Source organism: endosymbiont of Galathealinum brachiosum, assembly GCA_003349885.1.
Classification (GTDB): domain Bacteria; phylum Pseudomonadota; class Gammaproteobacteria; order SZUA-229; family SZUA-229; genus SZUA-229.
The window spans coordinates 11,475-126,817 of record QFXC01000007.1 but is presented as its reverse complement, the minus strand read 5'-3'; the positions used below and the strand labels follow the sequence as shown (position 1 = coordinate 126,817).

The 115,343-nt window shown below is 39.6% G+C and carries 101 protein-coding genes and 5 tRNA genes (1 of these 106 only partly in view); 61 read left to right on the top strand and 45 right to left on the bottom strand.

Features of this window, described 5'->3' with window-relative positions:
• The 4 genes from DIZ80_03215 to DIZ80_03200 form a co-directional block, all read left to right on the top strand.
• A protein-coding gene (locus DIZ80_03215) for a hypothetical protein (protein ID RDH84503.1) crosses the window boundary here: on the top strand, window positions 1-2,230 show its end. Its footprint begins 6,494 nt before the window's first position; only the last 2,230 of its 8,724 coding nucleotides appear in the window; the start codon falls outside the window, past its left edge; it ends in the stop codon at window positions 2,228-2,230.
• 529 nt (window positions 2,231-2,759) lie between these two features.
• Entirely contained in the window at window positions 2,760-3,323 is a 564-nt protein-coding gene (locus DIZ80_03210; protein ID RDH84502.1) for a hypothetical protein, read from the top strand.
• A 72-nt stretch (window positions 3,324-3,395) separates the two neighbouring features.
• Complete coding sequence (locus DIZ80_03205) at window positions 3,396-3,950, top strand: hypothetical protein (GenBank protein ID RDH84501.1); 555 nt, start codon at window positions 3,396-3,398, stop codon at window positions 3,948-3,950.
• Window positions 3,951-4,355: 405 nt separating this feature from the next.
• Entirely contained in the window at window positions 4,356-4,913 is a 558-nt protein-coding gene (locus DIZ80_03200; protein RDH84500.1) for a hypothetical protein, read from the top strand.
• A gap of 73 nt (window positions 4,914-4,986) precedes the next feature.
• Here the strand turns inward: DIZ80_03200 and DIZ80_03195 are convergent, their stop codons facing one another.
• Entirely contained in the window at window positions 4,987-5,379 is a 393-nt protein-coding gene (locus tag DIZ80_03195) for a hypothetical protein (protein RDH84499.1), read from the bottom strand.
• Window positions 5,380-5,630: 251 nt separating this feature from the next.
• Between DIZ80_03195 and DIZ80_03190 the strand changes: the two genes are divergently transcribed.
• Complete coding sequence (locus DIZ80_03190; protein RDH84498.1) at window positions 5,631-6,539, top strand: cation transporter; 909 nt, start codon at window positions 5,631-5,633, stop codon at window positions 6,537-6,539.
• A gap of 107 nt (window positions 6,540-6,646) precedes the next feature.
• Here the strand turns inward: DIZ80_03190 and DIZ80_03185 are convergent, their stop codons facing one another.
• Together DIZ80_03185 and DIZ80_03180 are read right to left on the bottom strand one after the other, a co-directional pair.
• Window positions 6,647-7,180 (bottom strand): hypothetical protein, encoded by a 534-nt coding sequence (locus DIZ80_03185; protein ID RDH84497.1) that lies wholly within the window; start codon window positions 7,178-7,180, stop codon window positions 6,647-6,649.
• A gap of 11 nt (window positions 7,181-7,191) precedes the next feature.
• Window positions 7,192-8,619: a Poxvirus G6 gene (locus tag DIZ80_03180; GenBank protein ID RDH84496.1), complete on the bottom strand. Its 1,428-nt coding sequence runs from the start codon at window positions 8,617-8,619 to the stop codon at window positions 7,192-7,194.
• 161 nt (window positions 8,620-8,780) lie between these two features.
• Here DIZ80_03180 and DIZ80_03175 point away from each other — a divergent pair, with 161 nt between their 5' ends.
• The 9 genes from DIZ80_03175 (at window position 8,781) to DIZ80_03135 (ending at window position 17,558) form a co-directional block, all read left to right on the top strand.
• A complete protein-coding gene (locus DIZ80_03175) occupies window positions 8,781-9,923 on the top strand; it encodes a dehydrogenase (protein ID RDH84495.1) in 1,143 nt (380 codons plus the stop codon).
• A 25-nt stretch (window positions 9,924-9,948) separates the two neighbouring features.
• Complete coding sequence (locus tag DIZ80_03170; protein RDH84494.1) at window positions 9,949-10,716, top strand: hypothetical protein; 768 nt, start codon at window positions 9,949-9,951, stop codon at window positions 10,714-10,716.
• Window positions 10,717-11,050: 334 nt separating this feature from the next.
• Entirely contained in the window at window positions 11,051-11,446 is a 396-nt protein-coding gene (locus tag DIZ80_03165) for a hypothetical protein (GenBank protein ID RDH84493.1), read from the top strand.
• Window positions 11,447-11,513: 67 nt separating this feature from the next.
• A complete protein-coding gene (locus tag DIZ80_03160) occupies window positions 11,514-12,221 on the top strand; it encodes a hypothetical protein (GenBank protein ID RDH84492.1) in 708 nt (235 codons plus the stop codon).
• 10 nt (window positions 12,222-12,231) lie between these two features.
• Window positions 12,232-12,870 (top strand): hypothetical protein, encoded by a 639-nt coding sequence (locus DIZ80_03155; protein ID RDH84491.1) that lies wholly within the window; start codon window positions 12,232-12,234, stop codon window positions 12,868-12,870.
• Between the two features lie 34 nt (window positions 12,871-12,904).
• Window positions 12,905-13,477, top strand: a complete 573-nt coding sequence (locus DIZ80_03150) for a hypothetical protein (protein ID RDH84490.1) — start codon at window positions 12,905-12,907, stop codon at window positions 13,475-13,477.
• Window positions 13,478-13,581: 104 nt separating this feature from the next.
• Window positions 13,582-15,384 carry a class II poly(R)-hydroxyalkanoic acid synthase gene (locus DIZ80_03145; GenBank protein RDH84489.1) on the top strand — a complete coding sequence of 601 codons (1,803 nt, stop codon included), beginning with the start codon at window positions 13,582-13,584 and terminating at the stop codon, window positions 15,382-15,384.
• Window positions 15,385-15,714: 330 nt separating this feature from the next.
• Window positions 15,715-16,401 carry a hypothetical protein gene (locus DIZ80_03140; protein RDH84488.1) on the top strand — a complete coding sequence of 229 codons (687 nt, stop codon included), beginning with the start codon at window positions 15,715-15,717 and terminating at the stop codon, window positions 16,399-16,401.
• A 539-nt stretch (window positions 16,402-16,940) separates the two neighbouring features.
• Window positions 16,941-17,558 (top strand): hypothetical protein, encoded by a 618-nt coding sequence (locus tag DIZ80_03135; GenBank protein RDH85023.1) that lies wholly within the window; start codon window positions 16,941-16,943, stop codon window positions 17,556-17,558.
• A 58-nt stretch (window positions 17,559-17,616) separates the two neighbouring features.
• Here DIZ80_03135 and DIZ80_03130 read toward each other — a convergent pair whose 3' ends face one another.
• From DIZ80_03130 to DIZ80_03075, 12 genes are all read right to left on the bottom strand, one after another.
• Window positions 17,617-17,856: a hypothetical protein gene (locus DIZ80_03130; GenBank protein RDH84487.1), complete on the bottom strand. Its 240-nt coding sequence runs from the start codon at window positions 17,854-17,856 to the stop codon at window positions 17,617-17,619.
• Between the two features lie 165 nt (window positions 17,857-18,021).
• Window positions 18,022-18,291 carry a hypothetical protein gene (locus DIZ80_03125; GenBank protein RDH84486.1) on the bottom strand — a complete coding sequence of 90 codons (270 nt, stop codon included), beginning with the start codon at window positions 18,289-18,291 and terminating at the stop codon, window positions 18,022-18,024.
• A 414-nt stretch (window positions 18,292-18,705) separates the two neighbouring features.
• Complete coding sequence (locus tag DIZ80_03120) at window positions 18,706-19,287, bottom strand: hypothetical protein (GenBank protein RDH84485.1); 582 nt, start codon at window positions 19,285-19,287, stop codon at window positions 18,706-18,708.
• Between the two features lie 388 nt (window positions 19,288-19,675).
• The gene (locus DIZ80_03115) at window positions 19,676-20,110 is read right to left on the bottom strand and encodes a hypothetical protein (GenBank protein ID RDH84484.1); all 435 of its coding nucleotides are present in this window, start codon (window positions 20,108-20,110) and stop codon (window positions 19,676-19,678) included.
• Window positions 20,085-20,321, bottom strand: a complete 237-nt coding sequence (locus DIZ80_03110) for a hypothetical protein (protein RDH84483.1) — start codon at window positions 20,319-20,321, stop codon at window positions 20,085-20,087. Before DIZ80_03110 ends, DIZ80_03115 begins: the two co-directional genes overlap by 26 nt.
• Before the next feature lie 13 nt (window positions 20,322-20,334).
• Window positions 20,335-20,562, bottom strand: coding sequence for an AlpA family transcriptional regulator (locus DIZ80_03105; protein RDH84482.1), 228 nt, complete (start codon window positions 20,560-20,562; stop codon window positions 20,335-20,337).
• Between the two features lie 81 nt (window positions 20,563-20,643).
• Window positions 20,644-21,105, bottom strand: coding sequence for a hypothetical protein (locus DIZ80_03100; protein ID RDH84481.1), 462 nt, complete (start codon window positions 21,103-21,105; stop codon window positions 20,644-20,646).
• Complete coding sequence (locus DIZ80_03095) at window positions 21,098-22,312, bottom strand: integrase (protein ID RDH84480.1); 1,215 nt, start codon at window positions 22,310-22,312, stop codon at window positions 21,098-21,100. The genes DIZ80_03100 and DIZ80_03095 overlap by 8 nt, the downstream gene beginning before the upstream one ends.
• A gap of 163 nt (window positions 22,313-22,475) precedes the next feature.
• Window positions 22,476-22,562: transfer RNA gene (locus DIZ80_03090), tRNA-Leu, on the bottom strand.
• 51 nt (window positions 22,563-22,613) lie between these two features.
• Window positions 22,614-23,792 carry a methyl-accepting chemotaxis protein gene (locus DIZ80_03085; protein RDH84479.1) on the bottom strand — a complete coding sequence of 393 codons (1,179 nt, stop codon included), beginning with the start codon at window positions 23,790-23,792 and terminating at the stop codon, window positions 22,614-22,616.
• Window positions 23,793-23,877: 85 nt separating this feature from the next.
• Window positions 23,878-24,183, bottom strand: coding sequence for a hypothetical protein (locus DIZ80_03080; protein ID RDH84478.1), 306 nt, complete (start codon window positions 24,181-24,183; stop codon window positions 23,878-23,880).
• A 35-nt stretch (window positions 24,184-24,218) separates the two neighbouring features.
• Window positions 24,219-24,857: a septation protein A gene (locus DIZ80_03075; protein ID RDH84477.1), complete on the bottom strand. Its 639-nt coding sequence runs from the start codon at window positions 24,855-24,857 to the stop codon at window positions 24,219-24,221.
• Window positions 24,858-25,207: 350 nt separating this feature from the next.
• On the opposite strand from DIZ80_03075, the gene DIZ80_03070 reads away from it, so the two are divergent.
• From DIZ80_03070 to DIZ80_03040, 7 genes are all read left to right on the top strand, one after another.
• Complete coding sequence (locus DIZ80_03070; GenBank protein ID RDH84476.1) at window positions 25,208-25,828, top strand: threonylcarbamoyl-AMP synthase; 621 nt, start codon at window positions 25,208-25,210, stop codon at window positions 25,826-25,828.
• 7 nt (window positions 25,829-25,835) lie between these two features.
• Window positions 25,836-26,480 (top strand): site-2 protease family protein, encoded by a 645-nt coding sequence (locus tag DIZ80_03065; GenBank protein RDH84475.1) that lies wholly within the window; start codon window positions 25,836-25,838, stop codon window positions 26,478-26,480.
• A gap of 82 nt (window positions 26,481-26,562) precedes the next feature.
• The gene (locus DIZ80_03060) at window positions 26,563-27,777 is read left to right on the top strand and encodes a tryptophan--tRNA ligase (GenBank protein ID RDH84474.1); all 1,215 of its coding nucleotides are present in this window, start codon (window positions 26,563-26,565) and stop codon (window positions 27,775-27,777) included.
• 117 nt (window positions 27,778-27,894) lie between these two features.
• Window positions 27,895-28,755: a segregation/condensation protein A gene (locus DIZ80_03055; protein RDH84473.1), complete on the top strand. Its 861-nt coding sequence runs from the start codon at window positions 27,895-27,897 to the stop codon at window positions 28,753-28,755.
• Between the two features lie 6 nt (window positions 28,756-28,761).
• Entirely contained in the window at window positions 28,762-29,634 is an 873-nt protein-coding gene (scpB, locus tag DIZ80_03050; GenBank protein RDH84472.1) for an SMC-Scp complex subunit ScpB, read from the top strand.
• A gap of 253 nt (window positions 29,635-29,887) precedes the next feature.
• Complete coding sequence (locus tag DIZ80_03045; protein RDH84471.1) at window positions 29,888-30,127, top strand: hypothetical protein; 240 nt, start codon at window positions 29,888-29,890, stop codon at window positions 30,125-30,127.
• 57 nt (window positions 30,128-30,184) lie between these two features.
• The gene (locus DIZ80_03040; GenBank protein ID RDH84470.1) at window positions 30,185-30,883 is read left to right on the top strand and encodes a hypothetical protein; all 699 of its coding nucleotides are present in this window, start codon (window positions 30,185-30,187) and stop codon (window positions 30,881-30,883) included.
• A 33-nt stretch (window positions 30,884-30,916) separates the two neighbouring features.
• Here DIZ80_03040 and DIZ80_03035 read toward each other — a convergent pair whose 3' ends face one another.
• From DIZ80_03035 to DIZ80_03025, 3 genes are all read right to left on the bottom strand, one after another.
• Window positions 30,917-33,325, bottom strand: coding sequence for a hypothetical protein (locus DIZ80_03035; protein RDH84469.1), 2,409 nt, complete (start codon window positions 33,323-33,325; stop codon window positions 30,917-30,919).
• A 182-nt stretch (window positions 33,326-33,507) separates the two neighbouring features.
• Window positions 33,508-33,801 (bottom strand): PilZ domain-containing protein, encoded by a 294-nt coding sequence (locus DIZ80_03030; protein ID RDH84468.1) that lies wholly within the window; start codon window positions 33,799-33,801, stop codon window positions 33,508-33,510.
• 123 nt (window positions 33,802-33,924) lie between these two features.
• Window positions 33,925-35,007: a hypothetical protein gene (locus tag DIZ80_03025; protein RDH84467.1), complete on the bottom strand. Its 1,083-nt coding sequence runs from the start codon at window positions 35,005-35,007 to the stop codon at window positions 33,925-33,927.
• A 175-nt stretch (window positions 35,008-35,182) separates the two neighbouring features.
• On the opposite strand from DIZ80_03025, the gene DIZ80_03020 reads away from it, so the two are divergent.
• From DIZ80_03020 to DIZ80_02990, 7 genes are all read left to right on the top strand, one after another.
• Window positions 35,183-36,154 carry a 23S rRNA pseudouridylate synthase B gene (locus DIZ80_03020; GenBank protein ID RDH84466.1) on the top strand — a complete coding sequence of 324 codons (972 nt, stop codon included), beginning with the start codon at window positions 35,183-35,185 and terminating at the stop codon, window positions 36,152-36,154.
• Window positions 36,057-37,166 carry a thioredoxin gene (locus tag DIZ80_03015; protein ID RDH84465.1) on the top strand — a complete coding sequence of 370 codons (1,110 nt, stop codon included), beginning with the start codon at window positions 36,057-36,059 and terminating at the stop codon, window positions 37,164-37,166. Before DIZ80_03020 ends, DIZ80_03015 begins: the two co-directional genes overlap by 98 nt.
• A gap of 195 nt (window positions 37,167-37,361) precedes the next feature.
• Window positions 37,362-38,366 (top strand): GTP-binding protein, encoded by a 1,005-nt coding sequence (locus DIZ80_03010; GenBank protein ID RDH84464.1) that lies wholly within the window; start codon window positions 37,362-37,364, stop codon window positions 38,364-38,366.
• A gap of 308 nt (window positions 38,367-38,674) precedes the next feature.
• A complete protein-coding gene (locus tag DIZ80_03005; protein RDH84463.1) occupies window positions 38,675-41,110 on the top strand; it encodes an alkaline phosphatase in 2,436 nt (811 codons plus the stop codon).
• A 645-nt stretch (window positions 41,111-41,755) separates the two neighbouring features.
• Window positions 41,756-42,439: a TetR family transcriptional regulator gene (locus tag DIZ80_03000; GenBank protein ID RDH84462.1), complete on the top strand. Its 684-nt coding sequence runs from the start codon at window positions 41,756-41,758 to the stop codon at window positions 42,437-42,439.
• Window positions 42,436-43,905 (top strand): hypothetical protein, encoded by a 1,470-nt coding sequence (locus DIZ80_02995; protein ID RDH84461.1) that lies wholly within the window; start codon window positions 42,436-42,438, stop codon window positions 43,903-43,905. Before DIZ80_03000 ends, DIZ80_02995 begins: the two co-directional genes overlap by 4 nt.
• Window positions 43,905-47,039 (top strand): hypothetical protein, encoded by a 3,135-nt coding sequence (locus tag DIZ80_02990; protein ID RDH84460.1) that lies wholly within the window; start codon window positions 43,905-43,907, stop codon window positions 47,037-47,039. Before DIZ80_02995 ends, DIZ80_02990 begins: the two co-directional genes overlap by 1 nt.
• 155 nt (window positions 47,040-47,194) lie before the next feature.
• Here the strand turns inward: DIZ80_02990 and DIZ80_02985 are convergent, their stop codons facing one another.
• Window positions 47,195-49,600, bottom strand: coding sequence for an ATP-dependent protease (locus DIZ80_02985; GenBank protein RDH84459.1), 2,406 nt, complete (start codon window positions 49,598-49,600; stop codon window positions 47,195-47,197).
• Between the two features lie 160 nt (window positions 49,601-49,760).
• Between DIZ80_02985 and DIZ80_02980 the strand changes: the two genes are divergently transcribed.
• Together DIZ80_02980 and DIZ80_02975 are read left to right on the top strand one after the other, a co-directional pair.
• Entirely contained in the window at window positions 49,761-52,694 is a 2,934-nt protein-coding gene (locus DIZ80_02980) for a peptidase M16 (GenBank protein RDH84458.1), read from the top strand.
• 101 nt (window positions 52,695-52,795) lie between these two features.
• Window positions 52,796-53,077 carry a DUF503 domain-containing protein gene (locus DIZ80_02975; GenBank protein RDH84457.1) on the top strand — a complete coding sequence of 94 codons (282 nt, stop codon included), beginning with the start codon at window positions 52,796-52,798 and terminating at the stop codon, window positions 53,075-53,077.
• Between the two features lie 154 nt (window positions 53,078-53,231).
• Here the strand turns inward: DIZ80_02975 and DIZ80_02970 are convergent, their stop codons facing one another.
• Window positions 53,232-54,896 carry a serine/threonine protein kinase gene (locus DIZ80_02970; GenBank protein ID RDH84456.1) on the bottom strand — a complete coding sequence of 555 codons (1,665 nt, stop codon included), beginning with the start codon at window positions 54,894-54,896 and terminating at the stop codon, window positions 53,232-53,234.
• Window positions 54,897-55,042: 146 nt separating this feature from the next.
• On the opposite strand from DIZ80_02970, the gene DIZ80_02965 reads away from it, so the two are divergent.
• On the top strand, window positions 55,043-55,918 hold the full coding sequence (locus tag DIZ80_02965) for an EamA family transporter (protein RDH84455.1): 876 nt from the start codon (window positions 55,043-55,045) through the stop codon (window positions 55,916-55,918).
• Window positions 55,919-55,969: 51 nt separating this feature from the next.
• Here DIZ80_02965 and DIZ80_02960 read toward each other — a convergent pair whose 3' ends face one another.
• The 3 genes from DIZ80_02960 to DIZ80_02950 are packed head-to-tail and all read right to left on the bottom strand — an operon-like array spanning window position 55,970 to window position 57,952.
• Window positions 55,970-57,166 carry a bifunctional NADH-specific enoyl-ACP reductase/trans-2-enoyl-CoA reductase gene (locus DIZ80_02960; GenBank protein RDH84454.1) on the bottom strand — a complete coding sequence of 399 codons (1,197 nt, stop codon included), beginning with the start codon at window positions 57,164-57,166 and terminating at the stop codon, window positions 55,970-55,972.
• 37 nt (window positions 57,167-57,203) lie between these two features.
• Entirely contained in the window at window positions 57,204-57,587 is a 384-nt protein-coding gene (locus tag DIZ80_02955; GenBank protein ID RDH84453.1) for a hypothetical protein, read from the bottom strand.
• Between the two features lie 53 nt (window positions 57,588-57,640).
• On the bottom strand, window positions 57,641-57,952 hold the full coding sequence (locus DIZ80_02950; protein RDH84452.1) for an NGG1p interacting factor NIF3: 312 nt from the start codon (window positions 57,950-57,952) through the stop codon (window positions 57,641-57,643).
• Window positions 57,953-58,056: 104 nt separating this feature from the next.
• Between DIZ80_02950 and DIZ80_02945 the strand changes: the two genes are divergently transcribed.
• The 3 genes from DIZ80_02945 (at window position 58,057) to DIZ80_02935 (ending at window position 60,075) form a co-directional block, all read left to right on the top strand.
• A complete protein-coding gene (locus tag DIZ80_02945; GenBank protein ID RDH84451.1) occupies window positions 58,057-58,344 on the top strand; it encodes a hypothetical protein in 288 nt (95 codons plus the stop codon).
• Between the two features lie 234 nt (window positions 58,345-58,578).
• Window positions 58,579-59,382, top strand: coding sequence for a DUF455 domain-containing protein (locus DIZ80_02940; GenBank protein ID RDH84450.1), 804 nt, complete (start codon window positions 58,579-58,581; stop codon window positions 59,380-59,382).
• Between the two features lie 3 nt (window positions 59,383-59,385).
• Window positions 59,386-60,075: a hypothetical protein gene (locus DIZ80_02935; GenBank protein ID RDH84449.1), complete on the top strand. Its 690-nt coding sequence runs from the start codon at window positions 59,386-59,388 to the stop codon at window positions 60,073-60,075.
• Between the two features lie 56 nt (window positions 60,076-60,131).
• Here DIZ80_02935 and DIZ80_02930 read toward each other — a convergent pair whose 3' ends face one another.
• The 6 genes from DIZ80_02930 to DIZ80_02905 all read right to left on the bottom strand — a co-directional run bounded on the left by DIZ80_02930 (window position 60,132) and on the right by DIZ80_02905 (window position 65,035).
• Complete coding sequence (locus DIZ80_02930; protein ID RDH84448.1) at window positions 60,132-60,857, bottom strand: UDP-2,3-diacylglucosamine diphosphatase; 726 nt, start codon at window positions 60,855-60,857, stop codon at window positions 60,132-60,134.
• A gap of 10 nt (window positions 60,858-60,867) precedes the next feature.
• A complete protein-coding gene (locus tag DIZ80_02925) occupies window positions 60,868-61,368 on the bottom strand; it encodes a cyclophilin (protein RDH84447.1) in 501 nt (166 codons plus the stop codon).
• 83 nt (window positions 61,369-61,451) lie between these two features.
• A tRNA-Arg gene (locus tag DIZ80_02920) sits at window positions 61,452-61,528 on the bottom strand.
• Between the two features lie 128 nt (window positions 61,529-61,656).
• Window positions 61,657-63,423 carry a potassium transporter TrkA gene (locus tag DIZ80_02915; protein RDH84446.1) on the bottom strand — a complete coding sequence of 589 codons (1,767 nt, stop codon included), beginning with the start codon at window positions 63,421-63,423 and terminating at the stop codon, window positions 61,657-61,659.
• 16 nt (window positions 63,424-63,439) lie between these two features.
• Window positions 63,440-63,823, bottom strand: a complete 384-nt coding sequence (locus DIZ80_02910; protein RDH84445.1) for a hypothetical protein — start codon at window positions 63,821-63,823, stop codon at window positions 63,440-63,442.
• 69 nt (window positions 63,824-63,892) lie between these two features.
• Window positions 63,893-65,035: a succinyl-diaminopimelate desuccinylase gene (locus DIZ80_02905; GenBank protein ID RDH84444.1), complete on the bottom strand. Its 1,143-nt coding sequence runs from the start codon at window positions 65,033-65,035 to the stop codon at window positions 63,893-63,895.
• Between the two features lie 418 nt (window positions 65,036-65,453).
• On the opposite strand from DIZ80_02905, the gene DIZ80_02900 reads away from it, so the two are divergent.
• The 3 genes from DIZ80_02900 to DIZ80_02890 all read left to right on the top strand — a co-directional run bounded on the left by DIZ80_02900 (window position 65,454) and on the right by DIZ80_02890 (window position 69,214).
• Window positions 65,454-66,866, top strand: coding sequence for a replicative DNA helicase (locus DIZ80_02900; protein RDH84443.1), 1,413 nt, complete (start codon window positions 65,454-65,456; stop codon window positions 66,864-66,866).
• Window positions 66,867-66,905: 39 nt separating this feature from the next.
• Complete coding sequence (gene alr, locus DIZ80_02895) at window positions 66,906-67,964, top strand: alanine racemase (protein RDH84442.1); 1,059 nt, start codon at window positions 66,906-66,908, stop codon at window positions 67,962-67,964.
• 149 nt (window positions 67,965-68,113) lie between these two features.
• Complete coding sequence (locus DIZ80_02890) at window positions 68,114-69,214, top strand: hypothetical protein (protein ID RDH84441.1); 1,101 nt, start codon at window positions 68,114-68,116, stop codon at window positions 69,212-69,214.
• Window positions 69,215-69,327: 113 nt separating this feature from the next.
• On the opposite strand, the gene DIZ80_02885 is transcribed toward DIZ80_02890, so the two are convergent.
• A complete protein-coding gene (locus DIZ80_02885) occupies window positions 69,328-70,281 on the bottom strand; it encodes a hypothetical protein (GenBank protein ID RDH84440.1) in 954 nt (317 codons plus the stop codon).
• A gap of 208 nt (window positions 70,282-70,489) precedes the next feature.
• Window positions 70,490-72,709, bottom strand: a complete 2,220-nt coding sequence (locus tag DIZ80_02880) for an adenylate/guanylate cyclase domain-containing protein (protein RDH84439.1) — start codon at window positions 72,707-72,709, stop codon at window positions 70,490-70,492.
• A gap of 193 nt (window positions 72,710-72,902) precedes the next feature.
• Between DIZ80_02880 and DIZ80_02875 the strand changes: the two genes are divergently transcribed.
• Window positions 72,903-73,643, top strand: coding sequence for a pyridoxine 5'-phosphate synthase (locus DIZ80_02875; GenBank protein ID RDH84438.1), 741 nt, complete (start codon window positions 72,903-72,905; stop codon window positions 73,641-73,643).
• 306 nt (window positions 73,644-73,949) lie between these two features.
• Here DIZ80_02875 and DIZ80_02870 read toward each other — a convergent pair whose 3' ends face one another.
• The 3 genes from DIZ80_02870 to DIZ80_02860 form a co-directional block, all read right to left on the bottom strand.
• Window positions 73,950-76,712: a hypothetical protein gene (locus DIZ80_02870; protein ID RDH84437.1), complete on the bottom strand. Its 2,763-nt coding sequence runs from the start codon at window positions 76,710-76,712 to the stop codon at window positions 73,950-73,952.
• Window positions 76,709-77,716 carry a hypothetical protein gene (locus DIZ80_02865; GenBank protein ID RDH84436.1) on the bottom strand — a complete coding sequence of 336 codons (1,008 nt, stop codon included), beginning with the start codon at window positions 77,714-77,716 and terminating at the stop codon, window positions 76,709-76,711. The genes DIZ80_02870 and DIZ80_02865 overlap by 4 nt, the downstream gene beginning before the upstream one ends.
• Window positions 77,717-77,802: 86 nt before the next feature.
• Window positions 77,803-79,995 (bottom strand): hypothetical protein, encoded by a 2,193-nt coding sequence (locus DIZ80_02860; protein ID RDH84435.1) that lies wholly within the window; start codon window positions 79,993-79,995, stop codon window positions 77,803-77,805.
• A 131-nt stretch (window positions 79,996-80,126) separates the two neighbouring features.
• On the opposite strand from DIZ80_02860, the gene DIZ80_02855 reads away from it, so the two are divergent.
• The 6 genes from DIZ80_02855 (at window position 80,127) to DIZ80_02830 (ending at window position 85,971) form a co-directional block, all read left to right on the top strand.
• On the top strand, window positions 80,127-81,023 hold the full coding sequence (locus tag DIZ80_02855) for a cysteine synthase B (protein RDH84434.1): 897 nt from the start codon (window positions 80,127-80,129) through the stop codon (window positions 81,021-81,023).
• An 80-nt stretch (window positions 81,024-81,103) separates the two neighbouring features.
• A complete protein-coding gene (locus DIZ80_02850) occupies window positions 81,104-82,468 on the top strand; it encodes a 23S rRNA (uracil(1939)-C(5))-methyltransferase RlmD (GenBank protein RDH84433.1) in 1,365 nt (454 codons plus the stop codon).
• Window positions 82,465-83,268, top strand: a complete 804-nt coding sequence (locus DIZ80_02845; protein ID RDH84432.1) for an inositol monophosphatase — start codon at window positions 82,465-82,467, stop codon at window positions 83,266-83,268. Before DIZ80_02850 ends, DIZ80_02845 begins: the two co-directional genes overlap by 4 nt.
• 76 nt (window positions 83,269-83,344) lie before the next feature.
• A complete protein-coding gene (locus DIZ80_02840; protein ID RDH84431.1) occupies window positions 83,345-84,139 on the top strand; it encodes a hypothetical protein in 795 nt (264 codons plus the stop codon).
• A gap of 9 nt (window positions 84,140-84,148) precedes the next feature.
• Complete coding sequence (locus tag DIZ80_02835) at window positions 84,149-84,835, top strand: HAD family hydrolase (protein ID RDH84430.1); 687 nt, start codon at window positions 84,149-84,151, stop codon at window positions 84,833-84,835.
• A gap of 80 nt (window positions 84,836-84,915) precedes the next feature.
• Window positions 84,916-85,971 carry a 3-deoxy-7-phosphoheptulonate synthase gene (locus DIZ80_02830; protein ID RDH84429.1) on the top strand — a complete coding sequence of 352 codons (1,056 nt, stop codon included), beginning with the start codon at window positions 84,916-84,918 and terminating at the stop codon, window positions 85,969-85,971.
• 114 nt (window positions 85,972-86,085) lie between these two features.
• Here the strand turns inward: DIZ80_02830 and DIZ80_02825 are convergent, their stop codons facing one another.
• Together DIZ80_02825 and DIZ80_02820 are read right to left on the bottom strand one after the other, a co-directional pair.
• Window positions 86,086-86,274 carry a hypothetical protein gene (locus DIZ80_02825; protein ID RDH84428.1) on the bottom strand — a complete coding sequence of 63 codons (189 nt, stop codon included), beginning with the start codon at window positions 86,272-86,274 and terminating at the stop codon, window positions 86,086-86,088.
• Window positions 86,275-86,327: 53 nt separating this feature from the next.
• Window positions 86,328-86,717, bottom strand: coding sequence for a hypothetical protein (locus tag DIZ80_02820; protein RDH84427.1), 390 nt, complete (start codon window positions 86,715-86,717; stop codon window positions 86,328-86,330).
• Between the two features lie 75 nt (window positions 86,718-86,792).
• Between DIZ80_02820 and DIZ80_02815 the strand changes: the two genes are divergently transcribed.
• Window positions 86,793-88,016, top strand: a complete 1,224-nt coding sequence (locus tag DIZ80_02815) for an aminotransferase (protein RDH84426.1) — start codon at window positions 86,793-86,795, stop codon at window positions 88,014-88,016.
• 190 nt (window positions 88,017-88,206) lie between these two features.
• On the opposite strand, the gene DIZ80_02810 is transcribed toward DIZ80_02815, so the two are convergent.
• The 3 genes from DIZ80_02810 to DIZ80_02800 form a co-directional block, all read right to left on the bottom strand.
• Window positions 88,207-88,587 (bottom strand): hypothetical protein, encoded by a 381-nt coding sequence (locus tag DIZ80_02810; protein RDH84425.1) that lies wholly within the window; start codon window positions 88,585-88,587, stop codon window positions 88,207-88,209.
• 109 nt (window positions 88,588-88,696) lie between these two features.
• A complete protein-coding gene (gene pdxH, locus DIZ80_02805; GenBank protein RDH84424.1) occupies window positions 88,697-89,335 on the bottom strand; it encodes a pyridoxamine 5'-phosphate oxidase in 639 nt (212 codons plus the stop codon).
• 140 nt (window positions 89,336-89,475) lie between these two features.
• Window positions 89,476-90,816 (bottom strand): 30S ribosomal protein S12 methylthiotransferase RimO, encoded by a 1,341-nt coding sequence (locus DIZ80_02800; protein RDH84423.1) that lies wholly within the window; start codon window positions 90,814-90,816, stop codon window positions 89,476-89,478.
• Window positions 90,817-91,021: 205 nt separating this feature from the next.
• Between DIZ80_02800 and DIZ80_02795 the strand changes: the two genes are divergently transcribed.
• Window positions 91,022-91,522, top strand: coding sequence for a hypothetical protein (locus DIZ80_02795; protein RDH84422.1), 501 nt, complete (start codon window positions 91,022-91,024; stop codon window positions 91,520-91,522).
• A gap of 28 nt (window positions 91,523-91,550) precedes the next feature.
• Here DIZ80_02795 and DIZ80_02790 read toward each other — a convergent pair whose 3' ends face one another.
• The 4 genes from DIZ80_02790 to DIZ80_02775 all read right to left on the bottom strand — a co-directional run bounded on the left by DIZ80_02790 (window position 91,551) and on the right by DIZ80_02775 (window position 94,379).
• Window positions 91,551-91,796, bottom strand: a complete 246-nt coding sequence (locus DIZ80_02790) for a SlyX protein (GenBank protein ID RDH84421.1) — start codon at window positions 91,794-91,796, stop codon at window positions 91,551-91,553.
• Entirely contained in the window at window positions 91,775-92,521 is a 747-nt protein-coding gene (locus tag DIZ80_02785) for a sulfate transporter CysZ (GenBank protein RDH84420.1), read from the bottom strand. The genes DIZ80_02790 and DIZ80_02785 overlap by 22 nt, the downstream gene beginning before the upstream one ends.
• Window positions 92,522-92,648: 127 nt before the next feature.
• Window positions 92,649-93,926, bottom strand: a complete 1,278-nt coding sequence (locus tag DIZ80_02780) for a carbohydrate kinase (protein RDH84419.1) — start codon at window positions 93,924-93,926, stop codon at window positions 92,649-92,651.
• Between the two features lie 63 nt (window positions 93,927-93,989).
• Window positions 93,990-94,379 carry an NADPH-dependent 7-cyano-7-deazaguanine reductase QueF gene (locus DIZ80_02775; protein ID RDH84418.1) on the bottom strand — a complete coding sequence of 130 codons (390 nt, stop codon included), beginning with the start codon at window positions 94,377-94,379 and terminating at the stop codon, window positions 93,990-93,992.
• Between the two features lie 107 nt (window positions 94,380-94,486).
• Between DIZ80_02775 and smc the strand changes: the two genes are divergently transcribed.
• From smc to DIZ80_02745, 6 genes are all read left to right on the top strand, one after another.
• Entirely contained in the window at window positions 94,487-97,990 is a 3,504-nt protein-coding gene (gene smc, locus DIZ80_02770) for a chromosome segregation protein SMC (GenBank protein RDH84417.1), read from the top strand.
• Window positions 97,991-98,000: 10 nt separating this feature from the next.
• Entirely contained in the window at window positions 98,001-98,906 is a 906-nt protein-coding gene (gene zipA / locus DIZ80_02765; protein RDH84416.1) for a cell division protein ZipA, read from the top strand.
• Window positions 98,907-99,046: 140 nt separating this feature from the next.
• On the top strand, window positions 99,047-101,059 hold the full coding sequence (ligA, locus tag DIZ80_02760; protein RDH84415.1) for a DNA ligase: 2,013 nt from the start codon (window positions 99,047-99,049) through the stop codon (window positions 101,057-101,059).
• Between the two features lie 144 nt (window positions 101,060-101,203).
• Window positions 101,204-102,265 (top strand): hypothetical protein, encoded by a 1,062-nt coding sequence (locus DIZ80_02755; GenBank protein RDH84414.1) that lies wholly within the window; start codon window positions 101,204-101,206, stop codon window positions 102,263-102,265.
• A 20-nt stretch (window positions 102,266-102,285) separates the two neighbouring features.
• Window positions 102,286-103,284 carry an adenosine deaminase gene (locus tag DIZ80_02750; GenBank protein ID RDH84413.1) on the top strand — a complete coding sequence of 333 codons (999 nt, stop codon included), beginning with the start codon at window positions 102,286-102,288 and terminating at the stop codon, window positions 103,282-103,284.
• A 9-nt stretch (window positions 103,285-103,293) separates the two neighbouring features.
• Complete coding sequence (locus DIZ80_02745) at window positions 103,294-103,671, top strand: hypothetical protein (GenBank protein ID RDH84412.1); 378 nt, start codon at window positions 103,294-103,296, stop codon at window positions 103,669-103,671.
• A 144-nt stretch (window positions 103,672-103,815) separates the two neighbouring features.
• Here the strand turns inward: DIZ80_02745 and DIZ80_02740 are convergent, their stop codons facing one another.
• Complete coding sequence (locus DIZ80_02740) at window positions 103,816-106,626, bottom strand: hypothetical protein (GenBank protein RDH84411.1); 2,811 nt, start codon at window positions 106,624-106,626, stop codon at window positions 103,816-103,818.
• Between the two features lie 62 nt (window positions 106,627-106,688).
• Complete coding sequence (locus tag DIZ80_02735; protein RDH84410.1) at window positions 106,689-107,132, bottom strand: universal stress protein; 444 nt, start codon at window positions 107,130-107,132, stop codon at window positions 106,689-106,691.
• 124 nt (window positions 107,133-107,256) lie between these two features.
• Between DIZ80_02735 and DIZ80_02730 the strand changes: the two genes are divergently transcribed.
• The 9 genes from DIZ80_02730 to DIZ80_02690 all read left to right on the top strand — a co-directional run bounded on the left by DIZ80_02730 (window position 107,257) and on the right by DIZ80_02690 (window position 115,318).
• Complete coding sequence (locus DIZ80_02730; protein ID RDH84409.1) at window positions 107,257-107,742, top strand: ketosteroid isomerase; 486 nt, start codon at window positions 107,257-107,259, stop codon at window positions 107,740-107,742.
• A gap of 44 nt (window positions 107,743-107,786) precedes the next feature.
• Window positions 107,787-107,871, top strand: a tRNA-Leu gene (locus DIZ80_02725).
• A gap of 152 nt (window positions 107,872-108,023) precedes the next feature.
• Window positions 108,024-109,328 carry a trigger factor gene (locus DIZ80_02720; protein ID RDH84408.1) on the top strand — a complete coding sequence of 435 codons (1,305 nt, stop codon included), beginning with the start codon at window positions 108,024-108,026 and terminating at the stop codon, window positions 109,326-109,328.
• Between the two features lie 197 nt (window positions 109,329-109,525).
• Window positions 109,526-110,170: an ATP-dependent Clp endopeptidase proteolytic subunit ClpP gene (clpP, locus tag DIZ80_02715; GenBank protein RDH84407.1), complete on the top strand. Its 645-nt coding sequence runs from the start codon at window positions 109,526-109,528 to the stop codon at window positions 110,168-110,170.
• A 313-nt stretch (window positions 110,171-110,483) separates the two neighbouring features.
• Window positions 110,484-111,764 (top strand): ATP-dependent Clp protease ATP-binding subunit ClpX, encoded by a 1,281-nt coding sequence (locus DIZ80_02710; GenBank protein ID RDH84406.1) that lies wholly within the window; start codon window positions 110,484-110,486, stop codon window positions 111,762-111,764.
• 215 nt (window positions 111,765-111,979) lie between these two features.
• On the top strand, window positions 111,980-114,421 hold the full coding sequence (locus DIZ80_02705) for an endopeptidase La (protein ID RDH84405.1): 2,442 nt from the start codon (window positions 111,980-111,982) through the stop codon (window positions 114,419-114,421).
• A gap of 452 nt (window positions 114,422-114,873) precedes the next feature.
• Window positions 114,874-115,146 (top strand): DNA-binding protein HU, encoded by a 273-nt coding sequence (locus DIZ80_02700; GenBank protein ID RDH84404.1) that lies wholly within the window; start codon window positions 114,874-114,876, stop codon window positions 115,144-115,146.
• Window positions 115,147-115,163: 17 nt separating this feature from the next.
• Window positions 115,164-115,239: transfer RNA gene (locus DIZ80_02695), tRNA-Val, on the top strand.
• A 2-nt stretch (window positions 115,240-115,241) separates the two neighbouring features.
• Window positions 115,242-115,318 (top strand) — tRNA-Asp (locus DIZ80_02690).
• The last annotated feature ends 25 nt before the right edge of the window (window positions 115,319-115,343 follow it).

Below are 115,343 nucleotides of genomic sequence, written 5' to 3'. Positions count from 1 at the left end.
TTTTAATCAGGGGGAATCAAGTGTACAGGAAATATTTGATGCAACTCCTTCAGTAGATGAAGAAGGCTGGAAAGAGGAAGGTGTGCGTCATATTTATGTAGCAAATGATAATAGCCTTTGGGTTGCTTCCGGTTCTTCATTATTTCACTGGCATGAGGGTGACGAAAAACCTGTAGAGTATAATTTTATTCTTGATTCAGAACGTTTTCCCTCACGCAGTAGTAAAATATCTTATATTTATGAAACGGTAGATGGAAAATTAAGAGTGATTGCCTCCGATGAAGGACATCTGGATTATAACGGCCTAAAGCTTATTGGTGGTGAGCTTGAATGGAATGGGCAGAAATTTATTCGTACATCTAAAGATGAAGGCTGGTTTGTTACTGCATATACTAAAGTAGACGAGAAAAATGCTATTGTAAGTACCAGCGGTGCTTTCTATCATGATGTTTCGGCTAAAAGAAATAGTTTTGCGGATATTAATTCTTATAAAACAATGCAAAAACAGGTGCCAATGCTCTGGTTAGGGGGCAAAGGGGCCAGGCTTTCAGGTGATGATAGCGCTGCATGGTTATTTCCATCAGCGGGTGGTATTGCTGTATATAATAATGGACGGTGGTTTTATCCTAACCGACTTAATCAGTTGTTACCGGATGACCAATCATTGGGACAGTATGGAGCGCGAACTGTGCATGCTGTTGCAACAGATAAGCAGGGGCGTATTTATGCTGGCACAGATCTAGGTTTACTAGTATATGAGTCTGAAGGACTAGAAGCATTCTTGATGTCGAATGAACGTGGTGGAAGTTTAATTTCAGATAATGAAAATCAACACAGTAATTTCTTAAAGAATGTTTTTCTTGATGAGATAGATTTGAAATCTGAACAGGGGAAATTACTTGTTCGTTATAAATCCCTGTCAAAACAGATGAAATCACTGGAAGAAAATATTCAGGGTGCGGGACAAAATAATAAGCAAGATATGGGAGATTCCACACAAAAAGGAAGTGTTGATAAAGGTATTGATAAAGAGGCAATTAAGAAAAAATTAAAATCAAAACAGCGAGCACGTCAAAAGCTGTTAGCAAGAATAGAGCAGGAACATCTAGGTTTGTATCAACTAATGGATCCAAGGGCTGTAGATGCATTAAAGGAAAATCTTTTAGCTGAAGATGAAATATTAGTTCAATATTTGCCGACTAAGAAAAATCTTTACATCAATGTTACTACTAATAAGGAATCTTTTATAAAAACAGTTAATGTAACTTCTGACGAATTGTATAAAAGAACTGTACGTGCTGTTTCTCATATGAAGCGGGGTGTGCAACACCTAAAGGTTCGCGGTATTAGCATGAAGAATAAAAAGGAGGCCGGATTAGATCGAAAATTAATGCAGCAAGCATGGAAAGAAAATGAAACTCTAGCTAAGGAAGATTTAGCGTGGTTGTACAATCAGCTTTTAAGGCCAATTGAAAACAGTCTTGATAATAGTAAGCATGTATTTATTTCACCTGTTAAGCAGTTGGCTTATTTACCATTCGCAGCACTTATACGTCAGGATGGGAATGAAACAGTGTATGCGGTTGAGCGGTTTAATTTAGGTGTAATGCCGTCTTCATTGCACTTGCAGTTAGTGAGTGATTTTTCAGAGTCGTACAGTGATGGAGTACTGTTTATTGCAGACCCAGATGGTAGCCTGCCTGGCGCTAGAAAAGAAGTTGAGTTGGTGAGTCAGATGCTTGTAGCTGATGGAGCAAACCTGACTGGCAAAGATGCAACTAAAAACAATATAAGAGAACACTTGCCCGATGCAAGGCTGGTGCATTTTGCAACGCATGGCGTTTTACACAAAAGTAACCCGAGTGAGAGCTATCTATTGCTTGCTAATAAAAAACGTCTGGATGTTATCGATATATCACAAATGGATATGGGGCAAACAGATCTGGTGATTCTTTCTGCCTGTGAGTCTGGTATAGGTATCGATGGAATGGAGTATGCGACATTAGCAAGGGCATTTGCTCATGCAAAGGTACCGTCAGTGTTAGCTTCATACTGGAAAATTCATGATGCGGCCACGCAAATGTTAGTTGTAAATTTTTACAAACAAATGGAAGAGGGCGGCAATGTCTATAGTTCGCTTGCAATGGCGCAACGTGAAATGTTGAAACAGAAAGGGAGTTTGTCTCACCCATCTGCCTGGGCGAGTATTTCTGCTTATGGAAAACCCTGATTATACATTGACTTATGCGTGTAACAGAGTGTTGATTGATGTGTATTTGGTTAATCTTTTTAAATAGTATGTTGGGGGATGAAAATGCCCCTGTTTAGATTTGTCGTGATGATTTGACGTTTAGTGTGGTGATCACTAATTCAAATCCTGTCATCCCGACCAATTCAAAGAGCATAAGTGTATTCTGTATTCTTCAGGCTGTTTTTGGGTCGTAGCTGGTCTGGTATTATCTGCTAGATTCTATTCTAATGAGCCACTACCTTTCTACTGGCAGTTAGCAGCGCCTCAAAATTTTCTTGTCAAAGGTCTCCATACGACCCAAACAGGCAGGCATCTACTAAATATGTAAGAAATTTCTTTCAAGACTAACTAAATTTGTATGAAAATCATTACACTCTAATAAATTATAGATTTCTAATATTTAATTAACTTACTGATATTTATATAATAAATTATCAGGGCACGTTTATTGCTTTATGATTAAAAGATTTAGAAATAACACTATAAACAAATGAAAAAATGGAGGCATATGAAAATGACTTTCTACAAAAGGTTTTTATCATTACTTTACACAATCAGTATTATTCTGGTCACAGGACTAATGAGTAATACTTCAATGGCAATGACTCCTGATGGTGAAACACCAGCAAACGAGGGAGTTTGTGATCCTCTTATGGATGCGACTAAGGGGCTTTATGGACTTTGTGTTGCTTACTGTGAAGCGCAAGATCTGGATTCATTTGATAAAGAGCCACCTCGTACTAAAATTCTTGATAATTATAATAAGAAAAAGTTGTCAACTGATCCCGATATGCCATGTGTTTCACCAAATTATGGTTGTTTCACCCAGGCTCAGCTTGATGCGATTGATCCGCTTTCATCGGCCTGCTCACCTGCTGCCGTATTTAGAAATGGTGAATGGGTGCAATATGGATCACTAAGCCATTTAGTACGTGTTGACACAAGGGGTACGCCAAGCTGTGGTTATAAAACTCTGACGCCTTTCACGGTTGTAAATTTAACAATAACCGCTGAACAAGCTGCAGCTGCTTACAATGCGGTAGATGCAAAATGTAATGAATATGGTTATTAAGTTTTAATTACGCTTTGATCTGTTTGTTTAGAAAACGAAGCATGTAGTAGTGCTTTAATTAGGGGATAATAAATGAAAAAACTTAAGTATATGGTGTGCGCACTGGTGCTTTTTTCAGCAAATGCTAATGCAGCATTGATTGATTTGACAATCAACGGTGTTGTAGAAGGGGCTTTAAATTGGGGTGGTTTGACTGCCGGTGATTCAATTAGTGCGAATTTGGTGTTAGATACTGAAGGTTATACTGGAACAGGTTCTGAAACGTTTTACTTTACAGGTTCTAATACGCTGGATATAACGGCCGGTACATTTTCATTTGATGAGTCGATGGATAGTGCACTAACTTCGTCAATTACTTTTCAGAATGGTGAATTGGCTGATTTGAACTTTGGTGCTCTGTTTGGCATTAATGGCGCTCCAGAAGAGTTCGATTCATTTGGGTTAGGTATTCTTGCACAACGTTCTGTAACCACTGGCAACGGTGGAAATGCGGTAACTACTGACTATGTATTGTCAGCGCATTGGGAAGCAACGACTTTATCGCCCGTTCCTGTACCTGCTGCTTTGTGGTTATTTGGTAGTGGTTTAATTGGTTTAGCTGGGTTAGCTAAACGCAGAAAAGCATAAAACTAATCTAGTTGAATGCTCAAAAGGCGGCTTCTTAGCCGCCTTTTTTATTGCTTATGAAATACTGTTACTGGCTGATAACAGGCTCTAGCTTGTTTGACAAAAGTGTCTGCTTTCCTGGTTAAAGAGTGATTCAATGCCTAATTTGATTCGCTTCTTTTTAGAGAAATAATCGGACGTGCTATCAATGGAGTAAGGGTAGGTATTCTGTGCCACTACCCCTTCTTATTTATGGTGTGGTGACATGATACTAGATGTGTAGTCACAGCTTTAATTTCTGTAGTTCTGATCAGCTTTAAGGTGAATTATATCTGCAATAATATTTAAGAGCTGTCTCTAAATGAGCATGATGATTTTTACAAATTAGTATTCAATTTTGTTAATCTTATCTTTATGGAATCTAAAATGTATAAATTTATATTGGTAGGCTTATTGTTTCTATCTATTCAGGCTAATGCAACTAAACCGGTTAAAAAGCTTTCTCTACCTCTGGTGTGTGCAACTATACCGTCTATAGAAGAGCAGTTATGTTATAGCAGCACTAACAGCTCTTATGGTCCTTACGATGATGTTGTGTTTTATAAAATAGATAAATATGGTGAGGAGGTATTACTTGGAAGTCAGTCTGGTGGCGTTGCTACCTTTGGAGGTTTTGATTTCTCTCTTGGTGGTCGTTATATGTGGGTCAGTTGGGCTGAAGAAGGACATCCTTTTTTTGAGTTCTATCGTACAAATGACTTTCTGGAAAATGGTATTAAGAGTAAATCATTAGAAGTTTTGGGTGATTACTATTTTGAGCAATTTACACAGTTTAGTGAAAATGGAAATGTTGCATATTCATTAACTGAAGGTGCATTTGAAAACTGTAAAGATGCGGGGGATGGCGCTCGCGAAAGCATAGATTCTGAAACATCTAAAAAAAATTGCATAAAACAGTTTAATATTGAAAGTGATAAAAATTAAATCAAGATGATTTCATACGTAGGTAAGGCATAAAAATCTATCCGTATGAAGCCTATGAGTAAGAATTGAGATTCTATGGGCAGCTATATGTCTTCTCAAATACAGCCAGATTTGACTGCATAAGAACATCTTTCCAGTCTTCATCTATGCCATACATTTTGGCTTCAGTTTTACAATCGTTTGTGTTTTCTCTTAATTCGGCTGAATACTGATAAGTACTCCCGTCAGATAACGATACTCTCCTGCCTTTTGCTATATTGCCTTTTTTAACGGTATCACGGCTAAAACATTTGTTTAAATACTGTTCTAATCGGGTTTCAACCTGTCTTATATCTATATTGTAACAATGAATCTCGTTTATTTTTGCTGCTTTAGCTAATTGGGTCGGTTGTAAAGTGCCTGTAGATGAACAGCCGGTTAATAAAAACACTGAAGTTATTACATATGAAATATTTATAAGTTTCATCTGATTGGTCTCTTGTGAAAATGAAGTCTCAGCATATTGTCTGGTCCCTAGATGTTGAAGCTGTTTGTTATTAATTGCAAATAAAAATGTCTGATTTGAGGAGTGTTTAAATGACAGGCTTAAGAGAGTATTTAATATTTTGTCAAAACAGCTATAATTCGCTCTATTCTTAATTAATTTTCCTCCTATCGGTCAGTACGGTTTTTATAATATGACTGAGTAGCGGAAAATAGCTATTGTGATTAAATACTATGTCATCAGGTTCTAAAAAAGTCATTATTGCTGCTTTGCTGGGTAATGCATTAATTTCTGTCACTAAATTTACAGCAGCGATATTTACAGGTAGCTCTGCGATGTTATCAGAAGGTATTCATTCACTTGTGGATACGGGTAATCAGATTCTCCTTCTGTATGGAATGAAGCAGGCTAATAAACCAGCAGATGAAGATTTCCCTTTCGGGCATGGTAAGGAAATTTATTTCTGGAGCTTTATTGTAGCGATTCTTATTTTTGCGCTAGGCGGCGGCATATCTATATATGAGGGTGTTCATCATGTGATGCATCCGGTTGAAATGAAGGATCCGTTTATCAACTATATAGTGCTTGGGTTTGCGCTGCTTTTTGAAGGTGCTGCCTGGTATTTTGCATTGCGTGAGTTTAAACAGAGTAAGGGAAAATGGGGTTATATTGACGCAGTTAAACGGGCCAAAGACCCGAGTGTATTTGTTGTGCTGTTTGAAGACTCTGCAGCTATGCTGGGTTTATTAGTGGCGTTTATCGGTATTTTGCTTACCCAGTTAACCGGTATTTTATATTTAGACGGAGTGGCTTCAATTATTATCGGTTTGATACTCATTAGTACAGCTATCTGGTTAGCTTATGAGACTAAGGGGTTACTGATAGGGGAGTCAGCAAATAAACCTGTGGTGCAGGGTATTCGTTTGATTTTGCAAACCAATACTAATATAGACATGGTAAATGAAGTGCTGACTATGCACATGGGCCCAAATTTTATTCTGGCAAATATCAGCGTTGATTTTAAAAATGATCTGACGGCCGAAAACGTAGAGAACTGCATAGCAGAGATAGATCAGGTAATTAAGCTTAAGTATCCGTTAGTGCAGCGTATTTTTATTGAAGCTGAGCGAAGTAAGCAATAAATTATAGTCGTAAGTCGTAAGTCGTAAGTCGTAAGTCGTAAGTCGTGAGTTAAAAAATATCGTACTTTGCTAGCGATCAGAGTGCAAAAAAAACTAATTTTCAGGGCTTACGACTTCGGATTCAATACTCTGTCTATATCAGTAATCGCCTGAAACTCCTCAAAACTAATTTCAGCCTTTTTGAAATCCATGGCATCCGGGTAACCACTGGCCTTTTGTGCCAGTTCGCTGGCTTCTTTAAGCCAGTTGGCTGACCACAACATAACCAGACGGATATCATCATCTGTAAGGGTTTCAATGGCTGTTTGTAGTATCTGATAAAAGCCATTTCTGGATAAGGGTGTATGTATCATCGCTAAGGATTTAGCGTTACAGAGTTTAAGTGCTTCAATTAAGTCAATGGTGGACTTTTTTAATAGTTGTTGCCTGCTTGATTCGGTTATTTCTTTTATGGTGGACTCAATAGTCTGGTACTCAATTGTTCCATGGCTGGGTCGACCAAAAACTGAAATGAAAGATTCTAGTGTGATTAATGCATCGTGTGTTTTAGATATATCACGGGAGCGCTTCAGTACTTTTTGACAAAAATCCTGAAGTTCATCTTTGCTTATCCGGATATTAATGAAATCGTTATTGCTCATGTTTTAAGTTATCAGTTTATAATGTTTAACTTACTAAATTCTGAATGAATTTCGCTGTTTACCGGTTTGCCATGTAAGTATAACGAAACCACTTTAAATGGTAGCTCGTCACCGGCTTTAATCGCTATATTGGATGGGCTAATTGTGTGTCGACCCAATGTTGCTTCAGTTGGCCACTGGGTTTCAGTAAATGAAACATATATGAGTTCAGAGCACACAATCTTATCATTGGTTTCTATATCAAAATTGAAGTCATAGGCTTTGCCTATCTGTCGTAAAGCACGAATGATTGTTTCAGCTCTGGTTTTATCATCTAGTTTGTTTTTACGTAAAACAGCCAGGTCATCTACATTCATAAACTGGTTTAGAGAATTTAATTCGACACCTGCTCTTAACGCTTCAGCTACTAACTGAGATGATTTAATCTGTTGATGATGTTTTTTTACGACTGGATGATTCCATATACCCAGCTGTTTTAACTCTTCTTCGGAGCCTACCCAGATAGCAACATGCCCCCAGTAACCGGGTATTAATTTATCGGTTAATCTGAAAGGTGTTTTTTCAAGTAATATATCTCCTGCTTTTAATCGAGATGTCAGCTGTGTCTCTACATTAATATCATTGTTTAATAAACCTTTACGCACTTCAACGACGCCGATGGAGTTGCCAAATAAAAGGCTAAACAGGTTTACACCTTCCTTTCCTAGTTTTGATAATGTATCTGATGTGATGCCGGTTAAAAATCTGGTTTTCTGGTTAACTACATAAAGGGGTGAGAATTCACGTATGTGATTATAAGAAGGGCTTTGAGTAATAAGTAAATTTAAATAAATATTATAGGGCTGATGTCGAAATTCGTAAGATTGTTTCTGCCATTCAGTTTTAAAAAAATCTATGGCTCTACGAGCACGATTACGATTTTCTATTGAATTATACTGTAGCGTGATTTCATTTAACTGATAGTTTTTTATATTGTACCCATCATGTTTTGCATTTAAATAACGACGTAGTTTAGCGTCTTCTTCGAAAATAGTGATAGATAATAAATAGTTGTCGTATAAAACAAGCGCAGCAGATAAAGAAAGCATAATCCCTCTTAAACGAGCTTCTTTATCTATACTGTCATATTTGTCATTTAGCAGATATTCGTAATAACCTACGTAGCTATACAGTTTTTTACGTAGTGCCAGGTGCTGTAGAGTACCTGTGTTTAGTGTTTCTATGTCTTTACCAGAAAGAGGAATGTCTTTTTGCATCTTGTCTTTAATTATCTGATATGTGTCCAGTGTTACTTCTCTGTAAGCTAGTGCTTGCTCTACAAGGCTCTGGTACTCTTCAAGGTCTCCTTTTATTTGTAGTTCAAGCTGGGGATTAGCTTTAGTAGCAGATAAAAAAAACAGGCTATTCAGGAGTAATATAAGAGTATATAAGTGTTTCATAGTATGAAATGATCTTCTTGAGGCAGGTTTTGTCTATCGTAAATGAATAGACAGCTTATGTAAAATATACCAGCTCTTAATGAGATGTTATATTAAGGTAAATCAAATGCTTATGTATTCATAAGCTACCGCTGGAAGTTATAGGGTATTCTATTTTAATAATGAAAATATTACTCATATTTTTGTCTTTTATTCTGCCAGTTATGCTTTCTTGTGCACAGGCTAATAGCTCAGATCTAATAATACAAAGTGAAGGAATGAGCATTAAAGTGGAGAAAGTAGCACAGGGTTTTAGTGTGCCCTGGGCTATTGCTGTTTTATCACCGAATGAACTGTTAATAACAGAACGTGAAGGTTCTGTTTATCTTTATAATCTTGATCAGTCGAAATCATTAATATTAAAAAACACACCAGAAGTGATGGCTGGTGGGCAGGGGGGCATGCTTGATGTTATATTGTCACCAGATTATAAAGTCAGTGGCTGGATTTATTTTACCTACGTAAAAAAGATTAGAGGAGAAGGGGCTACGGTACTAGCGCGCGCTAAACTCATGAAAGACCGGTTTCAGAACTGGCAGGAACTACTGGTAACAAATTCAACAACAGATGAAGATTATCATTTTGGTAGCCGTATAACTTTTGATGATGATGGGCATGTTTTTTTCGGAGTTGGTGATAGAGGGCATCGGCCTAATGCACAAAATTTAATGAACCACGCGGGAACAATTGTTCGTTTAAATCTGGATGGTTCTATTCCAGATGATAATCCATTTAATAATAAAACATCCATGAGTAAGCAACAGGCATTACCTGAAGTGTGGACTTATGGGCATAGAAATCCACAGGGTATGGCATATGATGCAGGTAACAATCGTCTTTGGTCTATTGAGCATGGCCCGAGAGGTGGTGATGAAGTGAATCTAATTTTAAAGGCTAATAATTATGGCTGGCCGATTATCTCCTATGGAAAAGAATATTGGGGGCCTGTTTCAGTTGGAGAAGGCACGCATCGTACAGGTATGACTCAACCGGTTAAGGTATATATTCCTTCTATTGCACCGGGGAGTTTAATATTATATTCCGGTGCATTGTTTCCAGCATGGAAAGGTAACTTAATGTCAGGTGCATTGTCGTTACAGCATATTAATCGTCTGGTATTAGATGGTAATGCTAAGGTAGTAAAAGAAGAGCGATTACTTGAAAAGCTGGGTGAGCGTATACGGGCATTGACCCAAAGTACTGAAGGTTTGATATATTTTTCAACTGATAGTGGTGATATCTATCGGTTACAGCCTTTAAATTAATTTTACACAGAATAAGGTTTAAATTATGAAAATTAGAATGTCTCTTGTTTTTTTGTTTATGATAAATATTGCTTTCGCTGCGCAGGCATCTGACCTTGCAAAAGAAAAACGCTGGGCTGATCAAATTGTTGATTTTCTAATTGATGGTGAGGCTGAGTGGTTTAACCTGAGCAGTCATAAAGTTTTAGCTATTTATACAGAGCCAACTATTGATGAGGTTAAAGGTGCTGTCATTGTTATTCATGGTTCAGGTGTTCACCCCAACTGGCAGGAAGTGGTGCAGCCGTTACGCACTCAATTACCGGAAAAGGGCTGGGCTACGTTAGCGATACAGATGCCCGTGCTGGATAACGATGCAGATTATAATGATTATGCACCATTATTTGATGAAGTTGCACCGCGTATAGATGCAGCGATAAAAAATTTACAGAATAAAGGTTTTAAAAATATAAATATTGTTGCTCACAGTTTGGGATCAGCGATGTCGGCTTATTATCTGTCTAATCATAAATCTACAGTTATTAAACGGTTTGTTGCTGTTGGTATGCCTGGTCCTCGTGTTGATGAGCGAATGAATACACTGAAAGCATTACAGAAAATAAATATTCCTGTACTTGATTTATATGGAGAAAAAGATCTGGACTCTATACTTGAATCATCAAAGCAGCGTGAGGATGCTGCCTCCCCTAATAAAAAATATTCTCAGAAGCAGGTTGCAGGTGCCGATCATTTCTTTGTCGGTAAAGATGATGAGCTGGTCAGTCTTGTAACGAACTGGCTCAATAAAAATTAATAATACTGGTATTCTGTTGGGATGGACTGCATAAAGAATATAAGTATTGAAGGGTATTAAAGAATGACCTTTAATGTTAATTTGAAAGCATATCTTATGTATGAGAGTCAGATTGCTATCTGACTTTCAGTTAGTGTTTCATTGTTTTTTATCAGATTTTTTTAAATGTCAGGCGTTGACATTTAAAAAAATCGGCATACCATGTTTATCTCAGTTATTTAAAGCTTGTAATATAAATAATAAATAAGTTGTTTTTGGATTAATGCAACGGCACATATAACAAATGATGTAACTGTAGTACGTGACGTATAAACCCTAATGGATGGAGTTGAATATGAGCGTAAAAATCCCTTCTAGTTTTGATTTTGGCGTAAATCTGGACCTTGATTTAGATGGAAATCTGGATCTCAATATTCCTACGGATTATTCTTTTAGTATCAAGGAATTACCGCAGATTGATATAAACCTAAGACCCATTGAAATTAAACCCATTGACTTCTCTTTACGCTTAAAAGAAATCCCGTCTATACGAGCTCATTTACCGTTAAATTATAAAGTAGGTTTTTCATTGTTAGGGCGTGAGTTAGCCTGTGTGCAATTATGTGGTCAGGGCCAGGTCATCACTGAGCCTTATGTCCCCTATCCATGTGAGCCTCGAAAACAAAGTGTCCAACGGCCACCTGCTACTGCCGCTATTTCTAAAGAAGAAATGACAAAAGTAGTATCCTAGATAAATTGAAATAAACGTGGTTATGCCAGTGTGTTCTGGTAATGCAGTCACTATAAAGGATGTGATTATGTCTAACCTGAGTTCAAATGAGAAATCGTTAATTTTTCGTGGGCCACCTGGCCGCCTTTTATTACATAGTTCTTTACCCTCTGTTTACGGAATTGATTTTAAGCCCGATAAAAAGTTAAGTTCGGTAATCGGAAATACAAAAAGTGTATTCAAGTTCAGGTCTGATAATTCGGGTGAGCTTAAGAAGCTTAAGGTCCGCCTTAGTCCTAATATAGAACCGGGGTTATATCATGCATTATTAGAAACCCAGGAAGGGCCTATCACTGTTGATATAGATGTTGAGCCTCGTAAACGTCTGACAATGTCTCCAGTGCAAATGTCATTAAATGGCAGCCCTGGAGATAAAGTTAAAATATACGTATTGTTTTCTAATAAAGGAAACGTACCGTTATCTATTATTAAATCAGATTCGATTGGCATTTATGATGATGATGGTATTGAAACCGCTTTTGCAAGCACTTACCGCATGGAGTCTAAAGATTTAGCTGAGATTTTTTCTAACTTTAGTGAAAAACTTCGTGATGGTCATGGAGGCCTGTTAAAACTACGTGTGTTAGAAGGAAGTGGTGAGTTAAAGCCAGGTGCATGTCGTTCAGTATTAATCGAAGTGCAACTGCCATCAAAACTTAAGCCCGGGCATAGTTATCATGGTGTGTGGAGTTTAAATTCATCTGAATATGCAGTGACAGTAACTGCAAATAAATGAGGGAATTGATATGTCTAGATGTAAAGAAAAGTTAGATTTAGATGGTGTAGATGAAGCGTTAGGTAAACTGATAACAGCGCAGCTTAAGTTTGGAAAAGAAGCGTTAAAGTTATTGGGTGATGGTTGTGGTGGTGCAATAGGAGCTCTGAAAAAAATAAATTTACCTAAAAGTGATACTTGTTGTGACATTCCAGAACCCTGCTGGATGCCAGTGCAAATAGGTGAGATTTGCTGTCAGCTTCGTCCAGGAGATGTTGGTGAAATATGTTTTGTCGTCACTAACGAAAATTTTCGAGCTCATGAATATTCTGTTGTCGCTGCAGGTGAGCACGGGAATCTGGTACATATAAGTGATAAATTATTTAATCTTGGGCCTAAAGAGCGCAGAGTTGTTTCTGCGAAATTTAAAATGCCAGGAAAATCGAGTACACAAGAGCGTGATAGTTGTTGCAAATGTAATGATTATGAAGCAGTTATCTGGGTGCAGGGTTGTCAAAATCATTATCTTAACTGGTATCTCAATTCTAGTGAAAAAAGCAGTGAATGCTGTCATGAAGTGTGTGTAACTGATGTGCCTGATAATGAATTGCATTGGTACGATCATTTTCATGTTATGAAACCTTGCCCTGGCCCCATTGTTACCAAATAACAATAAATATAATTTTAAAAATACAGAGAAATTTATGGATAAAAATAGATTAAGTGATCTTATAAGGGGGGCGACAAAAGTTAATTTAAACTATAGCGCTTCTCTGTTGAATTTATCGAAAGACTATATAAAAGAGATGAGTGATACCATTACTAATGAGTCTTTTTATAATGAGAGCAGGAACGGGTCTAAAGATGATTCTGAAAAACCTGATCAAACCACAACACCTGAAAGAGTTCCCTTGATTGTTGCAGGTAGAAAAGGGGAAATGGCTAACGCGGCATTTGCCGTAAATAATACATCTGGAATGGGCGGTACTGTAACACTGCAGGTGAAAGGGGAATTTTCAGGCGCGAAAGTAGTGTCTGACCCAGAGACATTAAGTCTGGATGTAGGGGAGAGTGCTATCGTTAGAGTTTTAGTTAAAATTGATAATAACCTTAAGGAAAATACAGACTATCCAGGTGTCGTTGTAATTCCTGAGTTGGGTTTGAAAGTGACAGAGTTTGTTGTTAGACGACTACCTGAGTTGAAAAAAGATAAAGGTAGTAATAAAAAAGTTAAAAACAAAACATCTACAAAAAATTCGTTATCTAATAAAAAATGATCATTATAAGTGCTTGGTCGGGTATTTAATTTAAACAAATTCAATCTATGTTTTATTGAGTACTCATGTTTAAGTTATGTTGATTGTTTTTTAAAGAGGGCGTTATGTTAAGTGAGAGCATTGAAAAGGATTTAAATAGTTTTGCCGATACGATTGGGGTGTTTGTAGATAAAGCTTTGTCGGAAGAAGGGCAGAAGCAGGCTTTAGGAAAGGTGACTCACATTCTGGATGTGGCAAGTCAGCTTATTGATCATATTGATTCTGAAAATGATCGGGATAAACAACAGCCAGATAGTAATATAAATGGTAAAAGCGTTTTAGAAACATTACAGTTATTGTTTCAAGCTGCGCTGACTAAGCCAGATGTTCTTGCAAAACATTATTGTGAATTTGCTACCAGTGTTTTAGATGTGTTGAGTCAGCAATCAGAACTGGAACCAGAACCTGCAGATCGCCGTTTTAAGGATGACTTATGGCATGAGAGTATTTTTTTAAATTCATTAATGAAAATATACCTGGCCTGGGATCAGCAAATAAATTCATGGATAAGTGAGCAGTCGTTTAGCTCAGCAGACGAGCGTCGTGTACAATTTATTTTTAATCAAATTATTTATGCCTTTTCACCTTCAAATTTACCTGTTAATCCATCCGCGCTTAAGCGTGCAGAAAAAACTGAAGGTAGAAGTGCTGTAAAAGGCTTATTAAACTGGGTAAAAGATTCGTGTTTTAATCAAAGTATGCCGCGTCAAATAAGAGATGATGCATTTAAAGTTGGCAAAAATCTGGCAACGACACCGGGACAGGTTGTTTTTCGGAATAAATTGTTAGAATTAATACAATATCAACCACAAACACCTTATGTGCACAGGCGTCCTGTGCTCCTTGTTCCTCCGCAAATAAATAAATATTACATTTTTGATCTTAAACAGAAAAATAGTGTATTAGGGTATCTGCTCAAACAGAACTTACAGATGTTTGTTATTAGTTGGAGAAATCCTGGTAAATCAGAGTCACATTGGGGATTGGATGAGTATGTAGTTGCTCTGTTAGAAGCTATTGAAGTCATGCGAGTAATAACAAAAAGCCGTACAGTTGGTTTGATCAGTGCATGTGCGGGTTGTTTGACCACATCTGCATTGTTGGGGTATCTAGCAGAAACTAAAAACCCCGTTATTAAAAATCACACTTCATTAGTTACCGCTTTAACACCTGATAATGACTCAATTCTGGAACTGTTTACGACACAGCAAACATTAAAATTAGCACGAGCCCATACTCAAATAGAAGGCATTTTAGATGGTAAAGCGCTAGCGCGTGTTTTTGCATGGTTACGTCCAGAAGATCTGGTATGGAATTACTGGGTGAATAATTATTTAATGGGGCGTGACCCGCCAACATTAGATGTTCTTTACTGGGATAATGACTCTACAAATTTACCTGCAAAATTACATGGTGATTTTTTAGATATGTTTGAGCAGGATGTATTTCAAAATGCACACCTTCATAAGGTATTAGGTATACCGATAGATTACCGTAAAGTTTGTGTCGATACATATGTAATTGCTGGCCGTGAAGATTACTTAATGCCATGGAAAGGAGTTTATAAAACCACAAGAATATTTCGGGGTAAACATCGATTTGTACTGAGTACCAGTGGTCATGTGCAAAGTGTTTTAAGGCCTCCGTCATTAGCGCATACCGAATACTATACCAATGAGACACTATGTGAATCTGCTGATGAATGGTTAGAGTCTTCGACACGTCAGGATGGAACCTGGTGGGTAGACTGGACTTCGTGGTTAAAAAAACAGTCTGGTGCTTTAAAAAAATCGCCGCAAAAATTGGGTGCTAAAAATTTTCCGCCACTGTGTAATGCACCAGGTCGTTATGTATGTGATGAGAAGTAAATTTAAAGGTATTAAATTATAGGCATAAAAAAACCAGCTAATAAGCTGGTTTTGAATATGGTACCAAAGGCCGGACATATATTTATCATGTAAGTTTATGATAAATAGGGAGTAATTATGATGTGGTGTGTAAATACACCAACATAAAGACCAACAGGCTTCTTTGTGAAGAAGCTGAGAACTTAATTAATACCCTATAAATCTCTTAAGTAACATGTGATTGGACACTTAACTAATCATCCCTGATGTGTGTCAAGTTACATACTACCACAGCTGGGATAGTATCTTATTAAAGTAGGTGCTTTTTTACTGGAGAATCAGGGGAGCTAAATGATTAAGAGAGTTAACAGCCCGTCACAAGTCTGGGGCTATTTTTTTGCACTATCCTCAATATTAATATCACATTCATCCAATGCAGCTATCGTCAGTGTCGAACCTGATGGCTTCGTTGAAGGTACTAATATAGAAACAGCTTATGCTGGTGTAACGTTGTCAGTAGAGGGTAGGCCTGATGCAACAGTTATCGCAATAGACGGATTTTCTTCATTTAATAGTACCAATATAGCAACTACTGGTTCACTGGTATTTGGATATACCCCTCCAGTAGCATCATTACCCACAGGTCAAGACTGGGATCAGACTACATTTGGATTGTTAAGAGCAGATTTTGATGTACAAACAGATTTCATTCAAATTGACCTGATTTATAACGATGATGATGTAGGCGGATTGTGGGCTTATGACTCATTTGGTAATTTATTAGATTCAGTAATTGCACAAGGTGATGGTCGAGGTGTGTCATCATCATTTTGCCCACCATTTTGTGATACATTCACAACAGTATCTATTTTGCGTGAAACTAATGATATTGCATATATATTAGTTGGAGGTGTAAATGCTGAAGGTCTTTTTTTAGATAATATGCAATTTAATGCGGTTCCTGTCCCTGCAGCAATATGGTTATTTGGTTCGGGTTTAATCGGGTTAGTTGGGCTTGCTCGACGTAAGAAAACATAAAGCCAAATCAATTATAATCATAAAAAGCCTGCTAAATTTTAGCGGGCTTTTTTGTGTCTGAAGTTCTGCTTTTATATTATCTAATTGTGAAGTATAAAATATTGAATAGCTGCAAAAGGGTGAAGGCACTCGTTCAGTACCAGCATATATATGATTTTTAACTGTAATAGACTGTCGGGCATGGTCTGGACATTTTTACACTTTTTGTATAAAAACAGTGTCCATTTTTGTCTGTAAATATTAATTCAACAAATTTATGCTCATGATCCGATAGCGGAACTTGAAAATATGCTGTTGGATAGCAGGAACTAGCCATTAGCGGCGCTACACAAATAACGCCCTAAATTCTCCAAACGACCCAAAGCGGACGTTTGTCATTACAATACTCAAATGTCGTAGTCCTTTACAGTTATCAATCTTGAATAATTACAGATTTAGAAATCTCTATTCAAAACAGTAGGTTATGATTTTGGCTTAAATTTTGCTCATTCATTTGAAGGATTAATAAAAATGATTAAAAGTGTAAAGGAAAACAACATATGAATTTTTTTAAATTAGCATCAGCAACTACAGCTTTAGTTTTATCAACCAGTGCTAATGCCGCATTAATAGAGCGTTTAGGTGGTCTAGCGTACTACGATGATGTAGCAGACTTAACCTGGTTGGCAGATTCTAACTATGCCCGAGTTACTGGTGATGGCGGACCTAGTGGTGCAATGAATTGGGCAGATGCTAATGCTTGGGCAGCAGGTTTGAGCATAGGCGGTGTTGGTGGCTGGCGGTTACCTGAAGCAGATGCATCATGTTTGTCTTTATATAATTGCACAAATAGTGATATGGGCAGCCTGTTTTATGGTGCGCTCGGAAATGTGGCACCCACATTATCTAATACTGGACCTTTTAGTAACATAGGCTTTTTTGCATGGGAATTTTGGACTGCAACTGAGTACTCGCCGCCGAATTACCCATTTGATTATGTTGCGTGGAGCTTTGATATGCGATTGGGCTCTCAGAACGACTCTGATAAAGTTAATTCTGCTCAAGCATGGGCTGTTCAGTCGGGCGATGTTAGCGCGGTTCCCGTTCCAGCTGCGGTATGGTTATTCGGTAGTGGTTTGGTTGGCTTGATAGGTGTTGCTAGACGTAAAAAAACATAAGCATTAAATCAATAACGATAATAGAGAGCCTGCTAGATTTTAGCGGGCTTTTTTGTCTTTAAAGTTCAGCTTTTGATATTTTTAAAAAAGATAATATAATTCGCTCAAGTTCCGAGTTAGGGTGAAAGCAGTTGTTTACTATTTCTAAAGTTGTACCAGCAAGCCAAATTTTCCAATTAGCCAGAAGCGGAATACCTGAATATTCTTTTGAATTCTCCATACGTGATAAAGCGGTCCTTATATAATTTATCAGGATAGAGGGAGTGAGCATAAATTGAAGGGCCATAAAGGGCAGCATTCAGCATACTTTCAGGATAAGTATAGCTATTGGGACGACTGGATTGATAGTGAGTGCACAAAGAAATAAATGAAGATTATTTATTGATGATATCTTTAATAAAAAGAGAGTCTAATAGTCTTCTTTATCTATGTCATTAAGTTTGTAGCATGAATGTAAGCAATATCAAATGGCCACCCAATCATGTTCACCCTTTATCGTTTTTGCAGGTATGACTAACATATCACCGAAGCGTTTTGAGCTATAAACACCTTCTTGTGCGAACAACTTATGTATATAGTTTTTGACCAGTATTCTTTCAGGTTTCAGGCCGTTGTTTTCTTCATATACATTAATATATTGATCTAATGAATGAAGTAGTTCATTCACATTATGAGTAGGATCTTTATTAACTTCTGATTTTCTTTTTCCAAACAGGCTGGCTAGTATTTTCATTTGTATCTCCTGATTTTGATTACCTCGTGTAACCACAAAAACATAATAGACGAGTCTGTCGACTTGATTCACCATGTTTCTCCGCTTGATTAGGATACTAATAGGAATTAATTAAATGTGAAACCTTCGTTTAGGTGATTAATTATTTTAATATCTAAAAAATTCGATAAATCTTCAATGACAGATGGCTCAGCTGAAGGCGACTTGGTAAATATCGTTTATAAGATTTGTTATAGGGGCAACGGGCGAAAGTAGCAGTTAGTTTTAGTTACATAAATGTTCGCTTTTTGCCGTTTTCTGAACTGAGTAAAAATATATTCAAATTCGGCTTTAGGGTATTAGCTGACTATTGAATGTCCTCTATTGCCATAAAAGCAATTGATGACTCTTGCTAATACAGTAAATATCTTCTTATTAGCAAATAATAATTCTCACACCTTCATTTAGTCGATTTAGCCGTTCCTGTAGCAAGCTAAGTGATAGATGGTCAGGTACATGCGCAGCAATATAGTCATTACCCGGTGAAGGGCCATCTATGAATTCAATTACCCCGACTGCTTTGTTACTTTCAGTTTCAGTTCCTAGGTCGAGACAGAATAGATAATCAAAAGCTAGTCTGTTTGGGCTATGTTGACGAGCCCAGTCTTCAATGTATAGCTCTTCCTCTACATATTCATTAAGCGCAATTTTGAATTCATTTTTACTGAGATCTGATTCTTCAATGTAATCATCATCATCGCCCCAGTAATAGGTTTCAATATATTCACGTAATGTCAGCCTAGGTGGTTCAGCATAGGGATCACCAATATTCAGTTGATAATTACCCGTTCCATCATTAACCGCAAATAATATGCTGTCATACATTGATGGTTCTATAAGTAGGGGCTTACCAGTACTGGCTAGATATTCAGCTGCTCGCACAACAAAAGATGGAATGATATATCCGGCAGAAACAGCCGGTATGGAAAGTAGAAACTGCCTACGTGTAATAGACATAATGGTGCTCCTCTTTAGTGTTTTAGGCCCTATGCCTCGGTACACAAGCTGGTTATCAAATACCGGATTGAAATTGTTGATCACTCATTAAAAGTATCGCTGCTTAAATAATTATACCAGTTAACTAATTAAGCTAGTTAAAGATAAATGTGATAGCAAATATTAACCTTGCATTTAACCTTTACCTTACTGATATTATTGACAGAAAGGTAGCGTACTCATATTCGTTAAGTACCTGTTTACACTCCCTATGGTAAATATATATAAAGGTGCCCGTGTGACGGTCTAATAATATTCAAAAGTGTTTCAGACTAGTCCGTGTAACGGATAACATGAATCCATGTGGCGGCCTAATTAATGATTTTTGTGAGCCGTGTGGCGGCTTAAGTTAGGCCGTGTGGAGGGCTACAATATTAACTGTCTCAGGATCGAATCCATCTTTCCACCATGATAATGGTGCTGTTGTTGGCTTTAGATCGAGCTTGCCTCCGCATTCATCAATAGCCCATAAAGTTAGAGCATAAAGGTTGGCTTTATTTCTACCGCCCTGTCTAGTAAGTACAATCCAGCCTTTATCAAGTAATTCATTTTTGGCTTTATGCAACTGATCATTTGATGTCCAACCCCATGGTCGCATTAACTTAGGTGTTATACAGATATCTCCATTGTTTGTGCCTCTATACTGAGCATTCATGTCTACTAATAATTTAACTGCTCGTGGACTTAGGCTTCTGTAGTTTGTGGAGTCTGTCACTTGGTGTGGCATTGCTGAAAATGAGCCAAATTTTTTACGGCCTTTAACTGTGCATCTGTTTAAGGTCATTAGATATTTTCTCATCAGATAGAAAAACTGTTTTTGCGTACTCATCAGCTTGAATTATTGCATTTTGAGTGCTGGGATGTGGCCGAATTGGCCATAATGGACAACTAGAAACAGTGCAGAGATATACTTGCTGCCTCCATGTGCCATGCTTGTTGGATGGGTCGAAAATGCAGTCTTTACACTTATCATTGATGGCCTTTCTGTAACTCATAATTAAATCCTCTTTAAGTTACATTAACTGTGTCGGTTGATATGTTTTTTACGCGAATTTTATTTGAAACTGATCGAGACTCGATCCAAGTGTCTATATCATTTTCAAGCCAACCAACGGCACGCTTACCTAAAGATATTGGTCTTGGAAAAACCCCTTGTGAAATATAATCGTAGATTGCTGAGCGACTTAGACCGGTGCGCTTTGTTACTTCCGGACGTCTTAGGATTGATGTAGCCATATTCGTATCTCCATAGATTGTATTGGACTATGGAGGAATTAAACTATATTCTAATTTGGACAGCCAAGCGAGTGTCCAGCTTTATTTTTTTGATTTATGTAGTCGCTCAATTGATTTATATGACAACGATTCATCAAAGTTGTATTTTTTATCAAGTATAGAAGCTACCTTTTTATTAAGGGATAAATCTGATAATCGACCGTTCTTACTCTTTAATTTTTTTCTAATGTTTAATGCTTCAGATTGCTGTTCATTAGTTAATTTACTATGATTATTTTTAGTTACATTTTGTTCTAAATTAACTTTGTTTTGGGCTAGTTTATTGAGAGTATTGATCCCATGTTTTATTGATCCATGTTTATATCGGATGTAATCTCTTTGAGTTTTTAAGTCCTGCGTAGACATGGTCTCCATAATGTCCTTTTGGTTGCTTTTTTGAACATCTATGTCAAAAAGAATTTGGATATCCATATGAAGTGCCGCACCAGCAGTACATTCATTATTGCAACCGACTGGTGGTGGCCATTTATCAAATTTAGGCATTACCAAACCTCCCTAAAATTATTTTATTACCATATTGGCTATCGATAAAATCACTCCACCATTGCATCAATGTTTTTCTATCATCTAAATATTCTGAACGATGATAGGCTGCCCTTACTTTGTTTCTTTGCATATGGGCAAGTTGACGTTCAATTACATCAGGGTTGAATCCTTTTTCATTCAGGATAGTTGAGGCGGTGGCTCTAAAGCCATGAACAGTTGCACGTGTGTGGTAGCCCATACGATACATTGCATATATAAGTGTGTTTTCACTTATCGTTTTTTTCCAGTTTCGTTCACTGGGTAGTACTAATTCACGGTGTCCTGATATCTCATGTATTTGTTTTAGTATGGCAATTGATTGAAGTGAGAGGGGTACGATATGTGGTGTACGCATTTTCATGCGTTCCGCAGGTATGCGCCATTCAGCTTGTTCAAAATCGATTTCACTCCAGCGGGCTCCTCGTAGCTCACCTGAACGAACAAATGTATGCACGATTAATTTAAGTGCGAGCATAGTGAGTTTATTGCCGTCATACTTCTCTAATCGTTTTAGGAAATCGGGTAATTCTGCAAGGCTTAAGGCTGCGCGGTGTTTAACTTTTCTAGTTTTGAGTGCACCTTGTAGGTCAGAGACTGGGTTGTGTTCTGCTCGACCTGTCTGTATTGCATAGCGGCAAACAGCGTGGCATCTTCGTAATACTCTTGCTGCTACTTCTAATGCATTCCGTTTTTCTATTTTGCGTAAAATGTTAAGAACTAAAGGTGCTGTAATTTTTTCTATTGGGTAATTGCCAATATAAGGGAACACATCTTTTTCAAAGCTACTGATGACCCTTGACGCATACTTTGGTGACCAGTTTTCTTTTTGCATATCAAACCATTCTCTGGCGATATTATCGAATGAGTTTTCAATGTCATTAGTTTCACGATGCTTGCGTGAGCGTTTACTCATCTCATTAGCGGGGTCAATACCATTGTCTAATAGCTTGCGAGCTTTAGCGCGCTTTTCACGTGCTTCTGCAAGGGATAACTCAGGGTATACCCCAAGCGCTAATGTTTTTTGTTTCGTGCTATATCGATACGCTAGGCGCCAGTACTTTGCACCTGAAGTTTGTATGTGAACTTGTAAACCACCACCATCGGATAGTTTATAAAGCTTCTCTCTGGGTTTAGCCTGTTTAATTTTGATGTCGGTAAGGGGCATTGTTGGTATCTGCTTGTTGCGGATAAATATATACCAACCAAAATACCAACGCAGTTGCAGGACCACAATAGATTCTGATGAACTTTAATGGAATTAAATTAATGTAATCAGTTATTCTATCGGGGGTCGTGCGGACTTTCTTGGAACTGAGTGTAACTCAATATGGTACCAAAGGCCGGACTTGAACCGGCACGCTCGTAAAAGCAACGGATTTTGAATCCGTCGTGTCTACCAATTCCACCACTCTGGCATTACGTGAAGTAGGCGCTATTGTAATGGTTTTTGTCTGATGAGCAAGTTATTAAAGTTTGAATTTGGACACGAGTTGTTGAAGGTTTTGAGCCAGGTTTGCTAGCCCCTGACTTTCCTGATTAGTTCTTTCTGCCCCATCCATGCTCTCGGTGGCAATTTCACTGATAGAGTGCATATTCTGATTTATTTCAACGGCTACACCAGACTGTGAACCGGCTTCATCATTAATGAGTGTGTTGATTTCGGTAATGCCTTTAACGGCCTGAGTAATCTGTTGTAATGAATTACCAGCCGCGGTTGCATGGCTAACGCTTTCATTTGCCTGAGTCTGACCTTTTTCCATTACTTCAACCGTTTCTCTTGAAACAGATTGTAGTGTTTCTATCATGGTCTGAATTTCTTTTGTAGATTCCTGAGTGCGTTGCGCCAAAGTCCTTACTTCATCCGCAACAACAGCAAATCCTCGGCCCTGTTCTCCTGCACGGGCGGCTTCTATTGCGGCGTTTAACGCCAGTAAGTTGGTTTGTTCGGAAATGCCCTGAATTACATCGAGTACACCGCCGATATTAAGACTTTCTTTTTCAACACGATTAATTGATACGGAGGCATTTTCAACAGCACTGGCGAGGTTCTTTATAGAACTGACAGTTTGCCCCACAACGCTATTACCTTTTTCTGCTTCTTCTTTGGCAATAGCAGCGGCTTCTGCTGCCTGAGCTGCTTTACTTGAAACGTCCTGTGCAATTTGAGTCATGCGCTGTATTGCCATCTCAACATTCTGGGTCTGGTTATGCTGATTTTGCACACCCTGACTTGTGCTATCGGCTACAGAACAAATTTGATTAACCCCCGAGAGCATTTGTTCACTACTGGTTTTAAGCTCACCTACAACATTACGTAAAGTTCCCGCCATATTGTTAAAACTATCAATTATTTCGCCAATAACATCGTGGCTTTCCATTTCGCAGATAAAGGTTAAATCATGATTGCTGATAGATGTTGAAACCTGTGCAATTCGTTTAAGTTTGGAAACAAGCACCAGATTCAGTATGTAATAGTTTATAAGACCCATAATGATGCCAGCAACCAGACAGCTAACAACGAACCAGCCCCTCAGGCCATCTTTAAAATCTACGAAGAAGTTTGCAAAGAAAGGGAAGATAATTCCCATCATTATGCCAAAGCCAAGAAAAGCTAATAATATATTACGAAGAATGCTGGGTTTCATTTGCGCTCCTGCTAGCTATATTTTAAATCCCCAAAATATAGTTATAGTTGTCAGGAAGCTGAGTGGCAAGTTTTGGCGTGTTTTATTAACCGGCTGGAAAAACTTTCTTAAAGGGTTTTACGCTGACCTGCTGGTAAACACCCGCTGTTATATATGGATCTATATCGGCCCAGTTTTGTGCGTCGTTCAGTGAAGCAAACTCGGCAACAACCAGGCTCCCACTAAAACCGGCTTCTCCCGGGTCATTACTGTCAATTGCCGGGTGAGGGCCAGCCAGAACAAGTCGGCCTTCTTTTTGTAACTGTTCCAGCCTTGCCAGATGGTCTGGGCGCGCTTTAATGCGAGCTTCAAGGCTGTTTTCTACGTCTTGTGAAATAATGGCATAAAGCATATAAATGGATCCTCAACCTTCGTCAGACTGGTTATTTAGTTCTTCCGCTCATCTTCAGGCTCTTCCATGTATTTAGAAAGATAAAATGCCTGAGCAATAACAAAAATCAGCGTCAAACCCATTAAACCAAAGAGTTTAAAATCTACCCAGATATCCATGCGGGTTTTTTCATCCAGATCAGTTGCGTAATAGAACGCGACATACAAATTAGCAAAACCGCTGATGATGAAGAATACAACCCATGACAGATTTAGTTTTACCCATACAGAATCAGGTAAATTTATTTGTCCGCTCATCATTTTGTGTACCAGACTAGTTTTACCAACAAACTGACTAATTAAAAATGCACCGGCAAATACCCAGTTTAATACGGTTGGTTTCCATTGAATAAACGCCGGGTCACCGAAAGCGATAGTGATACCACCTAGCCCAGAAATAAGAACCAGAGAGAAAATGTGCATACGTTCAAAACGTCTGTTCTTGAGCCAGAAGCCACCAACTTGGATAAAACTAGCGACAATCGCAATACCGGTTGCAATGATAGTTGCAGAAATAACTTCGGGTTGAGCAGGGTCTAACCAGCTTCCTACGGGAGTATTTTCAGCAATAAAACTGGCGTTGTGATATCCAAGGAAGAAAAGAATAATGGGGGCAAGATCGTAAAATATTTTCATAGGAGTAGTTTATCAAGAAATCAGGCGCGAGATTAGCATGAAAGAAGGGTTGAGGCTATTAGCCAGATGCGGATGTTTTTCAGATTATTAAACCGGTGAGAATACATCCTGTTCTGATATTTCTCCATCGGGGATAGGTCGCTGCTTTTTGCGCCCTGTCCCCTACTGTGATGCCATCAAAAGATGACGTAGTAGATCGACTTCGTAGTGCTTTTAATAGTATCGCAACAGGGGACAGAGCTGGAAAAATGCTCTTTCTCCGGTGGATATGTGCCTAAACAGTCGTTACTATCAATTACTCTAAATTTTACTATGCCTAACCTTCACTTTGCGTCAAAATACGCCGCCTTATGAGTCAATTTTTCGAAATACATCCAGAGAATCCGCAGAAGCGGCTAATTCACCAGACTGTTGAAATTATCGACAACGGTGGAGTGGTGGTATACCCCACGGATTCCAGTTATGCCATTGGTTGCCATCTGGGTGACAAGTCGGCGATGGAAAAGATTAGGCGTATACGTCAGGTGGATGATAAACATCATTTTACGCTGGTGTGTAGTGATCTGTCAGAGATTGCTACTTATGCAAAAGTCAGTAATGCAGATTATCGTTTGCTCAAATCGCTCACACCCGGGCCGTATACCTTTCTGTTAAAAGCAACATCAGAAGTGCCCAGACGATTAATGCATCCGAAAAGGCGCATGATTGGAATAAGAGTGGTAGATGACCCAATTGTTAAAGCGATGCTTGAAGAGCTTGGGCAGCCTATTATGAGCTCTACATTGATTATGCCGGGTAATGAAATGCCCGAAACAGACGCTCATGATATTCGTGAAAAGCTGGAGCATCAGGTCGATTTGATTGTGGATGGTGGCAACTGTGGTTTTGAAGCAACTACGGTAATAAATATGGTAGAAAACCCGCCAGTGCTTGTGCGCGAAGGAAAGGGAACCGAGCATGGGCTGGATTAAATCATAAATGGATGAAGTTTATAAAATTCTGCTGGCCCTGTTCCCGATAATTATGGCTATAACACTGCATGAGGCAGCTCATGGGTGGGTGGCATTTAAACTGGGTGATTCTACCGCCAGAGACCTTGGGCGTATAACGGCAAACCCGATTAAACATATAGACCCAATCGGTACAGTGTTAATACCGGTTGTGATGATTCTTGTTACCGGTTTTGCGTTTGGTTATGCCAAACCAGTGCCTGTTGATGTGCGTAAATTTGAGCACCCTCAGAAAGATATGGCGCTTGTCGCGCTGGCGGGGCCACTTTCAAACTTTATTATGGCTGTCTTCTGGACGTTTGTATTAATGTTGTCATATAAGTTTATCCCTTCTGGCGCGGTTGCAAATGCGGTTAAATATATGTCCGGTATAGGCGTCATCATTAATATTATATTGATGGTGGTTAATTTATTACCCATGCTTCCTTTAGATGGTGGGCGTATTGTTACCGGTGTTTTACCGTTTAAATGGGCGGTTATATTTGTTCGATCAGAGCGTTACGGTATGTGGCTGGTTATTTTGCTTTTAGTCACAGGAATTCTAGGTAAAATACTCATGCCCATGGTAGAGATGGTGCAAAAGAATTTATTTGGCCTTTTTGGTTTAGGTTGATGTAGGCGTGCCTGAAAGGTGCCTGCAGAGAAAAATGTAATAATCAAAACTATAGCGAATTGCTTGGTTTTTAGGAGAAATTTTGAGTTCAGTTCTAACGCAACACCAGCGTGTATTATCAGGTATGCGGCCGACAGGTCTACTGCATCTGGGGCACTATCACGGAGTTTTAAAAAACTGGGTTAATTTACAGCACGAATATGAGTGTTTCTTTTTTGTGGCCGACTGGCATGCATTGACCACGCATTATGATGATCCTCGCATTATTGCTGAAAGCACAAATGATATGGTCATTGACTGGCTGGCAGCGGGTGTGAGCCCCGGTTCATCTAAAATCTTTATACAGTCTCGTGTACCAGAGCATGCGGAATTACATTTATTGCTTTCTATGATTACACCTCTGAGCTGGCTTGAGCGTGTGCCTACTTATAAAGATCAGCAGGAAGCGCTTAAAGAAAAAGATCTGGCAACCTATGGTTTTCTGGGTTACCCATTACTGCAATCGGCTGATATTCTGGTCTACAAAGCTGGCCAGGTGCCTGTAGGTGAAGATCAGGTTGCGCACGTTGAGCTTACCCGTGAGGTGGCACGTCGTTTTAATCATATATATGGTCGAGAGCCCGGATTTGAAGAAAAAGCGGAATCTGCAATTAAAAAGATGGGTAAGAAAGATGCTCGACTTTATCGCGATTTACGTAAGCGTTATACCGAGCAGGGTGATCAGCAGGCATTAGAGGTTGCTAAGGCGTTACTTGAAAATCAACAGAATATTTCTCTCGGTGATCGTGAGCGTTTATTTGGTTTTCTGGAAGGCGCAGGAAAAATAATTTTACCTGAGCCTCAGGCGTTACTAACGCCTGCATCTAAAATGCCGGGTCTGGATGGGCGCAAAATGTCCAAATCTTATCGTAATACGATTTCTCTACGAGAAAGCCCGGATGATATATCGCAGAAACTTCGGACAATGCCGACGGATACTAACCGTGTGCGTCGTACTGATCCGGGTGATCCAGATCGTTGTCCAGTATGGCAGTTACATGAAGTTTATTCAGATGATGAAAAAAAACAATGGGTTAGAGAAGGTTGCACTTCAGCGGGCATAGGTTGTGTAGATTGCAAACAGCCGGTTATCGATGCAATGGTTGCCGAGCTTAAACCCATACGTGAGCGTGCTAAGGATTATCTGGATGACCCTTCAGCCGTGCAGGCAATAATTGATGAAGGAAGTGAGGCGGCACGTGATGTTGCACGTGATACACTAGATGAGATACGTAAGGTTATGTGCTTAAGCCGGTAACTATCCAGCTTACCCTGTATGGCTACCTCAAATAAATATTTGTTAAAGTAGATGAATATTATTGTGTTGTAGGTGGCCCTGAAGGTGTATCTACAAATTAACATTAGAATAAATTGAATGAATCAACCCGTTAACATTGAAGACTCGGCATCGAAAGAGCCACCAGCACAAACTGAAATGCCCTTTGCGGTAGTTCAGGGTGAGCCGCTGGCTTTATTGCCCGAGGATTTATATATTCCGCCGGATGCGCTTGAAGTCTTTATGGAGGCTTTTGAAGGGCCACTGGATTTACTGCTGTATTTAATTAAACGGCAGAATCTGGATGTGCTGGATATTCCTATTGCTAATATCACTAAACAGTACATGCAGTATATTGAAATGATGGAAACCATGCGTTTTGAGCTGGCAGCAGAATATCTGTTGATGGCTGCTATGTTGGCGGAAATTAAATCTCGTATGCTGTTGCCTCGTCCTGAATCAGAAGATGATGAGGATGATCCACGGGCTGAGCTGGTACGTCGTTTACAGGAATATGAGCGTTTTAAGCAGGCAGCTGAAAATCTGAATGAAATACCACGTCAGGAACGTGATAGCTGGGTCGCTAAAGCTGAAGCACCACCACTTGAGTTAACCCGACCCGAGCCGGAAGTAGATTTACGCGAACTTCTCACTGCTTTTAAAGATATTCTTAATCGGGTTGATGTAAGTAGTAGCCATATGATTCAGCGCGAGACGTTATCAATTCGTGAAAAAATGACAGCGGTATTGGCTTCGGTTACTACGGATGGTTTTACTGACTTTACCAGCCTGTTTGATTATGCCGAGGGTCGCAAAGGTATTGTAGTGACCTTTATGGCTATATTAGAGTTATTGAAAGGTGCAATGATTGATCTGGTTCAGTCTGAGCCATTTGCACCTATTTATGTAAAAGCGGCTAGCGATTCTGAGTTGCCGCCTGATCTGGATATACAAGAATAGTTAGTTATGGAACAAGCAAAGTTAAAAAATATTATTGAAGCCGTTTTACTGACAGCAGACCAGCCAATGGAAATGCGTAAGTTAGAAGCATTGTTTGAAGCTGATGAAGAGCAACCCCCAAGCAAAGATAACATTCTGCAGGCATTGCAGGAGTTACAGGCAGACTATGAAGGTCGTGGTATAGAGCTTAAAGAGGTTGCCAGCGGTTATAGAATGCAGGTAGAGCCTTCAAATGCACCCTGGGTTTCTCGCATGTGGGAAGAAAAACCACCCCGTTATTCCAGAGCATTATTAGAAACACTGGTATTAATTGCTTATAGACAACCTATTACCCGCGGTGAAATAGAAGAAATACGTGGTGTAAGTGTAAGCAGTCATATTGTTAAAACTCTGACAGAACGCGAGTGGGTACGGGTTTTAGGGCATAAAGATGTACCGGGTCGCCCTTCGATGTATGGTACAACACGTGATTTCCTTGATTATTTCAACCTGAAAAGCCTCGATGAATTGCCGAGTCTGGCAGATATTACCGATCTTGATAAATTACATCCTGAACTGGCACTTGAGCAGGAAGTACCGGCAGCTGAAGCAGGAGAAGGCTTGGAGAGATCAGAGGCTTCAGAGGCTTCAGAGGCTTCAGAGGCTTCAGAGGCTTCAGAGGCTTCAGAGGCTTCAGAGGCTTCAGAAGCTTCAGAAGCTTCAGAAGCTTCAGAAGCTTCAGAAACTTCAGAGGCTTCAGAGGTTTCAGAAACTTCAGAAACTTCAGAAAATATCGTCGAAAATGATGATAATGAAGCTGAAAATTCTCTAACTACTGAAAGTGATGATGGAGCAGATGAGCTTGCTGACAGAAATGAAGAAGAACCTGTTATAAACTAATCGTTTTGCCTGTTTTAATGTAGCTCTCTATAGTTCGTTATTACAGTGTAGGGGCGGGCTTTATTTAGTTCACGATGTTTCCAGGTTAAATCGCAGATTAAGCCCGGCTTCCACAAAAACTCCCATTCTCATTGCTTTATACGTGGTTTTTCACCAGTTATCGTATTAGAGCGACGTTTCAGCACTCAAAATTGAAATAATGGCTACATTATGATATAAATTGATTAAGTATAATTTCGTCTGGAGTATCGATATGGGCGTTTTGTCAGTTCAAAGTGAAGCAGTGCAGGGTATTCAGCGTGGTCTGGATGGTTTGCGTAAAAATGCATCAGAAATTGCCAGCGCTGATCAGCTAAATAAGGCCGGTCAGGGGTCGAATCTAGAAGGTTCTCTTCTGGATCTAGAGCAAAATAAAGTTCAGGCTCAGGCTTCTGCAAAAGTTGTTTCAGCAATTGATGAAGTTGTTGGTAGTATTATTGATATACGCGCATAGGCGTAAACTGAACTAATCATTTTTTCTGGTCTTAAGTGCTTACAGTAGAAGTGTCTTATGATTGTAAATAGCTCACAAAATATTCAAAGTAGTAATCCAGTTGGCACCAGTTCATCAAGGCGTGTTAATGATGTAACTCGCTCGTCTAATCTTAATTCTGAAGATAAAGAAGCTGAAAAAGTTCAGAAGCAACAGGATGATAACCTTCTTCGACAGTTACGTGCACGTGATCGTGAGGTAAGAGCGCATGAGGCCGCTCACGTTGCAGCGGGTGGAAGTCTTGTAAGAGGTGGCCCCAGTTTTACCTTTCAAGCCGGTCCCGATGGTCGTACCTATGCCATAGGTGGCGAAGTCAGGTTAGATGTTTCGCCTGTTGCGAATGACCCGCAGGCTACTTTAAGTAAGGCTGATCAGATTAGAGCAGCTGCTCTGGCGCCAGCTAATCCTTCTCCTCAGGATTTAAGGGTTGCGGCCAATGCTAATCAGCTGGCTTCGCGAGCGCGAGTTGACCTAGCTATTCAGCGCAGAGAAGAAGCTAAGTTAGAAGAAAATGAACAAGCTATAGAATCTGTTTCTTCATCAACTAATGAGAAGGCTGTCGATACAGTGCCAGCAGTCGAAAGCTCATCACCAGCGGTATCGTCAGCAGAGTCTGCGAATTTGCAAAGTAGTGAACCACCTGCTGCTGCAATCAGTAATTTTATGGCAACGGCTCAGACAGAGCCAGCTCCTGTGTTGCTTAATCAGTTTGCCTGAAATAGCGTCAGCAGTTTGTTTATAAAAGTATATTTAACTTATTTTTCGGGACCTATTTAGAATTGAATTTAATTCAATAGTGATTTCTTCTACATTGACAGGCTTAGTTAAATAACAACAAAAACCAGACTCCATTCCCTGATTAATATCTCTTTGTGTTGCTGCTGCACTTAATGCTATTACAGGTATATTTTTCGTTTTATTATTCTGTTTTAGTAACTTAAGTGCATCAATACCACTTATTCCCGGTAGGTTAATATCCATAATAATTATATCGGGCTGTTTGTCTGTTGCTATTTTTACGCCTTCTTCGGCATTTGTTGCGGATATCATCTTTATATATGTAAGGCTTGTTACGAGTTTTTCCATTAGTTTTAGACTTTGGGGGTTGTCTTCAACGTATAGTAGAGTGCTCGTGTTTTCAGGGTGTAATTTAGAATTGGTAGTATTATTTATTTCTGAGTGTTTTGTTATTTTTGTTTTGTCTGCTTTAGGCAGTTCAATACAGAATGAACTGCCTTGATTTAATTTGCTTTTGAAATTAATGTTTCCATTCATTGCTTCAATTAACTGTTTAGAAACAGTGAGACCTATACCTGTTCCTTCAATGTGCTGAGCACTGGAGTGAAATCTTGTGAAGGGATTAAAAACCTGATGTTGTTTGTTCTCAGGAATGCCTGTTCCATTATCTATAATGCAAATTTTCAAATAATTATTACTTATTTCTGTCAGGTTTATATCTATAGAGCCATTATCATTGTTGTATTTTATGGCATTCGAAAGAAGGTTTAATAATATCTGTTTAAGGCGAGTATTATCAGCACGAACAAAATAATTATTAGATATTTTTAAGTGGTTCTTTATTATAATGTTTTTTTCATTGGTTAATGTTTTTACCAGAGTGATGCATTCATCGATTATTGAGTATACATTTATCGATTCAGTATTGAGTGATATTTTTCCGGCTTCAATTTTTGCCAGATCAAGTATGTCGTTTATTAAATGTAATAAGTGATTCCCGCCATCCATAATTTCTTTAACATTATCTTTCTGATTTTCTGTTAATGGTTCTTCCTGGTTGGTTGCAAGCAGTTGGCAAAAACCCAACACAGCATTTAATGGTGTTCTTAAGTCGTGAGACATGGCTGAGATAAAATCAGTTTTTACTTTATTGGCGTTTTCAGCGTCATTTTTTGCCTGTATAAGCTCTATTTCATTTTGTTTTTGTTTTGTTATGTCATGAAAGATGGCTGTGAAAATTCTTTTTTCATTAATTTTTATTTCACTAATGGCAATGTTAATAGGGAAACATTCCGCATTCTTTCTCTTTGCCTCTAAAACCCGGGAAGAACCAATAATAGTAGATATACCAGTGTGGAGGTATTTATTAATGTAACTATCATGTGTGTTTTTTGATGAATCAGGTAAAAGTATGTTAAGGCTTCTACCTATTGTTTCTTCAGATGAGTACCCGAACATGTTTTCAGCTGCCCGATTAAAACTAATAATAACGCCTCTTTCATCTGAAGTTATTATTCCATCTGCTGCGTTATTCATTATTTCTTCAAGTTTACGTGTGATCTCATTTGATTCACGTTCCTTGTTTTTTAATTCAAGCGTTCTTGATTTTACTTTTTTTTCTAGATTAATTTCATATTGTATGCGGTTTTTTTCGTATGCCTTCTGTGCGATGTACCTTTTTTTATCTACACGGCTATAAGAAAAAATTCCGATATAGAAAACCATAAGCACGACTATGTGGTCTATTGTTATTGAACGAATACTGGTATTAATCAGATTTAAGTATGGTTTTAATTTGATGGAAACACTTACTCCGCCTCTAATATCACCTACTTTAAAACCAAGGTGACCATGGCACTTAATACATCCTTCCTCCATGACCATCGGTTTCATGTAACGTAAGTAAGGTTCACCGTTTATCGTTGACTCTTCGTAAACTTCACTTTCTCCTGTTTTAAATCTATCGAGTGCCTGAGATTCCCATTCATCTGCATGGTTTATAGGGTTTAATGTTATTTTTCCTGTAATACTACCTTTGATTCCATAATCCTCCTCATATTCTTCGATCATCTGGCGCATCATATAAGCCGGATTCATTAGTGTCAGCTTTATACCTTCTGTTGTAACTATGTCTCGATTGGGGATGTGTTTAAGGAAGGTGTTGGGAGGTGTGCGATCATCTGGTTTTACATATACGCCTCCGTGTTTGGTTGCCCAGATGCGAAAAGCCTGATCCTTGTTCCAGTTTGCTTTTGCTTCTGTCAGTGCGTCATCAATTTTTTCATCATGTAGTCGATTAATATTCCAGTATAAAGAAAACCCTATTAAAGTTGTGCATATTATAATGAATACGATCAAGCTGGATAAATTTGGATTATAAGTGGATTTTTTCTCATTAATTATATTAGTGAGAGGTTTCACATGTATGTACCTACTTAATCAGGTTTAAGATAGATAAATGGTTAACTAGATTGTAGTCGATTTAGGAGGGATTAATATGTGTATGGTAATTTATTGAGGGGGAGTAAATTTGCTCCAGCTGGGATCCAGCTGGTGGAGAAGTAGAAACGATCTCGCCGATCAGTCGTTAATCAGCAGAAATATTATCGCTTAGTTATATTACCCGCAAGTAAAAAGCTTTCAGCGTCCTGTTCTTCACAACGAGTGACTTCCATTACGATATCAAGTGGTGGTGTCACATCATTTTCAGGTTGAATTGATACACGTACCTCTGTACCAGGATTAACCGACTGGTCAGCAATGATTGAGATACCATCACCACTTAGATCGCTTACTTTGCCTGATTTTTGATTGCCCGACCCATTGATTGTGTACTCCGCATCACACTCAAGGTTCATGCGAAAGAAGTTACGTTTTTCAGAGTAGTCTGTAGTCATAAAATCCCCGTTTTCTAATGTTTTGCATTCACAGGTTCAAATTCCTGTATATCATCAGTGTAGAGCTGGGGAAAAGTAAAATCTATGCCTTTTATCCGGTTTTGTGAAGAATGTCTACCATATCTAGTGGAATTTCTTTGCTAGAGGCACAATATTAGGCTTAGCTGATGCTTCTTCGACTTCGTAAGGCCAGTCTCTAATACCGCCTTCCAGTGAAAGTGCTTCAAAATTGTGCTCATGTAATATTAAAGTGGCAACAGCACTTCTGGGCCCGGAGTGGCAATAGATGATGTAGGGTTGCTGGTCATTAAGTTTACTGAGTTGATTTTGCAATTCTGACAGCGGTATTGGTACTGCGCCAGGAATTCGATTTTCGTTATATTCTTCAGGGTAACGGACATCTAGTAGTTTATAGCCATTATCCAGCATGGTTTTAGCTACCTGCGCCTGAACAGTCGGCACTTTGGGGCGGCTTTTTAGTTGTTGATAGTCGTCTTTACCCAAAATGAGTATTTCACTGTCTTCAAGCATAACGACGGTTTCATCGGTGTTTTTGCTCGAAACCTGAGCTTCATCACCAAAGATATCACCGATGCCCAGTTCAGTAATACGTTTGAAATTCTGACTTATGCTATCAAATCGTTGAACTTCAGCTCGTCCGCTTAATATTAAATAATATGCATCACTTTTATCTGCCGGTATGGTTTCGCCTTTGTTAAAGCGGGATGGTTTCATGCGGGAGAAAGCGCTTTCAATATATTCTATGGGTAAACGTTGAAATACCAGAGTATTTCGTATCATATCAATGTATTTAACCGTATTACGGGTTTCACGACCAATATGATCCCAGGCAATAATGGTATCTAGTATATCCCGATTAGCATGGCTGATAATGCAATTGGATTTAGCGATAATGCTGCAGCTACTTTTTTCATTGGGTAATAAAACCGGACTGCGCTGAGTATCTTCAGGGTTAGTTATAGTGCGAATATTACCTTCGCAAATGATGTCTATTTCACCTTCCATCAGGTACAGATAATCCTGAGATCGGGAGCCCCTCATCTGTAGTATTTCATCCTGTTGCAGTTCAATAATACGAATGTGATTAACAATTTCCTGTAAGCGCTCGGGGCTCAGGTTGTTAAAAGGAAAATAAAGGTTGCTCAGTTTGAACAGGACTTTTTTCAGTTTTGTGCTTATGGTCATGGCAACAGGCAGTTATTAAAAAACTGCGAAAAATGATTCAATCCTTCGAGTATAGTATAAATATATTGACTTGCAGCGTGCGAAATAGATATGTAAGCGGCCTATTGAGCATGAGAAAGTAGTACAATGCAGATTAATCAGTTTTTCATTGTTTTATCCGGAAAAGATTCATTTTATGAGTAAAGAACGTATACAAAAAGCGCTGGCCCGACAGGGGCTGGGTTCTCGACGCGCGATCGAAGGTTGGATTAAAGAAGGTTTAATTCAGCTTAATGGTGAGGTTGTTGAGTTAGGGCAACAGGTTGAAACCGGTGACGTTATTATGTACAGCGGGCGTAAAATTATTATACGTGATGTACAGCAGACATTGCCGAGGGTGTTGATGTACCACAAACCTGAAGGTGAGGTGTGTACCCGAAGCGACCCCGAAGGGCGAGCAACCATTTTTGATCATGCACCGGGTTTGAAGCACAGTCGATGGATAGCCGTTGGCCGTCTGGATATCAATACGTCAGGGTTAATATTATTAACCGATGATGGTGATCTGGCAAATAAATTGATGCACCCGTCTAGTCAGTTGCAGCGTGAATATGCTGTACGTGTTATGGGTAAGGCCAGTGCCGAGCAGCTTAAAAAGTTAACCCATGGTGTTGAGCTTGAAGATGGCAAAGCCAGATTTGAGGATATTGTTGAAACGACAAATGAAGATGGCTCACCCGGGGCGTCTTCCAGTTTTAATCGCTGGTATCATGTTGTTTTGATGGAAGGGCGAAATCGAGAAGTGCGTCGTATGTGGGAAGCGGTTGATCTTAAAGTTAGTCGCCTGATACGAGTTCGTTATGGCTCGGTTTTAATGACTAAAAGTAATCGTCCGGGACGATTTTATGAACTGGATCCTAAAACGATTCGTGAGCTGGCAGTGCTTGCGGGTATTGAATATGATGCATCGTTAAAATCAGGCGTGCCTGTAAAAAAGGTATTTCGCATGCAGGGCCGTAAACAAACAACCAGAGGTCAGGGTGGTCGGAGTAGAAGTAACGGAGGTGGAAATGCACGGTCGGGATCTGGTAGTGCAAAAAAACCATCATCAAAACGTACCGGTACGTCCTCTAATCGTCAGAAGTCAAGTCATGATAAACGTCGTTAAATTAATTATTATATTACCTTTTCTTTATATGCAGAATGTTACTGCAAAGACGGAAGGTAGCTTGTCCGAAGGTATGGTGAACCCGGGTTATGAAGAACAACCTGCCTGGTTTAAAAATTCCTTTTTAGATCTGGACGAAGATATAGAGGATGCTCGAAAATCGGGTAAGCGTCTGATGGTGTTTTTTTATCAGGATGGTTGTCCCTATTGTAAAAAAATATTACAGGATAATTTTGGCCAGCGTGATATTGCAGAAAAAACCAGATCTAATTTTGATGTGATTTCGTTGAATATCTGGGGTGATAGAGATGTAAGTTTTGGTGATATTGAAACTACAGAAAAAGATTTTGCCGAACGTCTTAAGGTAATGTATACACCTACATTGCTTTTCTTTAATGAAGAAGGTAAAGCGGTATTACGCACTAACGGTTACTATCATCCTGCTAAATTTAATGCGGCATTAGATTATGTTTTAGGTCATCATGATAAAAATGAAAAATTTAGATCGTTTTTAGCCAGAGTCTCCCAAGTTAAAACAAAGGGTAAAATATATAAAGATATTGAAACTGTAAAGTCACCTTATGATTTCAGTAAAACATCAGATAAATATCAACTGGTTATGTTTGAACAAAAACAATGTGTAGAGTGTGATGAGTTACACAGCGATATTTTAAAGCGAAAAGAATCGATTGAGCAGTTGGCTAAATTAAATGTATCTGTGTTAGATATGTGGTCGGATGAAAAAATCACTCAACCCGGTGGAAAAAAATCGAGCATAAAAGAATGGGCTAAATCCTTAAATATTCAGTATGCGCCGAGTCTGGTTTACTTTAATCAACAAGGTGAAGAGGTGTTTAGAAGTGATGCATATCTGAAAGCTTTTCATGTTCAGTCAGTTATGGATTATGTAAGTAGTGGCTCTTATAAAGCACAATCTAATTTTCAACGATATATTGATGCTAGAGCGGATAAGCTTGAAGAGCAGGGTATACATGTTGATATTATGAAGTAACTCTTCTGACTGAAAGCAAATTAGTGCTCATTTAAAGTCATCAGTTTTAAAATAATATATCCCCATTATTAGAGTGTGTCTCTAAATTTAGATTAATTATTTTAATTGGTTCTAAAATAATCTGCCATTGTTGAATGGCTTGTAATGCTCTCAGAAGTTTTCTTTTAAAATATATTTATTATTCATGGGTAACTGGTGACAACATATAAAAATATCCCAACAAACATTATCTCTGGGTTTCTCGGCGCAGGAAAAACAACTGCAATACAGTCTTTATTAAAACAGAAGCCAGAATCTGAGATATGGGCGGTTATCGTTAATGAGTTTGGTCAAATAGGTATTGATGGTGCATTATTAAAAAATGATGATGTTGAGATAAAGGAAATCGCGGGTGGCTGTCTTTGTTGTGTTGGTAGCCAGTCATTAAGTGTCGGTTTAAATCAGATTATTCGATCCATCAAGCCTCAGCGCATTATTATCGAGCCGACGGGGTTAGGGCACCCTGCAAAATTAATTGACTCATTAACAGGTGAGTTTTACCAAACGGTACTGGATTTAAAGGCTGTAATTAATTTGCTGGATGCACGACAGTTAAGCGATGAAAAATATACTAAAAATGAAATATTCATTGATCAGTCAAATCTTGCAGACATACTGATTGCCAGTAAGCTAGACACATACTCCGAAGAAGATAAGCAGCTATTTACTGATTATGCGATGGGATTTGAATCGCCGAAATTAAAAGTCGTAATGGTAGAGCAGGGAAGATTGCAGTTAGACTGGCTTGATTTACCCAGATCACAAAATAGACCCGTCGCATATCCCGAGCTGCATAACACTAATCAGGCTCATCAACACGTTGATGGTGCGTGTGATATTGTGGCTAATAATGTTAACTGGTTCATGGTTGAGGGTCATGCTAATGGTTATTTTAGTGTGGGCTGGAGGGTTGCGGGAGAGAGCGTTTTCAGCAAGCAAAAACTTCATTCTTTTATAAAAAATGCACTTGATACTGGCGTTATTGAAAGAGTTAAAGGCGTATTACATGTAGAAGATAGCTGGATACAGATTAATTCAACTCGCAATGAGTTTCAGGTTTCTATTCAAACGGAGCTAATCTATTCCATTCTGGAATTTATATCTTCTCAATCGATTAATTTGGAAAGCCTGGATTCAGGCTTGAAGGAGTGTAGGATATAGCCAGAAGAAGACACTTGTATATTTTAAAGATACAAGAAAATGAAAACGCATATGAATGCTAACAAACGCAAATTTTTTGTTAGTATGCATGTGGTGCACCACACCGCTTAGTTTTATATTTTTTATTCGTAGCAATTTGCGGTTATTCGTTTTCCCTAATGCCTAACATCATCAACAGTTTTCGCTTCATTATGTTGTAGCATGTCTCTCTAACATAAAATTATTATGAGTTAGCTGTGCTGCAGCAATCTTTTATGTTGTAACAATAGTGTCGTTTTCATGTAAATAAACTGTCATAAATCGTTCGTATGATATGCCTCTTTCAGAATATTAAAGAGGGTAAAATGTTTAACAAAAGCACAATTGCACTAGCAGTTAGTATCACAGTAGCTGGTATTACCGGTTGTTCGAATGATTCCGAGTCAGTCGAGACGAAAGTATTCAATCGTATCGCTACCTATCCAGTATGTATGCAAATCGATAGTAGTTGTAATACTGATGATGAAACAGCAGCTGAAATTGTTGCTGCAAGTGAAGATGGTAATACCCTGGTTTATTCTGACAGCCCAGCTGAAAAAGTTGGCTTTGTTGATATAAGCAACTCTGCTTCACCCGTTGGACTGGGCACTCTGGCCATGGGCGGGGAGCCAACCTCGGTTGCGGTGAAGGGGAATTACGCACTGGTCGGTGTTAATACCTCAACTGATTTTGTTAATACTTCTGGTGAGTTAAAAGTGGTTGATATAACAGACCGTACTGTGGTGGCTACACTTACTCTGGCGGGACAACCAGACTCGGTCGCTGTTAGCCCAGATGGTTTATATGCAGCTGTCGCTATTGAGAATGAGCGTGATGAAGATCATGTCGGTGGTGCTGACATCGGTATCAATCCGCAACTGCCAGCCGGTTCTCTGGATGTGATTGATATCAGCGATGCTGAGCCGACAAACTGGAGTGTCAGTAATGTATCGATGATCGGTCTTGCTGATATTGCGCCAACAGATCCTGAACCAGAATTTGTTGATATCAATAGTGACAATATTGCAGTGGTAACGATGCAGGAAAATAATCACATAGCGCTGGTGGATTTGGTAACCGGCACGGTCATAAATGATTTCACTGCTGGCAGTACCAATCTTAGTAATATCGATACCAGTGAAGCTAAACCACGTTTGATTGAATTGACTGATAGTCAGCCAGCCCGATTGCGTGAACCAGATGGTGTAGTGTGGATAGATACGAGCTATTTTGCTACCGCTGATGAAGGTGATATGAATGGCGGCAGTCGCGGTTATACTATTTTTGATCTTAACGGCAACGTAGTACATGATGTTGGCAATGAGTTAGATCTGCGCACGGTTCGCTTAGGGCATTACCCTGAAAAACGTTCAGAGAATAAAGGTAACGAACCAGAAAACGTCAAAACCGGTACATTTGGAAAAGATAAATTTCTGTTTGTTAACTCCGAACGTTCCAGTCTGGTATTTGTATATAATGTGAATGATCCGACAAACCCGATATACAAACAGACATTACCGGCTGGTGTTGGCCCAGAAGGTGCCCTGACTATTGCTTCACGAAACCTGCTAATCGTTGCCAGTGAAAAAGATAATCGCGGTGACAAGATGCGTTCTTCACTTAATATCTACGAATATGGCGACGGTGAAGTCCGTTACCCAACCTTACAATCTGTGGATAACAATGGTGTGCCCATTGCCTGGGGTGCGATGTCGGGGCTTGCGGCGGACATTAACAGCGATGATATATTGTATGCAGTTGAAGACAGTTTTTATGGCAGCAATCGAATATTTACAATCGATATATCGAAAACACCGGCTGAGCTGAATGCTGCGAACAAAATTATGGACAGTAACGACGTCTTCGCCAGTATCAGTACGTCTGGTGTGAACGAAGATCTTGATGCCTTCGACGATGTTGATCTGGCGACTATGATCAGTGCTGACAAATCTGTGAACATCGATCCTGAAGGTATCGCTCTACGACTTGACGGTGCCGGTTTCTGGGTTGTATCTGAAGGTGCTGGCACGGTGTTTAACACAACGGATGCTACAACCGTAGACACTAACTCCGGTGCGCTGGAAAGCAAAGCGCGACCGATTGAGAAATTGAACCTGATCTTCAAAACGGATACCAGTGGTGTGATAGAGGAGGTAATTGAACTGCCTGCTGCAATCAATGATAAGCAGCGTCGATTCGGTTTTGAAGGTGTTACAGAGTATAACGGCAAGCTCTATGTGGCATTCCAGCGTGCCTGGGTTGAGTCAGTTGACTTCACAGATCCGCTGAATCCCGTGTCAACACTGGAAAGTAATCCGCGTATTGGAGTTTATGACCTGACTGCAAAAACCTGGATGTTCTATTTTTACCCTCTGGATGCAGCGACTTCGCAAAACGGTGGCTGGGTAGGTGTGTCGGATATTACGTCGTTGGGTAATGGCGAAATGCTAGTTGTTGAACGCGATAACCAGGCTGGGCCGGATGCTTCCATTAAACGTCTGTATAAATTCAGTGTGGCCAGTCTTGTTGATGGTGATACTGTTTCCAAGACGCTGGTTGATGACCTGATCGATGACCTGAGAAATGCAAATGGACTGGTTTATGAAAAAGTTGAAGGTTCGGCAGTACTGTCTAATGGTGATATTTATATTATCAATGACAATGATGGCGTCGATGACAACAGTGGTGAAACCCAGTTGATGAAACTGCAGGGATTACTGCAGTAGTTGTTATTTCAAAGACATAAAAAACCGCAGCATATGCTGCGGTTTTTTTATGTACAGGATGTACGGTATCTTGAAAATGCAGGAGCAATTTTCAATGGTATGGTCTGAATGCAATGTGTGAGTCTACGATAAAATCAACGGGGTTAGGCCTGAAATGCTGTTAGAGCTTCGCCAACAACTTAATTGGTCTTTTTAAACTACCTAAATACATGAATTAACTTCATCGCTATGCTCATAAGTTAATTTAGGTCGCACCATGTCATCTTCATAATTGATGTCACGTAAGAATAAAGCCTCCGCATACAATGTCTCATTCATATAATCCTGTTTAGAAAGAACAGGTCTCATAGTAATTTTTTCTAATATAGGTTTTATCTAAATATATAGCGAAAGCAGGATGCTAAGGGTTTGCCTTTCGATTATCCCTAAATATCTAATTTTACCGCGATTTGCGCTGTTGAAAAAAGTCGACCATGGTCAACAATTGAAACCTAACGGACAACTTACGCCTTTATCAATATATTCTCTTCCATTTGCGGTTTCTTTTTTATTTGTGTTCAAGGCTCAATATTGATTATTTAACTGGACAGAAGGTCATTAATCATTAATATATAACTGACCGGTCAGTTATATAAGTGAATAATCATGTTCTGTGATAAAAAAACAGATTCAAAATGCCGTTGGAAACGCCGTAAAGAGGCTCGTCCAGAAGAAATTCTTGATGCAGCGCTTCAGTTATTCACTGAAAAAGGTTTTAGCTCAACCCGGATGGTTGATGTTGCTAAATCAGCTGGAATCTCTAAAGGCACACTTTATTTATATTTTGATAGCAAAGAAGCTATCTTCAAAGATGTGGTACAGCAACGTATTACCCCTCAGCTTGATGAAGTGGAGGCAATGGTTGAGAGTTTTGAAGGTTCTCAGGCTGAATTATTAAAACAACTTATTAATGGCTGGTGGATGAGTATTGCCTGCACATCCTTATCTGCAATTCCTAAAATTATCGTAGCGGAGTCGGGTAACTTTCCTGAGCTGGCGAGTTATTTCACACAAAATGTTGTTATCCGGTCCCGCAATCTATTTAGCAAAGTAATTAGCAGAGGCATGATTAATGGTGAATTTAACCTGTATGAATCAGAGGCAGTAGCTCGGCTTGTTGTTGCCCCTTTAGTGCAGGCGACAATCTGGATGCATTCTTTGAAACCTTATGATGATGAGTCCGGTACTCAGAATTATCTTCAGTTACATACAGAATTTATATTAAATAGTCTTGTTAAGCAGCCGCAGGTGTTATCACTTGAGTCAAACAGGGAGAATGCACACTCATGAAATTCTGGAAGATAAAAGGTGCAATGTTTGTGTTACTGATTTTTCAATCATCAGTTATGGCTGAACATTTAAATTTACATCAGGTTTTACAAAGAGTTGTTGATCATTACCCTTCAATAAAATCCGCTGCATATCAGGTTGAAAAAGCTAATCAGGAAAATATAAAAGTAGAAAGCCAGCTCTCGTGGTTATTAAACAGCAATGCAGGTTATTCTCGTGATACCAGTTTATTTGGAACCGCGACTGATCGTTATAATGTGGGCGGTAGTGTAAATAGAAGTCTGGAAAATGGTGGCCTGTTGGGATTTAATGCCAATATTTCGCGTGAGGATGCGACGGATACGTTTGGGCCGACAATTCCAAACCCAACAACTAAAACACGTCTAGATGTAAATTATCGACATAAGTTTGAGAAAGGGGCAGGTAATACTTTATATGCAGAAGGATTAGCATCTGCTGAAGCAGGAGAGCTTCTCGCGCTCAGTGATAAATTAAGTCTATATGATCAACTGGCTTCTCAGGTTATCGAGTTATACCTTGCCGCGGCAACTACTCAGGCTCGAATTAATAGTATTGATAAAACCATTGAACGCGCGCAGCGTTTAAAAGAATATATTCAGGATGAATTTAAACTTGGTTTGTCTGAAGAAAAAGATGTATTGCAGGTGGATGCAAGATTAAGCATTAATCAGGCAGATAAACAGAGTTTACAGGTAGCGATGTTAAAACAGGTTATTTCTCTAAATCGATTAATGGGCAAACACTGGGAAAATGTTCTGCTACCCGATACGAGTATTAACCGTTCACAGAATAAAAATTATATTGATCTTTATAAGCAATCTCAGGCTCATAGTCCTGCATTAAAACAAATTGATGCAAGATTACAGTTGGCTAATAGTGCCATTAGAAGTAGCCGTGATAAAAGAAAGGATGATCTTGATCTGGTGTTATATGTAGGCAATGAATTTAATCAGGGTGAGACGAGTAGTGGTGATCTTGATGAGTCAGAACTAATTGGTGGTATCAGTCTGGAATTTAATAGAGGACTTGATAAAAGTGGCTTTGATGCAGAATTACGTCAGGCTCATTATGACAGAGGTATTGCACTGGAAGATAAAAAACAGATATTAGAAGATTTGCAATATGATCTCTCCAGTTTACTGGCAGAAATTAAATCCAGTGAAATTGCGCTAATTGCATTTAAAAAGAGTGTTCAGGCTGAAGATAAAAAATTAAAAGAAGCTTTAGAGCGTTATAAGGATGGGCGTATAGAAACCGATATTATTATTGATTTTGAATCGCAGTTATCCGTGGCTGAACTATCTTATGATTTGCAGGCGATTGAATTAATACGCCGTTATCATCAACTTAATTTAATACGTGGTGGTATATGGCAGGACATTGTATTGCCGCAGTTTACATTTGATGACACCATATTGAGTAATCAAAAAGGGAGTAATCAATAATGGAATCGATAATACGTTATCTGGTTACACGTGGCCTTGTCGTTAATCTGGTTTCAGTTTTTCTGCTTGGAATAGGAACCATTGCTGCGCTTAAATATATTCAGGTAGAAGCTTTTCCTAATGTGAATCTTGATATTATTCAAATTGATGTCGTATACCCAGGGGCATCACCTGGTGAAGTAGAGCAACTCATTATTACACCGATAGAGCAGGAATTACGTTCAATTAATGGCATAGATAAAATGATATCTATGGCTTTTCCAGGTTCTGGCCGAATCTCAATGGAGGTGGATCCATATGCTAATAATAGAGATAGATTAACATCAGATATATCTTTAGCAGTTGATCGAGCAAAATTACCAAACGACCTGCCCAATGATCCATTTGTAACAGAAGTTGATGGTGCTGTATTTCCAATTTTACGTGTGGCTATTTCGGGGAAACGATCTGAACTTGAATTAAAACGATTGGGTGATCTTGTAAAAGAAGATTTGCTGGCAATAGAAGGCGTGGCAAAAATTGGTTTATTAAGTGATAGAAAAGCAGAATACAGTGTTGAAGTTGATCCTGAAAAATTACGTAAAGCGAGGCTTTCCGTTGATCAGATATCACGGATTTTACGTGGTTGGAATTTGAATACACCGGGTGGTGAAATTAACACTTCTGAAGGTCAGAAATCTATTCGTATTGTGGGTGAGTTTAATAGTATTGAAGACGCAGAAAGTATTATTATTCGTGCGAATGCCAGAGGTAATTCGTTACGTTTAGGTGATGTGGCTAAAATCACGGAAGCACTTGAAAAGCCACGAACTCTACATGATGTGCAGGGGATTTCTGCGGTCTCATTATTAGTTTTGAAAAGATCTGACGCGGATATTATTGATACTATAGATCTGGTTAAACCTTATCTAGAAACGATACCTGCTCGATATGGTGAAGATCTGACGGTTAAGTCATTTCAGGATTTTTCGCGTTTTGCCCGCATGCGTTTAGGTGTGTTGACTAATAATGGTCTTGTTGGTGTTGTTCTCGTTTTTATCTCATTAATTCTATTCTTACGTTTTTCAGTTGCGATGACAACAACCTGGGGTTTGCCTATTATTTTTATGACAGGTGTTGCCGTTATTTATGCTTTAGGCATGACTTTAAATCTAATCTCGATGATGGGTTTTATAATGGTATTGGGGATGCTGGTTGATGATGCCATTATTATTGGAGAAAATATTACCTATCATATGGAAAAAGGATTAAATCCGATAGAGGCTGCAGTAAAAGGTGCGGTTGAATTAATCGGTCCGGTTACAACGACAATCCTCACAACTGTTGCAGCATTTTTACCAATGATGTTTATGTCGGGTATTATTGGTAAGTTTGTCATTGCTATTCCCATTGTTGTTATCAGTTTATTAATTTTATCCTGGTTAGAATCCTTTTTTATGTTGCCCAGTCATGTGGCTCATGTAACGAATCCGAACAAACACCCTAAAGAGCGTGCCTGGTTATTAGCGCTAGAAAATACTTATGGGTGGATGCTTGAAAGGGCGATACGTTTTCGCTGGATTACTGTAATTATTTCATTTTCGATATTGATAGGAACAATCCTTTTCGCTAAGCAAAATATGCAGTTTCAGTTATTCCCTCCTGCAGGTGTGGAAGAATATCTTGTTCGTGTCACCGCTAAACCCGGTACATCATTAAAAAGTATGCGAGAAATATTGCGTGGTGTAGATCAGGATATGCGTGATAATTCTAATTTGGAATATCTTGAAGCAACGGTATCACAAAGTGGTGATATTTCTATGGATGAGGGTGACCCCCTTACCCAGCGTGGAAGTCGGTACGGTCAAATACGCGCTATTTATACACCGGCAGTTAGTCGTCCTGAGCATGATGCGAAAGACGATATGAATAAAATTACTATTTTATTGAAAGATAAATATTCAGAGCTGGAGATATCTTCAACATTAATTTCAAATGGCCCGCCATTAGGGCGTGCATTAGAGGCGGAAATTAGTGGTTTTGATGTAAAGTCGAGTGAGCAGGCGGCACAACAGTTAATGGATTATTTACTTACAGTTGAAGGGGTAACAACTATAGATAGTGGTTTAAAACCCGGAGATACTGAATTGCATGTTGTGCTTGATCGTCAACTGGCAACTTATGCGGGTATTGATCTGGATATTGTTTCCCGGCATGTGCGAGCAGCGGCAGATGGTCTGGTTGTTTCAACTATTCGTAAAGGAACAGAAGAGATAGATGTGACTATTCATTTTCCATCGGACGGTGTAGATGAGCTGGAACAAATTAATAAAGTATTAATTCCGAATAACCGTGGTGGTTTAGTGCCTTTGCATAAAATTGCAACGTTAGAAGAGCACCGGGGTTATACGACAATTCGACATAAAAATGGTTTACGCATTGTAAATGTGGTTGCTGATATTGATAGTCTGGTTTTATCCAGCTTGAAGCTGAATAAAATTGTGCAGGATAATGAGTCGTTATGGCTTAAAGGCCTGAATGAAAAAGTCACTGTTAATTATGGTGGTGAACAGGAAAAAAACCTTGAGTCATTTATTAGTCTGGGTAAGGCTTTTATTGTCGCGATAATCGCTATATTTTTTATACTGGCAATTCAGTTTAATAATATGGCTTACCCTTTACTGGTGATGCTGGCAATTCCATTTGGCGCGATTGGCGTGATTATAAGTTTTTATTTGCATGGTTTGCTCTGGAAACCTATGCCTCTTTCATTCTTTTCTACCATGGGTATGGTTGCCTTAACCGGGGTTGTCGTTAATAGTTCTCTGGTGTTACTGGTGTTTGTTCAAAGGGCACGAGAAGAAGGAATGAAAATAAAAGAAGCGATACTACTGGCGGGGCGTAGACGTTTCAGAGCCGTATTATTGACAGCAGCAACTACAGTGATGGGGCTATTACCAACAGCCTACGGCTGGGGTGGATTAGATCATTTTGTTTCACCTATGGCGCTGGCATTATCATCAGGGTTAGCATTTGCAACGGTGGTTACATTATTTACGATACCTGCCACGCTTGCGGTTGGACATGATATAAGGGCGTTTTTGAAACGATTATTAGGTATGAAAGATAATAATGATGTTCAGACTGTTAAGTGAAGGTGCTAATAAAAAACTGTTGCATTGTTACGAAGGTGCAGATTTTCCAGTAAAGTATAAATAATAAAGACTATCGGGGACGACGTCATATTTGGTTTAGTTGCATCTCAGGATTATTTACACTTACGTATCAAATATGACTTCGCCTCCAGATTTTATAAAACAATCTGTGATGCCTTTCTGTTTTTAGCAAACTGACATAAACGTTTTACTAAAAGATCGTTAATACTGTCTTTATCGTAACTGCCATCTATGTGTTCTTCACCGGCAGGTACGCCCATTAACAATTCCATTGCCTGTTGATAACGCACAACAGGGTAGATATGAAATTGTCCCTGATCGATCGCATCAATCACATCTTTTCTCAGTGACAGATTTTTAACATTGACTTCAGGAATAATGCAGCCCTGCTCACCGGTTAATCCACGTTGATGACAGATATCAAAGAAACCTTCAATTTTTTCATTTACACCACCAATAGCCTGAACAAAACCCTGCTGATTAAGTGAGCCGGTAATGGCCAGTCCCTGTTTAATGGGTAGTTCGGTCAGGGCGGAAATTAATACGCATAATTCAGCAACCGATGCACTATCTCCATCAATTAATCCATAAGACTGTTCAAATGTAATGCTGGCTGAAAAAGAAAGAGGAGTATCTTTTGTATATCTGCTGGCTAATAGTGCAGATAAAATAAGAACGCCCTTGTCATGTATGGAACCACTTAAATCTACTTCACGTTCAATATTAATAATTTTCCCATCACCTAAATGAACCGAGGCAGAAATACGTGATGGTTGTCCAAATCCATATTTACCAATTTCAAATACCGAGAGGCCATTGATTTCACCAACCACTTCGTTCTCTGTGCGAATCATTAATGTGCCGCGCTGGATATCGCTTTGAATTAACCCCTGTATTCGACAGGTGCGTTCAATTTGTGCATCAATTGCTTTTTGCACATGTAGTTCGGATATTAATTCGCTATTTGATTGTACGGCGTGATACTGGGTTTCAATTAACAGATCATCAATAGTACGTAAACGGGTTGATAAGCGTTCAGAGTCGTTAGCCATGCGTGAACTAAATTCAATTATTCTGGCAACTGCAGCGGCATCCATATCTTTTAAATCAAACTTACGCGTGCGTGATGCAATTAGGCGCGCATATTTTAGCGTTGAATCTTCAGTTCGTTGAATCTCTTCTTCAAAATCGGCTTCAACTTTAAATAGTTCCGGAAAGTCAGGATCTATTTCATGTAATAAGTAATACGTGTTGCGATCACCTAATAATATAATTTTAACTTTTAATGGGATAGGTTCTGGTTCAAGTGTAACCGAGTTATCTCCACCAACAGCCTGATCCAGATTCTCAATTTTAGCTTTCTTCGCATACATGCTGCGCTTAAGTGCATCCCATGCATGGGGTGCACTTAAAATTTTATGTGCATCGAGTACCAGATATCCACCATTAGCCTGCAACAATGCACCCGGTTTTATCAGGGTGAAATTGTTTCCCGGATTACTGGAACGATTTTCATATTCAATCCGACCTACCAGGTTTTGGTAGGTTGGATTATCAAGGTATACGACCGGTGCACCTTTTTGTTTGCCGCTTTCAACAATTAAATTTACCTGATAACGTTGTAAAGATTCACTTTTAGTATTTTGTTGCTGTGATGATTCACCACTGGAGTCATCTTCTTCAAGTTCGGTGAATTCTTCCAGGTGATGTAACACATCTTCCTGTAATGCTTTAAGGTAATTTACAACCTCGGGAAGCGCTTTATATTTACGCTTGGTGTCTTTGATTAAGTTGCTGGTAGCAAACAGGGCAACTTTTCGATTCAGCTTTTTGATTCTTATATTATGTTCGCGACGTTGACGTGACATTTCAGGTGCCAGATATTCCAGTTCTTCCTGAAAACTGGCTATTTTTTCTTCAATGTCGTCTTTTATTTCATCTGATAACTGGTCATATTCTTCTTCGGTGATATTGCGTCCATCAATAATAGGTGTGAGCATAAAACCGGAAGGTGTATTTGCCAGATTAATATCCTGTTGGCGCGCCTGTTCTGCGTGTTTATCAAGTAAAGTGCTCTGTTTATTCTGGAAAGACTTTTCAATAACCTGTATCTGTTCCTGATATTCACTGGTTTCAAAAGCGGCGTTAATCGCTTTACCCAGATCTTCTACCAGATTTTTCATGTCTTTCTTAAATGCTCGGCCCTGACCTGAGGGTAGTTTGAGTGCTTTAGGTTTATAGTCCTGATCAAAATTATGTACATAACACCAGTCAGATGGCGCGTCTTCGTCCTGAGAGATATTCGTCAGGTATTTACGTATCAGGCCGTGTTTCCCAAGGCCGGATGAGCCCATCACAAACAGGTTAAATCCACGGTGGTTAACGTTAATGCCAAATTCAATCGCTTTAAAAGCTCTATCCTGGCCAAGTATATCTGGCAGATCTTCAAGTTCTGCGGTGGTTTTAAAAGGCAGTGTTTCAGCTGTGCATTGAGGACGCAGCTGATTGGCGGTAAGGGATTTAATCATTCTGGGTGTCATTCTTTTACTTATTATCGGTCTATTCTCGCATATATCTGGCTTATATAAAATCTATCTGCGCTTTAGGGTGAGCTATATCGATAAGTAGTTATAAAAGCCGTTTTATTCGAATGTGTAACAAGCTACAATCGTTGGCTCAATAAATAAATGTGGAAGTTATATGTCGTCTGTTGATTTGAAGCCCGCTCAGGTACACCCAGCATTCCAGTGGAAGCGCTCGGAGCGAATTGATTCTCTTAATATTACTATTGAAGAATATGCACATATAAAAACAGGCGCCGCGCATTACCATTTATCGGCTGATAATAATGAAAATGTATTTCTTGTTGCCCTGAGAACAGTGCCAACTGATTCTACCGGTGTAGCGCATATGTTAGAGCATACCGCTTTATGTGGTAGTGAGCGTTTTCCGGTGCGTGACCCGTTCTTTATGATGATTCGTCGTTCGCTGAATACCTTTATGAACGCTTTTACCAGTAGTGACTGGACGGCATATCCGTTTGCCAGTCAGAATCGCAAAGATTTCGATAATCTAATGGATGTGTATCTGGACGCGGTATTTTTCTCCCGTTTACATGAACTGGATTTTGCACAGGAAGGGCATCGCTTTGAATTTGAAACACCGAATGACCCTGAATCTGATCTGGTATATAAAGGAGTAGTGTTTAATGAAATGAAAGGGGCAATGAGCTCGCCTGTTAGTACTCTATGGCAGACAGTTACTGAGCATTTATTTCCCACGACAACCTACCATTATAATTCAGGTGGTGAGCCTGAAAATATCCCTGATTTAAGTTATCAACAATTAAAAGATTTTTATAAGGTGCATTATCATCCGTCAAATTCGGTCTTTATGACTTTTGGTGATATACCCGCAATTCAGCACCATGAAGTGTTTGAAGAGAAAGCGTTAAGCCGGTTTGAAAAACTTGATATGCAGATAAAAGTAGACGATGAAACTCGTTATACAGAACCACATAATTTTGCGAGTAGTTATGCCTTTGACGAAGAAGATACCAAAGGTAAAACGCATATTGTTATTAGCTGGTTATTAGGTAGAAGTACTTCATTGCAGGAAATGTTGCAGGCTCACTTAATGTCCAGTGTATTACTGGACAACTCAGCATCACCTTTACAAAAAGCACTGGAAACAACTGACTTAGGTGCATCACCTTCACCACTGTGTGGTCTGGAAGATTCTAATCTTGAAATGAGTTTTATGTGTGGACTTGAAGCGTCAGAAGCAGTACATGCTGATGCGATAGAAAAACTGGTATTGGATGTGCTTGAAGATGTTGTGAATAATGGTGTTGATCAGTCACAGGTTGATGCGGTGTTACACCAGCTGGAATTAGGACAGCGTGAAATTGGTGGTGATGGTTACCCTTATGGAATGCAACTTATTTTAGGTGGTTTGTCGGCTGCAATACATCGTGGTGACCCAATTGCAGTTATGAATCTGGAGCCTGTGTTAGAGCAGTTACGAGAAGATATTAAAGACCCTGATTTTATTAAAAATCTGGTAAAGAAAAATCTGCTTGATAATCAGCATCGTATTCGTCTGATAATGACGCCGGATACAAATTTAAGTAAAGCTAAAGAAAAAGCAGAAGCTGATAACTTAGCAGAAATAAAAGCCAAACTTTCTGCAGATGAAAAACAGCAGATTGTTGAACAGGCAGCTGCCCTTGAAAAGAGGCAGAATGAAGAAGATGATATTAGTATTCTGCCAAAAGTCGGGCTTGAAGATGTTCCTGCGAAAATGCAGATACCCACTGGAACCTCTAAATCATTAGGTGATTTAGACGCTACATTTTTTGATCAGGGAACCAATGGTTTAATTTATCAGCAAATCATTATTGATCTGCCAGATATAGATAAAGAACTGGTAAATTTACTGCCTTTATATACATACTGTCTAACTGAATTAGGTTGTGGTGATAAAGATTATTTACAGTCACAGGCCTGGCAGGATGCAGTAAGTGGTGGTGTCGGTTCTTATACAAGTGTGCGTGGTTCAATTGATAATGAACAGAATATAAAAGCACATTTTGTTTTTTCGGGTAAAGCACTAGCAAGAAACCATCAGCAGTTAAATGAACTGATGTCTGAAATGCTGGAGAATGCCCGATTTGATGAGCTGGAAAGAATACGAGAGTTAGTCTCGCAGAAGCGAGCAAGAAGAGAGCAAAGTGTCACGGGGCAGGGACATAGCCTGGCAATGACTGCGGCAAGTAGTGGCATGAGTCCAGCGGCAGAATTAAGTCATCGCCTGTCGGGTTTACAGGGTATTAAACAGTTAAAAGAGCTTGATGATTCTTTGGATGCTGATGATGCTCTAAAAAATCTGGCTGAGAAATTTAAAAATATTCATCAACACATTTTAAGTGCTCCTCGTAAATATTTAACGATCGCTGAAAAAGATCATCAGAATGAGCTAGAGAAAGATATTCAAACTTTCTGGTCAGGCAAAGGTAATTCTGAACAAAGCGAATTTAACTTGCCGGAGGTAAAACATCAGGTAAAGCAGGCGTGGTTAACCAGTACTCAGGTTAATTTTAGTGCCAAGTCTTATCCGACTGTAAGTGTAAATCATGAAGATGCAGCTGCACTATCCGTATTAGGTGGTTTTTTGAGAAATGGTTTCTTACATCGTGTAATTCGTGAGCAGGGTGGTGCTTATGGTGGTGGTGCAAGCCATGAACCCAGTAATGCCTGTTTCCGGTTCTTCTCATACCGGGATCCACGTTTAGCTGAAACACTGAATGATTTTGATAAATCAATTGAATGGTTATTAAATGAAGAACACACAGAGTTACAGGTAGAAGAGTCAATATTAGGTGTTATTGGGAGTATGGATAAACCCGGATCACCTGCTGGTGAAGCAAAACAGGCTTTTCATAATGAACTTTATGGTCGTACGCCGGCACAGCGTCACCTTTACCGAGAGCGCGTTTTAAAAGTCACAGTGGAAGACTTGAAGCGTGTAGGTGAAAAGTATTTAAAACCGGAAAATGCCAGTGTTGCTGTGGTAACTAATCCAGCCAATGAAGAAACAGTAAAAGAGCTCGGTTTAGAAATTCATAACCTTTAATTTGGAATGTCGTCTTAAACTCTCCAGCTCCTACATGTTTACTTTATGTAGGAGTGACCTTAAGGTCGCGATCAGGCAGTTTAAAAATATAACAGTTAATTATGCATATATTATTAATAAAGCTTAATCTTCATATACCAAACGCTCATTCTTTAAAAGAAAAGCGTCGTCAGATTAAAAGTTTAAAAGATAGATTAAGCAGTCGCTTTAATGCCTCTATAGCTGAAGTTGATGCACTGGATAGCTGGCAAAAATCAGTGATAGGCGTATGTCTTCTAAGTGTTGATAAATCATATCTGGATAAGCAGTACGGATTAATTGAAAATGTAGTGCTTGAATATGCGGAGCTAGAGCTGATTTCTGCTGATAGAGAATGGTTGTAGGTATGTCGTTAATAAAAAATAATACTTTTTATTGTAGGCGTTAGCTTCGCTGACGATATTAAAAACGATGTGAAACGAGTCAGATAAAGTGGCTGGATGATGCTTTACATCGCAACAAACAACAGCGAAAGCTAACTCTTACAGTTCGATTATTTTATAAACCAATAAACGTTCTAAGATCATCAAGCAGTTGAGGGTTGAAATAAAGATAAATTGCTAAAATCACACTATTGAACAGCAGTAGTATCCCAAGTATTCGTAGTATTTTTTTAAACCAGTCAGGTTTTGTAACTATGTCCGTTCTAACATATTGTCTCAGTTTATTCAGGTCAGGTAAAACCTGATCAAATGACTGGTAATGATTAGATGTGTCTTCTTCCATTAAATTTCGTAAAATATTTTTAATGGCTTTATTCAGCCCATCAAATTCTTCAGTATTTTGTATGCGTTTGTTTGAAAATTTAACTGGTTTTCCTGTGAGCATGCGGTAAAAAATAGCACCGGCACTATACATGTCCCGGGTTTTTGATGAGCCACCCCGGTCATTTGGTTGGTACCAGTCATTACTGCTTCCAGTTGTGGCGTAATGTTCATCTAAACCGAAATCAGAAATTTTTATATGGTTTTTGTTGCTGTAGAGAATATTGCTAGGGCGTAAATTTCCGTGAGTTATGTTTTCATTATGAGAAAACTGTAATGCTTTGCAAATAGACTCAGCTACGGGAATAAATTTATTTAAACTAAATTTTCTAACCAGTCTGTCCTGAAGGCTTCCATTCGAAAGATGCTCCATAACTATGATAAAGGTTTGTTTGCTTTTTGATGTGCCATATATTTTAATGATATTTTCATGGCTATGTGTGCTGAGTGCTTTCGCTTCATTATATCCGGCAACAGATTTTGTGCGTTTTTTTATTACGAGAAGGTTGTGTCTACTCAGGTCTTCAAATAAATAGACTGCTCCAAATTCATTTTTTTTAATAATATCTAATAATGAAAATTTATTGTCAGTATTGTTTATTGCTTTGTCGGCTTCTGATTTCTGATTTTGATTGAGGTGTGCACCTTTTGTTACCTTTAATAATCGAAGACGAATTTCATCGGCAGTCGCTGGGCGTTTTTGCGGGTTGGTTTCAAGGCACTGAGCAATCAGTTGTGCTAACGTGTCGGGCAGGTTGCTCAGACTGGTTGTTAGTTTATCCGGGCTCCCGGGTGGCAATGTGCCAAAAAACATCTCATACATAATGACACCGAGTGAATATATATCACTCAGTTGTGTAACTGACTCGGGGTTTGTGAACTGCTCTGGAGACATGTAGTCAGGTGTGCCAACAATGTTTTCCGGTTTTCCGCTGGCTGCTATCCAGGCAATCCCAAAGTCTAATATATGTAAATGGTTTTCTGTATCTACGACAAAATTTGAAGGTTTGATATCACGGTGAATAACACCATTTTTATGTGCTGTTGCCATACCTTTGCATATTTGTATCAGTAGATTTATTTTGCTGTTGAGGGTTAGTTTCTCCTGATGCATGACCTGAGATAAATCACTGCCCTGTATATAGTCCATAACAAAATAGGGGCGACCTTTCTCATTTAAGCCGCGATCAATAATATGGATGATATTAGGGTGATTTAACTGGGCAATAACCAGTGATTCCTGATCGAATAATGCCTTGGCCTCTTCATCCCATAAATGTTCTGCAGACAGAAATTTTATGGCGACAGTGCGATTTAATGACAGCTGGCGAGCTTTATATACGGCAGCCATGCCACCGGTGGCAAACTTGGTAAGATTGGAATAGCCTTCTAATTGCATTAGTAGAGTATAGGTTAAAAATTCTGTATGTTTAAATTATAGGCCTAATTATAATGTGCTCTAAATAATTTGAGGTCATTTACTAAAGCCTAAATATTGTTTTTTAGTTTATAATGCATTCCAGTTTTTATTTACCAGCTTATATTATGTCAGATTCAAAACACGGTTTAAGTATTTTATATGTGGCCGTTTTCCTGCTTTCCTTAAATGGCCTGTTCTCTAAATTGATTCCGCTTGATGCGGTGTCTGTTACTCAGTTACGTAGTGTTATAGCTGCCATTGTTCTGTTTGTTTTTGCATATACTCGAAAGCGAGCATATCGTTTAAACGGTATTAGAGAATATGCAGGGGTTTATCTGGTTGGTGTTATTCTGGGTTTGCACTGGATAAGTTTTTATTATTCGATGCAGGTTTCAACTGTGGCTATTGGTATGTTAGCGCTGTTTACTTATCCGGTTATCATGGTGTTTCTTGAGCCAATGTTTAATAAAAAACGTGTTCAAGTTTCAGATATTATTGCTGCGCTGGTTGTTTTTGCTGGGGTCATGATTATGGTTGGTGATGACATAAATCAGTTTGATAGTGCTGCTGTGCAAGGTGTGTTTTGGGGTGTTATATCGGCTTTTCTTTTTTCGCTACGGAATTTGTTGCAGAAATATAAACATTCAACCGTATCCTCAGATGGGCTTATATTACATCAGGTAATTGCTATTTCTATTATGCTGTTAATGTTTGTTGATGTAGATGCAACGGCTTCTCTTGAAATAAATGACTGGTTACTGCTTATTCTCTTAGGCGGGATTAGTACGGCGACTGCCCATAGTCTGTTATCTTATAGTCTTAAGCATTTACCGGCTAAATCAATTGCCATGATTAGTTGCTTGCAACCTTTGTCTGCAGCCGCTTTTGCATGGCTTATCATAGGTGAGATTCCAACTAAGGGTGTTGTGATTGGTGGTTTGATTATTGTTTCTGTGGCGTTTTATGAATCGGTTTATCACGTTGGACAACGTAAAAAATGATTGATACATAACACTGTCATGCCCGAATACGTTCGGGCATGACGGAAGTGTTTAGATGGTAATAGGTTCAAAATCTACCAGTGTATCAACATCGGCTTCATAATCGATACCGGTTACACCAAAGCCAAATAGTTTCAAAAACTCATCTTTATAACCCTGATAATCAGTCAGTTCATATAAGTTTTCGGTTGTAACATCCGGCCAGACTTCTTTAACTTTGTTCTGTACGTCATCACGAAGTTCCCAGTCATCCATACGGATACGGGCAGTATCATCAAGCTCTGCTCCACCGTCTTTATATAACTGGGTACGGAACATACGGTTGATCTGTTCAATACAGCCTTCATGTATATCCAGTGATTTCATAACCTTGAAGCCCATTGCAATATATAAAGGCATAACGGGTATGGCAGCAGATGCCTGAGTGACTACGCTTTTTAATACAGCCATATTAGCTGAACCATTTAAACTGGACAGACTCTCTCTTAATGATGATGCTGCACGATCCATATCTTCTTTAGCTTTACCCAGTGCGCCATGCCAGTAAATAGGCCAGGTGATCTCTGTACCGATATAGCTATATGAAACGGTCTTAACACCTTCAGCCAGAACATCCGCATCTTTAAGTGCGTTAATCCATAACTCCCAGTCTTCACCACCCATAACTGTAACGGTATTTTTTATTTCTTCATCTGAAGCAGGGTCTATTTCAGCTTCAATGATAACGTCCTTACTGGTATCGATAGCACTTGCTTTATAAACATCACCAATTGGCTTCAAAACTGAACGAATGACTTCACCCGTTTCAGGCATTTTGCGAACAGGCGATGCAAGTGAGTAAACAACCAGATCGATTTTACCCATGTCCTGTTTTATTGTTTCAATTGCTTTATCGCGCATTTCATTTGAAAAAGCATCACCGTTAATGCTTTTGGCATACAGGCCTTCTGCATGAGCTGCTTTTTCAAATGCCGCAGAGTTATACCAGCCTGCTGATCCGGATTTTTTTTCTTTGGCAGGTTTTTCTAAAAACACACCCAGTGTTGCTGCACCAGATCCAAATGCTGATGTAATGCGTGAAGCCAGGCCATAACCAGTTGATGAGCCGATAACCAGAACATTTTTAGGTCCATTTTTAACTTCGCCATCGACTTTCACGCGAGCAATTTGCTCTGCCACATTAGCTTCACAGCCTGTAGGGTGAGTTGTTGTACAAATGAATCCACGAGTTTTGGGTTTAATGATCACAATATAGTTTCCGTCTTGGTGTTAAGTGTTAATTAATTTAAAGGCTAGCTGCTACATTTTTGAGTTTGGCCTGTACCATAGGTGCAACTTCTGCAATTTTAGGGTTATCAACCATGCCTAATACAGCGATAGGATCCATAAAGCCAATATTTACTTTTCCACCGTCTTCCTGGCGCAACAATACATTACAGGGTAATAGCAGGCCGATATCTGGTTCAGCCTCAATTGCTTCGTGTGCTAAATTAGGATTACATGCACCGAGAATTTTATAACCAGTTCGGTCTATATCTAACTTGGCTTTCATTACTTTCTGTACGTCAATTTCTGTTAATACTCCAAATCCCTCAGTAGCCAGGGCATCGCGTACCTTTGATTCTGCTTCTTCCATAGTTGCATCAATTGTTACATTAAAACCGTACATAAGGACTCTCCGAATTATCTGCGAAGGCGAATATTAGCATAATCGACTGTATTTTATATGTCTGTCAGTTGCCAGATGTCATAAGCGGGTTCTTCATAAGGATGTGCCTGTTTCATACTGGCAACCACCTGCCGGATTAAACTGTCTTTCACAACCAGCTCCACCTTATACTCTTCAACAATTTCAACCTTACCTGTTTGACCAATAAAAGGCTGACTACCTTTAAGTGGCCTGAATTGACCCTGCCCCAGAGATTGCCAGCAACAGCTGTCATAGTTACCAATTTGTCCGGCACCAGCCTCAAACATCGCTGTTTTAACTGGCTGTAGGTGGCTTGTGGGTATATAAACGCAAAGTTTGTACATTATAAATTTCTAATCCCTGATAATTTGGAATGATATAAAGGGGGTATTTCATGTAGAATGCACCCGGATAATCCCATATTGAACTAAATTTCAGGAAAAATAAAATGAGTGATGACGGTATTCAACTATCGCCCCAGTTAATGGAAGATTTGCGAGATGCATTAAAAAAACAGGATGCACGTACAAGTGATGATGTTATGGCTATGCAATATCTGGTAGCGGCTGCAGGTATGATGCTTTCAGACATTAATAACCCTCAGATGAACAAGAAAGACGCACTTGAAGACCTGGGTGGTTTTATGACTCATGTGTTTGAATATATGGAAGCGCAGAAACCGCAAATGGCTCCGCCACCATCGCAAGATGCATTTGGTGTCTGGAAACCTAAATAGACCGTAACTGCCCAGCTCACCTCTGAATGGCTCCATATCTTCGTTAAAAAATGGACACTTACATTTGTAAGCTCACATTTTTCGCCTTGATCTGAAGCCATTCAGAGGTAACCTGAACAGTTACTAGTGCATGAAGAATATATAAACTAATCTTCATTCCATTGCATAAAATTAAACAATAATAATTTCTCACCCCCTTTTGAGATAAAAATTTACTTTTAAGAGTTATCTCTCATGTCATTACTATTTCAACGAACTGCAGAATGTCTGAATGCCTGCAAACCATCCGAGAAGGTGAGTTTGACTCAGGCGCTTTATGATGACTGGTGTGCCGGTGAGCTTGAAATTGATCGAGCATTTGTACCAGAAACAATAGCTGAAGTGGGCCGACCGAAATTACCAAAACTGGTCGCGCCTCGGGATGTTTCCCGCCGCAGTATAAGTACCGAAAAGGGAAGAGCGATATTATGTCATTCTCTGGCGCATATAGAATTCAATGCAATTAACCTGGCATTAGATGCGGTATATCGTTTTACGGATATGCCGTCTGAATTTTATGGTGACTGGTTAAAAGTGGCAGCGGAAGAAGCTTATCATTTTACCTTGCTCGAATCGTATATCCATAAGCGTGATGTAAAATATGGTGACTATGATGCGCATAACGGTTTATGGGAAATGGCACAGTTAACAGCACATGATGTAATGATACGCATGGCGTTGGTGCCGCGAGTGCTGGAAGCAAGAGGGCTGGATGTTACACCGGTTATATTAAAAAAACTGGCCCAGCAAAAGGATGAAGAATTTATAGCACATCTGAAAATTATACAGAAAGATGAAATTGGTCATGTTGCAATCGGTAGTCACTGGTATAAATATTTGTGTGAGAAAAGAAACCTTAATTATCGTGATACGTTTAAACAGTTAATTCAGGATTATATGAATGGTTCACTGCGTGGCCCCTTCGATGAAATTGCGAGATTGCAGGCAGGATTTACAGCGGAAGAAATAGCTGATCTGAATGCTTTGGAGATTAATTAAAAGATGAAAAAATATTTATTTTCACTGTTAAGTTTATTTTTTGTTGTCTATTCTGCTTCAGCGAAAGAGATAAACAGCCTGGTTTTATTTTATGATGAAGTGGAGCAGGACGCAGGTTCGCAAGTTATGCGTTATATAGTTAATAAGCAGTATTTGAGAATCGATAATGGTGATGATAATGCTGATTTTATTTTGTTTAATGTTAAGGAAAAAACAATATATAGCATCAATCATGAAGACAGAACTATATTGAAAATAGAAAATCACCCATGGCAGCAACCTGAATTCAACTTCAAAGTTGTTGCAGGTGAAAAAGCTATGCAGGGAGCACCTATGGTAGCTAACAAACAGGTATATAGTTATCAGGTGCTTGCAGGTGATAAAATTTGTACACGTGTATCTCTTGTAAAGGATATGTATGCTGAAGATATGAAAATATTTTATCAATACCAGCAGGTTTTATCAGGTCAACAGGTAGTAACTTTAAAAAACACACCTGAAGAGTTACATACACCCTGTTTTTTGATTGATCAGGTGTACCACTCAGGTAACTATTATAAGGTGGGGCTACCTGTACATATTAGTTTTAGTCGCGGTTATGAAAAGTTCCTTAAGGATTTTAAAGAAAGTAAATTCAATAAAAAAATATTTTTGAAACCTGAAGGTTACGAAGAATATACAGCGGCTTTTTAAAAAATATGGAAAGATCAGAAAATATTAATTAGCTGTTTAGTCAGGTGTTAAATTAATTAACTGATCTGGCTTAGGTGGTAAGTATTAGAATCATCTATTTCCAGTACGCTGCCCTGAGAATACCAGTCTCCCAGTACAATGCGTTTTGCTGGTTTATTATTGATGTCTACATTATGTATTGCAGGGCGATGAGTATGACCATGTATCATAAGTGATACATGGTTATCAATAAATGCATCGATAACTGCATTTTTATTCACATCCATAATATCACTGGATTTTGACTGGGTATCATCTTTGCTTTGTTGGCGTAATCCCTCTGCAATCTGTTTACGATCGTCTAATGTCTTACTTAAAAAATCGTCCTTCCAGGCGGAGCTTCTTAATACTTTTCGTAATTCCAGGTAACGTAAATCATCAGTGCAAAGAACATCACCATGTAATAAAAGAGCAGGGCTATTATTTAAATTGGCAATATAAGGTTCATGTATTAATTTACAGCCTGCACGTTTGGCAAGATCTTCACCCATTAGAAAATCACGGTTACCGTGCATTAGGTAAATATTCAGTCCGTTATCTGATTGTTTCTTCATGGCGTTGAAAGCTGCATTCAGACCTTCAGCGTCATCATCATCTCCAAGCCAGTATTCGACCAGATCACCCAGTATGTAAAGTGACTCAGCCTGCGCAGCCTGATTATTCATAAACTCTACAAACAGTTGAATAATATCAGGCCGTTCAGGTGCAAGATGTAAATCTGAAATAAATAGATGTTTTGCCATTTATTGAATTTTATACCAATGTAGCGCTATTGATAATTACAGTTTCAACAGGAACATCACCGTGGCCCATGTTGTTACCTGTTGCTACCTGAGCAATGCTGTCTACTACATCCATGCCTTCAGTAACTTCACCAAATACAGCATAACCCCAGCCTTGAGAGGTTGGTGCAGTGTAATTTAAAAAATCGTTATCTTTAAGGTTTATAAAGAATTGAGAGCTAGCTGAATCTGGATCAGGTGTACGCGCCATTGCAAGTGTGCCACGTTTGTTGCCAAGGCCATTGTCAGCTTCATTTTTAATATTAGCGTTGGTTGCTTTTTGCTCCATGCCTTCTATAAAACCACCGCCCTGAATCATAAAACCGGGAATAACGCGGTGAAAAATTGTATTGTTGAAGAACTCTTCTTTTACATAAGTTAAGAAATTTTCAGCAGAAATAGGTGCTTTTTCTGAATTTAGCTCAATAATGATTTTTCCGTGATTAGTATCCAGGCATATTTTATCTGACATAGTTTTTACTCTTACTGTTATTGCATGATATTCATGCAGGGTTTTTACCTGAACTTTTTAAGAGAAGGGTTCTGGTATAAATATGGCGTCCCCGAGACGATTCGAACGTCCGACCTACCGCTTAGGAGGCGGTGGCTCTATCCTGCTGAGCTACGGGGACAAGTCTGGCTGAATTATACCAGTCATATCCCTGTAATCAATAACCCTGTTTATGATTACAGGAATAGTGGGAGTAGTTTGAGCGAGAATATATATATCGAAGACGTTTTACTGATTAAATATCAAAGTTTACTTCATTATATGGCGTTTCTGTCTGGGGCGATTACGACGTTCATTTCGTTTAATAAACTGATGAAATTTTCTCCATATGAAGGCATCCGGGGTATCTTCATAGGTCATGATGTAATTTAGACTGTGTAAATCGTTTTGTGACCATTGCATACTGCGAAGTGCGCCAGGTGTGCCACAAAAGAGTATCTGGTCACCCGATTTAATTGCAATGTCATTTGTAGGCATTAGCAGCAGTTTCTGTTTTCGTTTAAGCATTAATGGAACTGCTTCTAACAGGTGTTCTCTTTGTCTTGGATTTTGTAGCAGGTTGCCTACTCGTATTACTCTGCCTAACCGTAATACCTGACAGAGTGCTCGTGCTTCTTTTTCATTTACATGGAGAGTCCAGATGCTTGGTACAGATTCACCCAGTGCACCCATGATTCGGCTAATAGTCACGTTTGCCCAGGCAGGGTTCTGGTTTCGTGCTTTATTTAGAAAGGCAATCATTAAGGGAGATACTAATAAGGTACGAATTTTGCGAGCAATTATTTCACTCGGTTGCATGATTATATTAGCTTTCGTCGCTTCAAAAAGTTTTTCATTCGCTTTTTTATTATGTCTGGCAACGATAAACAGGTCAGGGTTGAGTTCACGTGCAGTCATTATAATTGATAGATTGTTTGTGTCGTTATCAGTGCCTGATATTAGACCGACTGCTTCAGTAATTCCTGCCACGGTTAATGTATGCGCATCAAAACCGGTGCCGATAATAAAGTCATTATGTTTGTTTTCAGGTCGGTTAAGAAAGTTTTCTCGCATTTCTTTCGAGGGATCAATTATCGTTACCTGAACATTACTTTTAAGGAGTTGACTGTACAGATCACGTCCAAAACGCCCAAAACCACAAATAACCCAGTGTCCTTCCTTAACATAGATAGGGTTGGTTAGGTCAGTATCAGGCACACCGGTTAACCAGTCATATAATAAATGTAAAGAAGGAGAGTGCATTGCCATTGCAAATATATTGGCGAAGGTTTCAAACGGGTTGATCACAAAATCAGTACCAAAAGAAAACATATTGCTTTCGTACTCTTCCAGTTCGGATCGACATACAACACAAATATCCGGATGTAGTAATTTACTGGTTACTGCGATCTTTAAATTAGTTTCATCTGAAGCGGTTACGGCAATGACAGCGGCGCATTTTTTGTTCTGTAAGCCTGCCTGTATTAACTTCTCCGGATCTCTGGCGTCCCCTTTAAAACCCGGGATAACGAGTGGGAAATCCTCAAGAGGTAATGTTTGAATGAGTCTGTCATTTTCTTCTATAACAACGGTGTGAATATTGCGCTCAGTCAGGGCTCTTGCCAGTGCGTGCCCTGTTTCGCCGAATCCACATATTAAAATAAAGGTACCGGGTATACGTTCCAGTTGTTGTGAAAACTGATTTTCCTTGAGTGCTTCACGAAACATTGGGTCCTGTACTAATGAAATAATTTTACCGAGTGAGTAAAACCAGGCAATCACAGTAAGGTATATTGTGATGAGTGCCCAGGTGCGCTGAGCATTTGTAAGTGTGTAAGGAATTTCACCAAAACCGATCGTTGTGGCAGTGTAACTTACAAAATAAAAGGCATCGAAAAAACTCATATGCCAGGGGTTGCCCTGATCATCTATGCCCGGAGTGATTACCATACCCAGTATAGAAATGGCATAACCCATTATTAAAATAATAATAGGCACCCGCATCTGGCGCATAATAAGTGATGTCACAAGTGACATGGCTTTGCCCGTTTGCTTAGTGACGCATCATTGATGTTTCAATGATTAGCAGTATGACAGAAATAAAGTTAGCGATCATTGCGCCACCACTTAATGAAATGATTGTGGACATGGTACCCGCGGTCATCTCGTTACCCTGAATATTGACGACATATGCCCAGACAGTAGCAGCGGAAAAGAGTTGAACAAGTGCAACAAGGCTGGTTGCCAGTAACATGGCTCCCATTTGTGAGCGATCCCCAAACTTAAGCACGGTGGCAATCAGGTTAACGACGATGACAGCAAACAATTCGTAAACATTATGATGGCTAGGGTTATCAACTTCTCCGGCAAAAAAACCGAAGTTGAGTGTGAGTGCGAGAATCATAAAAAAACTAAAGACAACTTTTTCGCGGTTCATTTTATTGGCCCTTTTATTACTATCCTGTTATTTCTTTATTTTTGTAGATATTATTAGAATATATATATCTTATAATAGTAGATGTTCCATCATCCGCTGGTAAATTTTTGAAAGGGTAATCAGGTCTTCGGCTTTTACATGTTCATTTAACTGGTGAATGGTGGCGTTGAGGGGGCCAAGTTCAAGTACCTGTGCGCCTGTGGGTGCAATAAAACGTCCATCAGATGTGCCACCAGCGGTTGATAACTCTGTGTCGTATCCGCAAATATCTTTAATTGCCTTACAGGTAGCGTCAACCAGTTCACCTGCAGGAGTTAAAAACGGGTGACCAGATAATACCCATTGCAATTCATACTTTAAATTATGCTTATCAAGGATAGCCTCGACACGTTGTTTCAACTGCTCTTCAGTGACCTCAGTTGAAAAACGCAGGTTAAACATAATGTCACATTCACCGGGTATAACGTTATTAGCACCTGTGCCGGAATTAATATTTGAGATTTGAAAGCTGGTTGCAGGGAAAAACTCATTACCCTGATCCCATTGTTCTGCTGCTAATTCAGCAAGTGCTGGCGCTGAACTGTGAATCGGGTTTTCGGCCAGATGTGGATAGGCAACATGTCCCTGTTTGCCCAGTATAGTTAAGTTGCCGGATAATGAACCACGGCGACCATTTTTAACTACATCTCCCAGTTTGTTCGTGCTGGATGGCTCGCCAACCAGACACATATCGATTTTTTCATTACGTGCTTCAAGGTGTTCTACTACTTTTACCGTGCCATTGATTGAGGGACCCTCTTCATCACTGGTGATTAGAAAACCAATTGAGCCTTTGTGGTCAGGGTGTTCTTTAGTAAAGTTTTCACATGCGGTAATCATAGAAGCCAGGCTACCCTTCATATCAGCAGCGCCACGACCATAGAAAATACCATCGATGATTTCAGGCTTAAAGGGATGTACATCCCATTTTTCAACAGGGCCGGTAGGCACTACATCAGTGTGCCCGGCAAATACGAGAAGTGGGCCTTCATTATTTTTTCGAGCCCAGAAATTATCAACTTCTTCAAAACGTAAATTTTCTACTTCAAAACCAAGCTTTTTCAATCGCTCAATCATTAAGGGCTGACACCCCTCATCTTCAGGGGTAACTGATGGGCGTGAAATTAAATCTAATGCAAGCTTGATGGTTGGATCATTTTCTATATTTGGCATGTGTTTAAATCAATTTTTTAATGAGTTCTGGATTATAAACGAATAAAAAAACAAAAACAGTTTGTGTCTGTTTTGTCTGTTACCTTTTAAACACATCTCCATCGGGGAAAGGTCTTGTTTTTTAAGCCCTGTCCCCTAAGTCCATACCATCAAGAGTCGAAAGTGTCGTGATCAGACTTCGTAAGTAACTTGGTGGCCTCAATAAGAGGACAGAGTGCCAAAAAACGGCATTCTGCCCCCGATGAAGATGTGCCGTGGCAGGGTGTTTCATTAATCAGTACATTTACAGATTAAATTTCATCTGGCTGCAAACAGCACTGTTTTTTATCTCAAAATAAATACAGTTTCAGTCAAAAGTTTATTGCAGTCCTGCCCCTGAAAAGGCAAACTAATCTACCATCCAGTTTGTAAGAATATTATGTCCGAATCAGTAACATACCCTAGCAGCAATGATTATCAGATCGCTGATGCACCCATTCAGAATCTAAAAGTTCCCCCGCATTCTATAGAAGGCGAACAGGCCGTGCTGGGTGGTCTTATGCTTGATAAGCGGGCATGGGAACAAATAGCAGACCGAATCACAGAAGAAGATTTTTATCGACATGATCATCGGCTTATATTTCGCAGTATTGCCAAATTAGAAGCCGCTGATAAACCCTTTGATGTGGTTACTCTTTCTGATGAATTATCGAAAACCCAGGAACTTGATGATGCTGGTGGGCTGGCCTATTTAGGCCAGCTGGCAAAAGATACTCCAAGTGCAGCGAATATACGTGCTTATGCAGACATTGTGCATGAACGCTCAGTATGTAGACAGTTAATTGAAGTGGGTACCGATATTGCTGGCAGTGCTTTTAAACCGGAAGGCCGTGATAGTAAAGAGTTGCTGGACGAGGCTGAACGCATGGTTTTTACCATTGCTGAGCAGGGTGAACGAGCAGGAAGTGGTTTTAAAGGCATCAAACAGTTATTAACCACAACTGTTGAACAGATAGATATGCTGTTTGAACAGGAAGGTACACTGACAGGTGTGACGACTGGCTTTAAAGATTTTGATGAGCAAACCAGTGGTTTGCAGAAAGGCGATCTGGTTATTGTTGCTGGTCGTCCATCAATGGGTAAAACAACCTTTTCAATGAATATTGCTGAGAATGCAGCTATTGCTCAGGGAACAGCCGTGGCGATATTTAGTATGGAAATGCCCGCTGAATCGCTGGCTATGAGGATGATCTCCTCAATGGGTCGTATTGATCAGCATCGTTTACGTACCGGACAGTTAAATGATGAAGACTGGCCAAGAATAACATCTGCAGTTTCTTTATTGTCTGAAGCGAAGATTTTTATAGATGATACTCCCGCATTGTCACCGACAGACCTACGTGCCCGCGCACGTCGTCTGAAAAGAGAGCATGGTCTGGGTTTAATCGTGATCGATTATCTTCAGTTAATGCAGGTGGCGGGTTCATCTGAAAACCGTACTAATGAAATTTCTGAGATATCTCGTGGTTTGAAAGCGCTTGCTAAAGAGCTTGAAGTGCCGGTAATTGCTTTATCACAGCTTAACCGTAGTCTGGAGCAAAGACCAAACAAACGCCCGGTTATGTCAGACTTGCGTGAATCAGGTGCGATTGAGCAGGATGCGGATGTCATCGTATTTATTTATCGTGATGAAGTTTATAATGAAGAAACACCGGAAAAAGGTATTGCTGAAATTATTGTGGGTAAGCAACGTAATGGCCCGATAGGCACGACACGATTAACCTTCCTCGGTCAGTTCACCAAATTTGAAAATTACAGTCCTGAAATGTATTCATCTGCAGGTTTTGAATAAAAAATTTCAAATTGAGTTCTTCTTATAGAAAAAAATCCTATGACAAGTAATCGAGCTGCAAACATTTCTATTGACCTGACTGCACTGCAGCATAATTTTCAACAAGTGAAAAAAATTGTACCTGATAGTCAGGTTATGCCTGTGGTAAAAGCAAATGCTTATGGTCACGGCATGTTACAGGTGGCAAAAAGTTTAACGCAAGCAGATGGTTTTGCGGTGGCTCAGCTAGCAGAGGCAATCGCATTACGCGAAAATGGTGTTGATAAATCGATTACTGTCTTTCAGGGGTTTTCCTCTCAGGAGCAATTACAGCAAATTATTCAATATGATTTACGCCCCGCGATTAGTCAGCTTTGGCAAATAGATTTACTAGAAGCGAATCAACAGGCATCGTCTATTAATGTCTGGTTAAAAATAAATACAGGAATGGGGCGTCTGGGTATTCAGCTCGATGATGTGCAGTCATCTTATCAACGTTTACAAAAAATTAAACTGATTGATCAATCGGGTTTAATGATGCATTTTGCTAATGCAGATGAACCGGCGCATATTTCTAATCAGACTCAGATTAATCGATTTTTAAAACTATCAGAGTTATATAAAACACAGACCAGTGTCTCTAATTCAGCTGCAATTATAAGTGAATTATTTATGCGGCAGGACTGGGTGCGTCCGGGGATTATGCTTTATGGCTCATCTCCGATAATAAATAAAACCGCAGCTGAACTTCATTTGAAACCTGTTATGAGCTTACAGGCAGAGCTGATCGCTATTAATCATTTAAAAAAAGGTCAGACAGTTGGTTATGGTGATAGCTGGACTTGTCCAGAGGATATGCCGGTAGGTATTGTGAATATTGGATACGGTGATGGGTATCCACGCCATGCAGTTTCAGCACCTGTTGCAGTAAATGGCCAGCGTTGTCATTTAATCGGTCGTGTTTCAATGGATTCTATTGCTGTCGATTTACGAGAAATACAAGCAGTATGTGGTGATTCAGTTGAATGCTGGGGTAAACAGATTTCGGTTGATGAAGTTGCATTGAGTGCGGGAACCATATCTTATGAGCTGTTGTGTAATATAGGGCGTCTGCTTTAAAAGGCTCTGGGTTTGCTTGATCTAAATAGTTATATCCGATAGTGTCTGTCTAAACTTGGAAAAGCTGGCGGCGGCATCTTTAATAAAAAAATTATAGATAGCACTGAATGTACTTCCATCTGATCTTTTCAGAATAATCATAATTAAATATGGAGCAAAAAATGTTTAAGGGTTTTACTCTTGTTTTAGTGGCACTGTTAACCAGTTTACTCACTGCATGTGGTGGGGGAACGGCGATGTTTCGTGAAGATCCTCAACATTCAGGTGTTACAAGTTCATCTGCTCCTCGAAAACTGGATAAACTGGTATGGAAATATTCGGCTCCGGATAAAGTTTATTCATCACCTATTGTTTCTGATGGCACGGTATACATTGGCTGTAAAGACGGGTCTGTTTATGCATTAGACCTGGAAGATGGCCATTTAAAATGGAGTTTTGAAACAAAAGATAATGTAGAAGCTTCAGTTGCAATACAGGGTGATACTTTATATGTAGCTAGCTGGGACGGTTATCTGTACGCAGTAGATATAGATAGTCATCAAATGAAATGGAAATTTCGTACCGGTGGTTTAATTTATTCAGCACCTGTGATTGATGACGGTGTCGTATATTTCGGTAGTAAAGATAAAGGCGTGTATGCGGTTGATGCTGACACAGGTGCTGAAATCTGGCGGTTTGATGCAAAAGCAGTAGTTTATACATCACCAGCCATTTCCAATGGTCTGGTTTTTGTGGGTACACTGAATGGTTATGTGAAAGCGATTAATAAAAAGACAGGACAGGAGCAATGGAAGTATGCAGTGAACAGTGCAATTTACTCATCACCAGCTGTTCATAATGGTCTGCTGTTTGTGGGAGCAGATGACAAACGTTTACATGTTATAAATATTGAAACCGGACAGTTAAAATGGAAGAAAAAAACATCAGGTAAAATATTCTCTTCACCGGCAGTATATGATGGAGCGGTATATATTGGCAGTACAGATAATTATATCTATGCTTTTGATGAACAAAGAAGTGGTCGTATCTGGGAGTATCAAACGGGTAGTGCTGTTTTTTCATCACCAGTTATCGCATCTGATACCGTTTATATTGGTAGTGCCGATGGTTATCTGTATGCAATGCATGCTGAAACAGGAAAGCGTCGCTGGCGTTATAATGTAGATTCGAAAATATATTCTTCACCTGTTATTGCTGGTGGAATGGTTATTTTCAATTCTGTTAACGGTGAAGTGTTTGCAGTAAAGTAAAACGAGCTAACCCAGCATTTAAATTTTTTATGTTGGGTTAGTGTCTAGAATGAAGTCGTCGGGCTAATTATTCGTGTTTGCCCAATATGTCGCGAAATGTATTCAAGCGTATTTTAATGAGAATTTAAAAAACGACTGGTTCCCGGGTTTTCTGGAGGTAACCGGTGTAGTGTATCCAGCTTGTTGGTTTCGATAAGAGACTCTATATGGCTTATATTTTTATTCAGATATTTTATATATAAATTATCATCACCAAAATGAGCTTCGGCATATTTATACACCTGCTGGAATAAATTATTCAGTCGGTTTTTAACTTCAGAATTATAAAAAGTGGGTGTTTTGGCTAAAAGGTCATCTGCAGATTCAAATATAATAATCGACTTACCATCTTTATCCTGTGTTGATGTCATGCCTCCAAGTTCAAACTCTGGAAACAGTCTCTCTTTACATTTTTCCAGATAACAGCGGTCTGACATTTGAGCAATGAGATCTGCAGTTCCAAGCATATAACCTAGTAAGTGTAGTTTTTCATCAGGTAATTTAATTTGATCGGGCGATACCTCGTAACCTGTGTAATGCACCATATTCGCTGCAATATCAGCAAATTCAGGCAAACCGATCATATGTAGATAATTAGTTAGAAAAGTAGCGCTTCGGCTTACATGAATAGGCGTGTACTGGGCGCCATTATAAAATTTCTGATCATCTGTTTTACGTATATAACCCGAGTCATGAAATAGAGCGGTTATAATCGCCAGACTGGTTAGTTTAGCTCCGAAGGTATGTACCCGGTCACTTTGTCTTTCATGGCCATCAATCAATCTGGCCAGGGCAAGGGTCATATCAAGGGTGTGCTGTTTGTCGTGGTAGAAAGTATCACAGGCGTTGAAACCGTTGTAATGTCCTTCGAATAAACTATCAAAGTCTTCAAAAGCCTGACGTATACGGCTATCATCCGCAGCCAGATAACAACTATGAAAAATATCACACACCGCATTACACACAGCCTGACTGTCTGTGACTTTTACTGTATTGGTTACATCGTATTGTGAGTGACGTGAGTTCATAAATAGAGAGTGTTATTAGTCAATTAGCTTTTTGTAAGATTAATCCTACAAATAGACTGGTATAATATCTGTGAGATTTATCACACTCAGTTTAGCGACAAACGGAAATATACGAGAAAATCACGAAATATGTGAAATAGTGCTTATTTTTTAATATATAGAATCTACCAAAGTGAGCTAATCCGAGCTTACTTTAGTTAGATAAGCTTTACTTACTTGTGTGGGTATACACACCATCCCAGTTAGTTTCAGGTGGATTTGCGCGGAAAACAGCGATTCTATCCAGATAAATCTTATAAATCATTCTGTCAGGTTCCTGCTGACTTAACTGAAATAGTGACTGTTCAGCACCGTCCCAGTTCTGTTGTTTGTATAGTTTGAGAGCATGGTGAAATTCTTTAATTTGTTTACGCACCAGTTTGTCTACATTTTCAACTAAACCTACCGGTTCAAAAATAGTAACTGGTTTATCCTTGCCTTTTACTTTTACAATATCCAGCATACGATATTCAAACTCGGGAACCTCGTGACGTGTTGACTCATTAACAATAAAGTCGACACCATAATTTTTTGTCAGCCCTTCCAGGCGTGACCCCAGATTTACGGAGTCTCCTAGAACGGTATAGTCAACCCGGAACTCTGAGCCTTTATTACCAACGTTCATATCACCTGTATTGATACCGATACCGATTTTTATTTCTGGCTGGCCCTTTGATTTAAAATGTTTGTTCAGTTTATTTATTGCAACCAGCATATCCATACCAGCATTCAACGCATTTCTTGCATGTTGCGGATCTTTTAATGGTGCCCCCCAGAAAGCCATAATGGCATCACCCATATACTTATCGATGGTGCCCCTGTTAGTGTGAATAACTTCGGTGAGCGGTGTCAGGAATGCGTTAATAAAGGTAGTGAGCTCTTTAGGTTGCATTTTTTCTGAAATACTTGTGAAACCACGTACATCGGTAAAAAGTACGGTCATCTTCCTAACTTCACCATCCAGATTAATTTCTTTAAGATTGCGACTCATTTCATCAACAAGATCGGGCGGTACATACTGTCCGAAAAGATGAGTAAGCTGGCGTTTGCCCCTTGATTCTACAAAGAAACCATATGACATATTCATCATGTATAGCATAATAACTAGAATGAGCGGTGAGGCTATTGGCATAATAACCATTAGCTGGTTCCAGGCGTAATTATCCAGTAGCAGAATAACGCCAATTGTTAACGCTGCACTAAATGTGCTCCAGGCGGGTGATAACATGGGTAATGCGATAGTTAATATAATTCCCAGTAAGAAAAGCAGAAGAATTTCAAAACCAATCATATATTCTGGTTTGTGTTTTATGGTCTGATCTAAAATACCCTGAATTATATTAGCGTGAACTTCCACACCAGGATAAGCAGATTCAAGAGGTGTTGTTCTGAGGTCAAGTAAACCGGCAGCACTGGTACCAAAAATCGCAATTTTGTCTTTTAGTAAATTTCGAGCAATTGATTTATTTAAAATGTCAGCGGCTGAAATATAATCAAAAGTTTTTTGTTTTCCGACATAGGGCACCATCACGGCAGAATGCTCATCAACAGGGATAGCTATTTCACCGACATATACCCATTCCAGAGACTTACTGCCTTCAAATTCATCGCTTGAGCCATAACCGAGTTTTAAAATATTGTTCTGTAATGAAAGACGTGTGATTTCCAGTGCTAAAGAAGGGTATAACTTTCCATCATATGACTGTAATAATGGAACACGTCTAAATACACCGTCTTCATCAATTAAAGGGTTATCAAAAAAACCACCTGAGGTCGCCTGCTTTTGTAATGTGTCAATATTAGCGGTATAACCTGAAGGGTCTAAAAAATCAAAGCTCTTAATAATTTCAGGGGTGAACTGAGGGATAGAAGGAGGTAATAAACCTTTAGTCAGGTGTTTAGCATGATTATTAAAAATTATCCCTAATACGGTATTATTGCTCTCAAGGCTTTTGGCAAGGCTTTCATCGCGGTGCATAATGTCCTGATTATTATTAATAATACGCTGAAAATCTGCACTGCTTGAAATAGTGCTATTTGATAGTTGTGAAAGAATTTTATCACTCGGGTCTTCATCTTTTTCAGCAAATAGAATATCGAAGCCAAGTACATTTATATTGTAATAATCGAACAGGTTATTAACGATATTACCTAGTACATTTCGCTCCCATGGCCATTGCCCAATTTCTGCAAGGCTTTTTTCATCTATATCAATAATGATGACTTTTTTATCAATTTCTGATGGGAGTGAAAGCTGTAGTCGAAAATCGTATGAAAGATTTTCCATTGTTTCAACAAATCGAAGGGGAATAATACCACTGGCATTTGCAAAGAGAATAAAGGTAATAAGTAAACCCAGACTGTATCTAAAAATCCTCTGTTTAAACACTCTTTGCCCCTGTATATATTATTTTTGTTGTTCAGACATCTAAATATAGATATATCCTTAAGAACAATAGCAGAGAAGTAGGGGTACTTCCATATTACAGGTTGGTTGAAAAGAGTAATTAATAGGTAAGTCCTATTTAAACAATCCTGTATTTCTAATAAAATAACCATTCAAATTAAAACAGGATACTGTAATGCCAGATTCAAGCACAATTTTACTGGGTGTAAATATTGACCACGTCGCTACTTTAAGACAGGCAAGGGGTACACGTTACCCTAATCCGGTGCATGCTGCATTACAGGCAGAGCAGGCGGGAGCAGACTCAATAACGCTTCATCTTCGTGAAGATCGTAGACACATACAGGAAAGTGATGTACTGATGTTGAAAGATTCACTTTTAACTCATATGAATCTTGAAATGGCTGTTACCGGAGAAATGCTGAGTTTTGCTGAAAAAATTAAACCAAGAGATTGTTGTCTTGTACCTGAAAGTAGAGAAGAACTGACAACGGAAGGTGGTCTGGATGTGGTCAGTCAGGAAAGTCGTATTAAGGAAGCCTGTCAGCAATTAGCAGAAGCTGATGTCCGGGTTTCTTTATTTATTGATGCTGACCTGAGCCAGATTGAAGCAGCAAAACGATGTGGGGCACCGGTAATTGAAATTCATACCGGGCATTTTGCAGATGCAACAAGTAATGATGAAGAGTTAAAACAGCTCAAAAAAATAATTGAAGCTGTAGAAGTTGCTCATGACCTGGGCTTACAGGTAAATGCAGGTCATGGTTTGCACTATCATAATGTACAGGCAATCGCTTCAATACCACATATTCAGGAATTAAATATAGGTCATGCAATTATTGCAGAAGCCGTATTTTGTGGTTTGCAGTCAGCTGTGAGTAATATGAAGCAGTTGATGCTGGAAGCACGTTTTTGATGAGGAGTTATTAGTCAGAAGCGGGAGTTAACAGTTTTATTTAGATGATATTTTATGCTCTGTTAAGGCATATGTCTCTCGGGGATGGACCGCGTTTTTTGTGCTCCGATCCCTTATTGAAATCATCAAGAGGTTTACAGAATTGATAATCGACACTATCAGCTCTTGGTGGTATGGATTAAGGGGACAGAGCGCCAAAAAACGGTGTTCTTTCCCCGAGGGAAATGTTCCATAGCAGTACTCATCTTAATTAATAAATTAAACTGAATGTGTATCTGCTTCAGGGTGTTTTCAGAATATAAATTTCTATTGTGTATGAAAATTATTCTGATAGAACTCAAGTAACTCATCAATTGAAGTAATTACATTATCAAGTCCATTATCAATTTTTTTATGTTCTTTTAAATCAATAATATTTTCAAAATTTGCTGAAGATGCTAATAACGCAGGCACTCCACAATATTTTGTGCCGCCATGTAATTTATGAATATGCTTTTTTAAATCATCGGTATCATTATTTTGTCTGGCGGCGAGTAAATTTTCCCTGTGTATCGGTAATTCGCTAATTAACATTGGAAATAACTCATCAGCGAGTTGTTCATTGCCCCCCGCCAATTGTATTCCTAACTGTTTATCAAATATGTCATCTGTTATAACAGGGGTATCAGTCGCTTTTTCTTCATGTTTTTCTGTGTTCACCCAGCGTGAGAATACATCAAATAATTGCTGTTCAGTTATAGGTTTAAGTAAAATATCATTCATACCAGAATCAAAAACCTGTAACTGTTCTTCAGGCATCGCATTAGCAGTTAAAGCGACAATAGTTGTTTCTTTGCATGGGTTATCGGTATTACGTATATATTTAGCAGCACTAAAACCATTTAATTTCGGCATGTGTAAATCCATAAATATTAAATGAAAATGTTGTCTGGATGCTTGCTCTACCGCTTCCTGTCCATCTTCGGCTGTAATGACCTGAATACCATGCATTACGAGAAGTGTTTTAGCCAGTTTAAGGTTTATTTTGTTATCATCGACTAGTAATACTTTAATATGAGATAACTGTTTTTTATCAATTGCTTCTGATATTTTCTCAGATGGCATAATGGTATCTTCCTTGTCCGAACTGAATGAGGTGAAAATCTGATTTTTAAGCAGACTTGTTCTAGAACAGCGATAAATAATGTTCTTAAGACCTGCGCTTGTTAAATCCTGCGCATCATTTACATCAAATATGCTGGCCAGGGTAATGTAGGGAAGGCCGGTTGACTGTAATGCGTTTGCTAGATTGCCCAACATAAAATTATTTTTTATATTAACTCGACTGATTCCGGCTACTATGCCAGCAAGTTCATGTTCAGTGTCCGCATCTACCAGTTGTGGTAATTTATCTAAACGGCCTGTTTCAATAGTGTCAATACCCATGCTATTAAGTAAGGAGCGACTAGCAATTCTATTTTGGTCTACGGATTCAAATAAAATGACTTTAAGCCTTGTTGATTCTTCAGTTGATGAGCTACGCTGTGGATTTGAGGATAGAGGTACAGTAAACCAGAAACTGGAACCTTTATTCAAGTTGCTTTCAAAACCAATTTCACCGTTCATTAATTCGGCAAGTTTTCGTGATATTACAAGCCCTAGTCCCGTGCCACCAAAGTTTCGACTAATAGAAGTGTCGCCCTGAGTGAAAGCGGTAAATAAACGCTGTTTACTTAAGTCATCCATCCCCATGCCGGTATCGGTTACTGTAAACCGAATAAGCTCATTTTCATTGGGTTGAGTCTCAACTAAAACACGAATAATAACGTGACCATTTTGAGTGAATTTTACCGCGTTACTTATCAGGTTAATTAATATTTGTCGAATACGCGAAGGATCGCCCAGAATAGTTTCAGGTAGCTTTACTGATGGGTGGTATATTAGTTCTACGTTTTTCTGGTAAGCCATGGGAGCAAACATGGTTATGATTTCATCCATTACATCATCTAAGCTGAAATTAATGTTTTCAATATTGAGCTTTCCTGATTCAATTTTAGAAAAATCAAGAATATCATTAATGATAGTTAATAAATTACTAGCTGAGCTGCGTATGGTGTTTACATAATCATCCTGTTCATCGGACAAAGACGTTTTTCCGAGTAATTCTGTAAAACCTATTACACCGTTCATAGGGGTACGAATTTCATGACTCATATTGGCAAGAAATTCAGATTTTATTTTACTGGCTGATAAAGCCTGATTTCGTGCAAGATCTATTTCAATATTTTGAATTTCAAGTTCTTCCAGGGTTTTCTTTAAATCAGCGGTGGCATTATTAACCTGACTTTGTAAATCTGAGCGGATAAGTTGCATTTCACTGGCCATCTTATTTACACCTTCTTCAAGTGAGCCAATTTCGCCACCTGTATCTATCTTAATACGGGTATTTAATTCTCCCTGTCCAATTTTCTTCACGGCGTCGGTTAACCGTTGAATGGGGCTTACAACACTGCGACTGATACTGATGGCCAGGAATACGGTTATAAATAAACCGGAGAACGTAATAAGAAAACCTTTTATTAAACTATCAACTTGCTGAACCTGAGTAGACTGATCACTTAAAGTGACATGTACATAACCCAGATTATTAGGTGCTGTGGCTTCTGATTCATCTTCTGTAAAGAGCTCATTGTAATCAGAAAGATTAACATCGCTGCCCACAATGCTTGCGGTGTATGTAAATTCTCTCGGTGATATAAATACAGGCAGTATGGTTTCAGGGGGGGTTATTTTACGTGTACGGCTGATGAGTACTTCATTGTATCGGTTGCTAATAGTGATGTTTGTAACATCACTTTCCTGCAATGTATTGTTTATCAGGTTTTCAAGTATTTCAAGGTTGCCCGCAAATACACCATACTCACTTGCCGGAGACAGGTTGTCAGCTATTAGCTGTCCTTTAATATGTAGTGATTCTTCAATATATGCATAACGATTAAAGCTAAAATAGGATGCAAGTGATACTGTAATTAGCAATGTGGGTAACAATGCTAAAAACATGACCCGTTTATTGATGCCCCAGTTTCTCATTTGTTCTTCTCAGCTTTAATTATCTGATCAAGTATGGATTTTTTTGTTGCCAGCTTAATGCCCAGCGAGCGTGCAATATTTTTATTTAATGCAACTGAGAATTTTTCGGGGTAATAAACAGGTTGTTCAAATGAGTGTTTAGTAAAAAAATATTCAATGATGTTGGTTAACTGATTGCTTACCTGTTCTGGTTTTGAGTAAATGGCTGCAATAGCCCCGGCTTTAACATAAGCCTGAGAAAAACCGATAATGGGTAGTTTGTTACGGTAGGCCAGTAGCAGGATTCCACGAATAGTGCTTTTGTTATAAATAACCGGGTCAGGAAGCGTAAGTAATAAATCTACTGAATAACTTAAAGCTTTTAGTGACGCAGATAATTGATCTGAACTTTCAATCTTATCAGTTTGTATATGTTGCTCTAACTTGGTTGAGGCTTTTGTTAGTGCCTTTTTCAGGTCGTCAGTGTAGGGGCCTACGAGAATGCCCGTGTTTTTATGTGGGCCGAAAATAGCGCTTATTAAATGAAATTGCCGCTCAACTGGCTGGTCGATAAGAAGGCTGCTCCAGTTTTTCTTTTCGGGATAAGCCTCTTTTAGTGAGTTAGCAATATGGCGTGGTACCAGAGCGCTTAAGATCGGTTTATTGATTTCTGCTTCGAGAAGTTTTTTTGTTGTATTACTACCTATAGAGATTAGTAGCTGGTGTTGATTAATTTTTATCCGGTTAAGCCGTCCGGTTTCAAGCTGCGGTTTTATTATTAAATGATTAACCTGAAAACCTTTAGCTGAAACATCTTCTTGTATGTAATCGATTAGCTGCTGACTGAAACCATGAGCTTTCTGGTAAACGATGAGTATTTTTTTATCTTCAGTAGATGCATAAGTATCAGCTGGAATTATCAGAAACAGTAAACTTAAGATATATAACAATAATGAAGACGCAAGAAGCTGTAATGGCTTTACCACTCCCTGCTTGTCTCTATCAATGCTACCTTTCAATTTCATTCCTTGTTTATTCCCTGTAAATCACTCTTCCTTTTGATGAGCGTGGTTCAGGCCATGTCTATTAGCCCGATAATCTATTTATCAATTTAATTAAACTTAAAAGTAAGTTCAAAGTACCCTCTGGGATCCTGTTCACTCCCGGGTGTATCTATAGTTTGTTGTGTTGGGTCGGTGAAATTAGAGCGTGTGTAATCAAAATGTGTTCCACCCAGATTTTGCAGTATTAAGGAGAAGTCTACCTGTCCCCCGGGTGTTTTATGTGATTTACGTATCACAACATCAATTTTTGTATATTCTTCTGCTGAGCGATCCCGGAATGACTGGCTGGCATTTATTCGATCATGGGTACGATCTAACCAGTCCATATCGCCTACATGATAAATAGACAGACTGGTACTTATATCATTTTCCCACTGCTTCATTAACATAGCACCATAACTTCGTCTGGGAGTTGACTCTTCAACTCGCCCAACGACACGACTCTGCCTGGCTTCGGTAAGCGTGTCATTAGTTATTTTTGCTTCCAGTTCAACGTAAGCAAAATAGGCATATAGTCGCAAGGTATTAGAGATATGATAATCACTGGAAAATTCGAACCCTTCAGTTTTTGTGCTGTAAGCGTTAACAAAATCTTTTGCTCCGTTTCCGGAGTAGGTCGGACCAAAAAGGTCATCAACATTTTCAGTGGGCACATCGCCAATAAACTCAACTTCAGCAATTAACTTGTCGGTTTCATCAGAGAATATTTTGAAATCAAGTATCAGTTTGTTGTTTAAAAGCTGGGCCATCCAGCCTAGTTCGTATGACGTGATTTCTTCTGAATCTACATTGCCGGATGTATAAATAAATGGATCAACAATAACGTCGCCGCCGAGAACACTTTCTAATAACGGGTTATCAAGTGGCTGACCACCATCCTGAGTTAATTGCTCCTGTGCTGCGACATAACCATTTTCATCAAAAATCGTGGGTGTACGTGTTGCCCTGGAGCCGCTCAGACGAAAGCTATGCTGGTCTGTTAAGTGGTAAATAAATGCCAGTCTGGGGGCGAAATCTGAACCTGAAATATCATTTTTTTCATACATCAAACCCGCATTAATCAGAAAATCATCTGTTACGCTAAATTCCCCATGGGTAAAGTAACGATAAAGAAATAGTGAATTATCCGTATTCGGGTCAAACACATTATCGGCAATTACTTTGTCTGTTCGTACACTAGCACCTGAAACCAGACGTATTGAATCGCCAATATTGTAATAATAAGAGGCTTCCAGATCATGACGTTCAGATTCTAAATCAAACGTATCATATATATCGAAGTCATCTATATTGGTGAGTGGTGGTCCCAAAGCTGAAAGTGATATGGTCGTTAAAAATTCAGAAGTAAAGCTTTTGGTATAATTGTAAAAATATTGAACAGAGAAACTATTGCCATTATCTAAACTATGCTCAAGTTTTAAATGCTGAAACGCAGTTGATACATCAACATCGTTGTCTGTATCATCTCTATTTTCCAGCACATCACCATATTCGCTATCCTGTACACCACCTGAATAAAAAAGGTGTGTAGACAGGTCTATCTGATAATCAAGCCGGTAGCTAAAATAGTCTGTTTCTGTAAAGTCATTCAACAGGTCAGTGCCGGAATTATTTTTGGTGCCGACAGTTACACGGTAATCAAGATCATCGGCATGACCACCGAAACGGTAAATAGCATCGGCGGTATCATGTGAACCAACTGTGCCTTTAACATAGTGTCCCTGGTCTTCAGATGCATGTTTGGTGGTAATGCTCACAACCGCCAGAAAGGCATTATTACCATAAGTGGATGCGTTGGGGCCACGAATCACTTCGAGGCGCTCAATATCATCAATACTAACGACCAGATCAGACCAGGATACACCCGCCAATGTAGGCAAATATACCGAACGTCCATCTATCACCAGCTGTATTCGATTTGATAATCGATCACTATGGCCATGATAGGTAGCAACCGGACGGTTTCCGTTCAGGTATCCGACCGTGAAGCCCGGTACCAGTCTTAAAATATCAGGAATGGTCTGTGCCCCTGATGCATCAATCATCTGACGGTCAATAACCGTGGTCGCTACAGGTGACTCTTTAAGGGGCTGGGAAAGTCGGGTTGCAGAGATGATAACCGGCATATCTTCAAAGTACATATCTTCAGTACCAAGCATAGACAGGGTGTTATCAGAATTTGCTGCAAATAGGCCTGTTGGTAATAGCAGGAGGCTTAAATAGGGGAGTTTTGAATTCATTAAGTTATACAACGTCTCACTGATTTAATCTAAATATGTGATAATGTTCTGAATTCCCTGAAACTTTATAGTTATATTGCTGATTCTAGCAGCTTTTACTATAAAAACTAATTTTGAAAGTGACTTTTATAATGCATTCTGAAGAATTTCCGACGCTTGAAGACTTTGTCGGTAATACACCGTTAGTACGCCTGCAGCGTCTGGTGCCTAATAATAATACTGTTCTGGTTAAGCTTGAGGGCAATAATCCGGCCGGTTCGGTCAAAGATCGCCCGGCTATGAGTATGATTAAACTGGCTGAAGAGCGGGGTGAAATTAAACCCGGCGACACATTAATAGAAGCAACCAGTGGAAATACCGGTATTGCGCTGGCTATGGCAGCAGCGATTAAGGGTTATAAAATGGTGCTGATAATGCCGGATAATATGAGTGAAGAACGTCGTGCGAGTATGAAGGCCTACGGTGCAGAACTTATTAGTGTCACTCAGGAGCAAAGTATGGAGGGAGCCCGTGATCTTGCGCTGCAAATGCAAAATGAAGGCAGGGGAATCGTGCTGGACCAGTTTAATAATCAGGATAACCCGATTGCGCATTATGAAGGTACCGGGCCTGAGATATGGCGTGATACTAAAGGTAAAGTGACTCATTTTGTGAGTGCAATGGGTACAACGGGTACCATTATGGGCACGTCACGATATTTAAAAGAGCAGAACCCGGATATACAAATTGTTGGTGTACAGCCGGAAGAAGGTTCAAAAATCCCCGGCATTCGCCGTTGGCCTAAAGAGTACTTGCCAGGCATTTTTGATGAAAAGCGCGTGGATATTACGATTGATGTTGGTCAGCAGGATGCGGAAGATATTACTCGTCGATTAGCAGCAGAAGAAGGTATTTTCTGCGGTATATCCTCTGGTGGTGCGGTTGCTGCCGCATTAAAATTATGTGAACAGGTAGAAAATTCAGTCATTGTTTCTATTATCTGTGATCGAGGTGATCGTTATTTATCCACCGGAGTTTTTCCGGCTTAACAACATATTCGAAAGAAAACTATCTGATTGTTTCAGGTTCTTTTAAAACTGGATCAACAAAACGTTAAAGAATTATTTATATGTCAAAAAGAAGAAAACGCAGGGCTCGTCTGCCAGAAGATCTGGTTGAAGTAGAAATAGAATCATTAAGCCCGGAAGGTCGAGGGGTTGCCCATCATGAAGGTAAGGTGGTGTTTGTTGATTTTGCCCTGGCCGGTGAAGTAGTCGAGTTTAAATACAGTCGTATCAGTAAAAAATTCGATGAAGGGCGTGCAGTAAATGTAATAAAAGCATCTGCAGACAGAGTAAAACCTATTTGTGAGCACTTCACAGTATGTGGTGGCTGTAGCCTGCAGCATCAGGAACATGAGGCTCAGATTCATAGTAAACAGGATGCGTTGATGCAGCAGTTTCAGCATCTTGGGCAGGTAGAGCCAGATAAAATACTGCCACCCTTAAGGGGACCATTGAAACACTATCGGCAAAAAGCTCGTTTGGGGGTGAAATATGTGTTTAAAAAAGAAAAAGTGCTGGTTGGTTTCCGTGAAAAAGGTAATTCATTTCTGGCCGATATTTTAAACTGTCCTGTTTTACATGAATCGGTGGGGCTACGTATTAGTGATTTATCTGATCTGTTAATTAAAATGGATGCAAAAGCGACTATTCCACAAATTGAAGTCGCTGTTGATGATACAAAAACCGCACTGGTATTTCGTCACCTTGAAAATCTGTCAGACAATGATAAATCAGCCTTAATCGAATTTGCTAAAAAATATGAATTTCAAATTATGCTGCAGTCAGGTGGCCCGGATACGGTTACTGCGTTGTGGCCAGAAAACCCACCTGCTTTAAGTTATACATTAAAAGACCAGCAGGTCACTATAGAATTTCAGGTCAATGATTTTACTCAGGTAAATAGTGAAATAAACCAGTTAATGGTGACAAAAGCAATACAGATGCTGGAGCTTAAACCTGAAGATAAAGTGCTGGATTTATTCTGTGGTCTGGGTAATTTTACTCTGGCAATGTCTAAGCAATGTGCACAGGTGACGGGTGTTGAAGGTGGCGAAAGCATGGTTATTAAAGCCCGGGAAAATGCCCTTAGAAATAATATTGATAATGTAGAATTTTTTGCAGCTGATTTATCTAAAGATATTTCAAATGAACTCTGGTTGAATAAAGCGGGTGTCAGGCAGAAATACGATAAGATATTACTAGATCCTCCTCGTTCCGGTGCGATGGAAATGCTGAAGTATATTGGTAAGTTAAAAGCAGAACGTATAGTTTATGTTTCGTGTAATCCGGCAACGCTGGCTCGTGATAGCCATGTGCTGGTTCATGAGCATGGTTATACATTAGAAGAGGCAGGGGTAATGGATATGTTCCCGCATACTGCTCATGTAGAATCAATCGCATTGTTTACTAAAAAACTAAAAAAATCATGAAAGATATTTTGAACAAACTGGAAGAGATCATTAAGCGTAATGCTGCTGAGCAAATAATGCCCCGTTATAATCAGGTGGCTTATAGTTTTAAATCAGATGGTAGTCTGGTGACAGAAGCTGATTCTGAAATGCAGAAAGCCATGATTGAGAGTTTACAGCAGCAGTGGCCAGAATATGTGGTGCTGGGTGAAGAAATGACCGAAGCGGAACAGCAGTTGCAACTGGATACTGCAGTTGATGGTTTGTGGATTTTAGATCCACTGGATGGAACCAGTAACTTTGCCAGTGGTATTCCTGTTTTTTCGGTTTCTATTGCACTGGTTCTCAATAATGAAGTTGTTTTAGGTGTAATTTATGACCCGAATAGAAATGAAATCTTCAGTGCAATTAAAGGGCAGGGTGCCAGGTTAAATGGTCAGCCATTAGTTAGTCATACTGAACGTGAAACTTTAAATCAGTGCACTGCTCAGATAGATTTTAAACGCCTCACGCCGGATATGCGTGTATGTCTTTCTCGTGAGCACCCATATGCATCACAGCGTAATTTTGGCTCGGGTGCGTTAGACTGGTGCTGGTTAGCTGCAGGACGCTGTCAGATTAATATTCACGGGGGACAGAAACTCTGGGATTATGTGGCGGGGCAGTTGATCTTAAGTGAAGCAGGTGGTTGCGCAAAAACCTTTGGAGGAGATGCCGTGTTTAAAAAAACCTTAGACTCTCGATCGGTTATGGCAGCCGTTAATCTTTCATTATTTAAACAGTTGCAGAAGTATCTTACATCAATGGAATGTAGAAAATAATCAGCTTAAGTTAAGAATAAAATAAATTAAAACACTTAAGTAAAATAATTAACAGTAAATGAGAATTAAATAAAAAATGAGCGTATTTGTAATCAATGAAGATCAGATCAAAAAAATAATTTTAGCTTTTGTGGTGGCTGTGGTTATTAGTTTTTTATTGGGTTATTTTACGGGGGCTGGTAATTTGTTTAAGTCTGACCGTTCAGATCAGTTTGACAAGGCACAAACAAAACAGACTTCTGAAGCAGGCAAAGTGAAAATTGATCAGGCAGGTGACACGTTAAAGCCAGAAAAAAAGAATGTCTTGATAGATAGAGAAAAAGATGCAAAGGAATCTGCTGATAAAAAAGCGGCAGAAAAAAAGGCTGCCGATAAAAGAGCAAAAGACAAGAAAGCAAAAGATAAGAAAATAGCCGAAAAGAAAAAAGCTGACAGAAAAGCGGCTGAAAAGAAAAAGGCAGAGAAGAAAGCAGCTGAAAAAAGATTAGCAGATAAGAAAAAGGCAGCTGAAAAGAAAATAGAAGAAGCTAAAAAACAGGCAGCGATTAAAGAAGCGGCCAGAAAAAAACAGGCGGATAAAAATTTACAGGCTGATGGTGTAGATCAAACTGATGTAGAAGCTGTATCAAATGCACGATTCTATTCCATTCAGGCCGGCATGTTTGCCAGTGAAAGCAATGCAGGTAGTTTTATTGATAAACTATCAGAAAAACAGTTTGATGCTTATGTGAGTAGTTTTGTATCTAGTTCCGGTGCCACAAAATATAATGTCAGGGTCGGTAAGTTTGAGAAACGTGATCAGGCCAGAACTTTATTGAAGGAATTCCAGAAATCTTTTTCCTCCCCTGCTTACGTGGTTATTACGCATTAGAGCCAACCTATGTATAAGTTAATCTGTTTTGATCTGGATGATACACTCTGGCCGTGCATGCCAACTATTCAATTTGCAGAACAAACACTGTATAACTGGTTGGCCGAATTTAAACCTGAAATTGTCAGTGCTTACTCAATAGATCAATTAAGGGATAAACGTAAACAGTTAACCCGGCTGCAACCCGAACTGATTCATGACCTGTCTGCAGCACGACGTGTTCACCTTAAACAACTGGCAACTGAAACAGGTGATACGGATGAATGGGTAGAAACCGCTTTTGACGTATTTTATCAGGCACGACAACAAGTCACGTTATTCGATGATGTTTTACCCGTATTATCGGAATTGAAAACTCGTTATACATTAGTTGCTTTAACTAATGGAAATGCACATATCAGTAAAACCGGTTTATCCGATATTTTTGATTTTCAGATATCTGCAGCAGATGTACAGGCTGCAAAACCTGATCCCGCTATGTTTTATCATGCAATGGAAAAAGCAGGGGTGAATCAGACTCAAACACTTCATGTAGGTGATCATCCATTACATGATATTCAGGGAGCCAGAAATGCTGGAATAGATGCGGTCTGGATTAAGCGCTTTGATCAGATCTGGGATATTGATGAGCCGGAAGTAGACAGGCAATTTGTTAACCTGCATCAACTCAATGACTGGTTATCAGCAAGTTCTTAGATCAGAAAATGGATGGGGCCTCCAAAATCATTCAGATTCATATATAATGCCCAGCTCAATTAACCCATAATGAATTTTTCATGAAGTATAAAACTGACGACTTACGCATTTCCGGCTTACAGGAAGTATTACCACCTGAAGAACTACACCGGGAATATCCACTGACGGATGCCGCATCTGACACTGTTCACAGTGCGCGTCAGGCAATTCATGACATATTGCAGGGTGAAAGTGATCGTTTGCTGGTTATTGTTGGACCCTGTTCAATTCATGATACAAAGGCCGGTCGTGAATACGCCAATCTTTTAAAGCCTTTAATTGATGAGTTAGCTGACGATCTTTGTATTGTTATGCGTATTTATTTTGAAAAACCACGCACAACCGTTGGCTGGAAAGGTTTGATTAACGATCCACATCTTGATGACAGTTTTAATATTAATCATGGTTTGCGTCAGGCGCGTAGTTTGTTGCTGGATATTGCCGATATGGGAATACCTGCAGGAACCGAGTATCTGGATCTAATCAGCCCACAGTATGTTTCTGATCTGGTTAGCTGGGGTGCAATCGGTGCGCGAACCACTGAAAGTCAGGGGCATCGTGAACTGGCATCCGGTTTGTCCTGTCCTGTTGGTTTTAAAAATGGTACCGATGGTGGATTGAAAGTTGCTGTTGATGCAATTCAGGCTGCTTCTCGCCCTCACGTATTTATGTCATTAACCAAACAGGGGCATTCTGCCATTTTCTCAACCACTGGTAATGAGGATTGTCATATTATTTTGCGCGGTGGTAAAACACCTAATTATGATGCAAAGAGTGTTAAAGACGCAGTCGATCAATTGCAGAGCAGTGAGCAAAATACAAAACTGATGATTGATTGTTCTCATGCAAACAGTGAAAAAGACCATAACCGTCAACTGGATGTATGTCGTGATGTTGCGGGGCAGGTTAAAGCTGGCAATGGCGATATTATGGGTGTGATGCTGGAAAGTCACCTGGTAGCAGGGCGTCAGAATGTCGAAAATATTGAAGACCTGACTTATGGGCAGAGTATCACCGATGCCTGTATTGCATGGAATGAAACAGAAGTATTGTTAAGAGAATTAGCTGAAGCAGTACGAGATAGGCGTAAGGGTTAAAATGTCTGGGGTTGAATTCGGCCTTTTACGGCTCCACCCCTGTTGTGAGTTTTTACTACTTGCTGCGCATCGCGCTATATTTGTTAGCTAACGCCTACTAACAAAACTTCACTTTTAATCGTCAATTGAGCGATTCTGACAGCTCATATTTCCACAGTCTTTAGAGCAGTTAACCTGTTGATCTACTAGCATTTTTTGAAGCTGATCATGGTTTACTGTTTTTACAGAACGGCCAGTTTTGGAGTCTAGTAATCTCAGGCTCAGATTGGGGCAGTCGAGTAATGTTTCTATCAGGTCGTTCATGTTTTAACTCTTTAAGGGTTGTTCTAAATGAGAATTATACTCATTTAGAGTTTTTAAGCAATTAAATTTATCGGTTTCTCATCTAACCAGGCATGTATTGTATCAATAATTTGATCGGCAATTTTCCGTGCATTTTCAGGGGTATCACCCGTTAAGCCAGGAATATTGCAAACGGGAATACCACGTTTTTTAGCTGCAGCTAAATCTATATGGTCGCTTTTATCACCCGCAGCGATTAATAATTTCAGCTTAAACGTTTCACTAATAACTTTTGCGTTAATTGGTGTATTGACACTTATAATAATGTCTGCACGCCAGCAGCGATCATCAACGCCATCTTCGGTTAAGTCGACATACTCTAACCAGGCGAATTTTGGCAGGTTAACGGGAGGAAACTCAGGCATGCCTGAGAGCTGTCCACTGTCGACTAATACTATATTCATTAAAATCACTTTATATATAAATTTGCAACTTGTATGATGGCATAACTTAAATACCTTTGAACAATTAATAATTTTATGACCACCATATTAAAATCCGACAAACTTGATCAGGTTTGTTACGACATTCGTGGCCCTGTATTACAGGAAGCAAAACGACTTGAAGAAGAAGGCCATCGTATTACCAAGTTAAATATTGGTAACCCGGCGCCTTTTGGCCTGTGTGCACCTGATGAAATTATTCAGGATGTGATGCGTAATCTGGTTAACTGTCAGGGGTATTCTGATTCCAAAGGGGTGTATTACGCCCGTAAAGCGGTTATGCAATATTGTCAGGAAAAGGGTTTTCCCGAAGATGTTGATGTTGATGATATTTTCATTGGTAATGGTGTCAGTGAATTAATTGTTATGTCGATGCAGGCGTTATTGAATAACGAAGATGAAATGTTAATCCCTGCTCCAGATTATCCATTATGGACAGCAGCGGTGAGTTTATCCGGTGGTAAACCTGTGCATTACCTTTGTGATGAAGAGAATGACTGGCAACCTGATATAGCCGATATTGAAAGTAAAATTACCTCTAAAACCCGGGGTATTGTGATTATTAATCCGAATAATCCAACCGGTGCTGTCTATACAAAACAAACCTTAGAGGCATTAATCGAAATCGCACGTAAACATGAACTGATTGTTTTTGCGGATGAGATTTACGATAAAATTATTTATGACGATGCAGAGCATATTGCTTTAGCATCAATGGCTGATGATTTATTAATGATCAGTTTTAATGGTTTATCAAAAGCCTATCGAGTAGCGGGTTTTCGAGCGGGCTGGATGGTGATTAGTGGTGCTAAAGATCATGCTCGTGATTTTATAGGAGGTATGGAGTTACTGGCATCTATGCGCCTGTGCTCAAATGTGCCGGGTCAGCATGCTATTCAAACTTCACTGGGAGGACATCAGAGTATTAATGAGCTGGTTGCACCCGGTGGGCGTTTATACGAACAGATGGATTACAGCTGGAAAATGCTGAACCAGCTAGAGGGTGTCGGTTGTGTAAGGCCTAAAGGCGCATTGTATTTATTTGCAAAACTTGACCCTGAAATTTATAAAATTGATGACGACGAAAAATTCATACTACAGTTGTTACAACAGGAAAAAGTGTTACTGGTTCAGGGCACAGCGTTTAACTGGCCGAAAACAGATCACTTTAGATTAGTATTTTTATCACGCAGAGAAGATATGGATGGCGTGATGGAAAAAATGGATCGTTTCTTAAAGCATTATCGTGAAAATAATTAAAGAAAAGATCGGTCGCAATTTCTGCATCGATATTATCCTGTTAGGTTTGTTTTTTTAGAGCGGCGCAGGTTCTTCGCTCTCGGGGTCGGAGTCAATTTTGACCCTGTCGCATCCAGATATATTTGAGCCAAAGCGTCAAAACTGACTCCGACCCCTATTTGATTCCACAGAAGTCATTCAAAGTAAAAACCTACGACTGCAACATCTCAATAAAAACAAAATCCCCGGATTTACAGGGTTTTAACAGTGTTACATCTGTCACCGCATGCGCCCAGATATTGGTTTTTGTTGCCAGACGAATTTCGTCACCTTGCGATGCCGGCGTTTTACCGAAGCCAATTGCAATGCAGTCACCCTCAGTCCAGAATGCCAGCTCGCCTGCCTGAACAACATCTTTAGCATCATCCTCCAGTTCAGCCATAACGGGTGTTTCAAAATAAACTTCTTCACCCCAGGTTTGTGCTTTACTGCCAAAAGGAAGGGCATCTTTAATATTTCTAGCAGTTGGTGTATCAAGCAGTTCAGCTTCGATTTTAACTTTGCCAATGGAAATTAGAATTTTGTTACTCATGATTAACTCGTATCAGGGGGAAATGCTGTAAACCAAATTCGCTCCAGCAGTGATGTTCAGCTGTAGGAGCGAGTTTTAGCTCGCGACTGGGTAGAGAGATTATACCTGATTAAGGCTGTAAACGGGTTATTACCCATTTACCCGCTTCATCTAAAGTATAAGTAAAACGGTCATGTAATCGACTTGCGCGACCCTGCCAGAACTCAAAAGTGACAGGCGTTAAACGGTAGCCGCCCCAGTCATCAGGTTTACTAACTGCATCAGGATTATCCTGTATAAGTTGGTCAACTCTATCCTGCAGTGCTTTACGTGAGCTTATGGGATGACTCTGCTGGGAGGCTGCAGCACTAAACTGACTACCTAAAGGTCGAGAGTGAAAATACTCATCAGCTTCTTCAGCCGATAACTTTTCAACTTTACCCTGTATACGAACCTGTTGTTCAAACTCGCGCCAGTAAAATAACAGGCAGGCCTGAGGGTTTTCAGAGATCTGCTGACCTTTTCTACTTGCGTAACTGTTGTACCAGCAGAAACTGGATTCATCGAATTGCTTGAGCATAACAATGCGGGCATCAGGCATACCGTCTTTACCGGCAGTGGCTAAAGTCATCACTGTTGCATCTTTTAAGTTGGCTTTTTGAGCTTGTTCCAGCCATTGCTGCATTTGTGTAAATGGATTTTCATTTAGTTGATTTTTACTCAGGCTATCATGTTCATATTCACGGCGGGTATCAGCAAGTGTTGTCATAGTGTGTTTCGTTTATAAAAATTAAAGTGTAATAAAAAATATTTTAAGCGGTATTGATCTGATGTAAATAATAGTCAAATCAGCTCCCTTTACTCAGGATCGGACCCCGAGAAAAGAACCCCGAGCCATGAATTGACTGGTTAAACCTCAACAGCAAACAGATCATGCTCACTTGAATCTGTAATTTTTACATCAATTAAAGTACCGGCTTCATACTGTTTATCAGATTCTACAAATACCAGGCCATCTACTTCAGGTGCATCCGCTTTACTGCGAGCGATAATGCCTTCTTCATCAATATCATCCACCATTACCTGCATGGTCTGGCCAATTTTTTTACGGAGTTTATTTGTACTGATTTCCGCCTGGCATTCCATAAAGCGTTGCAGTCTTTCCTGTTTTACATCTTCAGGTACCTGTTCAGCAATATGGTTAGCAGTAGCACCTTCTACCGGTGAATATGCAAAACAGCCCACACGATCCAGATCAGCTTCAACCAGAAAATCCAGTAATTGCTGGAAGTCGTCCTCTGTTTCACCGGGGAAACCCGCGATAAAGGTGCTGCGCAAAGTAATATCCGGGCAGATCTCACGCCACTTTTTAATACGTGCGAGTACATTTTCAGAACTCGCTGGACGTTTCATGGCGCGTAATATATTCGGGCTGGCATGCTGGAAGGGAATATCCAGATAAGGCAAAATTTTTCCTTCAGCCATCAGGGGTATTACTTTATCAACATGAGGGTAAGGGTAGACATAATGCATACGTGTCCAGATACCCAGTTCACCAAGATGAGTTGCCAGATCTTCGAATTTAGTTTTAATCGGGCGACCATTCCAGAAGTCTGTCTGGTATTTCATATCGATACCATAAGCACTGGTGTCCTGAGAAATAACCAGTAACTCTTTAACACCACTGTTAACCAGGTTTTCAGCTTCAGTCATTACTTCGCCAATCGGGCGGCTCACCAGATCCCCTCTTAATGAAGGAATAATGCAAAAAGTGCAGCGATGATTGCAGCCTTCAGAAATTTTCAGATACGCATAATGCTTCGGAGTAAGTTTAATGCCAGCGGGAGGTATCAGGCTGGTATATGGGTCATGCTCTGGCGGTAGGTGCTCATGCACGGCTTCCAGCACTTCATCTGCAGCATGTGGGCCGGTAACGGCCAAAACCTGCGGGTAGTTAGTGGCGACAATATCACCCTTAGCACCAAGACACCCGGTAACAATGACTTTGCCATTTTCATTTAATGCTTCACCAATAGCATCCAGCGATTCTTCTACTGCGTCATCGATAAATCCGCAGGTATTCACCACCACAATATCAGAGCCCTCATATGACGGGCTGATCTCGTAACCTTCAGAGCGTAATTTGGTAATAATCTGTTCTGAATCAACCAGTGCCTTGGGGCAACCCAGACTGATGAAGCCAACTTTTTTAGAATTTTGCGGTGTATCTTTATCTGATCGGGTAGTCATTGAGCTTCAACGTGATTAAAAAATCTATTTTAACAGGATGTGCTTAATATTGCCCACACTGTGACAGGTATAACAAATCACAGGTAATTAATTGTGACATAATTGTCGTGTCCTGCGTATGTCAGGGGTGTAGTTAAATTTGACTTAGACCTCGGTATTAAAAACGATTATTCAGGAAAAATGATAAAAGAACCGGGAATTAATAATGAACAAAGATATAGTGAGTCATTCAAACGATTATTGTTTAGATTTTGTGCGGGGAGTTGATTTTTTAAAAGCATACTCGGTCACACAGGCATTACAACAATTTCAACTGGCATACGATGCCGCAGCTTATAGTAATATCTACCATAATAAATATGCTTCGTACTGTGGTCTTGCGCGTGTATTAAGTGGTGATCGAGCCGGTGTTGAATTATGCCGGGATGCAGCCAGACTGGAATCAGAGGATGGTGATGTGTTTCTAAATCTGGCTTATGCCGAATGGCATATGAAGAGTCGCAAACGCAGTATTAAAATGTTAGAAAAAGGCCTTGAAATAGATCGTAAACATGCCGGGCTTAATAAGCTGCAGAAACATCTTGGGATGCGCTCAAAACAGGTCATTTCTTTTATCGCCAGAGATAGCTTTTTAAATAAAACACTGGGTAAACTTTCGCGCAAAAAAATACCATCTAATAACTGGACGCTTCAACAGCTTCTGTAGTTATTGTTAAATCTTAATTAAACCGATTTTAATAGTGTGGTGGTGGAGTTTCTTCATCAGTAGACAATATATTATTTTCACCGGTGGACTTTAACTTCTCATCCATCTGTTTTACTTTTTCGAGCAGGGCAGTGAGTAGCTTGTCCTGTTCGTAAATGATTTTATCCAGAGACAGGATATGGTCTTCCTGATGAGTGAGTCTGATTTCCAGGTCAATTAATTTTTCTTCTATCAACGTCACGTTCGACTCATTCACGATAACTGGTCTCCATATTTAACCCAGAGTGAAGTGGCGCCTGCAACACCCGCAGGCATAGCAATAAAGTTAAGCACGGGAATGCTGGTGAATAACATCACGCTGCCGCCAAAACCTAATGATAAGCTGCGTTTAGATATGGCCTGTTTATTAATGTCTTTAAAAAACTTGTTGTGATTTGACATTGGGTAGTCGAGATATTCCAGCGATAACATCCATGCACCAAATAAAATCCAGATAAATGGCGCGGCAAGATTAATGACTGGAATCAACGTTAATATAAATAAAACGATCCACCATTTAATAAAATAAAATAACTTACCTATTTCAGACGCAATGCTGCGTTTAATCATTTCAGAAGTTGGGAAACTCGGCCCTGTATCTAAAGGCTGGCCGGTTAAATGTTTCTCAACTTTTTCAGCCAGCAAGCTATTAAAAGGTGCAGCAATTAAGTTAGCAATAAAAGTAAAGGTATAAAATATAACCAGTAAAATCATAATTGAAAATAGCGGCCACAATAACCAGATTAAAGCGGTTTCAAGCCAGCTTAACCAGTCGGGGAAATCAGGCAAAAGGCTGTTCATCCATTCATCAAATTTGATAAATAAATACCAGGTAGCACCACCAAATAAAGTGATGTTAATGCTCAGGGGAATCAATACAAAGCGACGCAAGCCGGGTTGAGTAATGAGTTTTAAACCTTCAAAAATATGGCCGAAGCCTTTGAATAAATTTCCAATCATAATTTTTCTATCGTTATTTGTCGTCAGGGATCGGAGTTATATTTGATGCTTGAGTTTAAATCACCCCGTAAGATGATTAGATCAAATATGAGTCCGATCCCGGTGTTTGTGTTTTCGACCCAGGTGTTTAGCTATTATTAAACCCGGCCCTGGCCAGCAGCGCGCTACCATAACACGCCTCACTGTATTCTGCCTGTTTAACCTCGACACCTAAAGCCAGTTCACGAATCTGACACCAGGCTTTATTTTTACTTCCACCTCCGGTGGTTTCAACCTGCAAAGGAAAAGGAGCACCGAGTTTATGTAGCTTGTTATAACCATCGAGCTCAATCCGGCTGATACCTTCAAGTATCGCCTGAAAGAATTTGAGCTCTGTATCTGCTTTTGGTTCCAGTCGAGGTTGAAGTTGAGCATCATTGACAGGAAATCGTTCACCGGCCTGAAGCAAGGGGTAATAATCAAACCCGGTAGGTTCCTCAGGTTTGAGTGAATCGGATAACTGATTTATTTGTGCGGAATCGAAATAACGCTCTAATACTGCGCCGCCACTATTCGATGCACCACCAGCTAACCAGTAATCCCCAAGCTTATGGCTATAAATGCCGAACTCCAGAGCTGTTACCGGTTTATCTGAAACCACTTTTAATACCAGCGTGCTGCCCAGAGAGGTTACCGCATCGCCGGGTTTGTTTGCACCCGTTGCGATAAAAGCTGCAATGCTGTCTGTGGTGCCACTCACTATCTGACAGTCAGCATTCAAGCCGAACAGGCTTTTGCTGACGTGTGCAATACAGGTACCGGGTGCAACAACCTCGGGTAATAAATCCATATTTACATTTAAATCATTTAACCAGTCGGGCCATTTTGAGGCTTGTGGGTCATAACCGGTTTTTAATGCGTTGTTCTCATCACTAATATCAAAACGGCCACAGAGTTTTCCCACTATCCAGTCTGCCTGATGTAACAGGTGTCTGGCCTGAGGGTATAACGGCTGTAAATAGAGTAGTTTAGCCAGACCCGAACTGGTGCCGTGGGCAGCAGTTTCTGCAGGGGCAATAGATTTTATAAGGGCAGCCTGTTCTGTGCAAAAACCGTCGTTATACATCCGGGCCGGGGCCACAGGCTTGCCCTGTTCATCACAAAGCAGAACGGTGCCTGACGTGCCATTCACGGAAATGGCTTTAACATTTTTAACATTAATTTTGCTGAATAGATCACGCAGTACTTTATTTGTTGCATGCCACCAGAGATTTGCATCCTGTGTGATCGCGTTGCCCTGCCTGATCGGTGAGGGAATCGGGGTTTTGCAGGTGTGTAGTAAGGCTTTGTTATTGTTGATGACACAGGCTCTTACACCTGATGTGCCGAGGTCGATTCCGATATGAAGAGCATTGATTTTTGTCATAGAGGAGTCTGTGGTTCAGGGAGAATGAGTCGATCTGACTCATTCTCTGATATGTGGATAGTTTTAAGGTAAAACCACTGGCTCAGGAGCAACCCAGCCTTCCTGTCTGTGTTCAGCGATCACGGTTGTATAAACGCCACCACGCACATTAAATTCAGCGGTAATGCGCATAAATCTAGGGTCGGTTGCGTCAACCAGATCACTTAGAATCTGGTTGGTAATATCTTCATGAAACGCACCTTGTTCACGGAATGACCACATATATAACTTGAATGACTTCAGTTCTACGCATTTTTTATCCGCAATATAATCTAAATGGATGGTTGCGAAGTCTGGCTGGCCTGTTTTCGGGCAGATGCAGGTGAATTCAGGTGTGTGGATGCGGATGGTGTAATCACGCTCTGGACGGGGGTTATCGAAGGTTTCCAGTTCTTTTGATGGCTGAGTAGTCATTAGTTTCTCTATTAAGTGTAAATTTTGGCCGCATTATACATTGAAATTGATATACTAGGCGGCTTGAAAAAAACACATCAAATAAAAATAGATATTACGGGTTATAAATGCGTTTAAGCAAAATCAAACTGGCGGGCTTCAAATCTTTCGTAGATCCCACCACCATTGAGTTTCCATCCAATCTGAACGGTATCGTAGGGCCAAATGGCTGCGGTAAATCTAATACCATAGATGCGGTTCGCTGGGTAATGGGTGAATCATCGGCCAAGCACTTACGTGGTGCTTCGATGGCGGATGTTATTTTTAGTGGCTCTTCTTCGCGTAAACCTGTTAGTCAGGCCTCTGTTGAACTGGTTTTTGATAATAGTGAAGGCAAACTGGAAGGTCCTTATGCCAGTTTTACAGAAATTTCCGCTAAGCGATTAGTTACCCGTGATGGTCAGTCTAAGTATTTTCTTAATGGCAGTAAATGTCGTCGTCGTGATATAGCTGACCTGTTCCTGGGTACTGGTTTAGGCCCGCGTAGTTACGCGATTATCGAGCAGGGCATGATCTCCCGTTTAATCGATGCTAAACCGGAAGAGTTACGTGCATTTCTGGAAGAAGCCGCGGGAATATCTAAATATAAAGAACGTCGCCGTGAAACCGAAACCCGTATTCGTCATACCCGTGAAAATCTTGAGCGTCTGGATGATTTACGTGAAGAAATTGATAAGCAGCTGGATCGTTTACAACGCCAATCACGCACGGCAGAAAAATATAAAGAATTAAAAATTGAAGAGCGCCGCTTTAAAGCCGAGCATCTGGCGTTGCGCTGGAAAGAATTACACGATCAGATGGAAAATCGCGAACAGGCGATTGAAGAGCAGGAAACCCGTTTACAGGAAGTGATTGCAGAGCAACGTGCAGTTGAGTCTGAACTGGAAACGTTACGTGAACAACGTGTAGAGCAAAACGAATCGTTAAATGCAGTACAGGCTCGTTATTATAGTCTGGGTTCTGAAATTTCACGTATAGAGCAAAATATTCAGCATGAAAAAGAAATGCTGAGTCGCCAACAAAATGATTTAAATGAGCTGGAAAACGCCCTGAATGAGATTAAGGCGCTATTGCAGTCAGATCGTGAGCAGTTAGAAGAAATTGATTTAGTATTGGGTGAAGCTGAGCCTAAACTCGAAATGCAGCGTGAATCGCAACAGGCGGTTAATGAGACGTTACATGAAGCTGAACAGGCCATGCAGGAATGGCAGGCTGAATGGGATACACATAACGAACAGGCTGCCCAGCCATCTCAAACAGCTCAGGTTGAACGTACACGTATGGAGCAACTTGAGAAACAGGTTGTTCAGCTGAAGCAACGCCATGAAAAAATTGAAGATGAAAAACGTAAACTGGTGGGTGACGATCTAGAGATCGAGATAGAACAGTTACGTGAGCAAAGCGAAACGGCGGAAATGAAAAAGTCAGAAATGCAGGATAAGGTTTCTGATGTGATTGAACAAATTCGTAATCAGCGTGAGTTATCTACCCAGTTTGGCCGTGATGAAGATGCATTACGTCGTCAGTTAAATGAAAGTCGGGGTCGTCTGGCTTCACTTGAAGCATTGCAGAAAGCAGCACTGGGTAAAAATGAAAATGCAGTGGGTGGCTGGTTAGAAAAACATGGTCTGGCGAAGAACTCACGCCTGGCAGAAAATATAGAAGTGGATGCGGGCTGGGAAAGAGCGGCGGAAACGGTTTTAGGTTCACATCTTGAGGCGGTCTGTGTTGATGGTATGGACAGCGTTGCTCAGGTGTTGGGTGATTTGAATGAGGGTAATTTAAGCTTATTCGATACTTCAAATTCTGCTGCGGTCAATGGTGCAGCTGATAGCCTGAGTAGTAAAATTAAATCATCGGTTTCTTTAAGTGGTGTTCTTGAAAACGTGAAAGTGGCTGAAGATTTAAGTCAGGCATTATCAATGCGCGCTTCCCTGGCTGCGAATGAATCAGTTATTACTAAGGATGGTATCTGGTTGGCTCAGGCATGGTTACGAGTGGCACGTGATAAAGATGAGAAATCAGGTGTGCTGGCCCGTGAGCAGGAAATTAAAGAACTGCAGCAGGTAATTGAAGAGCAGGATATGACACTGGAAGAACTTGAGGTTCAGATTCAGGATGCCCGTGCACAGTTACAGAATTTAGAACAACAGCGTGAACAATGGCAGGCTGAGTTAAATAATACCCATAGCCAGTGTTCACAGATTCAGGCGCAGTTAACAGCAGGCCAGACCAAGTTAGAACATTTATTAAGTCGTAACCAGAACCTGCAGGAAGAGTCGGTAGAGATCACTAAAAATATCGAACGTCAGCAGGATGAAATGGAATCAGCGCGTCGTAAACGTAATGAAGCCATGACACAGATGGAAGCTTTATCGCGCCAACGTGATGAATTATCAGGTCAACGTGAAAATCTGCAGAATCAGTTATTAGAAGCGCGTAGTAAAGCACAGAATGAACGTGAGTCTGTGCATGAGCTGGCAATTCAAATTGAATCGCGACGTACATTAAAGCGAAATCTCGAACAAAATATAGAGCGAATGGCTCGTCAGCTGGAAACTCAACAGCAACGTCACGAAGAATTAACCGGAAGTTTACAGGTGGTTAAATCGGGTGAAGATAAATCTGAAGAACTGGAAGTTTTGCTTGAAGAAAGGTTACAGGTTGAAGAACAGTTAACAGAAGCGCGTCGTTCGGTTGAAGCCATTGATAATAGTTTGCGCACGTTAGAACAGAAGCGTAATGAAGTTGAACAAAAATCACAGATGATTCGCTCAAGTTTAGAGCAGGCTCGTTTAAATACATCTGAAGTTAAAGTGCGTAGCCAGACTGTGCAGGAACAACTTGCAGAAACTGACTTTAATGCAGAGGATCTGTTAGAAGAGTTAGGTGGTGAAGCGAATATAAATGACTGGGCACGTAAGGTTGAAGAAATCGCTCAGCGTATTGCTCGTTTAGGCCCGATTAATCTGGCGGCAATTGAAGAATTTGAAGAGCAGAGTAAACGTAAAGAGTATTTAGATTCCCAACATACGGATATAACCGAAGCACTGGAGACTCTGGAAGCTGCGATTGAAAAAATTGATAAGGAAACTCGTTCTAAATTTAAAGACACTTATGAGTCGGTAAATAACCGGATTCAGGAAATGTTCCCTCGCCTGTTTGGTGGTGGTCAGGCATACCTTGAATTAACCGGTGATGATTTACTGGATACTGGTGTGGTTGTAATGGCTCGTCCACCGGGTAAACGTATTAGTCATATACAGTTAATGTCTGGTGGTGAAAAAGCCCTGACAGCAGTTGCGCTGGTATTTGCTATCTTTGAATTGAATCCAGCACCTTTCTGTATGCTGGACGAAGTGGATGCTCCTTTAGATGAAGCCAATGTAGGCCGTTTCTGTGCACTGGTTAAAGCCATGTCGAAAACGGTTCAGTTTATCTTTATTACTCACCATAAAGTCACCATGGAAATGGCTGAAACAATGAGTGGGGTAACCATGCGTGAAGCAGGTGTGTCACGTCTGGTAACAGTTGATATTGAAGAAGCTGCAAAAATGGTAGAGAGTGCGTAAAGGTTTATAAATGGAGATGGATGATTTACGTTGGATTTTATTAGGCGTCGCAATTGTTATTGTTGTGGCTGTATATCTGTTTAGTCGTGTACGTAAAAAAGATCAGAATTATTCACCTCTCGATGCGGCTAACGATGTGCCATCATTTAGTGCAACAGAGGAAAGCGAAAATAATGAATGGATGCATGGGGTTGGCCCTGTAAAAGTCGTGTCCAGTTCACCTTATGATGCTGATGATATTCAAAATGAAAATAATTTTGATGAAGCAGTACAGTCAACACCTGAAAAAACATTTAGAGAAAAAACATATCAGCCTGAGCCTTACTCGGAACGTGAACAGGATAAGGATGTTGAGCCTGCTGATGAAAGTTTTGATGGTTCTCGAAGTATTGAACAGCCATTAATAGAAGAGCCGGCAGCGGAAGAAATACCAGCAGAAGAGCCTGTAGTGAAAAAGCAGAAATCTGCTACACCTCAGGTAGATGTTGCTATTGATGATGTGGTATCCGTTTATGTGCTAGCTCAGCAGGATGAAATAATTAAAGGTGAAAAGGTGTTGAGTGCCAGTTACGCACTGCATCTGGATTACGGCGATATGAAAATTTTTCACCGTCATAATCAGACAACAGATAGAAAAATTCAATTTAGTATGGCAAATATTCAGCAACCCGGCTTTTTTGAAATTGATCATATGAACGAAATGGAAACAAAGGGTGTTAGCTTTTTTATGCAGGCTAATCTGGTTGATAATCCATCTGATGTGCTTGATGAAATGTTGATTTGTGCTCATAGTTTATCAACCATGTTGGATGCCGTCTTATGTGATGCGCAACGTAAAGTATTAGATGAAGAATCGGCGACTGCATTACGTGAGAAAGTAAAATATCTTGAAAGTATTAAAGCTCAATCCGTTTAATTCTTAACTTATTTATATTTCCTGTTTCGGGGGAGATCTGTCAAATTATCCGAAGTCACAGGGATTTCGATAAGGCATCTGAAAATGACAGATTATGAAATTATATTTAGGTTTATCTGAAATATTGTAACAAAGTAAAAATGTCTAATAATAAACAATCAATTGAAATCACACATTTACGCGATCAGCTTAATCACCATAGTTATCAGTATTACGTACTGGATGATCCGGAAATACCCGATGTCGAATACGATCGTCTTTATCGAGAACTTCAGTCACTAGAAAAACAGAACCCGGATTTAATTACCAGTGATTCCCCAACACAGCGTGTTGGGGACAAACCGCTAGACGGGTTCACTCAGGTTAAACATGAAGTACCTATGTTGTCGCTTGATAATGTATTTAATGAAGAAGAGTTAAGTGATTTTAATAAACGCATTCAGCAGCGATTAGACAGTGATGATGAAATCAGTTTTGCAGCAGAACCAAAACTAGACGGTCTGGCGGTGAGTCTGTTGTATGAAAAAGGTTTATTAGTACGTGCGGGTACGCGGGGTGATGGAACCACGGGTGAAAACATTACCCAGAATATTCGTACTATTCATTCTATACCTCTGAAATTATTAGGTAGCAATATTCCCGAGCTGTTAGAGGTAAGGGGTGAAGTATTTATGCCCAAAGCGGGTTTTGAAAAACTAAATCAGATAGCCCGTGATAATGATGAAAAGCAATTTGCTAACCCGCGCAATGCAGCAGCAGGATCATTGCGTCAACTCGACCCTAAAATAACGGCTAAACGACCTCTCGCAATGTACTGTTATGCAGTTGGGCGGGTAGACGGTGGTGCAGAATTGGAAACTCATAGTGATATGCTTGATCACTTGAAACAATGGGGTTTGCCGTTATGCAAAGAACGCCAGACCGTTCAGGGTGTAGAGGGTTGTCTGGATTATTTTAAACAAATGTCCGGTTTACGAGATTCGTTATCGTATGAGATTGATGGCATTGTTTATAAAGTTAATTCACTTAATTTACAGAAAGAGCTGGGTTTTGTTGCCAGGGCTCCTCGATGGGCCATAGCGCATAAATTTCCAGCACAGGAAGAACTTACCCGGGTAAATGCAATAGAGTTTCAGGTAGGCAGAACTGGAGCGATAACGCCAGTTGCTAGATTAGAACCGGTTTTTGTAGGGGGTGTTACGGTGAGTAATGCAACTTTACACAATATGGATGAAGTGAACCGAAAAGATGTGCGTGTTGGTGATCAGGTGATAATACGTCGCGCAGGTGATGTTATACCTGAGGTTGTGCGTGTCGTGCCCGGTAGTCGAAAGCACGGAGCAGAGAAAATCAAGCTTCCTGAAAAATGTCCTGTTTGTGAGTCGGAGATTGAACAGGAGGAAGGTGAAGCGATTGCACGTTGCAGCGGCGGTCTGTTTTGTGGTGCGCAACGTAAAGAGTCCATCAAACATTTTGCTTCTCGTAAAGCCATGGACGTGGACGGGCTAGGAGACAAACTGGTAGAGCAGTTGGTTGATGAAGGCTGTATTGACCATATGGATGACCTGTATTCACTGACGGTTGAAAAGATTATCGGCCTTGAACGTATGGCTGAAAAATCGGCGACAAACCTGATTGAATCTTTAGGGAAATCAAAATATACCAGTTTAAATCGATTTATTTATGGGCTGGGTATTCGTGAGGTTGGAGAAGCAACGGCACAAACACTGGCTCAGTACTTCACATCTCTCGATGCGATTAAAGCGGCGGATGAAGAATCATTACAGCGCGTAGAAGATGTGGGTCCTATTGTGGCAGCACATATTGTTCGATTCTTTAAGCAGCCACATAATCTAGAAGTGATTGAAAAATTATTAAATGCGGGAATACACTGGGATGCTATCGAAGGTGTCGCTGTAGAAGAACAAACATTGGAAGGTAAAACATTTGTGTTGACTGGCACACTAACTGAAATGACACGGGATGATGCTAAGAAAGCTTTACAGGCTCGCGGGGCGAAAGTTACGGGTAGTGTCTCGAAGAAAACCAGTTATGTTGTGGTGGGTGATAATGCAGGTTCTAAAGCCACTAAAGCAGAACAGTTAGGCGTTGAAATGCTGGATGAAGCGGCGTTGGTTAAATTGTTAGAATAGTCGCATTTGTGTTTTTAGCTCGTGTCATCTGTATGGATTTGCACAATAATTCATGAATTCGATATTGCTGATGTCAACCATTGTAGTCATAGCAAAATTTTAGAACTACACTTATATTCTTAAATAATATAAAAAGGCGATATCATGAAATCATCTCTTTTCAATTACGCCCAATTTACTCTTTTTATATTTCTTCTTTTCGGTGTTCAGGCCGTTGCCATCTCTCAGTCTGTTGTAAGCGAAAAAATAATATTTCTAAATGAGGATGGGAAAAATTACGTACGCTACGATACATTAAGAACCAGTCACCCCAATTATGATATCTGGTTTGAAAAAGGTCAGGTGCAATCACCAGCAGAACACTTAAAAGATTATCTGTATGTGTACCCTGATAAATACAAGTGGGATGTGACCTCGCAAAAAAAATATGATCTGTTAAAAATTGCCTCTGGAACCTATGCAACACTGGTGCAAAACAAGTTACTTAAAACGGAGATAAAGATAGGTGAAAATGGAGTTTATACATATAAAAACTGGGATGAAAAAACAAAAACACCAGAAAATAATTATGGCATCTGGAATAAGCCTGAAAACTTCTCTCAACTGGTTTATGCATGGGTGTTTCCCCGTAATTTTAAAGTTATAAGTTATGAAGCTAATCGCCCTGGTAAGTGGGTGAAACGTAACAATACGATTACTTATTATGGAAATAATGTTAATGACCTGGTATTTACGATTAAGTATCAGCCTCGAAGTAATAAGTTATATAAAGAGCTGGTTAAAGCGCTTGATGAGCTGGAGCAAATACAGCTGGAGCAGGGAACAAAGAGTGTAAAAATCACCCTGGCCGCGACAGTTCTGTTTTCTTCGGGAAGCAGTGATCTAAGTCAGCGAGGAAAACGTATTCTTGCTCGATTATCCAGAGCTTTGCTTGATGATGAAAATCTGAAAATTATTATAGAAGGTCATACAGATAATGTGCCTATAACGGGTAATTTGCATAAACGATTTAAAACCAACTGGGAGCTCTCATCTGTACGATCATTAACTGTATTACATTTTATGGAAGACCAGGCTATTCCTGCCGTCCGTTTAGAATCAAGAGCCATGGGGGCGACAAGACCAATAGCCTCAAATAAGACAGAGCAGGGTAAGAGGGAAAACAGACGAATTGAAATTTTACTCAGAGATATGAGAAATTATTAATATTTAAAAGGGAAATAAATATGACAGCAGTATCGAAAGACTGGCTTAATAATTTACCAAAAATAGAACTGCACTTACATCTGGAAGGCAGTCTTGAACCAGAGTTAATGTTTGAACTTGCACAGAGAAATAACATTCAACTGCCTTTTGAAACGGTTGAGCAGGTGCGAGCCGCTTATGAATTTAATAATCTACAGGATTTTCTGGATATTTATTATCAGGGTGCAAATGTATTACAGCAGGAACAGGATTTTTATGATTTAACCTGGGCATATCTCAAAAAATGTCAGTCACAGAATGTGATTCACGTAGAACCCTTTTTTGATCCGCAGACACATACTGATCGAGGTATAAGTTTTGAAACGGTGATTAATGGCATTTCACGTGCACTGGATGATGCTCATGATCAGCTGGGAATTTCCAGTCAGCTGATTATGTGTTTCCTAAGGCACCTTAGTGAAGAGGCCGCATTTGAAACGCTAAAACAGTCTGAGCCTTTTATTAAAAAAATTGTAGCAGTGGGGCTGGATAGTTCGGAGCAGGGGCAGCCACCGGAAAAGTTTAGTCGGGTATTTGCAAAAGCAAGAGAGCTGGGTTTGTTAACCGTAGCACATGCGGGTGAAGAGGGACCAGCGGAATATATCTGGACAGCTATTAATGATTTAAAAGTAAGCAGGGTTGATCACGGTGTACGTGCCACGGAAGATTCTGAGTTAATCTCGTATCTGGTAAAAAGTAAAATGCCCCTTACGGTTTGCCCTTTATCAAATACTAAATTACGTGTTTTCGATAATATGTCTGAACATAATATTTTATTGATGCTGGAGCAGGGTGTGTGCGTTACGGTGAACTCGGATGACCCTGCTTATTTTGGTGGTTATATGACAGAGAATTTTGTTGCTTTAGCGAAGTCGTTAGATATGACTGAAATACAGGCAAGGTTACTTGTTCTAAATAGTATTGAGGCGAGTTTTGTTGATGATGAACGCAAGCAGGCAATGCGGGTAATGCTAGGTTGATTTTATAAGATGGAGTGGATCAAAACCTTACATATTAGTTGTGTTGTTTTATCCTTTTGCGGTTTTTTTCTGCGTGGTCTATTGATGATAACGGGTTCTGCGCTCCTGTATAATCGCTGGGTTAAAACAGTGCCCCATGTGGTTGATGCTACATTGTTGATCAGTGCATTGTTTATGTTGTATCTATTTCACTGGTCGGTTTTAGATCATCAGTGGTTGCAGGTTAAGATTGTGGCTTTACTGGTTTATATTGGGCTTGGGATGCTCGCGCTTAAACCTGGAAGGCCTGTTCGTCTCCGGTTAGGGGCCTGGGTTTTGGGATCGCTTGTGTTTTTGTTTATTGTTTCTGTGGCGCTTACGAAGTCTGTTTATGGGTTTATAGGTTGAGTCTTATGTTTTTAGGTAAGTTTCACGTTCCCATGAAGAAATGAGCGTGAAAAACGCCAGCAGGCCTCACTACAGAGCTCTATCCTCGAAAGACTAAATTGTACAGGAACTCCCACAGCAAAGACCAAATAGTAAGAGACAAATCTAATCAGCAACTTCCCACATCTGCTTACGACACAAGCCACTCATATCACAATAACCACAAGCCTGGGAATCACCCCATGAAGGTAAAGGTTGAGATTCTCGTATTTCAGAAATAACCGTCTCCAGTCGTTTCAAAACATCAACTTTTAAATCAGACAAAGCGTCACCCTCTAATGCTCCTGCCTGTTTGGTTTCACCTTTATCCAGTTTTAAATAAATAACATTGCACACATCATCCATTAATGCTGCATAACTGGTGAGCTGGATGTTTTCTGCCAGATCAATATCACTCTGTTTAGCCGTGCCACCGGTTTTGTAATCAATAATAGAAAGTTCATTGCCCTGTTTATCAATTCTATCCAGACGCCCCACCAGTTTTGTTTCTGGGCTAAGAGTGTTTTCTTCGGGCTCTTCAAGTTTATAAATGTTCCAGTCGATTTGGCGTTGTATTTGCCAGTCGATATAAGATTCTGCTGTAAGCATCCAGCGTTCAAACCAGCCCCTATGTTGTATAGAGTCCTCTGCCTGTGTGTTAAATATCTGTCGAGACAGGTCTTCTATGTGAGTCAATGCATTGGCTTTGTTGTTATAGGTTAATGGTTCATTGAAAGGAGCAGGCATGTTGTCACACTGCTGGTGAAAAGCATGAAGTATTGAGTGTACTTTTTCGCCGTATTCACTTTTTAATAATTCCAGACTAATTTGTTCTAATGGTTTTAATTTTAATGCATCAGCGGCAAAGAATTTATATGGGCAATCTATTAAGCGTTGATGACGTGATGCTGAATATTCTGCCGGGATTAGTCCGGGTTTAATAGATGGGTGTGCCTGACTGACAGTTGTAATATTGTTAATTAATTCTCTGCTGCGATCAGTTACCGGGTTTAGTTTATTTAATAAAATATCCAGATGATTGTCCCGTAAAGAGAGGTTGAAACTATGCTTGCTAAAATCCTGTAAAGAACTAACCCATGGGGATACCTGCATCCATTCGCCATTTTTTTCTGCCTGCCATGTAATGAGTACATCATTAGCGGCCAGTAATAATTGTTGAAATTGATAAAAATTATTCTCTTTTTTCTGGTGCCAGTTCTTAAGTTGTAGTGCCTGTCTTACAGATTGATTAAAAAACGGGTGTTGACTGGCGCTGCCCGGGAATGATTTCATGTTCGCGCCGGCAATGATTAATGTGTCGAACTGACAATATTGTGCCTGCTGCATGTTCATTATTTTTACGGCAGATAACTGACTTTGTGGTTTAAATTGTTCGCGTTCTAATGTGCTGCCAATCCATGTGCGTAAATCCAGCCAGCTCATAATCGGGTTTGCTGCGTGGTGAGCGTAAGATAACTTATCAAGCTCTTCCTGTACCCGTTGACCGGCAATATCTGAAGAAAACTGTTGATATATGCCTAGTTCTTTAATGCTTTTTATGAAGTGACTGATCCATACTTCAGGCGTGCAGAGTTGATCGCTTTTAAAAAGAGCGGTTAACTCACTGGAAGCTGTTTCAAGTTTATTTAGCAATAACAGTAGTTGTTCGGATGTTGATCTGTTTTTTAAATTAAGTCTTTCCGCTCTATTTTTTATACCATTTTTAAATCGTTTTAAATCATTGGCTATATTTTCATGAAGAACAATATCCTGCTCAAAACGATAAACCAGATTTAAGTGGTTATCAAAATCATTGGCATCACAAAAGAAAGGTGATTTTAACAAATCCAGCAAAGGCTGGTAAGCGAAATCCTGCTCAATGCATTCTAACCAGCGTTCGAGTACTGTCGCTGAACTGGTTGTAGCAAGTGCCCAGCCTGCAGTGTCCTGTATGTTTACATCTGCACGTTCGAGTAGTGCACGTAATCGCCTTGCCAGTTTACGATTTTCAGTAACAACGGCAATATTTGAGTTTCCCTTTAATAGACTCATGCGAATTTTTAAATCCACAGCCTGTGTTTCCTGCTCAGCACTTTGTGCATCATATAGTTTTATGTTATCTAAAAAACACGTTCCATTCGTGTTTTTATATGCCTGTATTCGTTGGTAAAAGTCTTTTTCCTGAGAGTAAATGTCCTGTAGTAACTGTGTTTCATTTTTCTGTGTGACGTGTGTTACTTTTGCTACCTGTGATAGTTTATCGCACCAGGCTAGCTCAAGTGCTGTGAACTGTTCCATACCAATTATATAAAAGTGTTTGTTATGCATGTGATCTGGTATGGCGAAAAGTAATTGCTGCTTAAGCGCTCCTGTGTCGTCCTGTAAGTTTAAAGCTTTAAGTTGCTGTTGCCATGCTTGCCACAGGGTTTGAATTATTTTCGCTTCCTGATTTAGATGTATCAGGTTTTGTTCGGTCTGATAAGCTTTTTGAAGATTTTCAATCCAGACAGGGGTTGAATCCGATAACCATTGATGCTGACTTAAATTTAATTCATCAAATAATTCAAGCAGACTGTCGCAGATCTGCCAGTGATTTTCTATAGAAAATAAATCACTATGCTGTTTGAGGGCTTCAATTAGTAACAGTTGCCGCGCTGATTCATTGAGGTGCTTTCTTGAAAAATCTGTCGGGTTTATATTTTCATTTAGCCATTGTGCGTGGCTGCCAATAAAACCGCCAAGTAAAGTTTGCTGGGCAACGTTTGTCAGGCTAATGCGCATTTGTTGTACTGCCTGAGCGTTGGGTAAAAATATGCAGATCTGGTTTAAATCAGGCAGTTCATCTTTGTATTCGAGTAATATTATTTCAGCCAGTGTTCGGGTGAAATGATCGTTTGATGGGATGCTGATTTTCTGAATTGTTTGCGCTGATGTCATAAGAGGACATTAACATATCCAGATGATTAATTTTTACTGTATTTTAACAAACCGCATTTATTCTAATTTTCAATTTTAACAGCCAGTATATCGCAGGGCATTTCATGTAAAACTGCATTTGCAGTTGAACCTAATAGAATATTAATACCATGTCGTCCATGAGAGCCTATAACAACCAGGTCGCATTGATGGTCTTTTACAAACTGGGATATTTCATATTTTGGTGTACCAAGTGCAGTATGTAATTCAGCATTAATTAATTTTTGCTGCTTACTAAATTTTTCCAGTGACACTTTTGCCTGTGACAGCATTTCAGTCTCATCAACAATCCAGTTATTAGCAAGGACAGGTTCGTAGACAGAGTCTATAGGTGGTAAATATTCAACAATATGCAGTAAGCTGAGTTTTGCATTATTACGATCTGCAATATCACGTGCTTTGTTTAAAACCTGTTCGGCAGATGAGGCGAAGTCAATTGCTATCAGTATATGGCTGTAGTCACTCATAATCCTGCTCCAATGTTATTCATTTGAGATGCTTTATATATGTTAAGTATAGTTTATATTGTGTAGGTGCAATTTACTGGTTGCGACGGGTTGCTGCTGATATTACTTAAAGTAAGGTCTAAAAATGAACTCAAATGAACGATTAATACATGAATTTTATTCATCCTTTCAAAGTCTCGACTGGCAAGGCATGCAGCAGTGTTATGCTTCAAATATTCACTTTTCTGACCCTGTTTTCAATGATTTAAAAGGTGATGATGTGAGTGCTATGTGGCATATGCTGTGTAACAGAGCGAAAGATTTTGAGCTGAAATTTAGCGATATTCAGGCTGATGAAAAACATGGATCTGCTCGTTGGGAGGCAACTTACACGTTTTCTCAGACAGGTAGAAAAGTTAATAATGTGATTTTTGCTGAATTTCAGTTCGATAATGGCAAAATAATTCGTCATTCTGATCATTTTAGCTTCTGGAAGTGGAGCAAAATGGCGTTGGGGCCTATTGGAATCCTGCTTGGGTGGTCTGGATTTCTAAAGAATAAAGTGCAGCAGCAAGGGCTAAACGGCCTTAAACTCTTTATTCTGCGGCATCATTCAAAAAAAAATCTATAAAAGGCTTCACATCTGATAATTTTGTTATATAATTCCGCGCCTTAGCGAGCGTGGTGAAATTGGTATACACGCCAGATTTAGGTTCTGGTGTCGCAAGACGTGAGAGTTCGAGTCTCTCCGCTCGCACCATCTTTATAAGGTGGGCTCAATTATGAGTTCCCGCCTTAGTTTTTTGAAAACCCGGGGTGATTATTTACTCCGGGTAATTCAAATTTACATAATATTCATAATCCATATATTGGCTGTATTTGAACAGCTAATCAGGTACTACCGAGGTTACTATGCAAGTTTCTGTTGAATCAGGCGAAGGTCTGGAGCGTAAATTAACAATTCAGGTTCCAGCCGAAACTGTTGATAAAGAAGTAGACAGTCGTCTGAACTCAATGCGTTCACGCGTTAAAATTGATGGCTTCCGCCCTGGTAAGGTGCCCTTGAGTGTTGTTAAAAAACAATATGGCCCATCAGTGATTCAGGAAGTGGTCGGTGAAGTCATGCAGAACACATTACGTGATGCCGTTGTTCAGGAGTCTCTGAATCCAGCAGGTAACCCTTCTATTGAGCCAACATCAATGGAGCCGGGTAAACCATTAGAGTTTATCGCAACATTTGAAGTTTATCCTGAAATCGAGCTGGTTGATTGCGCTACGTTAGAAGTTGAACGTACAACGGCTGAAGTAGCTGATAGTGATGTTGATACTATGATCGACACATTATTAAAGCAACGTACAACTTATGACGTTGTTGATCGTGCATCTAAAGACGGTGATCAGATGACTATCAATTTTGATGGTTCGGTAGATGGCGAGCAGTTTGAAGGCGGTCAGGCTGATTCAGTTCCTGTTGTGTTAGGTTCTGGTAGTATGATTCCCGGTTTCGAAGAAGCACTGGAAAACAAATCAGCTGGCGAAGAGTTTTCTTTTGATGTGAGCTTCCCTGATGATTACCATGCAGAAAATCTAAAAGGTAAAAAAGCGACTTTTGCGACTAAAGTTATTACTGTTGCAGAGCCCAAAGCGCCTGAAATTGATGAAGAGTTTGCTAAATCGTTTGGTGTTGAAGATGGTTCAATTGATACGCTGAAGTCTGATATTCGTGGCAATATGGAACGTGAATTACGTAACAAGTTATCTGAAGTGCTAAAGAAAGAAGTATTAGATAAATTATTAGAAGCAAATGATGTGCCTGTGCCTAAAGCTCTAATTGATCAGGAAGCGGGTAATTTACAAAAGCAGATGATGGAAGCGGGTCAGTTACAGGGTGGTATGTCTTTACCGAAAGAATTATTTGAAGGTGAAGCTAAACGTCGTGTTGGTCTAGGTCTGGTTATCGGTGAAGTAGTAAAGAAAGCTGAAATCAAACCTGAAGCAGATAAAGTAACTGCAAAGATTGAAGATATTGCACAGACTTATGAAGATCCTTCAGAAGTTGTGAATCATTACAATAGCAACCCTCAGTTAAAGCAGGGTATTGAAGCATTAGTAATGGAAGAAATGGTTGTTGACTGGATTGTTGATCAGGCAAAAGTATCAGACTCAGCTAAAAGTTTTCATGACCTAATGAACCCTGAAGCTCAAAATCCTGCATAAATATCAGGGTTTAACTCAGCTTTGTTTGTTCAAAAAACAAACAGGTTAATAAAAAAAGCAGGCTTTTAGCCTGCTTTTTTTATTTGCCTACTTGTATTTATCTAGTCACAACATACAATCAGTTGAACTTAAATTTAAATATAAAACAAGTAACGTTGTTTTCAATGTTGCAAACCCATGTTCCCGGAGAACAATGAATGATCATTACATCAGAAAATAGTAAGGGTGCACTTGGATTAGAGAATAATCTGGTGCCCATGGTTGTTGAGCAAACTGCACGTGGTGAGCGTTCTTATGATATATATTCAAGACTGTTAAAAGAACGAGTTATATTTATTGTTGGTCAGATTGAAGATCATATGGCTAATTTGATTGTTGCCCAGTTATTATTTCTGGAATCTGAAAACCCGGATAAAGATATCTCAATTTACATAAACTCACCCGGTGGAGTGGTTACTTCAGGTATGGCTATTTATGACACCATGCAGTTCATTAAACCAGATGTGTCTACTTTGTGCATTGGTCAGGCTGCGAGTATGGGGGCATTATTATTAGCCGGTGGAGCAGATGGTAAACGTTTTGCCTTGCCTCACTCTCGAGTAATGATTCATCAGCCATTAGGTGGTTTTCAGGGGCAAGCAACGGATATTGATATTCATGCCCGTGAAATACTCTCAATGCGTGATCGTTTGAACTCTATTCTGGCTAAACATACAGGCCAGTCAATGGAGCGAATCGCTGAAGATACTGAGCGTGACAATTTCATGAGTGCGGATGATGCAGCTGAATACGGGATGATTGATTCTGTATTAAGAGAAAGAAGTGGAGAAACGTCAGAGTAATTGCTAAACAGGCATTTCCTGACTTGAAAAGTAATTAAATATCACCACGTAATAAAAACCGCCAAATGGCGGTTTTTTATTAAATTTTGGGCTATCTTCTACTTAATAAGTAATAAAATGTTAAATAGATGCCTAAATTTTGAACAAAACCATAAAAATCATATGGTTGAGTAATATTTAATCAAAAAACCTTTTAAATTATACTCTTGCAACTTATTACGATAATTGGCAAGGTATAGATTGTAATTGTAGCTATAATTACCATTAGCTATAGAAATGTATTATCAGCTTCGGGCTAGAATGAGGACACGTCATGAGTGACGACAAAAATAATGAAGAAGATTCGGGCAAACTGCTGTATTGCTCGTTTTGCGGCAAAAGCCAGCACGAAGTCAAAAAGCTGATCGCAGGCCCTTCCGTATTCGTTTGTGATGAATGCGTAGAGCTTTGCAATGATATTATCAGCGAAGAGCTGCAAGAGCAGGCTGCTTCATCAGTAACCAAGTTACCTAAACCCCAGGAAATTAAAGAAATTCTGGATGATTATGTAATTGGTCAGACACAGGCTAAGAAAGTGTTAGCCGTGGCGGTTTATAATCACTATAAACGCCTGGAAGTTAAACATAAGAAAGACGATGTAGAACTTTCCAAAAGTAATATCATGCTAATTGGGCCTACCGGTTCGGGTAAAACCCTGTTAGCACAAACACTTGCACGTTTACTTAATGTGCCATTTACCATTGCTGATGCGACGACATTAACCGAAGCGGGTTATGTGGGTGAAGATGTTGAAAATATCATTCAGAAGTTACTACAAAAGTGTGATTATGATGTAGAGAAAGCCCAGACGGGTATTGTTTATATTGATGAAATTGACAAAATTTCACGTAAGTCGGATAACCCCTCAATCACACGTGATGTTTCAGGTGAAGGTGTGCAGCAGGCATTATTGAAGCTAATTGAAGGTACGGTTGCATCAGTACCGCCACAAGGTGGACGTAAGCATCCTCAGCAGGAATTTCTACAGGTTGATACCGGTAATATTCTCTTCATATGCGGTGGTGCATTTGCGGGCCTGGATCAGGTTATTCGTGACCGTTCAGAGAAAAGTGGAATTGGTTTTGGCGCAGAAGTTCGCGGCAAGGAAAATACTAAATCTACAGGTGAGATTCTTAAAGATCTGGAGTCGGATGATTTGATTCGATATGGTCTGATTCCGGAATTTGTAGGGCGTTTACCCGTAGTTGCTACTCTGGAAGAGCTAGATGAAGACGCACTGGTAACTATACTAACTAAGCCTAAGAATGCTTTAACGAAACAGTATTCCAAAATGTTTGAAATGGAAGATTGTGAGTTAGAGTTCCGTGATGATGCGCTTGTAGCGGTTGCCAAAAAAGCAATGGAGCGTAAAACAGGTGCTCGTGGTCTTCGTACTATTCTGGAAAATATTCTTCTGGAAACAATGTATGAATTACCGTCGCTGGATAATGTCACCAAGGTTGTACTGGACGAGGGTGTCATTAATGGAGAGGCCAAGCCGTTTATGGTGATTGAAAATAATGAAGCACCAAAAACTGCGTCTAGCGCTGAGTAAGAAGTCTAACTAAAGTAAGTTAGCCTGATTGAATCTGTAAGTTGCAGTCAGGCTAGTTTTAATTATCAAAAAATTTATGGGGCCACTCGCCAACCATAAAAAATATTTATTAATCAACCTTGAAGCTTCACATACTGCCCCCATGTGATTCTAAAGAATTAAATATCGGTGGGTTCTAATTACCCTCCCCTAAATAAATACTCGAGGTAATATCCGTGTCAGATACCGAAAACGAAATTGAATCAATAGTGGAAGCGTATGAAGGAAAAATTCCTGTACTTCCATTACGTGATGTCGTGGTTTATCCACATATGGTTATCCCTCTATTTGTCGGACGAGAGAAATCTATACAGGCACTTGATGCTGCTATGTCAAAAGACAAACAGATATTACTGGTGGCGCAGAAAAGTGCAGAAATAGATGATCCATCAATGAAAGATATCCATGAAATTGGTACGCTTTCAACTATTCTGCAGTTGCTTAAATTACCGGATGGTACGATTAAAGTGCTGGTAGAAGGTGCAACCCGTGCAAAAGTGGATGCTGTATTTGATGATGAGCCTTTCTTTACAGCTGATTACACATTGTTAGAAGACAGTGGTGATGAAAATGACCGTGAACTTGAAGTGCTTTCTCGTTCCATAATGGGTGTATTTGATCAGTACGTAAAACTCAATAAAAAAGTACCGCCAGAAATTCTAACGTCTCTTAGCGGAATTGATGACCCTGCTCGCCTTTCTGACACTATTGCTGCTCATATGTCGCTTAAAGTAGATGAAAAGCAGAAAATCCTGAGTATTTCAAATGTTAATAAACGTATGGAATATTTACTCAGCATGATCGAAGCTGAGATTGATTTGTTACAAATTGAAAAGCGCATTCGTGGTCGTGTTAAGCAGCAGATGGAAAAAAGTCAGCGCGAGTATTACCTGAATGAGCAAATGAAAGCGATTCAGAAAGAGCTGGGTGAACTTGACGAGGCACCTAATGAAATTGAAGACCTTGAAAAGAAAATTAATAAAGCGGGTTTGAGTGCTGAAGCCAAGAAAAAGGCTAATTCAGAGCTTAGTAAACTAAAAATGATGTCGCCTATGTCGGCAGAAGCAACTGTTGTACGCAACTATATTGATGCGTTAGTGGGTTGCCCATGGAAAAAACGTAGCAAGATATCAAAAGATATAAATGAAGCGCAAAAAATACTAGATGAAGATCATTACGGTCTGGAAAAAGTTAAAGAGCGCATTCTTGAGTATCTTGCGGTTCAGCAACGAGTTAAAAAACTTAAAGGCCCCATTCTTTGTTTAGTTGGACCTCCAGGTGTTGGTAAGACTTCTCTGGGTCAATCTATTGCGCGTGCAACTAACAGAAAGTTCACACGTATGGCGCTAGGTGGTGTTCGAGATGAAGCGGAGATTCGTGGTCATCGTAGAACTTATATAGGCTCACTGCCAGGTAAGGTTATTCAAAACCTGAGTAAGGTTGGTACACGTAATCCGTTATTCCTGTTAGATGAAATCGATAAGATGGCTCAGGATTTCAGGGGTGACCCGGCTTCGGCATTATTAGAAGTATTAGATCCAGAGCAAAACCATACGTTTGGTGATCATTATCTTGAAGTTGATTTTGATTTATCAGATGTGATGTTTATCGCGACGTCAAACAGTATGAATATTCCGGGACCATTACTTGACCGTATGGAAGTAATACGTATACCCGGTTATACCGAAGATGAAAAAATGAACATTGTTAAAAACTATTTGCTACCCAAGCAAATGGAGAATAATGGTCTGAATAATGATGAGCTTGAGGTAACGCAGGAAGCTATTATGGATACGGTTCGTTACTATACTCGTGAAGCTGGAGTGCGAAGTTTAGAGCGTGAAATGTCTAAAATTTGTCGAAAGGTTGTTAAAGATGTTCTGATGAATTCAAATGATAAGAAAGTGGTTGTCACATCAGAGAATCTGGAAAAATATCTTGGGGTTATTCGTTTCCGTTATGGTAAAGCTGAAGATAATGATCAGGTAGGGCAGGTAACCGGTCTGGCATGGACTGAAGTAGGTGGCGAGTTACTCAGTATTGAGGCTGCTGTTGTGCCGGGTAAAGGCAAACAGACATTTACCGGGCAACTGGGTGATGTCATGCAGGAATCTATTTATGCTGCGATGACAGTGGTTAGAAGTCGTGCTGAATCATTAGGTCTTGAAGATGATTTTTATGAGAATAAAGATATTCATATTCATGTGCCGGAGGGTGCAACACCTAAAGATGGGCCAAGTGCCGGTATTGGTATGTGCACAGCTATTGTTTCAACCATGACAGGTATACCAGTGAGATCAACGGTAGCTATGACTGGTGAGATTACCTTGCGTGGCGAAGTGTTGCCTATAGGTGGTTTGAAAGAAAAATTACTGGCTGCTCATCGTGGTGGAATTGAAACGATCGTTATTCCGCATGAAAATGAAAAAGATCTTGCTGATATTCCTAAAACTGTTCTTGAAAAACTGGAAATCAAACCAGTAAGATGGATTGATGAAGTTTTGGCAATTGCTTTACAAAGTGTGCCAGTCCCGAGAGGTAAGGCGGGAAAATCTGAAGCAGGTTCTAGTACTAAAGGAAAAAAGTCTAAAAAAGAAGATGATTTACGTCATCATTAACATTAATCTTTGAAGGCCTGATTTTAATCCTGAAAAAGCGCATTTATAGCAATATAAATGCGCTTTTTTTATTTCGAATAAACAAATATTTTTATCTTCTTATAAAGTTAATTATCAAATTTTTTTATCAATTTTCAGACAAAAGCTGGGTTTTTATACTTGACAGAAAATTAATTGATTGATTTAAGCCTATATTTGCTAAAAGCCATTGACACGGTGCTTTCAGGGCTGGTATAAAGTTTGCGCTAGTTCTATCCACAAAACGTCAGATTAGCAGGGGCATTTAAAGTGCGCTTTAAAGTGACGATTCTGGATATGTGAAGTTTCTCCGCGGCATGACTCATTTAAAAAGTCACAAGATGGTAGATACGGGCTTTTACAACAAAAATATATTTACTTGAAACAACAGTTTCTTTAATTTCACGAACACAACTAACATTTAGGATTTTATAATGAATAAATCAGAATTGATTGACGCTATTGCTGATAACTCAGGCTTATCAAAAGCAGATTCAGGGCGTGCACTTGATGCAGTGATTTCATCTGTAACAGGCGCATTAAAAGATAATGACCAGGTAACTATCGTTGGTTTTGGTACATTTTTAGTACGTCAGCGTGCAGCACGTGTTGGCCGTAATCCACAAACAGGCGCAGAGATCCAGATTAAAGCTGCTAACGTTCCAGCATTTAAGCCTGGCAAAGCATTAAAAGATGCAGTAAACTAGCGCCCGCACAAAATGGCGGGTGATTAGCTCAGCTGGTAGAGCGTCGCCCTTACAAGGCGAATGTCGGGGGTTCGACTCCCTCATCACCCACCACTGGACCGGTAGTTCAGCTGGTTAGAATGCCGGCCTGTCACGCCGGAGGTCGCGGGTTCAAATCCCGTCCGGTCCGCCATACAAATAAAAAAGGCCCCCCTGTT

Coding starts and splice junctions, on each gene's coding strand:
- DIZ80_03210 (RDH84502.1), top strand. CDS start 2,760: ATGAAAATGACTTTCTACAAAAGGTTTTTATCATTACTTTACACAATC.
- DIZ80_03205 (RDH84501.1), top strand. CDS start 3,396: ATGAAAAAACTTAAGTATATGGTGTGCGCACTGGTGCTTTTTTCAGCA.
- DIZ80_03200 (RDH84500.1), top strand. CDS start 4,356: ATGTATAAATTTATATTGGTAGGCTTATTGTTTCTATCTATTCAGGCT.
- DIZ80_03195 (RDH84499.1), bottom strand. CDS start 5,379: ATGAAACTTATAAATATTTCATATGTAATAACTTCAGTGTTTTTATTA.
- DIZ80_03190 (RDH84498.1), top strand. CDS start 5,631: ATGTCATCAGGTTCTAAAAAAGTCATTATTGCTGCTTTGCTGGGTAAT.
- DIZ80_03185 (RDH84497.1), bottom strand. CDS start 7,180: ATGAGCAATAACGATTTCATTAATATCCGGATAAGCAAAGATGAACTT.
- DIZ80_03180 (RDH84496.1), bottom strand. CDS start 8,619: ATGAAACACTTATATACTCTTATATTACTCCTGAATAGCCTGTTTTTT.
- DIZ80_03175 (RDH84495.1), top strand. CDS start 8,781: ATGAAAATATTACTCATATTTTTGTCTTTTATTCTGCCAGTTATGCTT.
- DIZ80_03170 (RDH84494.1), top strand. CDS start 9,949: ATGAAAATTAGAATGTCTCTTGTTTTTTTGTTTATGATAAATATTGCT.
- DIZ80_03165 (RDH84493.1), top strand. CDS start 11,051: ATGAGCGTAAAAATCCCTTCTAGTTTTGATTTTGGCGTAAATCTGGAC.
- DIZ80_03160 (RDH84492.1), top strand. CDS start 11,514: ATGTCTAACCTGAGTTCAAATGAGAAATCGTTAATTTTTCGTGGGCCA.
- DIZ80_03155 (RDH84491.1), top strand. CDS start 12,232: ATGTCTAGATGTAAAGAAAAGTTAGATTTAGATGGTGTAGATGAAGCG.
- DIZ80_03150 (RDH84490.1), top strand. CDS start 12,905: ATGGATAAAAATAGATTAAGTGATCTTATAAGGGGGGCGACAAAAGTT.
- DIZ80_03145 (RDH84489.1), top strand. CDS start 13,582: ATGTTAAGTGAGAGCATTGAAAAGGATTTAAATAGTTTTGCCGATACG.
- DIZ80_03140 (RDH84488.1), top strand. CDS start 15,715: ATGATTAAGAGAGTTAACAGCCCGTCACAAGTCTGGGGCTATTTTTTT.
- DIZ80_03135 (RDH85023.1), top strand. CDS start 16,941: ATGAATTTTTTTAAATTAGCATCAGCAACTACAGCTTTAGTTTTATCA.
- DIZ80_03130 (RDH84487.1), bottom strand. CDS start 17,856: ATGCTGCCCTTTATGGCCCTTCAATTTATGCTCACTCCCTCTATCCTG.
- DIZ80_03125 (RDH84486.1), bottom strand. CDS start 18,291: ATGAAAATACTAGCCAGCCTGTTTGGAAAAAGAAAATCAGAAGTTAAT.
- DIZ80_03120 (RDH84485.1), bottom strand. CDS start 19,287: ATGTCTATTACACGTAGGCAGTTTCTACTTTCCATACCGGCTGTTTCT.
- DIZ80_03115 (RDH84484.1), bottom strand. CDS start 20,110: ATGACCTTAAACAGATGCACAGTTAAAGGCCGTAAAAAATTTGGCTCA.
- DIZ80_03110 (RDH84483.1), bottom strand. CDS start 20,321: ATGAGTTACAGAAAGGCCATCAATGATAAGTGTAAAGACTGCATTTTC.
- DIZ80_03105 (RDH84482.1), bottom strand. CDS start 20,562: ATGGCTACATCAATCCTAAGACGTCCGGAAGTAACAAAGCGCACCGGT.
- DIZ80_03100 (RDH84481.1), bottom strand. CDS start 21,105: ATGCCTAAATTTGATAAATGGCCACCACCAGTCGGTTGCAATAATGAA.
- DIZ80_03095 (RDH84480.1), bottom strand. CDS start 22,312: ATGCCCCTTACCGACATCAAAATTAAACAGGCTAAACCCAGAGAGAAG.
- DIZ80_03085 (RDH84479.1), bottom strand. CDS start 23,792: ATGAAACCCAGCATTCTTCGTAATATATTATTAGCTTTTCTTGGCTTT.
- DIZ80_03080 (RDH84478.1), bottom strand. CDS start 24,183: ATGCTTTATGCCATTATTTCACAAGACGTAGAAAACAGCCTTGAAGCT.
- DIZ80_03075 (RDH84477.1), bottom strand. CDS start 24,857: ATGAAAATATTTTACGATCTTGCCCCCATTATTCTTTTCTTCCTTGGA.
- DIZ80_03070 (RDH84476.1), top strand. CDS start 25,208: ATGAGTCAATTTTTCGAAATACATCCAGAGAATCCGCAGAAGCGGCTA.
- DIZ80_03065 (RDH84475.1), top strand. CDS start 25,836: ATGGATGAAGTTTATAAAATTCTGCTGGCCCTGTTCCCGATAATTATG.
- DIZ80_03055 (RDH84473.1), top strand. CDS start 27,895: ATGAATCAACCCGTTAACATTGAAGACTCGGCATCGAAAGAGCCACCA.
- scpB (RDH84472.1), top strand. CDS start 28,762: ATGGAACAAGCAAAGTTAAAAAATATTATTGAAGCCGTTTTACTGACA.
- DIZ80_03045 (RDH84471.1), top strand. CDS start 29,888: ATGGGCGTTTTGTCAGTTCAAAGTGAAGCAGTGCAGGGTATTCAGCGT.
- DIZ80_03040 (RDH84470.1), top strand. CDS start 30,185: ATGATTGTAAATAGCTCACAAAATATTCAAAGTAGTAATCCAGTTGGC.
- DIZ80_03030 (RDH84468.1), bottom strand. CDS start 33,801: ATGACTACAGACTACTCTGAAAAACGTAACTTCTTTCGCATGAACCTT.
- DIZ80_03025 (RDH84467.1), bottom strand. CDS start 35,007: ATGACCATAAGCACAAAACTGAAAAAAGTCCTGTTCAAACTGAGCAAC.
- DIZ80_03020 (RDH84466.1), top strand. CDS start 35,183: ATGAGTAAAGAACGTATACAAAAAGCGCTGGCCCGACAGGGGCTGGGT.
- DIZ80_03015 (RDH84465.1), top strand. CDS start 36,057: ATGCACGGTCGGGATCTGGTAGTGCAAAAAAACCATCATCAAAACGTA.
- DIZ80_03005 (RDH84463.1), top strand. CDS start 38,675: ATGATATGCCTCTTTCAGAATATTAAAGAGGGTAAAATGTTTAACAAA.
- DIZ80_03000 (RDH84462.1), top strand. CDS start 41,756: ATGTTCTGTGATAAAAAAACAGATTCAAAATGCCGTTGGAAACGCCGT.
- DIZ80_02995 (RDH84461.1), top strand. CDS start 42,436: ATGAAATTCTGGAAGATAAAAGGTGCAATGTTTGTGTTACTGATTTTT.
- DIZ80_02990 (RDH84460.1), top strand. CDS start 43,905: ATGGAATCGATAATACGTTATCTGGTTACACGTGGCCTTGTCGTTAAT.
- DIZ80_02985 (RDH84459.1), bottom strand. CDS start 49,600: ATGACACCCAGAATGATTAAATCCCTTACCGCCAATCAGCTGCGTCCT.
- DIZ80_02980 (RDH84458.1), top strand. CDS start 49,761: ATGTCGTCTGTTGATTTGAAGCCCGCTCAGGTACACCCAGCATTCCAG.
- DIZ80_02975 (RDH84457.1), top strand. CDS start 52,796: ATGCATATATTATTAATAAAGCTTAATCTTCATATACCAAACGCTCAT.
- DIZ80_02970 (RDH84456.1), bottom strand. CDS start 54,896: ATGCAATTAGAAGGCTATTCCAATCTTACCAAGTTTGCCACCGGTGGC.
- DIZ80_02965 (RDH84455.1), top strand. CDS start 55,043: ATGTCAGATTCAAAACACGGTTTAAGTATTTTATATGTGGCCGTTTTC.
- DIZ80_02955 (RDH84453.1), bottom strand. CDS start 57,587: ATGTACGGTTTTAATGTAACAATTGATGCAACTATGGAAGAAGCAGAA.
- DIZ80_02950 (RDH84452.1), bottom strand. CDS start 57,952: ATGTACAAACTTTGCGTTTATATACCCACAAGCCACCTACAGCCAGTT.
- DIZ80_02945 (RDH84451.1), top strand. CDS start 58,057: ATGAGTGATGACGGTATTCAACTATCGCCCCAGTTAATGGAAGATTTG.
- DIZ80_02940 (RDH84450.1), top strand. CDS start 58,579: ATGTCATTACTATTTCAACGAACTGCAGAATGTCTGAATGCCTGCAAA.
- DIZ80_02935 (RDH84449.1), top strand. CDS start 59,386: ATGAAAAAATATTTATTTTCACTGTTAAGTTTATTTTTTGTTGTCTAT.
- DIZ80_02930 (RDH84448.1), bottom strand. CDS start 60,857: ATGGCAAAACATCTATTTATTTCAGATTTACATCTTGCACCTGAACGG.
- DIZ80_02925 (RDH84447.1), bottom strand. CDS start 61,368: ATGTCAGATAAAATATGCCTGGATACTAATCACGGAAAAATCATTATT.
- DIZ80_02915 (RDH84446.1), bottom strand. CDS start 63,423: ATGTCACTTGTGACATCACTTATTATGCGCCAGATGCGGGTGCCTATT.
- DIZ80_02910 (RDH84445.1), bottom strand. CDS start 63,823: ATGAACCGCGAAAAAGTTGTCTTTAGTTTTTTTATGATTCTCGCACTC.
- DIZ80_02905 (RDH84444.1), bottom strand. CDS start 65,035: ATGCCAAATATAGAAAATGATCCAACCATCAAGCTTGCATTAGATTTA.
- DIZ80_02900 (RDH84443.1), top strand. CDS start 65,454: ATGTCCGAATCAGTAACATACCCTAGCAGCAATGATTATCAGATCGCT.
- alr (RDH84442.1), top strand. CDS start 66,906: ATGACAAGTAATCGAGCTGCAAACATTTCTATTGACCTGACTGCACTG.
- DIZ80_02890 (RDH84441.1), top strand. CDS start 68,114: ATGGAGCAAAAAATGTTTAAGGGTTTTACTCTTGTTTTAGTGGCACTG.
- DIZ80_02885 (RDH84440.1), bottom strand. CDS start 70,281: ATGAACTCACGTCACTCACAATACGATGTAACCAATACAGTAAAAGTC.
- DIZ80_02875 (RDH84438.1), top strand. CDS start 72,903: ATGCCAGATTCAAGCACAATTTTACTGGGTGTAAATATTGACCACGTC.
- DIZ80_02870 (RDH84437.1), bottom strand. CDS start 76,712: ATGAGAAACTGGGGCATCAATAAACGGGTCATGTTTTTAGCATTGTTA.
- DIZ80_02865 (RDH84436.1), bottom strand. CDS start 77,716: ATGAAATTGAAAGGTAGCATTGATAGAGACAAGCAGGGAGTGGTAAAG.
- DIZ80_02860 (RDH84435.1), bottom strand. CDS start 79,995: ATGAATTCAAAACTCCCCTATTTAAGCCTCCTGCTATTACCAACAGGC.
- DIZ80_02855 (RDH84434.1), top strand. CDS start 80,127: ATGCATTCTGAAGAATTTCCGACGCTTGAAGACTTTGTCGGTAATACA.
- DIZ80_02850 (RDH84433.1), top strand. CDS start 81,104: ATGTCAAAAAGAAGAAAACGCAGGGCTCGTCTGCCAGAAGATCTGGTT.
- DIZ80_02845 (RDH84432.1), top strand. CDS start 82,465: ATGAAAGATATTTTGAACAAACTGGAAGAGATCATTAAGCGTAATGCT.
- DIZ80_02840 (RDH84431.1), top strand. CDS start 83,345: ATGAGCGTATTTGTAATCAATGAAGATCAGATCAAAAAAATAATTTTA.
- DIZ80_02835 (RDH84430.1), top strand. CDS start 84,149: ATGTATAAGTTAATCTGTTTTGATCTGGATGATACACTCTGGCCGTGC.
- DIZ80_02830 (RDH84429.1), top strand. CDS start 84,916: ATGAAGTATAAAACTGACGACTTACGCATTTCCGGCTTACAGGAAGTA.
- DIZ80_02825 (RDH84428.1), bottom strand. CDS start 86,274: ATGAACGACCTGATAGAAACATTACTCGACTGCCCCAATCTGAGCCTG.
- DIZ80_02820 (RDH84427.1), bottom strand. CDS start 86,717: ATGAATATAGTATTAGTCGACAGTGGACAGCTCTCAGGCATGCCTGAG.
- DIZ80_02815 (RDH84426.1), top strand. CDS start 86,793: ATGACCACCATATTAAAATCCGACAAACTTGATCAGGTTTGTTACGAC.
- DIZ80_02810 (RDH84425.1), bottom strand. CDS start 88,587: ATGAGTAACAAAATTCTAATTTCCATTGGCAAAGTTAAAATCGAAGCT.
- pdxH (RDH84424.1), bottom strand. CDS start 89,335: ATGACAACACTTGCTGATACCCGCCGTGAATATGAACATGATAGCCTG.
- DIZ80_02800 (RDH84423.1), bottom strand. CDS start 90,816: ATGACTACCCGATCAGATAAAGATACACCGCAAAATTCTAAAAAAGTT.
- DIZ80_02795 (RDH84422.1), top strand. CDS start 91,022: ATGAACAAAGATATAGTGAGTCATTCAAACGATTATTGTTTAGATTTT.
- DIZ80_02785 (RDH84420.1), bottom strand. CDS start 92,521: ATGATTGGAAATTTATTCAAAGGCTTCGGCCATATTTTTGAAGGTTTA.
- DIZ80_02780 (RDH84419.1), bottom strand. CDS start 93,926: ATGACAAAAATCAATGCTCTTCATATCGGAATCGACCTCGGCACATCA.
- DIZ80_02775 (RDH84418.1), bottom strand. CDS start 94,379: ATGACTACTCAGCCATCAAAAGAACTGGAAACCTTCGATAACCCCCGT.
- smc (RDH84417.1), top strand. CDS start 94,487: ATGCGTTTAAGCAAAATCAAACTGGCGGGCTTCAAATCTTTCGTAGAT.
- zipA (RDH84416.1), top strand. CDS start 98,001: ATGGAGATGGATGATTTACGTTGGATTTTATTAGGCGTCGCAATTGTT.
- ligA (RDH84415.1), top strand. CDS start 99,047: ATGTCTAATAATAAACAATCAATTGAAATCACACATTTACGCGATCAG.
- DIZ80_02755 (RDH84414.1), top strand. CDS start 101,204: ATGAAATCATCTCTTTTCAATTACGCCCAATTTACTCTTTTTATATTT.
- DIZ80_02750 (RDH84413.1), top strand. CDS start 102,286: ATGACAGCAGTATCGAAAGACTGGCTTAATAATTTACCAAAAATAGAA.
- DIZ80_02745 (RDH84412.1), top strand. CDS start 103,294: ATGGAGTGGATCAAAACCTTACATATTAGTTGTGTTGTTTTATCCTTT.
- DIZ80_02740 (RDH84411.1), bottom strand. CDS start 106,626: ATGACATCAGCGCAAACAATTCAGAAAATCAGCATCCCATCAAACGAT.
- DIZ80_02735 (RDH84410.1), bottom strand. CDS start 107,132: ATGAGTGACTACAGCCATATACTGATAGCAATTGACTTCGCCTCATCT.
- DIZ80_02730 (RDH84409.1), top strand. CDS start 107,257: ATGAACTCAAATGAACGATTAATACATGAATTTTATTCATCCTTTCAA.
- DIZ80_02720 (RDH84408.1), top strand. CDS start 108,024: ATGCAAGTTTCTGTTGAATCAGGCGAAGGTCTGGAGCGTAAATTAACA.
- clpP (RDH84407.1), top strand. CDS start 109,526: ATGATCATTACATCAGAAAATAGTAAGGGTGCACTTGGATTAGAGAAT.
- DIZ80_02710 (RDH84406.1), top strand. CDS start 110,484: ATGAGTGACGACAAAAATAATGAAGAAGATTCGGGCAAACTGCTGTAT.
- DIZ80_02700 (RDH84404.1), top strand. CDS start 114,874: ATGAATAAATCAGAATTGATTGACGCTATTGCTGATAACTCAGGCTTA.